At 65.9% G+C, this 112,147-nt stretch carries 108 protein-coding genes (1 of these 108 cut by a window edge); 50 read left to right on the top strand and 58 right to left on the bottom strand.

What is annotated here, in order from left to right; all coding sequences use genetic code 11:
• The first annotated feature begins 422 nt into the window (after nucleotides 1–422).
• Entirely contained in the window at nucleotides 423–740 is a 318-nt protein-coding gene (locus tag J7I85_RS02710; RefSeq protein ID WP_214846267.1) for a hypothetical protein, read from the top strand.
• Between the two features lie 188 nt (nucleotides 741–928).
• Here the strand turns inward: J7I85_RS02710 and J7I85_RS02715 are convergent, their stop codons facing one another.
• Nucleotides 929–1,180 carry a hypothetical protein gene (locus tag J7I85_RS02715; RefSeq protein WP_214846269.1) on the bottom strand — a complete coding sequence of 84 codons (252 nt, stop codon included), beginning with the start codon at nucleotides 1,178–1,180 and terminating at the stop codon, nucleotides 929–931.
• 391 nt (nucleotides 1,181–1,571) lie between these two features.
• On the opposite strand from J7I85_RS02715, the gene J7I85_RS02720 reads away from it, so the two are divergent.
• Together J7I85_RS02720 and J7I85_RS02725 are read left to right on the top strand one after the other, a co-directional pair.
• Nucleotides 1,572–1,985 carry a hypothetical protein gene (locus J7I85_RS02720; protein ID WP_214846271.1) on the top strand — a complete coding sequence of 138 codons (414 nt, stop codon included), beginning with the start codon at nucleotides 1,572–1,574 and terminating at the stop codon, nucleotides 1,983–1,985.
• Nucleotides 1,986–2,610: 625 nt separating this feature from the next.
• Nucleotides 2,611–3,210 carry a dihydrofolate reductase family protein gene (locus tag J7I85_RS02725; RefSeq protein WP_214846273.1) on the top strand — a complete coding sequence of 200 codons (600 nt, stop codon included), beginning with the start codon at nucleotides 2,611–2,613 and terminating at the stop codon, nucleotides 3,208–3,210.
• A gap of 21 nt (nucleotides 3,211–3,231) precedes the next feature.
• Here J7I85_RS02725 and rox read toward each other — a convergent pair whose 3' ends face one another.
• Nucleotides 3,232–4,674, bottom strand: coding sequence for a rifampin monooxygenase (gene rox / locus J7I85_RS02730; RefSeq protein WP_214846275.1), 1,443 nt, complete (start codon nucleotides 4,672–4,674; stop codon nucleotides 3,232–3,234).
• 136 nt (nucleotides 4,675–4,810) lie between these two features.
• On the bottom strand, nucleotides 4,811–5,404 hold the full coding sequence (locus J7I85_RS02735; RefSeq protein WP_214846277.1) for a hypothetical protein: 594 nt from the start codon (nucleotides 5,402–5,404) through the stop codon (nucleotides 4,811–4,813).
• A 91-nt stretch (nucleotides 5,405–5,495) separates the two neighbouring features.
• On the opposite strand from J7I85_RS02735, the gene J7I85_RS02740 reads away from it, so the two are divergent.
• Nucleotides 5,496–5,993, top strand: coding sequence for a DUF2975 domain-containing protein (locus J7I85_RS02740; protein ID WP_214846279.1), 498 nt, complete (start codon nucleotides 5,496–5,498; stop codon nucleotides 5,991–5,993).
• Nucleotides 5,993–6,229 carry a helix-turn-helix transcriptional regulator gene (locus J7I85_RS02745; protein WP_214846281.1) on the top strand — a complete coding sequence of 79 codons (237 nt, stop codon included), beginning with the start codon at nucleotides 5,993–5,995 and terminating at the stop codon, nucleotides 6,227–6,229. Before J7I85_RS02740 ends, J7I85_RS02745 begins: the two co-directional genes overlap by 1 nt.
• A 37-nt stretch (nucleotides 6,230–6,266) precedes the next feature.
• Here J7I85_RS02745 and J7I85_RS02750 read toward each other — a convergent pair whose 3' ends face one another.
• The 10 genes from J7I85_RS02750 to mpaB form a co-directional block, all read right to left on the bottom strand.
• A complete protein-coding gene (locus tag J7I85_RS02750; RefSeq protein WP_214846287.1) occupies nucleotides 6,267–6,686 on the bottom strand; it encodes a hypothetical protein in 420 nt (139 codons plus the stop codon).
• A 77-nt stretch (nucleotides 6,687–6,763) separates the two neighbouring features.
• Entirely contained in the window at nucleotides 6,764–8,431 is a 1,668-nt protein-coding gene (mpaP, locus tag J7I85_RS02755) for a daptide biosynthesis intramembrane metalloprotease (RefSeq protein WP_214846288.1), read from the bottom strand.
• Between the two features lies 1 nt (nucleotide 8,432).
• The gene (locus tag J7I85_RS02760; RefSeq protein WP_214846296.1) at nucleotides 8,433–9,176 is read right to left on the bottom strand and encodes a hypothetical protein; all 744 of its coding nucleotides are present in this window, start codon (nucleotides 9,174–9,176) and stop codon (nucleotides 8,433–8,435) included.
• Nucleotides 9,169–9,909 (bottom strand): ABC transporter ATP-binding protein, encoded by a 741-nt coding sequence (locus tag J7I85_RS02765; protein WP_214846298.1) that lies wholly within the window; start codon nucleotides 9,907–9,909, stop codon nucleotides 9,169–9,171. The genes J7I85_RS02760 and J7I85_RS02765 overlap by 8 nt, the downstream gene beginning before the upstream one ends.
• A 108-nt stretch (nucleotides 9,910–10,017) precedes the next feature.
• Nucleotides 10,018–10,188, bottom strand: a complete 171-nt coding sequence (locus J7I85_RS02770) for a hypothetical protein (RefSeq protein ID WP_003803987.1) — start codon at nucleotides 10,186–10,188, stop codon at nucleotides 10,018–10,020.
• Nucleotides 10,189–10,212: 24 nt separating this feature from the next.
• Nucleotides 10,213–10,353 carry a daptide-type RiPP gene (locus tag J7I85_RS02775; protein WP_214846300.1) on the bottom strand — a complete coding sequence of 47 codons (141 nt, stop codon included), beginning with the start codon at nucleotides 10,351–10,353 and terminating at the stop codon, nucleotides 10,213–10,215.
• A gap of 38 nt (nucleotides 10,354–10,391) precedes the next feature.
• Nucleotides 10,392–11,615, bottom strand: a complete 1,224-nt coding sequence (gene mpaC / locus J7I85_RS02780) for a daptide-type RiPP biosynthesis dehydogenase (protein ID WP_214846301.1) — start codon at nucleotides 11,613–11,615, stop codon at nucleotides 10,392–10,394.
• The gene (gene mpaD / locus J7I85_RS02785) at nucleotides 11,612–12,901 is read right to left on the bottom strand and encodes a daptide-type RiPP biosynthesis aminotransferase (protein WP_308159372.1); all 1,290 of its coding nucleotides are present in this window, start codon (nucleotides 12,899–12,901) and stop codon (nucleotides 11,612–11,614) included. Before mpaD ends, mpaC begins: the two co-directional genes overlap by 4 nt.
• A complete protein-coding gene (gene mpaM / locus J7I85_RS02790; RefSeq protein ID WP_214846302.1) occupies nucleotides 12,864–13,685 on the bottom strand; it encodes a daptide-type RiPP biosynthesis methyltransferase in 822 nt (273 codons plus the stop codon). Before mpaM ends, mpaD begins: the two co-directional genes overlap by 38 nt.
• A complete protein-coding gene (gene mpaB / locus J7I85_RS02795; protein ID WP_308159373.1) occupies nucleotides 13,685–14,752 on the bottom strand; it encodes a daptide biosynthesis RiPP recognition protein in 1,068 nt (355 codons plus the stop codon). The genes mpaM and mpaB overlap by 1 nt, the downstream gene beginning before the upstream one ends.
• Before the next feature lie 115 nt (nucleotides 14,753–14,867).
• Between mpaB and J7I85_RS02800 the strand changes: the two genes are divergently transcribed.
• The 8 genes from J7I85_RS02800 to J7I85_RS02830 all read left to right on the top strand — a co-directional run bounded on the left by J7I85_RS02800 (nucleotide 14,868) and on the right by J7I85_RS02830 (nucleotide 21,246).
• On the top strand, nucleotides 14,868–15,068 hold the full coding sequence (locus J7I85_RS02800) for a hypothetical protein (protein ID WP_214846309.1): 201 nt from the start codon (nucleotides 14,868–14,870) through the stop codon (nucleotides 15,066–15,068).
• Between the two features lie 3 nt (nucleotides 15,069–15,071).
• Complete coding sequence (locus tag J7I85_RS02805; RefSeq protein ID WP_214846311.1) at nucleotides 15,072–15,674, top strand: hypothetical protein; 603 nt, start codon at nucleotides 15,072–15,074, stop codon at nucleotides 15,672–15,674.
• Between the two features lie 100 nt (nucleotides 15,675–15,774).
• Nucleotides 15,775–16,653 carry an ABC transporter ATP-binding protein gene (locus J7I85_RS02810; protein WP_251023861.1) on the top strand — a complete coding sequence of 293 codons (879 nt, stop codon included), beginning with the start codon at nucleotides 15,775–15,777 and terminating at the stop codon, nucleotides 16,651–16,653.
• A gap of 4 nt (nucleotides 16,654–16,657) precedes the next feature.
• Entirely contained in the window at nucleotides 16,658–17,110 is a 453-nt protein-coding gene (locus J7I85_RS24825; protein ID WP_251023862.1) for a hypothetical protein, read from the top strand.
• An 8-nt stretch (nucleotides 17,111–17,118) separates the two neighbouring features.
• Nucleotides 17,119–17,880 carry an ABC transporter permease gene (locus J7I85_RS24830; RefSeq protein WP_308159374.1) on the top strand — a complete coding sequence of 254 codons (762 nt, stop codon included), beginning with the start codon at nucleotides 17,119–17,121 and terminating at the stop codon, nucleotides 17,878–17,880.
• Nucleotides 17,881–17,915: 35 nt separating this feature from the next.
• Nucleotides 17,916–18,491 (top strand): GNAT family N-acetyltransferase, encoded by a 576-nt coding sequence (locus J7I85_RS02820; RefSeq protein ID WP_214846321.1) that lies wholly within the window; start codon nucleotides 17,916–17,918, stop codon nucleotides 18,489–18,491.
• A 734-nt stretch (nucleotides 18,492–19,225) separates the two neighbouring features.
• Nucleotides 19,226–20,563 carry a M23 family metallopeptidase gene (locus J7I85_RS02825; RefSeq protein ID WP_214846323.1) on the top strand — a complete coding sequence of 446 codons (1,338 nt, stop codon included), beginning with the start codon at nucleotides 19,226–19,228 and terminating at the stop codon, nucleotides 20,561–20,563.
• A gap of 194 nt (nucleotides 20,564–20,757) precedes the next feature.
• Nucleotides 20,758–21,246 carry a nucleoside deaminase gene (locus tag J7I85_RS02830; protein WP_214846325.1) on the top strand — a complete coding sequence of 163 codons (489 nt, stop codon included), beginning with the start codon at nucleotides 20,758–20,760 and terminating at the stop codon, nucleotides 21,244–21,246.
• Between the two features lie 47 nt (nucleotides 21,247–21,293).
• On the opposite strand, the gene map is transcribed toward J7I85_RS02830, so the two are convergent.
• Entirely contained in the window at nucleotides 21,294–22,070 is a 777-nt protein-coding gene (gene map, locus J7I85_RS02835; protein WP_214846327.1) for a type I methionyl aminopeptidase, read from the bottom strand.
• Between the two features lie 65 nt (nucleotides 22,071–22,135).
• Here map and J7I85_RS02840 point away from each other — a divergent pair, with 65 nt between their 5' ends.
• The gene (locus J7I85_RS02840) at nucleotides 22,136–22,438 is read left to right on the top strand and encodes a helix-turn-helix domain-containing protein (RefSeq protein WP_214846329.1); all 303 of its coding nucleotides are present in this window, start codon (nucleotides 22,136–22,138) and stop codon (nucleotides 22,436–22,438) included.
• Nucleotides 22,439–22,507: 69 nt separating this feature from the next.
• On the opposite strand, the gene J7I85_RS02845 is transcribed toward J7I85_RS02840, so the two are convergent.
• The 4 genes from J7I85_RS02845 to J7I85_RS02860 form a co-directional block, all read right to left on the bottom strand.
• Nucleotides 22,508–23,350 (bottom strand): IclR family transcriptional regulator, encoded by an 843-nt coding sequence (locus tag J7I85_RS02845; protein ID WP_214846331.1) that lies wholly within the window; start codon nucleotides 23,348–23,350, stop codon nucleotides 22,508–22,510.
• Between the two features lie 173 nt (nucleotides 23,351–23,523).
• A complete protein-coding gene (locus J7I85_RS02850) occupies nucleotides 23,524–24,780 on the bottom strand; it encodes an aminopeptidase P family protein (RefSeq protein WP_214846333.1) in 1,257 nt (418 codons plus the stop codon).
• A gap of 35 nt (nucleotides 24,781–24,815) precedes the next feature.
• Nucleotides 24,816–26,177, bottom strand: coding sequence for an MFS transporter (locus tag J7I85_RS02855; protein ID WP_214846335.1), 1,362 nt, complete (start codon nucleotides 26,175–26,177; stop codon nucleotides 24,816–24,818).
• Nucleotides 26,178–26,657: 480 nt separating this feature from the next.
• Nucleotides 26,658–27,245: an ABATE domain-containing protein gene (locus J7I85_RS02860; RefSeq protein WP_251023863.1), complete on the bottom strand. Its 588-nt coding sequence runs from the start codon at nucleotides 27,243–27,245 to the stop codon at nucleotides 26,658–26,660.
• An 89-nt stretch (nucleotides 27,246–27,334) separates the two neighbouring features.
• Between J7I85_RS02860 and J7I85_RS02865 the strand changes: the two genes are divergently transcribed.
• Together J7I85_RS02865 and J7I85_RS02870 are read left to right on the top strand one after the other, a co-directional pair.
• A complete protein-coding gene (locus tag J7I85_RS02865; protein ID WP_214846340.1) occupies nucleotides 27,335–28,429 on the top strand; it encodes an LLM class flavin-dependent oxidoreductase in 1,095 nt (364 codons plus the stop codon).
• Nucleotides 28,430–28,483: 54 nt separating this feature from the next.
• On the top strand, nucleotides 28,484–29,113 hold the full coding sequence (locus J7I85_RS02870) for a cysteine hydrolase family protein (RefSeq protein WP_214846342.1): 630 nt from the start codon (nucleotides 28,484–28,486) through the stop codon (nucleotides 29,111–29,113).
• Between the two features lie 177 nt (nucleotides 29,114–29,290).
• Here J7I85_RS02870 and J7I85_RS02875 read toward each other — a convergent pair whose 3' ends face one another.
• On the bottom strand, nucleotides 29,291–29,842 hold the full coding sequence (locus J7I85_RS02875) for a dihydrofolate reductase family protein (protein WP_214846344.1): 552 nt from the start codon (nucleotides 29,840–29,842) through the stop codon (nucleotides 29,291–29,293).
• A 156-nt stretch (nucleotides 29,843–29,998) separates the two neighbouring features.
• Here J7I85_RS02875 and J7I85_RS02880 point away from each other — a divergent pair, with 156 nt between their 5' ends.
• Nucleotides 29,999–30,457 carry a hypothetical protein gene (locus J7I85_RS02880; RefSeq protein WP_214846352.1) on the top strand — a complete coding sequence of 153 codons (459 nt, stop codon included), beginning with the start codon at nucleotides 29,999–30,001 and terminating at the stop codon, nucleotides 30,455–30,457.
• Between the two features lie 102 nt (nucleotides 30,458–30,559).
• Here the strand turns inward: J7I85_RS02880 and J7I85_RS02885 are convergent, their stop codons facing one another.
• From J7I85_RS02885 to J7I85_RS02925, 9 genes are all read right to left on the bottom strand, one after another.
• On the bottom strand, nucleotides 30,560–30,991 hold the full coding sequence (locus J7I85_RS02885; RefSeq protein ID WP_214846354.1) for a hypothetical protein: 432 nt from the start codon (nucleotides 30,989–30,991) through the stop codon (nucleotides 30,560–30,562).
• Between the two features lie 537 nt (nucleotides 30,992–31,528).
• Nucleotides 31,529–33,013, bottom strand: a complete 1,485-nt coding sequence (locus J7I85_RS02890) for a cation:dicarboxylate symporter family transporter (protein WP_251023864.1) — start codon at nucleotides 33,011–33,013, stop codon at nucleotides 31,529–31,531.
• 224 nt (nucleotides 33,014–33,237) lie between these two features.
• Nucleotides 33,238–33,933: a maleylpyruvate isomerase family mycothiol-dependent enzyme gene (locus J7I85_RS02895; RefSeq protein ID WP_214846356.1), complete on the bottom strand. Its 696-nt coding sequence runs from the start codon at nucleotides 33,931–33,933 to the stop codon at nucleotides 33,238–33,240.
• Nucleotides 33,934–33,998: 65 nt separating this feature from the next.
• Nucleotides 33,999–35,288: an ArsB/NhaD family transporter gene (locus J7I85_RS02900; protein WP_214846364.1), complete on the bottom strand. Its 1,290-nt coding sequence runs from the start codon at nucleotides 35,286–35,288 to the stop codon at nucleotides 33,999–34,001.
• Entirely contained in the window at nucleotides 35,285–35,773 is a 489-nt protein-coding gene (locus J7I85_RS02905; protein ID WP_214846366.1) for a hypothetical protein, read from the bottom strand. The genes J7I85_RS02900 and J7I85_RS02905 overlap by 4 nt, the downstream gene beginning before the upstream one ends.
• Nucleotides 35,774–35,882: 109 nt before the next feature.
• The gene (gene nhaA / locus J7I85_RS02910; protein WP_214846367.1) at nucleotides 35,883–37,223 is read right to left on the bottom strand and encodes a Na+/H+ antiporter NhaA; all 1,341 of its coding nucleotides are present in this window, start codon (nucleotides 37,221–37,223) and stop codon (nucleotides 35,883–35,885) included.
• Nucleotides 37,224–37,352: 129 nt separating this feature from the next.
• A complete protein-coding gene (locus tag J7I85_RS02915; protein ID WP_214846692.1) occupies nucleotides 37,353–38,975 on the bottom strand; it encodes an ABC transporter permease in 1,623 nt (540 codons plus the stop codon).
• Nucleotides 38,975–39,886 (bottom strand): ABC transporter ATP-binding protein, encoded by a 912-nt coding sequence (locus J7I85_RS02920; protein ID WP_214846369.1) that lies wholly within the window; start codon nucleotides 39,884–39,886, stop codon nucleotides 38,975–38,977. The genes J7I85_RS02915 and J7I85_RS02920 overlap by 1 nt, the downstream gene beginning before the upstream one ends.
• 305 nt (nucleotides 39,887–40,191) lie before the next feature.
• A complete protein-coding gene (locus J7I85_RS02925; RefSeq protein ID WP_214846371.1) occupies nucleotides 40,192–41,733 on the bottom strand; it encodes a PucR family transcriptional regulator in 1,542 nt (513 codons plus the stop codon).
• A gap of 127 nt (nucleotides 41,734–41,860) precedes the next feature.
• Between J7I85_RS02925 and J7I85_RS02930 the strand changes: the two genes are divergently transcribed.
• On the top strand, nucleotides 41,861–43,390 hold the full coding sequence (locus tag J7I85_RS02930) for a cytosine permease (RefSeq protein ID WP_214846373.1): 1,530 nt from the start codon (nucleotides 41,861–41,863) through the stop codon (nucleotides 43,388–43,390).
• Nucleotides 43,391–43,437: 47 nt separating this feature from the next.
• A complete protein-coding gene (locus J7I85_RS02935; RefSeq protein ID WP_214846375.1) occupies nucleotides 43,438–44,403 on the top strand; it encodes a polysaccharide deacetylase in 966 nt (321 codons plus the stop codon).
• A 258-nt stretch (nucleotides 44,404–44,661) separates the two neighbouring features.
• Here the strand turns inward: J7I85_RS02935 and J7I85_RS02940 are convergent, their stop codons facing one another.
• The 6 genes from J7I85_RS02940 to J7I85_RS02965 form a co-directional block, all read right to left on the bottom strand.
• Nucleotides 44,662–45,888, bottom strand: coding sequence for a glycoside hydrolase family 3 N-terminal domain-containing protein (locus J7I85_RS02940; protein ID WP_251023865.1), 1,227 nt, complete (start codon nucleotides 45,886–45,888; stop codon nucleotides 44,662–44,664).
• Between the two features lie 122 nt (nucleotides 45,889–46,010).
• A complete protein-coding gene (locus tag J7I85_RS02945) occupies nucleotides 46,011–46,712 on the bottom strand; it encodes a class F sortase (protein WP_214846376.1) in 702 nt (233 codons plus the stop codon).
• Nucleotides 46,713–46,714: 2 nt separating this feature from the next.
• Nucleotides 46,715–47,377: a hypothetical protein gene (locus J7I85_RS02950; protein WP_214846378.1), complete on the bottom strand. Its 663-nt coding sequence runs from the start codon at nucleotides 47,375–47,377 to the stop codon at nucleotides 46,715–46,717.
• A 171-nt stretch (nucleotides 47,378–47,548) separates the two neighbouring features.
• Nucleotides 47,549–48,328 carry a hypothetical protein gene (locus tag J7I85_RS02955; protein WP_214846380.1) on the bottom strand — a complete coding sequence of 260 codons (780 nt, stop codon included), beginning with the start codon at nucleotides 48,326–48,328 and terminating at the stop codon, nucleotides 47,549–47,551.
• Nucleotides 48,329–48,684: 356 nt separating this feature from the next.
• On the bottom strand, nucleotides 48,685–49,143 hold the full coding sequence (locus J7I85_RS25700) for an Lrp/AsnC family transcriptional regulator (RefSeq protein WP_214846382.1): 459 nt from the start codon (nucleotides 49,141–49,143) through the stop codon (nucleotides 48,685–48,687).
• Nucleotides 49,144–49,639: 496 nt separating this feature from the next.
• Nucleotides 49,640–49,816, bottom strand: a complete 177-nt coding sequence (locus tag J7I85_RS02965; protein ID WP_214846702.1) for a CsbD family protein — start codon at nucleotides 49,814–49,816, stop codon at nucleotides 49,640–49,642.
• 263 nt (nucleotides 49,817–50,079) lie between these two features.
• Here J7I85_RS02965 and J7I85_RS02970 point away from each other — a divergent pair, with 263 nt between their 5' ends.
• Together J7I85_RS02970 and J7I85_RS02975 are read left to right on the top strand one after the other, a co-directional pair.
• Entirely contained in the window at nucleotides 50,080–51,030 is a 951-nt protein-coding gene (locus tag J7I85_RS02970) for a PD40 domain-containing protein (RefSeq protein WP_214846384.1), read from the top strand.
• A gap of 184 nt (nucleotides 51,031–51,214) precedes the next feature.
• Nucleotides 51,215–51,589 carry a hypothetical protein gene (locus J7I85_RS02975; protein ID WP_214846386.1) on the top strand — a complete coding sequence of 125 codons (375 nt, stop codon included), beginning with the start codon at nucleotides 51,215–51,217 and terminating at the stop codon, nucleotides 51,587–51,589.
• An 18-nt stretch (nucleotides 51,590–51,607) separates the two neighbouring features.
• On the opposite strand, the gene J7I85_RS02980 is transcribed toward J7I85_RS02975, so the two are convergent.
• Both J7I85_RS02980 and J7I85_RS02985 read right to left on the bottom strand, forming a co-directional pair.
• Entirely contained in the window at nucleotides 51,608–52,300 is a 693-nt protein-coding gene (locus J7I85_RS02980; RefSeq protein WP_102971311.1) for a TrkA family potassium uptake protein, read from the bottom strand.
• The gene (locus J7I85_RS02985; protein ID WP_251023866.1) at nucleotides 52,293–53,822 is read right to left on the bottom strand and encodes a TrkH family potassium uptake protein; all 1,530 of its coding nucleotides are present in this window, start codon (nucleotides 53,820–53,822) and stop codon (nucleotides 52,293–52,295) included. Before J7I85_RS02985 ends, J7I85_RS02980 begins: the two co-directional genes overlap by 8 nt.
• 410 nt (nucleotides 53,823–54,232) lie before the next feature.
• Here J7I85_RS02985 and J7I85_RS02990 point away from each other — a divergent pair, with 410 nt between their 5' ends.
• Nucleotides 54,233–56,215: an amino acid transporter gene (locus tag J7I85_RS02990; RefSeq protein ID WP_214846387.1), complete on the top strand. Its 1,983-nt coding sequence runs from the start codon at nucleotides 54,233–54,235 to the stop codon at nucleotides 56,213–56,215.
• A 216-nt stretch (nucleotides 56,216–56,431) separates the two neighbouring features.
• On the opposite strand, the gene J7I85_RS25705 is transcribed toward J7I85_RS02990, so the two are convergent.
• The 4 genes from J7I85_RS25705 to glgX all read right to left on the bottom strand — a co-directional run bounded on the left by J7I85_RS25705 (nucleotide 56,432) and on the right by glgX (nucleotide 60,926).
• Nucleotides 56,432–57,094, bottom strand: coding sequence for a class F sortase (locus J7I85_RS25705; RefSeq protein ID WP_214846389.1), 663 nt, complete (start codon nucleotides 57,092–57,094; stop codon nucleotides 56,432–56,434).
• A gap of 9 nt (nucleotides 57,095–57,103) precedes the next feature.
• Nucleotides 57,104–58,033: a hypothetical protein gene (locus J7I85_RS03000; protein WP_214846391.1), complete on the bottom strand. Its 930-nt coding sequence runs from the start codon at nucleotides 58,031–58,033 to the stop codon at nucleotides 57,104–57,106.
• 246 nt (nucleotides 58,034–58,279) lie between these two features.
• Entirely contained in the window at nucleotides 58,280–58,531 is a 252-nt protein-coding gene (locus J7I85_RS03005; protein WP_251023867.1) for a hypothetical protein, read from the bottom strand.
• Nucleotides 58,532–58,760: 229 nt separating this feature from the next.
• Complete coding sequence (gene glgX, locus J7I85_RS03010) at nucleotides 58,761–60,926, bottom strand: glycogen debranching protein GlgX (protein ID WP_214846394.1); 2,166 nt, start codon at nucleotides 60,924–60,926, stop codon at nucleotides 58,761–58,763.
• Nucleotides 60,927–61,140: 214 nt separating this feature from the next.
• Here glgX and J7I85_RS03015 point away from each other — a divergent pair, with 214 nt between their 5' ends.
• The 6 genes from J7I85_RS03015 to J7I85_RS03040 all read left to right on the top strand — a co-directional run bounded on the left by J7I85_RS03015 (nucleotide 61,141) and on the right by J7I85_RS03040 (nucleotide 69,076).
• Nucleotides 61,141–62,352, top strand: a complete 1,212-nt coding sequence (locus J7I85_RS03015) for an MFS transporter (protein WP_214846396.1) — start codon at nucleotides 61,141–61,143, stop codon at nucleotides 62,350–62,352.
• Between the two features lie 181 nt (nucleotides 62,353–62,533).
• Nucleotides 62,534–64,084, top strand: a complete 1,551-nt coding sequence (locus tag J7I85_RS03020) for an ABC transporter substrate-binding protein (RefSeq protein ID WP_214846398.1) — start codon at nucleotides 62,534–62,536, stop codon at nucleotides 64,082–64,084.
• Between the two features lie 37 nt (nucleotides 64,085–64,121).
• Nucleotides 64,122–65,063, top strand: a complete 942-nt coding sequence (locus J7I85_RS03025) for an ABC transporter permease (RefSeq protein ID WP_214846404.1) — start codon at nucleotides 64,122–64,124, stop codon at nucleotides 65,061–65,063.
• Nucleotides 65,056–65,901, top strand: a complete 846-nt coding sequence (locus J7I85_RS03030; RefSeq protein ID WP_214846406.1) for an ABC transporter permease — start codon at nucleotides 65,056–65,058, stop codon at nucleotides 65,899–65,901. The genes J7I85_RS03025 and J7I85_RS03030 overlap by 8 nt, the downstream gene beginning before the upstream one ends.
• Nucleotides 65,894–67,669 (top strand): ABC transporter ATP-binding protein, encoded by a 1,776-nt coding sequence (locus J7I85_RS25490; RefSeq protein ID WP_214846408.1) that lies wholly within the window; start codon nucleotides 65,894–65,896, stop codon nucleotides 67,667–67,669. Before J7I85_RS03030 ends, J7I85_RS25490 begins: the two co-directional genes overlap by 8 nt.
• A gap of 15 nt (nucleotides 67,670–67,684) precedes the next feature.
• Nucleotides 67,685–69,076, top strand: coding sequence for an MFS transporter (locus tag J7I85_RS03040; RefSeq protein ID WP_214846410.1), 1,392 nt, complete (start codon nucleotides 67,685–67,687; stop codon nucleotides 69,074–69,076).
• 98 nt (nucleotides 69,077–69,174) lie between these two features.
• Here J7I85_RS03040 and J7I85_RS03045 read toward each other — a convergent pair whose 3' ends face one another.
• From J7I85_RS03045 to J7I85_RS03070, 6 genes are all read right to left on the bottom strand, one after another.
• Nucleotides 69,175–69,369 carry a hypothetical protein gene (locus tag J7I85_RS03045; RefSeq protein WP_251023868.1) on the bottom strand — a complete coding sequence of 65 codons (195 nt, stop codon included), beginning with the start codon at nucleotides 69,367–69,369 and terminating at the stop codon, nucleotides 69,175–69,177.
• 166 nt (nucleotides 69,370–69,535) lie between these two features.
• Nucleotides 69,536–70,108 (bottom strand): hypothetical protein, encoded by a 573-nt coding sequence (locus J7I85_RS03050; protein WP_214846412.1) that lies wholly within the window; start codon nucleotides 70,106–70,108, stop codon nucleotides 69,536–69,538.
• A 978-nt stretch (nucleotides 70,109–71,086) separates the two neighbouring features.
• Entirely contained in the window at nucleotides 71,087–71,671 is a 585-nt protein-coding gene (locus tag J7I85_RS03055; protein WP_214846413.1) for a carboxymuconolactone decarboxylase family protein, read from the bottom strand.
• Nucleotides 71,668–72,939, bottom strand: a complete 1,272-nt coding sequence (locus tag J7I85_RS03060; RefSeq protein ID WP_214846415.1) for an aminotransferase class I/II-fold pyridoxal phosphate-dependent enzyme — start codon at nucleotides 72,937–72,939, stop codon at nucleotides 71,668–71,670. The genes J7I85_RS03055 and J7I85_RS03060 overlap by 4 nt, the downstream gene beginning before the upstream one ends.
• Nucleotides 72,936–73,793, bottom strand: a complete 858-nt coding sequence (locus J7I85_RS03065) for a class I SAM-dependent methyltransferase (protein ID WP_214846417.1) — start codon at nucleotides 73,791–73,793, stop codon at nucleotides 72,936–72,938. The genes J7I85_RS03060 and J7I85_RS03065 overlap by 4 nt, the downstream gene beginning before the upstream one ends.
• Nucleotides 73,794–73,989: 196 nt before the next feature.
• Nucleotides 73,990–74,952: a phosphatase PAP2 family protein gene (locus J7I85_RS03070; RefSeq protein ID WP_214846419.1), complete on the bottom strand. Its 963-nt coding sequence runs from the start codon at nucleotides 74,950–74,952 to the stop codon at nucleotides 73,990–73,992.
• Between the two features lie 125 nt (nucleotides 74,953–75,077).
• On the opposite strand from J7I85_RS03070, the gene J7I85_RS03075 reads away from it, so the two are divergent.
• Together J7I85_RS03075 and J7I85_RS03080 are read left to right on the top strand one after the other, a co-directional pair.
• Nucleotides 75,078–75,251 (top strand): hypothetical protein, encoded by a 174-nt coding sequence (locus J7I85_RS03075; protein WP_214846421.1) that lies wholly within the window; start codon nucleotides 75,078–75,080, stop codon nucleotides 75,249–75,251.
• 64 nt (nucleotides 75,252–75,315) lie between these two features.
• Nucleotides 75,316–75,711: a hypothetical protein gene (locus tag J7I85_RS03080; protein WP_214846423.1), complete on the top strand. Its 396-nt coding sequence runs from the start codon at nucleotides 75,316–75,318 to the stop codon at nucleotides 75,709–75,711.
• 126 nt (nucleotides 75,712–75,837) lie between these two features.
• Here the strand turns inward: J7I85_RS03080 and J7I85_RS03085 are convergent, their stop codons facing one another.
• The 4 genes from J7I85_RS03085 to J7I85_RS03100 form a co-directional block, all read right to left on the bottom strand.
• A complete protein-coding gene (locus tag J7I85_RS03085) occupies nucleotides 75,838–76,155 on the bottom strand; it encodes a hypothetical protein (protein ID WP_214846425.1) in 318 nt (105 codons plus the stop codon).
• A gap of 55 nt (nucleotides 76,156–76,210) precedes the next feature.
• Complete coding sequence (locus J7I85_RS03090; RefSeq protein WP_214846427.1) at nucleotides 76,211–76,684, bottom strand: hypothetical protein; 474 nt, start codon at nucleotides 76,682–76,684, stop codon at nucleotides 76,211–76,213.
• Between the two features lie 104 nt (nucleotides 76,685–76,788).
• Nucleotides 76,789–77,499, bottom strand: coding sequence for a response regulator transcription factor (locus J7I85_RS03095; RefSeq protein WP_214846429.1), 711 nt, complete (start codon nucleotides 77,497–77,499; stop codon nucleotides 76,789–76,791).
• Nucleotides 77,496–79,169, bottom strand: coding sequence for a cell wall metabolism sensor histidine kinase WalK (locus J7I85_RS03100; protein ID WP_214846431.1), 1,674 nt, complete (start codon nucleotides 79,167–79,169; stop codon nucleotides 77,496–77,498). Before J7I85_RS03100 ends, J7I85_RS03095 begins: the two co-directional genes overlap by 4 nt.
• 487 nt (nucleotides 79,170–79,656) lie before the next feature.
• Here J7I85_RS03100 and J7I85_RS03105 point away from each other — a divergent pair, with 487 nt between their 5' ends.
• The 5 genes from J7I85_RS03105 (at nucleotide 79,657) to menD (ending at nucleotide 88,114) form a co-directional block, all read left to right on the top strand.
• On the top strand, nucleotides 79,657–81,231 hold the full coding sequence (locus J7I85_RS03105; protein WP_214846432.1) for a BTAD domain-containing putative transcriptional regulator: 1,575 nt from the start codon (nucleotides 79,657–79,659) through the stop codon (nucleotides 81,229–81,231).
• Nucleotides 81,224–82,615 carry a sensor histidine kinase gene (locus tag J7I85_RS03110; protein WP_214846434.1) on the top strand — a complete coding sequence of 464 codons (1,392 nt, stop codon included), beginning with the start codon at nucleotides 81,224–81,226 and terminating at the stop codon, nucleotides 82,613–82,615. The genes J7I85_RS03105 and J7I85_RS03110 overlap by 8 nt, the downstream gene beginning before the upstream one ends.
• Nucleotides 82,616–82,737: 122 nt before the next feature.
• A complete protein-coding gene (locus J7I85_RS03115; RefSeq protein WP_214846436.1) occupies nucleotides 82,738–83,736 on the top strand; it encodes an o-succinylbenzoate synthase in 999 nt (332 codons plus the stop codon).
• Between the two features lie 260 nt (nucleotides 83,737–83,996).
• Entirely contained in the window at nucleotides 83,997–86,081 is a 2,085-nt protein-coding gene (locus tag J7I85_RS03120) for a PhoX family phosphatase (protein WP_214846438.1), read from the top strand.
• A gap of 302 nt (nucleotides 86,082–86,383) precedes the next feature.
• Nucleotides 86,384–88,114 (top strand): 2-succinyl-5-enolpyruvyl-6-hydroxy-3-cyclohexene-1-carboxylic-acid synthase, encoded by a 1,731-nt coding sequence (gene menD, locus J7I85_RS03125; protein ID WP_214846708.1) that lies wholly within the window; start codon nucleotides 86,384–86,386, stop codon nucleotides 88,112–88,114.
• Here menD and J7I85_RS03130 read toward each other — a convergent pair.
• A complete protein-coding gene (locus tag J7I85_RS03130) occupies nucleotides 88,111–88,578 on the bottom strand; it encodes a MarR family winged helix-turn-helix transcriptional regulator (protein ID WP_214846440.1) in 468 nt (155 codons plus the stop codon). The two genes, menD and J7I85_RS03130, sit on opposite strands and share 4 nt — an antisense overlap.
• Before the next feature lie 127 nt (nucleotides 88,579–88,705).
• Between J7I85_RS03130 and J7I85_RS03135 the strand changes: the two genes are divergently transcribed.
• Complete coding sequence (locus tag J7I85_RS03135) at nucleotides 88,706–89,251, top strand: YceI family protein (RefSeq protein WP_214846443.1); 546 nt, start codon at nucleotides 88,706–88,708, stop codon at nucleotides 89,249–89,251.
• A 90-nt stretch (nucleotides 89,252–89,341) separates the two neighbouring features.
• On the opposite strand, the gene J7I85_RS03140 is transcribed toward J7I85_RS03135, so the two are convergent.
• The 4 genes from J7I85_RS03140 to J7I85_RS03155 form a co-directional block, all read right to left on the bottom strand.
• Nucleotides 89,342–90,145 (bottom strand): amino acid ABC transporter ATP-binding protein, encoded by an 804-nt coding sequence (locus J7I85_RS03140; protein ID WP_214846445.1) that lies wholly within the window; start codon nucleotides 90,143–90,145, stop codon nucleotides 89,342–89,344.
• Between the two features lie 11 nt (nucleotides 90,146–90,156).
• Complete coding sequence (locus J7I85_RS03145) at nucleotides 90,157–90,948, bottom strand: amino acid ABC transporter permease (RefSeq protein WP_214846447.1); 792 nt, start codon at nucleotides 90,946–90,948, stop codon at nucleotides 90,157–90,159.
• 97 nt (nucleotides 90,949–91,045) lie between these two features.
• Nucleotides 91,046–91,849: an ABC transporter substrate-binding protein gene (locus tag J7I85_RS03150; protein WP_214846449.1), complete on the bottom strand. Its 804-nt coding sequence runs from the start codon at nucleotides 91,847–91,849 to the stop codon at nucleotides 91,046–91,048.
• 212 nt (nucleotides 91,850–92,061) lie between these two features.
• Nucleotides 92,062–93,384, bottom strand: coding sequence for an isochorismate synthase MenF (locus J7I85_RS03155; protein ID WP_214846451.1), 1,323 nt, complete (start codon nucleotides 93,382–93,384; stop codon nucleotides 92,062–92,064).
• A 119-nt stretch (nucleotides 93,385–93,503) separates the two neighbouring features.
• On the opposite strand from J7I85_RS03155, the gene J7I85_RS03160 reads away from it, so the two are divergent.
• From J7I85_RS03160 to J7I85_RS25710, 4 genes are all read left to right on the top strand, one after another.
• Nucleotides 93,504–94,283, top strand: coding sequence for a demethylmenaquinone methyltransferase (locus tag J7I85_RS03160; RefSeq protein ID WP_308159383.1), 780 nt, complete (start codon nucleotides 93,504–93,506; stop codon nucleotides 94,281–94,283).
• Nucleotides 94,284–94,287: 4 nt separating this feature from the next.
• On the top strand, nucleotides 94,288–95,622 hold the full coding sequence (locus J7I85_RS03165) for a geranylgeranyl reductase family protein (RefSeq protein WP_214846454.1): 1,335 nt from the start codon (nucleotides 94,288–94,290) through the stop codon (nucleotides 95,620–95,622).
• Nucleotides 95,623–95,631: 9 nt separating this feature from the next.
• Entirely contained in the window at nucleotides 95,632–96,732 is a 1,101-nt protein-coding gene (locus J7I85_RS03170) for a polyprenyl synthetase family protein (protein WP_214846460.1), read from the top strand.
• 688 nt (nucleotides 96,733–97,420) lie between these two features.
• Nucleotides 97,421–97,678 (top strand): DUF559 domain-containing protein, encoded by a 258-nt coding sequence (locus J7I85_RS25710; protein WP_308159377.1) that lies wholly within the window; start codon nucleotides 97,421–97,423, stop codon nucleotides 97,676–97,678.
• 103 nt (nucleotides 97,679–97,781) lie between these two features.
• Here the strand turns inward: J7I85_RS25710 and J7I85_RS03180 are convergent, their stop codons facing one another.
• Both J7I85_RS03180 and J7I85_RS03185 read right to left on the bottom strand, forming a co-directional pair.
• Nucleotides 97,782–98,204, bottom strand: coding sequence for a hypothetical protein (locus J7I85_RS03180; protein WP_214846468.1), 423 nt, complete (start codon nucleotides 98,202–98,204; stop codon nucleotides 97,782–97,784).
• 14 nt (nucleotides 98,205–98,218) lie between these two features.
• Complete coding sequence (locus J7I85_RS03185) at nucleotides 98,219–98,890, bottom strand: trimeric intracellular cation channel family protein (RefSeq protein ID WP_214846470.1); 672 nt, start codon at nucleotides 98,888–98,890, stop codon at nucleotides 98,219–98,221.
• Nucleotides 98,891–98,950: 60 nt separating this feature from the next.
• On the opposite strand from J7I85_RS03185, the gene J7I85_RS03190 reads away from it, so the two are divergent.
• From J7I85_RS03190 to J7I85_RS03230, 9 genes are all read left to right on the top strand, one after another.
• Complete coding sequence (locus J7I85_RS03190; protein WP_214846471.1) at nucleotides 98,951–99,808, top strand: sirohydrochlorin chelatase; 858 nt, start codon at nucleotides 98,951–98,953, stop codon at nucleotides 99,806–99,808.
• 145 nt (nucleotides 99,809–99,953) lie between these two features.
• Nucleotides 99,954–101,693 (top strand): nitrite/sulfite reductase, encoded by a 1,740-nt coding sequence (locus J7I85_RS03195; RefSeq protein WP_214846472.1) that lies wholly within the window; start codon nucleotides 99,954–99,956, stop codon nucleotides 101,691–101,693.
• Nucleotides 101,657–102,400 carry a phosphoadenylyl-sulfate reductase gene (locus J7I85_RS03200; protein WP_374102427.1) on the top strand — a complete coding sequence of 248 codons (744 nt, stop codon included), beginning with the start codon at nucleotides 101,657–101,659 and terminating at the stop codon, nucleotides 102,398–102,400. The genes J7I85_RS03195 and J7I85_RS03200 overlap by 37 nt, the downstream gene beginning before the upstream one ends.
• Nucleotides 102,397–103,344 carry a sulfate adenylyltransferase subunit CysD gene (cysD, locus tag J7I85_RS03205; RefSeq protein WP_214846474.1) on the top strand — a complete coding sequence of 316 codons (948 nt, stop codon included), beginning with the start codon at nucleotides 102,397–102,399 and terminating at the stop codon, nucleotides 103,342–103,344. Before J7I85_RS03200 ends, cysD begins: the two co-directional genes overlap by 4 nt.
• Nucleotides 103,344–104,765 carry a sulfate adenylyltransferase subunit 1 gene (locus tag J7I85_RS03210; RefSeq protein ID WP_251023869.1) on the top strand — a complete coding sequence of 474 codons (1,422 nt, stop codon included), beginning with the start codon at nucleotides 103,344–103,346 and terminating at the stop codon, nucleotides 104,763–104,765. The genes cysD and J7I85_RS03210 overlap by 1 nt, the downstream gene beginning before the upstream one ends.
• A gap of 138 nt (nucleotides 104,766–104,903) precedes the next feature.
• Nucleotides 104,904–106,070 carry an RtcB family protein gene (locus J7I85_RS03215; RefSeq protein ID WP_214846475.1) on the top strand — a complete coding sequence of 389 codons (1,167 nt, stop codon included), beginning with the start codon at nucleotides 104,904–104,906 and terminating at the stop codon, nucleotides 106,068–106,070.
• Nucleotides 106,071–106,196: 126 nt separating this feature from the next.
• Nucleotides 106,197–107,351: an ABC transporter substrate-binding protein gene (locus J7I85_RS03220; protein WP_251023870.1), complete on the top strand. Its 1,155-nt coding sequence runs from the start codon at nucleotides 106,197–106,199 to the stop codon at nucleotides 107,349–107,351.
• A 56-nt stretch (nucleotides 107,352–107,407) separates the two neighbouring features.
• Entirely contained in the window at nucleotides 107,408–108,133 is a 726-nt protein-coding gene (locus J7I85_RS03225; protein ID WP_190603686.1) for an ABC transporter ATP-binding protein, read from the top strand.
• On the top strand, nucleotides 108,123–109,121 hold the full coding sequence (locus tag J7I85_RS03230) for an ABC transporter permease (protein WP_214846476.1): 999 nt from the start codon (nucleotides 108,123–108,125) through the stop codon (nucleotides 109,119–109,121). The genes J7I85_RS03225 and J7I85_RS03230 overlap by 11 nt, the downstream gene beginning before the upstream one ends.
• Nucleotides 109,122–109,370: 249 nt before the next feature.
• On the opposite strand, the gene J7I85_RS03235 is transcribed toward J7I85_RS03230, so the two are convergent.
• Nucleotides 109,371–111,593, bottom strand: a complete 2,223-nt coding sequence (locus tag J7I85_RS03235; RefSeq protein WP_251023871.1) for a hypothetical protein — start codon at nucleotides 111,591–111,593, stop codon at nucleotides 109,371–109,373.
• A gap of 200 nt (nucleotides 111,594–111,793) precedes the next feature.
• On the opposite strand from J7I85_RS03235, the gene cobA reads away from it, so the two are divergent.
• Nucleotides 111,794–112,147, top strand: partial view of a uroporphyrinogen-III C-methyltransferase gene (gene cobA, locus J7I85_RS03240; protein ID WP_214846477.1) — the beginning only. It continues 918 nt past the right edge of the window; only the first 354 of its 1,272 coding nucleotides appear in the window; the start codon lies at nucleotides 111,794–111,796; its stop codon lies beyond the right edge, outside the window.

Genomic DNA, 112,147 nt, shown 5'->3' on the forward strand with positions numbered 1-112,147 from the left:
TGCCTTTTCCACCGTTCCCTCGTGCGGAGGCGTACTTGCTAGCACTGCCACTCCTTACGCTCGGAGTTGATTAGGCCGGATTCGCAGCCGGAAGAACCAAGGCTCTGCCCCGTTCACGCGGCAAGCAATGTAGGAGCACACAAACCCGCGAGGCAGTCAAAGCGCACCTCCGCCTGCAGAATGCCTGGGGAGAAGGCCCGGGCGAGAAGCATATGCGCCCTGCAACACCCAGTATGCCGGGCCACAATTGCATCGCGTACCGTGAAAGCAGTGTGGGAACCACTAGAACCACGCTAGGCCGGCCCTTGGGTGAAATCATCCGTACCGACTACTCGAATTTATGTACCGGCGGCTACCTAAGTACTTGTAGGGCGGGAAGAGTCGAACAGCTCCCGGGCCTACGGAAAGGAAAACGGAGTATCTTGGCACTGGCAGATGCTGTTGATGCTGTTCCATCCGGCGCCCACCGTGCGCCTGGCTTCGGAGACGAAGCCGCCGGTTCCGGTGGGGCGGTACAGCACGAGCCTGCCGTCCCTGCGTTTGGCCAGGAGGTCCTGTGCCCCATCCTGTTGTACCAGTCACTTGCCGGGTCCTCACGATCGCTGAAGGCCTTTTTCGGCGTGGTGTCCGAGGACGTGGTTTTGACGATGTCGAAAGTCACCCTCGAAACGGGAAATGCCTGCAGCGAGCCAGACGCGTTCTTGCTCGTACCGTCGGTGAAGTTGACCCGGACTGAGTAGTTGACGACTTCAGGATCTGCTGGAGTCCAGCTCAACGCTGCCGGGACGGTGGGTACGCCTGGCGATATTTCGGCGTTGGGAATCGGTGCCGAAAGCCACTCTACGGAAACGACGTCGTTCCCGTCCGGGGCCAGCCTCGGCTTCCTGGGCCGGACCGCCGTGGTGGCCGGTTGGGGGTAGGACTCCCGTCACTCGTCCGTGGCCTGGACCTCTACATTCTCAAGCGTCACAGCCCCATGCTGGATCTTGTCCGCCAGGTCATTCTGGATCGCCAAGGCCAGGATGTGCCCCGCGTTCACCGGGTCCTGTGCCACCTCGGCGGGGGCCGTCATGTCCGGTTCCTCGTCAGTGGTGTACATGGGGGTAGCCAGGGCCGCGGCCTGAATTGCGCTGGCGTCAGCCTTGATGTCGATTACGAGCGAAATCCGAAGATGGGTCATGGCCTTGTTCTCCTCATCCGAAGGGTGCGCGGGGTTTGAACTGTACCGTCTGCTGTCGGGAAGTTGAATGGCACCAGGACGCAGGTGTCCGGCGGTCATGGTCGGGCAATCAAGATCGGTGGAGATAGGTGCTCACGGCGAAAGTCGGGCGTACTACATGGAAGTACCGGATTCAGGGAAAAGCCTTGAAAACGAATCCGGCACCAGGTCTCCCGTAGCTTACGGGAGTCCTTTTTTAATTTCGGGGCAAATGGCTGACTCAGCCTGCCAATGCAACGGGATCGGCCAGTGCTGCCCGCCCACAATATAAATTTGCAGAAAATGCAGGAGCAAGAAATGACCACAACTCCGACGATCCGTAGCCGCCATTCCTTCCTCGACCCGGTTTGCAATGATTTCGACAGTTTCCTTGGGCCTGCTCGCCGGACCTATTGCCATCGCCGCGCCAGCCACGGCATCGAACGATCATTCCAGAAAAGCTGAGTGTACCGTCACGGCGCTGGACCCGTATGCAAAGGACAAGGACGCCGATGTTCGTTACAACCAGAAGATGTTCCAGGTGCATGACCGCTATGACACCGAGAAAATCGGGGACGCCTGGGACACCGTCTCGGTTTCAGGCCACCACGACAAGATCGTCGATGTGGAGAAGGTAACTGCTGACCGGGGCGATAAGTTCGTCAAGGTCTACCACACTGTTCGGATCAGTGTGGAGGACAAGGACCATCGTGGCCACGGGAACGGCTCGTCCGATTTTGACCGGAGTGACACCGTCAAGATCTGGGTTAATAACAACCACAAGTAAGAGTCAGCGGTCTTTACCGCTGACTGACTAGCGACTGGGAGGACGACGGCGGCACCGCAGGTGCCGCCGTCGTCCTCGGTCCACCCCTGTTACTCACACCGACGTTCCGCAGGGGGCTTCCGACGGCAACCCACGGGGTCGTACTCAGCTGTTTGGCCGGCGTCCGCTGACATGAACCGGTGGATCGTTTTAGCCCACTCGCGCTCACCCGACGCCAGCGGGCGCGAGGACGGGACGCGCACCGACTGAGGTCAGATCGCTGTCAAAGTCGGCCGACTGAAGCAACCTCAGGGCAGGCTCTTGACGCTGCAGGTGATAGACAGCTGGATCGAAGGTGAGGGACACCATGCCCTCTAAATCGTGGCCTTCAGCTATGTCGACAGTCAGGGATGCGGCAGCGCCGGAGCCAAGTGGAAGCCGGCAGGCACCGCAGCGACACCTTGGGTCGGTGCCAAGCCACTGTTCCCTGGGACCTTCCAAGGAACTCCATACTTCTTCCAAGGACGGCGGCGGAGACTTGAACCGGCCGGTGGCGGTGGTCTTGCGTCCACCCACCGGGACAGGCCTGCCTAGCCAGTCCGCTGCCGGCCGCCAAATGGATCGTGGCGTCGTCTAGGATTCGTGTATGCGCCGGACTGTTGTGAACAACATCGTCTCTCTGGACGGATTCTATGCTGACCAAAGCGGGAACCCGACGGTGCTGAACATGGATGAGACTTTCGACGCCTACAACCTTGAACGGCTGCGGTCGGCGGGAACGGTGCTGCTGGGCAGAACGTCCTTCGAAGGATTCGGCGCCTACTGGCCGGCCATTGCTGACGCCGGCGAGGACCCCAACAACCGCGCGTTGAGTCCGGACAACCGGGAAATCAGCCGCCTCTACAATCGGGTATCGAAAGTCGTGGTGTCGGACTCCCTGAATGTCCCTGCGGACCACCCTTGGGCGGCCACCACGACCGTCATCCGACGAGACGACGTGGGCAAGTGGCTGGAACAGGAAAAACTCAACGGGACTGGAGACATCCTGATCTTCGCCAGTCGCATTATGTGGAACGGCCTGCTGGCCCAAGGGCTTATCGACGAATTACATCTAACCGTTAGCCCCGGCGCCCTCACCGCAGGCCTGCCCCTGTTCCTCCAGCCTGCAAACCTTTCCTTGCTGGACGTTCGGGCGTTCCCGGGATCTGGCAACGCCCTACTGCGCTACCGCCCGGCGCCGGCCTAAAGCCAGCCGCCGTCGTCGGACTTAATCGTCTTCGCCGCCCCCGGAGGCGGCCCCGAACCATCTCTTCAGGGGAGGGAGCAGCTCGTCCTGGTCTTCACCTATCCATGCGACGTGGCCGTCCGGCCGGAGCAGGACCGCGGGCGCGTCCAGTTCCCCGCTGGTGTCCGTGACGTGGTCGATCCGGTCCGTCCATCCTGTTACGGAGAGTCTGCCGGTCTGGTCGAGCAGGAGCCCGCGGCCCTCGCAGGTGAGCTCGTAGAGACGGCCCCGCGACAGAGGGATGTCGCGAAGCCGCCTGCCGAGCAGCCCGGGTCCTTCGCCGAAGTCGTAGCGGACCCCGATCGAGCTGATCCTCTCCGCGAGGAACTGGCTGACGTCGTCGAAGTCCATCAGCTCGGCCAGCAAGCGGCGCACGGCCTGGGGGCCGGGCTCGGGTGAGATCAGTTCGCTCTGGGCGCGGGTGATGGTCAGCACGTCCGCGGCGACCGGGTGGCGCTCGGCTTGGTAAGTGTCCAGCAGCCCTTGCGGCGCCCAGCCATTGATGTCGGCGGCGAGCTTCCAGCCGAGGTTGAACGAGTCCTGGATGCCGAGGTTCAGACCTTGCCCTCCCAGCGGCGGGTGGATGTGCGCCGCGTCGCCGGCGAGGAACACCCGGCCCGCGCGGTACTGCTCGGCCAGCCGGGTGGCGTCTGTGAAGCGGGAAACCCAGCGCGGTGAATGGACACCGAAGTCGGTGCCGGCGTAGGCCCGCAGCTGGGTCCGGAGCTCCTCCAGGGTGGGCGGGACCGAGCGGTCCTCGGCCACTGTGGCCGCAGGCACCACGGCCCGGAACAGCCCGTTCCCGGCGGGGCCGACGCCGAACCCCCTGTGGGTCTTGCGGACCTCGTCCACCACCCTGGCCAGCTCGTCCGGCGGCGTCGTCACCTCCATCTCGCTGTGGATCCATTCGTTCGTGGCGGCGTCGCCGGGGAAGCCGATGCCGAGCTGCCTGCGAACCAAGCTGCGTCCGCCGTCGCAGCCGACCAACCAGCGCGAGCGGAGCCGGGTGCCGTCGGCGAGCCCGACGCTCACCCCGTCCCCGTCCTGCTCGACGCCCGTCACCTCGCAGCCGCGGCGGACTTGTGCACCGAGTTCGACGGCGCGCTCCGCCAGCAGGCGGTCAGTGACCGGCTGCTGGATGCCGAGGATGTAGCCGTGTGCGGTGTCCAGGTTCGCCGGCACGGGTTTGTCGATCCCGGTGAAGCGGCCGACCCCCGGGTACTGCTGCCCCTGTGCGAGGAACCGGTCCAGCAGGCCGCGCTGGTCCATGATCTCGATGCTGCGCGGGTGCAGGCCGAGCGAGCGGACCGCCTTGCTCGGCTCCGCGTCCTTCTCCAGCACGAGCACGTCCACGCCATGCAGCCGCAACTCGCTGGCCAGCATCATCCCGGTCGGCCCGCCACCGCTAATGATCACGTCAAACATGTGAAACCCCAATCCAGAATTTAGCTGCGGCCAACCATTCTGGTTGAGGGCAGGGGCCTTGCGGCAAGCCCCCTAGCGGGCTATATCCTGAAAGTGGCAAGGTGATTGATTCTCCTTGCCTTTCGCGTGGGGGTGTTCAACCGCATGTGACCCCGTGCAGCGCCGGCCACACAGGATCGATCCCGCCCATGAGTCTAAGGATGCCGCCGTCAGCCTCCCAGCGCAGACGATAGGAGCCGTCAGCGATGGGTTCGTAGCCGTCGTCCGTAGTCCAGGAGCTCACCCGTGTCCCGATTCCGCTGCGACCGACCGCATATACTTGACCGCTGCCCGCGAAGAGGAAAGAGTACTCCCGGGCAACGGCCCGGCAGCCGTTCGGACCCTCTGGTTCGAGCACGTGGTAGGTGGCACTCAAGTCGCCGAGCGCCCCGGTCAAGCTGCTCAAGCCCACGCCGAAGACCACCAGTCGGTACAGCAGGCTTATGAGCGCGTTTCGGCGCGTCCTGCTCCCGCCTCCAGTCGCACGACGGGTTATCAGGAGCAGTGCCAGCGAGGCTGCGAGCAGCATGGCGGTAATAGCCCAGCCAGGCAGCACGCCTCCCGCGATCACCAATACCAAGCCGCCCAGATTTGCTAACGCTGTCACGGCAGCGAGCAGCAGGCAACAGGTGGCTGCCCGGCGCAGCAGCGGGACGTTCAAACGGCCTGAAAGATTTTCCCCAGTCTTCATCGGGTGTCAGTCTAGCTTCGAAGGCCTTCAGGAGCGCCGGTGACTGAAGATGGCACATCATATTGAATAGAAAAAATCGGAGTATGAGGCCATGTCTATCGTTAGTCGATTGGTCCTCCCGCTTCGCGTCCTGCTGGTAATGGTGCTCCTCGGGCTGCTGGTGGCCCAGGTCATGTCGTTCCCCGGCGAGTTTCTCTTCACCACCGAGGAGGGGTCCAGAGCGGATCCCTGGCGATGGCCGATGCTGCTGTTCTGGGAACTGGAAGCCGTATGCCTGCAGGTTGTGATCGTGTGCATCTGGCGGTTGCTGACCTTGGTCCAGCGCGACCGGATCTTCACCGCGGCCTCGCTGCGGTGGGTGGACGTGATCATGTGGGCGTTCGTCGCGGCGTGGCTGCTGCTGGCGGCCATGGCCGGTTCCCTCGTCGCGTACATCTATTTCACCCCCGAGCTGCGCGATCCCGGGATGCCTGCGGTGTTGATTGGCGCCACGCTGATCGGTGCGGTGCTGGTTCTGCTGATCGTGGTGATGCGGGACCTGCTGCGGCAGGCGACGTCATTGCGGGCCGACATGGAAGGGGTGATCTGATGGCGATTGTGGTGCGCATCGACGTGGAGCTGGCCAAACGCAAGATGAGCGTGGGGGAGTTCGCCGAGCGGGTCGGGATCACCCCGGCCAACGTGGCGGTGCTGAAGAACGGCCGGGCCAAGGCGGTCCGCTTCAGCACCCTGGACGCGATGTGCCGGGTCCTGGGTTGCCAGGCGGGCGACCTGCTCGAGTGGGTCGACGACGATGCTGCCGGCGACTCGATGGAGCAGCCGTGAGGTGGCTGGTCTCAGGCGGTGCGACCTTCGCGAAGGGCTAAGCCCCGCGGGGCACCCTGTCCGGGTGCACCATGTCACCGAAGCCGTGGACCATCCACCGGCCGTGGTCGGGTCGCCATACAAGCGTGATCAGCAGCGGGTCGTCCAAAATTGTGGCCGGTGTGATGAACGTATTTTCCTTGGCCTCCCGGATAACGCGCATGTAGCAGACCTCGAGGTCTCCGTGGGCGTAGACGGCTTCCTGGAGCATGCCGGGGTCCTCGATGGAGTCCAGCAGGGCTGCGGCGATTTCAAAGGCTCCCCACAACGGCCGGGACTCCGGGGTCACGATCAGATGAAGGTCGTCCAGGTTCTTTTCCCTGTCATGCAACGCCCTGAAAAACCAGTACCCGATTCGGCGCGGATCATCCGCGGTCTCCTGCGACTCGTCCGCGTAAAGGTCAAAATCCTCCGTCATGGCACAAAGGTACTCGTGGGGCCGGGGCGCTGACGAGCCCTTCCTTGGCAGGGCCTACGGGCTTCCCAAACCAAAACTCAGGTTTGACCCGTCGTAGGCCCTCCCAAAATGGCGGCCATGGCCGGCTGGATGTATTTTTCACTGAACCACTGGTAGGGATTCTCGTTGCCGAGATGGATGCGCGCGGTTCCGGACGACGGTAGCAGGCTGGCCTCCTGGCCTTTCAGAGGGATCACAACTGCGTTGAGTCGGGCGCCGTCGATGGTGACAGGCGCAATGGCGTCTAGGGGCACCGATCGTGTGCCGGCCTGGGCGTTCTCCACGCTGAGGGTACCGATCTGACGGCCGCCGATCAGGCCGGAGCCGTAGATCTCAACCACTTGCCCGACGCGGAAGGCAGGAACTGAGTCTGCGTCGTCGAAGACAACTCCCGGCCCGGAGGCATCGTTGACGAAGCCGGCCTCGATGGTGGCAGGTATCTGCACGTACGCGGCGGAGACTGCGGTTGCCGCCGTCAGCAGAACAGTCACGGTCACGATTCGCAGTTTCGATCGCTGCGGGTCCCAGCCTTCTTTGACAACGTTGATGTACCCGGCAACGGCCCGTCCAAGGACGAGGGCCACGATGAGGAGGGCTATCACCGCTCCCCAGCCGCCGAACTTGGCAATCACGTCGAGCCAAAGGGACAAAGCCGCGATGATCAGATAGGCCGGGAAAAGCATGCACAGCACCCCGTAAGCCTTGAACCGTCGAAGCGGGGGTAGTTCATAGGGGGTGGCATGGCCGAAAAGTACACGGGAGATCATTCGGCGTGCATCCCGCAGCGATTTGTCACGCAGGTGGCTGATGTTCAGGTATGACATCAGGGCTATGTATCCGTCCAGTTTGACGAAAGGAACGAGGTTGATGATCCCGGAGGTGTATCCGAGAACCGCATAGACGAGGAGCCCCGACCTGATCTCCGGTGTGCCCGCTGCGAGGGATAGAAGACTGGCCGTTCCGGCAAGGACACTCTGGGTGACAATGCCTGCCAGCGCGATTGACACCCTTTTCCACTTCGAATTCAGCCGCCAGCCGTCGGAGACGTCACAGAAGAACGCGGGGGTGAGGTAGAAAAGCATGAACCCGATTTGGCGGGGCTTTCCGCCGAAGGCTGTCAGGGCTGCCCCGTGTCCCATCTCGTGCAGCATCGTTGAGAGCATCATGGCCACGATGACTGCGAGGTAAGTGGACAGTGGCAGCGGTGTGGTCAGGGCGTGCCAGACGTCTCGTGAGGAGGCGGCCAGCACCACCACACCCGCAAACATGATCAGGGTGTAGACGACGACCATCCTCGTCCCGATTAGCTTGTCGAGTGTTGGCTTAATACGGCTTAGGAACGGTGCAGGGCTGAAGAATGCGATCTGGAGCGTCAAGGGTGGGATAAAGCGGATCCGCCGTGGTTTCCCGAGCTGTGTTGTACCGTCTTCGATCCAGCCTTTGGCCGAGAACGCCTCGAGTGCCTGGGCGACTGCTTCGGACGTCCATTGCCGCCCTGTCTGCCGAAGCAGGTGTCCTGCCAGTTCCGGGGGTGTCCGGACGCCGTCGACGGATTTCAGGAGCGCGGCAACGTCTGCGGAAACTCTAAAAATCCGCCCCCCGGCATCAGATACAGTCCAGTCCTGTCCCGAGGCCGTTATATCCAGGCCACTTCGTAGCTGCGGAATGCGGGGCCCGGACGGCGCCGGCGATTGCGTCGTTGCCAACCTACGTCAGGTCCTTCTTCATGGTGACGAAGTACCCGCCCAAGCCAAGGACCAGAAGCCACCCGAGCACTGTGATGCTGGCCTGGGGGACCTCGAGCAGTCCTGAGCGGGGATCCAGGTACAGGGATCCCATGGCGTTGGTCATCAGGAGCCGTCCGGCTGCCGGTGCGATCGCCTGAACGCCTGGCTCTACAACAAGGCAGAGTCCGAAGACCGTCACCAGGCTGGCGATGGTGTTCCGCACCAGTAAACCAAGGCAGACTCCCCAGATGCCTGCGGCGAAGTTGACTGCTGCGCAGCCGAGAAGCACCATCCATCCTGTATGGGCCATGGACGGATTTAGGCCCTCGGTGAGGAGGAGCAGCCAGGCTGACGGCAGGGACAACGCGGCTCCGATTCCGGCACCGATGGCGCCGATCACCGCACCAGCGGCCAGCTTGCTGATGACATACGCCTGCCTCCCGCCACCCATGACGATAGAGCGGGCCGCCGTGCCCTGGGCGAAGTCGTGGGCCACGAAGTACGCGCCGAACATAGCGATTACCAGGGACAGGGCAAACCAGCCGCGGATAACTTCGGTGGTCGCCCAGGTCGCATCGAGGGCAATTCCCGCTGCCGCCTCATGGGCAGATGTGAGAATGCCCCAGCTGGCGACGACGACGAAAACTATGCCGGCCATCATGAAGGCCAGGAAGGTGTAGCCGGTGCGGAGTTTGGTCAGTTCGGATGCGATTCCGTTAAGCATTTTTTGCCGCTTCCGCGAGTGAAGAGTCGGTGGGAGGAACCAGCTCGAAGAAGCATTCCTCGAGCCGTCGCGTGCCGCCGGAGGTCAGGTCATGCAGGGACCCGGAATAGCGGAGCGTTTGTTGAAGGATGACGACGTCGTCCACGGTCTGTTCTACTTCTGCAAGCATGTGACTCGAAAGCAGGACTGTGCTGCCTCCCTCTGCCCGTTTGCGCAGGAAGGTCCGCAGCCAATGGATGCCTTCAGGATCCAGCCCATTGGTTGGTTCGTCCAGGATCAGCACATCCGGGTTGGCGAGCATGGCGACCGCGAGTGAATGCCGTTGCCGCATTCCGGTGGAAAGCTTCTTGACCGGAAAATTGCGGGCATGATCGAGCCCGGTCAGATCCAATACTTCGTCCGCGCGGGATGCAGGCAGACCCAGGAGCTGGGTGCAGACCCGAAGGTCCCGGGCGACAGTGGCATCGGGTGTGTGGCCAACGCCTTCGATGCTCACCCCGATCCGCCTGGCCTGCGTTCCGAGTTCGGCAAAGGAGCCTCCCATGATCCGGGCGTGCCCCGATGTTGGTTGGATAAGTCCCAGCGCTCCGCGAAGGGAAGTTGATTTTCCGGCTCCATTTTTTCCCAGCAGGCCAACGATGCGGCCCTGTTGGACGGTGAAACTGAGGTTCTTGACGACTTCCCGGCCGTTGAACGTCTTGGAGAAGTTATCGAATTCCAGAATATTGACCACGAATGTTGAGGCTTTCTTTGCGGTTTTATCGGTTTTCCTGAGTAGAGCCTGCGGACGACGTGGAACCGAACCGGTGGCCGGCTCCACGTCGCCTGCTACAGCGTCAGATCAGGTCAGGATCAGCACGCCGCCGCCAACCAATGCGGCGCCGACGAGCACTCCTGCGCCGAAGCCGGCTGCCGTGTCCCAGAATCCCGGAGCTTCGAGCTGTTCCAGCTCGTCGATCGCGAGGTCCAGGGGAGCGGCCGACGCATCCATCAGTTCAAGCATGTTCGACATCCGTTTCTTTTGTTCTTGCGTTGTTTAGGTCAGTGCAACGATGGCTGCTGCGGTGCCGAGTGCTGCGATGCCAGCACCGACGCCCACGACGAAGCCGCCCCAGAAATCGGGTGCTTCCATGGTTTCCAGCTCTGCGATATCCAGATCCAGCGGCATGTTAGTCATTTCCGTGTTCATTCTTTTCCCCCCTTTCGAATGGTCCTCTAGGCCGCACCGGTTGCACGTCCCCCCATCGTGTGCGCGCCGGCGGCCTCCGCGAGGAAGGCCGCGACATCAGCGGAGGCCAGGCCCTGCAGCATTGGAAGGCCACCTCCCCAGGCGCGCGAAATCTGCTGTGCGATGCGATGAATGTCAGAGAGCTGTAGCGGCAAGGGCTGGGTCAGCCCCCACTGCGACAGAACTTGTTCGAGGGCTCCAACCGGGGTCCTCGCGGATGCCCCGGCCGTGGCGGCCAGTGCTTGGCCCACGTCCCTGAGGCGGTCCGAGGAGCCGAACCGTGCATCTCCGGATTCGATCCTTTGCCAGTAGGCCGGGAGTATCGCTGCCACCGCGTCCATCTTTGATATTCCATAGGCCATGGACAGCTCGGTTGCGATGATCCAGGGGAGTGTTCCATAGGAATGGCGGCCGAGGCTGCTCCACCCCGTTTGAGAGAAAGAACTGAGTTCGGCAATGTCCCGGCGCACCTGGCTGGCGCGTGCGGTCTCTTTTCCCGGGTCAAATGTCCGGGCCTCGTTGCCGGCCTCGACTAGGGCGCGGATCGATGCCAGGGCGAGGGAATCGGCGGAGCGCCGCGGTTTGGCAGTCATGACGAATGGTGTAGAAAGCCGGAAAATCGCCTCGAGGGCCCCGGCCAGGAGCATGCCGACGGGCAGTGTCGCGGTCAGGCCGGAGTCCAGGAGCACGGCGTCCGCCCCGAGCCCCGAACCTGAGATGAGCCGCTTGCGTGCGCCCTGGGTAAGGCAGGCGCTCATTGAGGACTCCGAACCGGTGCCCACGGTTGTAGGTACCAGTCCAAGGGCGTTCCCGCGTGATGGTCCGTCCGGAAGGACGACATGGCCGGACCGGGACCGGGATGTTATGGCCATCCTGTGTCCCGGATGCCAGATGGCTGGCACCAGCTTGGCCGTGTCCATCGCGGCGCCGCCCCCTATTCCCACAACTACTTTCGCCCGGGGGGCCCGTTCCGCCGTACGCAGCAAGGCGGCTTCGTCTGCCGCGGGCGGAACGCAGAACAGATCCGCCGCGCCCTGCAGCTGCTGCAACAGTTGTTGCCCGCCGGGGGATGACGGGATTGCCGGGTCGATGACCGTCAGGACAGGAAGGTCCGGCCATTCCCGGACCGAGCCGCTCACCCAGTTGACGAAGTCGGGCATGGAGGTGAACATCCAGGGCCCGGCGGGCACCGTGCGCACTGTGCTACTCATCGGCGTTCCTCCGAGACAGCGAATTCTGCCAGGCCCGCAGCGATCGATTCGAAGAGCTCTCTGACTTCCTCCTCGGAGTACGTCAGCGACGGGATCAGCTGGATGCCCCGCGGTCCCGGATACACGCTGGCACCGGTCCGACGAATGCTACCGAGGAGGGAGGCTATGCCGGCGCCGGCGACTGGTGAACCGTCTGGTCCTGCCACCTCCAACGCCCGGAAACATCCCCGTCCGCGGTGGGCCGTGACCGATGGGTTGCTGGCCATCAGGTCGTGGATCGCAGTGTCGAGTTGCCGTGATACCTTCACGCCGCTGTTAAGGGCGTCGAGGCGTTCGAACTCGGACAGGGTCGCAACGATCGCGGCGGCCGTGGCCGGTGTTCCAGCCTGCGTCTCACCGTGGGTGAAAACGCTGCCAGACGTCACGAAAAGCCGGGCTATGTCCTGTGACGTCAGGACTGCCGCTGCGGCGCAGGCGCCGTTGGTGAGGCCCTTTGACGTGATCAGGACATCTGGTCCCTGAGGCCAGGCCTCGGAGGCGAACATCGGCCCGGTCCTGCCAAAACCGGTGGCTACCTCGTCTGCCACGACGAGGAACCCATACTCCTCCCGGAAGCCGAACAGTGCCTGGAGGAAATCGTCCGGCACCGGGTAGGCGCCGGTGCCCAGGACCGGCTCAACCACGACCGCGGCGATACGGTTGCCCTGCAGCGACATCAAGGTGGAAAGTTCCTCGACGGAGTCATGGCCGATGTGGCGGATAAGTTTTTGATCTACCCCGTAGAGTCGCTGGCCCAGGTCTTCGCCGGTGAGCGAGAAACTGCCGTAGGTCAGGCCGTGATAGCTGCCGCGCAACGCCACAACCAGTTGTTTTTGGGGAAACCCCCGGAGGTCCTGCGTCTGTCTGGCCAGTTTCATGACCAGGTCATTGGCCGCGCTCCCTGAGGTGGAGTAAATCACCCGAGCGAAGCGGTCCTGGCCCGCAGCATTCAGCAGGGCAGTTGCTGCCTCCTCCGCGGCCGTGTTCCATTGCCGGAACAGAGTGGAGTAGGAGCAGTCAAGGAGCGCCGTGTGAACGGCGGCCGCGATTGCTTCATTGCCGTAATCCAGGTTTACGTTCCAAAGGCCGCTGGTTGCGCAGAGGACTTCATCGCCGTTCCCGAACCTGATTCTGTGACCGGACGCGGACACCACCCCGGTTGAAGGCAGGTTCGTTTCCGTCAAAGGCTGTAGTGACGGCCAGAGCGCGCTAGGCACGGTGCCCCACCTCCAGAATGACGATTTCATGCGCTGACCCAGGCGTTCTCACGGGATGCGTGGCCAGGACTGCCAGGTTGTTTGCTTGCAGCTCCGTGGCCAGCTGGTGCGGAGGCAGGACCCGGACCGCGGTGGTGAAAACGTTCACCCGGCTGCTGGTGTTGGTGTCCTCCGGAATGAGGGTGATTTCGCGGACGCTCCTGTCCGGCACGATGTATTCGTGAAGGCAATAAGGCATTCCGGCCGAGTCCTTGATCAGTTGCACGTTCTCGACGGGGGCTCCGGGGGCGGCGAGGCTGGCGTCGCCCTCGGGGGCGGTGGTGGAGAGGAAGAACCGGCCTTCCGGTGCCAGGACGGAGGCCATGTTCCGGAACAGCCGGCTGCGGGCACCGAGGTCAAGGAGCGACACGGTCACACACCCGAAGATGACCGTGCTGAACTTCAGTCCCGGATCGAAGTTGCAGATGTCGCCTTCAACCAGTGTCAGCTTGTTCCGCAAATGCACGTAGCCGGCGTCCAGCCGGTCGGACAATATGGCCAGCATCGACGGTGACAGATCAACCGCCGTAACTTCCCTGCCCAAAGCCAGAAGGGGCAACGTGAAGCGCCCGGCACCGCACGCCAACTCCAGGATCGGCCCGGTGGTACGGCGGGCAATGGCAATCATTTCGCGCAGTTCGTGGCCGTCCTGCTGGGCGACCGCGTCATACAGCCTTGCGCCGAGAGGATCGTAGATGTCGTGGACAGCAACGTCGGTGAGCTCTCTGAGGACGGTGGCTGCCCGGCCGTTGATGTTTTCCAGAAGCGTTGCCATCAGAGGCCCGCGGCTTGGACGGAACCGAACCGGATGCCCTTGGCATTGAACGAATTCTCGATCTGGCGGATGGATTCTTCAGCCACCGACTCCGGGCAGCCCAATATCCGGGCTGCCTCAGCTGCGTCGGATCCGATAGCCAGCATGACGTCAACGAACTTGGCAGCGTCCGAACCCAGCCTGTAGGTCTTCGACGTCGCACCGTCATGCAGGTGGGCCACGCTGCTGTTGAAAAGGAGCAGCGATGACTGCCCCGGTACACGGACTTCGGTCCCGTCCAGGGCCGGTACCAGATGTCCGCCGAAACCTGACACCCGCATGTCCTGGAGCCCTCGGACAGCGGCATGCCGGAGGGCATCCGCCGCCAGCATGTAGTGGCTGATCCACGGGCGATCGGCGACTTCCGGCCGCAGCCCGACCTCGGTTATTCCCGAAACCCAGCTTCGGGACCAGCCTCGGTCGGAGTCGCCCAGAGTTCCCAAGGGGATCCCCGAGGGTGAGGTGAACACTTCCCCCGAGCCGGCGACATAGATGTGGCTCACCTCGGCCGAGCCGGGAAGGAAGCCCAAGGACGGCATGTCTCCGAGGAGGGACTGCGGGTGGAGCAGCGCGGCAGGAAACTTTCCCGCCGAACGGGCCGTGTCTGCATCCCGGTAGAACGCAGCCACGTCCATATCACTGCATGCCCGCAGGATCGTGGGGCCGCCGACGGGAACAAACTCGGAAACCGCGTAGGACTGTTGCTGGACGTAGAAGTCCTCACCTACTTGAATATCGGCGTCGGGATCCCGGAACTCACCGACATAGGAAAACACCTGCCCGCCGTTGCTCACAGCCAGTGGCTGGCCGGAACCCCGAGCCTGTGCGGCGCCCGGCACGAAGACCGTCGTCGCTGGCGTTAGGAACTCATGCCTTCCCACGTCTGGAAGCAATGACGCATCCTCAATCACCACGACTTTGCACGCTCCATTTGGCGCATCCACGCCGCGAGCCCATGACATCAAATTGGCGGCTATCGACCGCGTGTCCCCATTCACAGGCATGAAGCTAACACGGCCTTCCTGCATAAATCCAGTCGTTAGGCTAACGTTTTGCTTAATCGCTCATGACGCCGAAACGAACGATGGGGGGGCGTCAATAAGATCTTGACGAATGATGGCGATTATGACTCTAATGGGTGGCATGACTACTCGACAGAAAAACGGTTTCGCCGCCTACGGCGGTTCACTGCTCGCCCTGCTTGGCATGGTCGCGGGCTATTTCGCTCTTACGGCCAGTGAGGACGTGAATGCCCTGGTTCTGGTTGTCGCCGTCATCGCGCTCGTGTGCGGCGCTTTGCTCGTGTCGGCTGCCATTGTGGGGATTCGCAAGGCAGACAACTAGGCCGTGGATCCGGTCTCCTTGTCGGCTGCCATCGCCGAGGCGGTAGCGAATGCGAACCCGGAGCTCTCCAAGCGGCTGGACGGTGGCGAGGATGTGTACCCGGAGATCCTGGAAGTGGCTGCCCGGGCGCATGAAGAGACGCGGAGCATCCTTCAGTCCGCAGTCGACTCGGCCCGCCGCGCCGGCCACAGCTGGGAAGCAATCGGCCGCATCCTGGGGGTATCCAAGCAGGCAGCCCAGCAGAGGTTCGGGCACCGGCAGCAACCGTCTGAGGATGACGTCGCGGCGGTAAAGCGGCTCTACCCGGTCAATGCCTTCAACGAAATGACTGTGCTCCGGGAGATTGGGCAATTCGGATGGCATTCCGTGGGGTTCGGTGTCCGGTTTCACCGCATCGAGTTGTCAGCCGAGCAATGGGAACATACCCGGATCATTGCAAACCCCAAGGCCATTCATGACTTGGAAGCGCAGGGCTGGCAACGGATCGGGGAGCAATCCTTTCCCTGGGCCTATTTCAGCCGTCCGCTGCACGCCCCCCGCCTGGAGGGGGACCCGCCGTCGGACGTCCTCCGGCTCATCAGAGGTGACGCCGCTTCCGGCCGATAGCAGGTGCCCGGAACCGAGACGCCTGAGTCGGTTCCGCTAGGCTGAGCTCATGACGTTGGGGGACGCGGTAGAGCCGCTTGTGCACATTCAAAACTTTCGCATGGATTTCGGGGACACGACTGTCGTCAAAGACCTGTCCTTTGACGTCCGGGCCGGTGAAACCTTCGGGTTCCTGGGCAGCAACGGATCCGGGAAGACCACCACGCTGCGGGCGCTGCTGGGCATCTACCAGCCCACAGCCGGGACACTGCACATCGGCGGGAAGGTCTTCGAACCGCGGGACGGGGCACGGCTGGGGTACCTGCCGGAGGAACGGGGACTGTACAAGAAGGAAGCCGTCCTGGACGTGATGGTCTACTTCGGCCGGCTCAAGGGCCTGAGTAAACACAGTGCCCGCGCCTGGTCGCATACCTACCTGGAGCGGGTGGGCCTCGCGGACAAGGCCGCCGGCCGGCTGGATAAGCTCTCCGGCGGCCAGCAGCAGAAGGTCCAGCTCGGCGTCACCATCATGAACGAGCCCGACCTGCTCATCCTGGACGAGCCCACGAAGGGTTTCGACCCGGTAAACCGACGGCTGCTGATGGACATCATCGAGGAGCAGAAGCTCGCCGGTGCCACGGTCATCATGGTCACGCACCAGATGGAGGAAGTGGAACGGCTCTGTGACCGGGTGATCCTCCTCAAGGACGGCACGGCCCGGGCATACGGGACCGTCGCCGAAGTCCAGGACCAGTTCGGCGGCACCGTCTACCGGCTGGGCTACGAGGGCATCCTGCCCGCCTCGGACCTGTACGACGTGGTGCGCGACGGCGATGGGCTCGCCGAGTTGGCCCCGGCCTCCGGGGCCGACGAAACAGCAGTGCTGCGGGAACTGATCGGAGCCGGCGTCGCAGTGCGCAGCTTCGCCACGGCACGGGCGTCGCTGGAGGAGATCTTCATCCAGGTGTACGGGGAACAGCACGAAATGGCGGAGGTCTAGGACGATGGCACGCACAGCATTCAAACAGCACAACCTCGGCACCGTCGTCGGGTTCGAATTCATGCGGACCATCAAGAAGCGCGGGTTCGTAATCGCCACCCTGGCCATCCCGGTGGTCTTCGCGATCATCTTCGCTCTCATTTACGCCAGCAACTCCAGTACCTCGGCAAACGCCGACGCCCAGAAGAACTCGGCGCTGACCTTCACGTACACCGACGCCTCCGGCCTTATCCCCGCGCCGCTGGCCCAAGCGGCCGGCGGGAGCCTGACGTCCGACCCCGGCGCGGCGCTCGAGTCGGTGAAGAACGGCAGCAGCGAGGCGTACTTCGCCTACCCGGCAAGTCCCGCCACCGAGCCGGTCAAGGTCTATGGCGCGGACAGGGGCATGTTGCCAAACACCTGCTGGTCACTGCTGCCCAGTCCCGGGTCAATGCGCCGGAAATCACCGCGGCCCTGAGCGGGGAGGTGACGTTCGACGCCGAAACGTACCGGGACGGACGGGCCTCCGGAGGGATCGGCTCAGTGATTCCGCCGCTGCTGTTCCTGGTCATTTTCTACGTCAGCATGATTTTGCTTTCCAACCAGATGCTCAACAGCACCTTGGAGGAGAAGGAAAACCGGGTCACGGAGATGATCCTGACCACCCTGAACCCGACGACCCTGGTGACCGGCAAGATCATCTCCCTGTTCGCCGTCGGGCTCCTTCAGGTAGCAGTGTTCCTCGCCCCGATCGCCGTCGGCTACTTCCTCTTCCGCGACTCAGTGGCCCTGCCCGACCTCGACCTGTCCTCCCTGGTGTTCGAGCCCGTGCCGATGATCACCGGGGCGCTGCTGCTGCTGGGCGGGTTCACCCTGTTCACCGGCGTGCTCGTGGCGATCGGTGCGATCATGCCGACGGCCAAGGAAGCCGGCACCATCTTCGGTCCGCTGATGGCCCTGATCTTCGTGCCCTTCTACGCCGTCAGCCTCATCATCAGCGACCCCACAGCCCTGATCGTGCAGGTCTTCACGTACTTCCCGCTCACCGCCCCCGTCACGGCGCTGCTCCGCAACGGCTTCGGAACCCTGGGCGCCGTCGAATCGGCCATCGTGATCGCCGAGGTGTTCATCGTGGGGATCCTCATCCTGCGCCTGGCCGTGCACCTGTTCCGCTACGGCTCCATCGAATACGGCCGCAAGCTTTCCATCGCCGGGACATTCCGCCGGAAGGAACTGACGGCCAAGTAGCGGGTTTGTTGCCGTCCCGGTGCGAGAATGTCCGCATGCTCATATTCCTGGAGACCGAGCGGCTGATGCTGAGGCAGTTCACTCCCACCGACGCGGACCTGCTCCTGGAGCTCGACGGCGATCCGCGCGTGATGCGGTACATCACGGGCGGCGCCCCGACGCCCCGGGAAGAGGTTGAAGACGAGGTGCTGCCGGCGTTCCTGGGCTACTACCGGAAATTCCCCGGCTACGGCTTCTGGGCCGCCGTCGAGAAATCAACCGGAGATTTCCTCGGCTGGTTCCACTACCGGCCCGCCCCCGGCGATCCGCCCGACCAGCCCGAACTGGGCTACCGGCTGCGCTGCGAGGCCTGGGGGAAGGGGTACGCCACCGAGGGGTCCCGGGCGCTGATCGCCAAGGGGTTTACCGAGTTCGGCGTGCAGCGGGTGGTTGCTAACGCCATGGCAGTGAACACAGCCTCGCGACGGGTGATGGAGAAATCCGGGATGCGCCTCGTGCGTTCCTTTGTCGCTGACTGGCCCGTGTCCATCCCGGGCGATGAACACGGCGTCGAGTACGCGATCTCCCGGAGCGAATGGGAGCTCAACCCGGCCGGCGTCTTTGGCCGGTGATCCGCAGGCGCCGGCCGACTACCTTTGCACTATGTCGTCCGCCACCCGGTGAAGGTCCTGAACCCAACCGATTGAACGGCTGGGTGCTCCCGAACTAGCCTCAAAGTTCGAAAGGGCTTCCGCTATGCCTTCCAAAGCCTCCGCGATATTTGCCTTGACGGCCTCGTAGCCTTCCTCCGAGCGGGGATCAGACGAAGCCGCCCGCAGCTGCTCCGCTCCGGACCTGATGATCAGTGAAGCCTCGTACTCGTTCACACACATACCCCGGATTTTCTCGGTATTTGACGCTGTGGAATCTGCCCGCCAGCACAACTGTAGCCCGGGCCCGGGCCGTTCCTGCGGGTTAGAGCCGCGGCCGCACCGGATTGCTCAACGTCAGCTGAAGATTTGCGCAGTTCAGGAAAGGCCCGCTCAAGATTTTCTGAGCTTATCCACATAAGCAGGCGAATCGGTTTCGCTGGCCTGCCCGGCATGCTCCCATGTTAGGAGCATGCCGCCATCCACCAGCATCCGGCGGCCTTTTATGGGGAGATCTAATGTCAAAGCATCTGGCACCTGCCGCTGTCCGGCGCACGCCTCAGGACCTACGTCACGCCGTTCTGGGCCGTCCCGTTCTGAGCCGTGCCGTTCGGATAGGCGCGGGCGCGGCGTTCCTGGCGGTCTATGCTTTTGGATTCCAGGGCACTGGCCCAGTTCTTTCGTCCGGTCTATCGTCCGGGCAGGTGCCCGCCGACATGCGTGGTGACATCTCCGGCAACGTGCTCCCCGGATCAGCCGCCGTGGCCTCGGCTGCCGTTGCTTCGGCTGCGGAGGGCTCCCTTTCAGGCACCTTCGTTTCAACCACCGGTGCCGTCTCGGCCTCTGCGGATGCGTTCGTGTCCTACACCCGTACCGTGGTCTTTACCGCGGCAAAGCCAGTGAGCCAAAAACTCCATGCCGCTTCACGCACGGTGCGACGGCCCGCGGCAGGAACCCTGATGGCGCCGTTGGAGGTTCTTACCCCCACCTCCCACTTTGGGCTGCGGACAAGTCCCATCACCGGCTCGGCTGGTGAGTTTCACTGGGGCCAGGACTTCTCCGCGGCATGCGGAACCCGCGTGTATGCAGCGGATGCCGGCGTGGTGCGGGCTGTGGGATGGCATCCGTGGGGCGGCGGCAACAGAGTGGAAATCGATCACGGCAACGGCCTGATCACCACCTACAACCACCTTGAGGGCATCGGTGTGAAGAAGGGCCAGTCGGTCCAGGTGGGGCAACTCATCGCCAGGGTCGGGACCACCGGGTCATCAACCGGATGCCACCTCCACTTCGAAACCATTCTGAACGGCAAACACACCGACCCCGACAATTGGACTCTGCTGCGGCTGCGTCACTCGGGGCCCATTGCCAACATCAAGATGACCGACTACCGGAAGCCCAGCACCGCTACGGAGACCCCCTCCTGGGCTGTTCCGGTGGAGGCCAGCGCTCGCCATGCCGCGGTGAACGATGAGCATGAATCGCCTGCCGTTGTCGTTTCAGCGGCGAGGTCCTCCTCAGCTGCCGCCGCACCTGTTTCCGTAGCGCAGCCTTCGTCCTGGCGGGCCGCGGTTCCTGCCCAGCGGGTGGCCTCGCCCAAGCCGGTGACTCCGGCTCCGGCGCCGAAGGTGGCCAAGCCCAAGCCCAAGCCCAAGCCCAAGCCGGCGAAGCCGGTTCCGGCACCGAAGGTTGTCGCGTCCAAGCCCCAGCCGGCGAAGCCGGTTCCGGCACCAAAGGTGGCCGCCCCCAAGCCTGAGCCGGCAGCTCCGGCTCCGGCACCGGTTGTCGCGCCCAAGCCGGCAACGCCAACTCCGGCTCCTGTGGTTACGCCGGCTCCGGCTCCGGTTGTTGTGCCGGTTCCCGTGGTTACGCCGGCTCCGGCTGTCGTACCGGTTCCCGTGGCTGCTCCGGCTCCGGTTGAGGCGCCGGCACCCGCGGTTACCCCAGCGCCAGCACCGGCTCCGGTTGTTGTGCCGGCTCCCGCGGCCACGACTCCGGCACCAGCGGCTGTACCGGATGCTGTGCCGGCTGCCACTGAGACAGAAGCACCGTAGAAAGGGCTCCCAGAGCTGTCTCCTGGAGCTGTTAGCCAGATGACGATGGCTTGTGGAACGGCTCCGCCACGGCTGGTGAGTGCGAGTTTGTCGTAGCGGGTGGCAAGACCGCGCCATGACTGTTGAGCTGCTGAAGCCGAGCTATCAGTGGGTCGGACGCTCAGAGCCGGTCTTGCGCCTGCGAAAATGACCGCATGACCCTCGAACAGCACCAAACGGCAACGCAACCACACAGAGCCGCAGACACCGCCTTCGAAGCCGCCTACCAAGCCGCCCAAAAAAGCCTCCGCGAAGGCGGCATCCCCATCGGAGCAGCCCTTGCCCGTGACGGCGTGGTCATCGCGAGCGGACACAACGAACGAGTCCAAAACGGCGATCCGATCGCGCACGGCGAAATGTCCGCACTTCGCACAGCCGGCCGGCAGAAAAGCTACCGGGACACCACGCTCTACACCACCCTCGCCCCGTGTGCTATGTGCACCGGAACCATTATTCAGTTCAAGATTCCCCGCGTGGTTGTGGGTGAAGAGCGCACGTTCGACGGCGAATTCGAGCTTCTGCGATCACGTGGCGTTGAGGTGGTGGTCTTGAATGATCAGCGCTGCGTGGACATGATGCGCACCTTTCAGGACAACAACCCGGACCTGTGGGCAGAGGACATCGCCGAGGACATGGTCGAGTAGGACCAGACAATATGAAGGGGCCCGAGGCCTGCGCTCCTTCAAAGTGTCTACTGGTGCGTCGGCAAGGTGAGGATTTCGGCTCCGTCGTCAGTGATGGCGATCGTGTGTTCGCTGTGAGCCGTCCGGCAGCCTGTGGCACTCCGGAGCGTCCACCCGTCGGCGTCCGTGACGAGTTGGGCCGTGTCCGCCATGACCCACGGCTCCAGTGCGAGCATCAGGCCCGGGCGCAGTTTGTACCCGCGGCCGGGCCGTCCGGTGTTTGGAACGTGCGGGTCCTGGTGCATTGTTGATCCGATGCCATGACCGCCGAACTCAGTGTTGATCGGGTACCCCGCCTCGCTGAGGACCGAGCCGATGGCATGGGATATGTCGCCGATGCGGGCCCCGGGTCCGGCAGCTGCTATCCCTGCGCTCAATGCCCGTTCGGTCGCGTCGATCATCGCGACGCTTTCCGCGGGCTTTGAATTGCCCACGATGAAGCTGATGGCGGCGTCTGCAGCGACTCCGTCTTTGGAGACGGCGAGGTCGAGAGTCAGCAGGTCCCCGTCGGCAAGCGTGTAGTCGCGTGGCAGCCCGTGGAGGACGGCGTCGTTGACACCTGTGCAGATGTAGTGGCCAAACGGCCCGCGTCCGAAGGACGGTGCGTAGTCGACGTAGCAGGACTCCGCTCCGGCCTCGCGGATCATGCTCTGGGTCCAGCGGTCGATTTCCAGGAGGTTCGTGCCCACTGCGCTGCGGCTCTTCAGCGTGTGCAGGATGTCAGCGACCAAGGCGCCGGACTCTTTTGCTCGGGCCAGTTCGGCGGGGTTCAGGATCTCGATCATGCGGCGCCCTTCTCATCTACCAATAACTATACCGGCCATATTATCCCGGTATTAGAATTGGAGCCATGGTCAGGTTGCCGCTTACATCAGCAGAGGTCGAGCGCGGAGAGCGCCTCGGTGCCCTGTTGCGCCGCGCCAGGGGAAGCCGCTCGATGCTCGAGACCGCGCTGGATGCACGTGTCTCGCCGGAGACCCTCCGCAAGATCGAGTCTGGCCGCGTAGCGACCCCAGCTTTCCCGACCATCGCTGCGATCGCAGATGTCCTGGGCCTCTCACTCGACGCGGTCTGGGCCGAAATCAACCAGCCCGAACGCGGTGTTGAACCGGCCGGCTCTGGACACAAAGCACGTGAGCGTTTGGCCTCGTAGGCCCACAATCCCGCAGCTGCGCTGCAGCACTCGGCAAGGTGCTGGCTCCGCCTTGGGGGGCGGGGCCGCCTACGCGCTGCGGCGTTGCTTCGGGGCCACGCCGCCCAGGCGCTGGGTGACCTGCCGGGCCGCCGCGGCGCAGGCTTCGCCGAGGCTTTGCAGCGTATCGGGGGAGACCCGGAACCGGGGCGCGGGGACCAGCACCGCAGCTGCGATGTCACCGCGGTGGTCGTACACGGGTGCCGCGATGCCGACTTCCTCGATGGACGTCTCGCCGTAGTTGATGGCCCAGCCGCGCCTGCTCACTTCCTTGAGCCGCTGCAGGTACGCCTCGACGGAGTGGTCGTCGAGGCCGGGCAGGGTGATGGTGCCGCTGCGGAGCAGGGCGTTCACTCGCTCGGGCTGTTCGGCGGCGAGGAAGATCTGGACCGAGGCGCTGAGTGCGTCGTTGTAACGGGCGCCCAGCGGGGTGGTGTGCTTGACCTGCTGGCGGCTGGCGATCTGCTCCACGCACATGGACTCGGTGCCGTTCCACACCATCAGCGCGCTGGTTTCGCCGGTTCGTTCAGTGAGCTCGCGGAGCACGGGGTAGGCCACGCGGCGTTCCTCGAGTTCGGCCAGCAGGGGACCAGCTACGGCAATCAGGCCCAGCCCTAGCCGGAAGCGCCGCGTGTCCGGGTCCCGCTCCACCAGGTGCTCCTGCTCGAACGTGGCGAGAATCCGCGACACAGTGCTCTTGTGCAGGCCCACGCGGCTGGCGATCTCGGTGACGCCCAGCATGGGCTCGTCCGCGGTGAAGCTGCGCAGCACGGCGATGGCGTTGACGATCACCGAGGCGCCGCGGGCGTCGCCGTTGCCTGCGTCTTTGCCTGCGTCGGGGGCGGGGTTCGCGGGTGTTGCCGGGGGAGTCATGGTGTTCACTATATTTCTTCGCTGTCGTGCTTCCGGTCTTATTGCCACGCGGAAGCGGGGGCGGGCACGCCCTCCCGGCCGCCCGTCGTCGTCGTACTTAGCCCAAGGCTGCTAAAACAAAAGCCTTGCTGACAACGGACGGCAGGGGAGGGCATGCCCCAGTTACCCGGGTGTTAGGCGCTGATGATGTTGTGCTCAGGGCCGAACGGGAACTTGGTGATGTTCTCGGCGCCGTCCTCGCCCACCACCAGGATGTCGTGCTCGCGGTAGCCGCCGGCGCCGGGCTGGCCGTCCAGGACGGTGATCATCGGTTCCATGGAGACCACCATGCCGGGTTCGAGCACGGTGTCGATGTCCTCGCGCAGTTCGAGTCCGGCTTCGCGGCCGTAGTAGTGGCTGAGGATGCCGAAGGAGTGGCCGTAGCCGAAGGTGCGGTTGGCGAGCAGGCCGTGCGACACGTAGATCTCGTTGAGCTCGGCGGCGATGTCCTTGCAGACGGCGCCGGGCTTGATGAGTTCCAGGCCGCGGCGGTGGACCTCCACGTTGATGTTCCACAGCTCGAGCGAACGGGCATCCGGTTCGCCGTAGAACAGCGTCCGCTCCAGGGCCGTGTAGTAGCCGGAGGTCATGGGGAAGCAGTTCAGGGACAGGATGTCGTGTTCCTGGATCTTCCGGGTGGTGGCCCAGTTGTGCGCGCCGTCGGTGTTGATGCCGGACTGGAACCAGACCCAGGTGTCGCGGATCTCCGAGTTGGGGAACGTGCGGGCGATCTCGTGCACCATGGCCTCGGTGCCGATCAGCGCCACCTCGTACTCGGTGATGCCTGCGGTGATGGCGTTGCGGATGGCCTCGCCGCCGAGGTCGCCGATCCGGGCACCGTGCTTGATGACCTCGATTTCCTCGGCGGACTTGATCATGCGCTGGCGCATCGCGGCCTGGGCCACGTCCACCAGGGTGGCGGATTCGAACGCGGCCTGGATCTTGTTGCGGTTGTCCAGCGGCAGGGAGTCGTCCTCGACGCCGAGCCGGCGGACGCTGATGCCGCGGGTGCGCAGGATCTCCTGGATGGCGTGGATGTAGTTGTCCCGGCGCCAGTCCGTGTACACCAGGTTCTCGCCGTAGCTGCGGCGCCAGGGCATCCCGGCGTCGATATTTGCGGTAACGGTGACGGTGTCCTCCTTGGTGACCACCATGGCGTAGGAGCGGCCGAAGTAGGTGAACAGGAAGTCGGAGTAGTACTTGATCGAGTGGTAGCTGGTCAGGACGACGGCGTCCAGGTCCTTATCGGCCATGATGCTGCGCAGGCCGGCCAGGCGGCGCTCGAATTCGGCGTCGGAGAAGGTCAGCGAGACCTTCTCGCCGTTGTTGAGGACCTTGAGGCGCTCGAGCTTGGCGACGTCGTTGACAGCTTCGTTCTCGGTGATGGTCATGCGGGTTTTTCCTTTTCTTTCTCGGGTGGGTGTTGTCAGTGCTGCTGCAGGGGCTTCTTGGAAGTCTCCACGGCGAACAGGACTGCGATGAGGGAAACCAGTGAGGCGGCCACGAGGTACCAGCCGGGGGCCAGCTTGTTGTGCGTGAGGCCGATGAGGAGCGTGGCCATGAACGGGGCGGTGCCGCCGAACAGGGCGTTGGAGAGGTTGAAGCTGACGGCGAAGCCGCTGTAGCGGATCTTCGTGGGGAAGAGTTCGGCCAGGAAGCTGGGGAGTGTGCCGTCATTGAGGGTGAGCATGCCGCCCAGGAGGATCTGGACCAGCACGATCACCAGGAAGTTGCCCGTGTCCAGGAGCATGAACGCCGGCACCGTCAGCAGGATGAACAGCACGGACGCGGTGATCAGCATCCTCTTGCGGCCGAACCTGTCCGAGGCGATGCCCGTGAGGAAGATGAAGCCGATGTAGCTGGCCAGCGCGATGGTGGTGGCCAGGAACGATTCCCCGGCTCCGAAGCCCAGTTCCTCGGAGAGGTAGGTGGGCATGTAGCTGAGGATCACGTAGAAGCCGACGGCGTTCAGCAGCACCGCGCCGGTGGCGATGATGAGCTGCCTCCTGTGGTTCCGGAACATGTCCCAGGCGGGTTTTTTGGTGCCGTGGTCCTCCTGCGCGAGGGCGCGGAAGGCGGGGGTGTCCTCGAGCTTGGTGCGGATGTACCGGCCGATCAGGCCCATGGGCGCCGCGAGCAGGAACGGCAGACGCCATCCCCAGTCGTGCAGCTGGCTTTCGCTCAGTACGCTCGTGAGCAGTGCAGCCAGGAGGCTGCCCAGCAACAGTCCCGCCGCGGTGCTTGCGGGTACGACGGCGGCATAGAGTCCGCGGCGATGTGCCGGTGCGTACTCCACCAGGAAGGCGGAGGCGCCGGCGTACTCGCCGGAGGCGGAAAACCCCTGGACGACGCGGACCAGCAGGAGCAGGACCGGCGCCAGAAGGCCGATGGTGCCGTAGCCGGGGATCAGGGCAATGCAGAACGTGGCCACGGACATGATGACGATCGAAAGCGACAGTGCTTTCCGCCGTCCCAGCCGGTCGCCGATGTGGCCCCAGAAGAAGCCGCCCAGGGGGCGGACGAAGAAGGAGATGGCGAAGACGCCGAAGGTTGCCAGGAGTGCTGTTTGACGGTCTGCTTCAGGAAAGAAGACCGTGGAGATGATGCCGGCCAGGTAGCCGTAGACGGCGTAGTCGAACCATTCGACGAAGTTGCCGATGAAGCTCGCGGTGATGACCCGGCGTCGGGTGTCCTTGCTGACCTCGTCGCCGGTGTGGGGTGCTTCTTTTGCGGGCTGGGAGCTCAGCGACTTTGCTGCTCCGGCCGATTGGGTTATCGGGTGTTCCATGTGTCCACCAATGAGAACTTTGGGGTTGCTTCTGTTGCAACAGTGTTGCACCAGACTAGGCGTGACTCAGCTCACCGTCAATGGGTCGTTTGGTTTTGTTCTTGTTCCATGCGCCGCCGCCCCTGCATTTGGGGTGTCGTGGCCAGTCGGGGGTGCGTTGCCTTACATGCAACGGAGTTGTGACACGCGCAAAGAATCTTGTCTGTTAGGCATGCCGGCGGACTTGGGCGCCGTCCCCGAGGTAGCCGCAGCGGTTGCCCGGGCTGCCGGGCATTTTGGTCAGCAACGCCGACATCATGTTCCAGCGCAGCGTTTCGGAAATTCAGCCCGAGGAACGGGACCTGATAATCGCCGTCAACGTGCGGGCGCCCCTGTTCCTGGCCCAGGCCGCGTTGCCTCACATGCAGCGGCGCGGCGGGGAAGCAGCATCAGCGTACAAAAGCTACTCCGCAAGATGCCTACCGCAGCGTGGATGTGGATTCACACGCTGTGTATCTCACGTTTGCGTGCGTAGGCTCGTGCGGCGCGGACTCGGTCGCCGCACCGGGTTGAGCACCATTGCCGCCGCGCGTGGGTGCGGAGGAAGAATCGCTGGCACGAGTCCGCTTCGCAGGACGCTAGCAGTGTTGCTTGGTCGCCGCTTAGGAGGGAGGCGGCATCTTCGGCGATCACAGCCATGACGTGCTCGACGACCTGTGTCATGGGATGGTCGGCGCTACGGGTGAAGCCCGCCGTCGGGTCGAACCGTAACAGCAGCGCGCCGGGGGCGCAGGTCAGCGCACGGTTAACAGCATGCACTGCCTCTTTCGTGGGGAGGTCTCCGGTGGTGTGCGCGGTTAAGAGATCGCGCAGATCTGCGCGGAGCGCTGCGAGCCGGCCCCGGCAGTGCTCTTGCAGCACGGACTCCGGTGCGATGAGATCGCGTGCCAGTAGCCATGCCGCCGCAGCCTCGGGGCTGCTCAATTCGTCGTAGCGTTTGCCGGCGGGCAGCTCGCTCGCGCTGTTGACTAGCGCGAGGGAGGGGTGCTCCTCCGCACCTGGGGCGGCAGCTAGCAGTGTGTCCGACATGCTCCTCATGGTATCAGTTTCAATTTAACGTGAGACATCTGTTACGCTCCAATCACGTTAAAAAGCACATGTTTCCATGAGGAGTTTGTATGCAGTTCGGACGACCATCCGGCACGGCCCCGTTCGCGCTGTCCGTGCTCTCCGCGGGCGGCACCGGTGTCGGGACGACCGCTGAGGACGGGCTCGCGGGTACGATCTCGCTGGCGCGGACAGCGGACCGGTGGGGGTATCACCGGTTCTGGATGTCTGAGCATCATGCGATGGGGGCGACGTCGGTGTCTTCACCACCGTTGATGGTCGCCCGCCTCATCGCGGAGACCACGAACATCCGCCTTGGCGCCGGAGGGGTAATGCTGCCCAACCACGCACCATTGCTGATCGCCGAGCAGTTCGGGATGCTTGAGGCTCTGGCCCCGGGCCGGATCGATCTCGGGCTGGGCCGAGCCCCTGGCACTGATGGCGCGACTGCTGGGGCGCTGCGTCGGGGCGCGGATGCCAACGACGGATTTCCACAGCAGGTGCTCGAGTTGCTTGGGTTCCTAGGTGACAAGTTTCCTCCCGGACACCCGTACCGGCACGTCCACGCGGTGCCCGGACCATGGCAGGCAAGGGAAAACCGGGTGCCTGCACCATCGACCGGCCCGGAGGTATGGGTGCTGGGCTCCTCTCCGTACTCAGCACAACTGGCCGGGCAGCTCGGCCGGCCGTATGCGTTCGCGTTGCAGTTCGGTGACGCTGACATCGACACGGCCATGCGTCTCTACCGTGAGAGCTTCCAGCCCTCCGACGTGCTCACCGAGCCCCACACCCTCGTCAGCGTGCCCGTAGCGATCAGCGACGACCCGGCTGAGGCCAAAAGGCAGGCGGCGACGTCGGCGATGGCGATGCTGCGCATGTTCAAAAACGAGGGCTACCTGCTCCTGCCCCCGGACGAGGTCGAGGCCTACCCGGCCACCACGCATGAACGGCAAATCCTCGACGCCTACACCAGCCGCAGTTTCCACGGCACCGCCGCTACTGTCGCCGACCGTCTCGAAGCCCTGCAGGAGCGCACCGGAGTTGACGAGGTGATGCTCGTCGTCGGCGGCCACTCGGCAACCCTTGACCAACGAGGGATCGCCCTGATCGCCGATCATTACGAGCTCCCATACCTGCGAACCCCGTTACTGCCCGCCGCGCTGTAGCGCACGCACCAACTTTCCACACGTTCACAACACACCTCTTGAAGGAGAACCCCCATGACCGCACCACGCCGAGCCCTGATCGTCATTGACGCCCAACAGGAATACTTCGACGGGCTGCTCCCGATCCAGTACCCGGCCCGGGATGAATCCATCGCCCGCATCCGGGCCGCGATCGACACCGCAAAACAGACCGGAACCTCGATCGTGCTCGTCCAGCACGAACTCCCGGCAGAAGCCCCAGTGTTCGCATCCGGGTCAGTCACCTGGCAGAACCACCCCGAAGTAGCCGCCCACGAGAATGTAGCTGCCAAGCGCATCAGCAAACAGTTCTCCAGCATCTTCGCCGACACCGACCTCGAAGCCTGGTTGCGTGAACAGGACATCGACACGATCACGCTCGCTGGCTACATGACGAACAACTGCGTGATCGCCTCCGCCGCGGCCGCCGAGCCCCTCGGCTTCGCCGTCGAAGTCCTCTCAGACGCGACCGGAGCAATCGACCTCACCAACGACGCTGGCACCGCGCCCGCACGCCAGATCCACGAGATTCTCATGGCGCTGCTGCACTCAAACTGGGCCGCCGTCACCGACACCGAGACCTGGGCGACGGCACTGCATGCGGGCGCGCCGGCGCCCAAGAGCGACCTCGTCACCTCCGCAGAACAAGGTCGCAGCGCCCGATAGAACACCCGGGAGCGTCCCCGACGCAGCCGTGCCTCGGAGATCTACCGCCCGCCGCTCCTGGAACGGGCAGCTGTCCGGACTCCTCGCACTCGCCCGGTCCAATCTGGCGCAAACGTTGATCGGGCGGCAGGACCGCAAAGCTCCCGCCGCCCTTCTGACAGAGGAAGCGTTGACTGTTCAGTCGTTGCGCACGCTGTAGGTACTGACGACGTTGCCTTTGCTGGTCCTGTACTGATCCTTGAGTTCCAGCCTGGTCAGCGGGTCGCCGTCCTCGAACAGCCGCCGCCCGCTGCCGGCCAGTACGGGATGGGTCATGAGGGTCAACTCATCGAGGAGGCCGGCGAAGAGCAATTGTCGCGTGACTGAAATGCTGCCGCATACAGCGATCTCGCCGCCGTCGCGCTTTTTAAGATCTGATACGAACTCCTCCAGCGGTGCCTCGATCAGGTGCGAGTTTTCCCATTCCAGCGGCTCCGACAGGGTGCGCGATACGACGAACTTTTCCACCGGGTTGATGAAGGCGGCGAAGTCCTCGTCCCGGGAAGCGTTCGGCCAGTAGCCCGCCCATTCCTCATAGCTGACCCGCCCGAGGACGACTGTGTCCACCGTGTTGATCATCTTGGTCAGTCCCTTGCCAAGGTCCTCATCGAAGCTGTCGAACTGGAACTTGAACGGGTCCTGCACTACGCCATCCACGGAGTGGAACAGTCCGGCTGTCAGTTTGCGCATCGGTGCCTCCAAATAGGGTCGTCAGGCATTACGGTATTCGGCGACGGCCGCCGGGGGAAGGTTTTTCGCGCTTAACCGGCGGCGGCTGACGAGCGGCCGTTGCCCGTATCCTATGCTTGGGGGCCAGGGATCGGCGTCGAATCTTAGGGGGCAACGATGGTGCACCGGGCTGCCTTCGGTCTTGCCGCGGCGATCGCGCTTTTGCTTGCTGGATGTTCGGCGCCGCAGGAGGAACCCGCAGCCGCGTCCGCCGAGCCGTCAGTTCAGCCGGAAATGCCGACGGCGGTGGTGCAAAGTGCCGGAGGTAAGAAGGCCGTGGTGCACGCCGGAGTCTCGTCCGCTCCCGAGGAAAGCGGCCAGCTCATCGGCAGCCTCGCTGCGGACGGGGCGGGATGCATCGTGGTGCACACTCGCGATGGAGAAACAACAACACTGGTCTTCCCCGACGGCACTGTCTTCAGCGGCGAATCACTTGCCTTGCCGGATGGTTCATTCCTGGCCGAAGGGGCAAAGGTGGCCCTGGACGGCGCACGTGTTCCAGCTGATGAGAAATTGAGCGTGTGCCCGAACTACAGCAGGCTCTTCTCGGTAGTGAGAGCCACCATCAATCCATAGCGCTCATCCTGAATCCCACGGGACCCGTCCCGAGGAAAGCGGCAGGATGTGAGGGAGCGTCGGGTTGGAGGCGGCAGGATGTGAGGAAGCGTCCTGGCCGGGCTAGCCGCGGGCGACGAGCAGGTTGTCGTGGACCTTTTTCCAGCCCTCTGATTGCAGCTGGTTCGTGTCGTAGCCGTCGGTGACGAGCATGGTGGACCCGGCGCCGCGGACATCGACCTTGACGATCTCGCCGTCGGTCACCGGGCTCGAGCAGCTCGATCCCCACATCGGGGGAGTGGCGGTCGGAACAACAATCAGGCATGCCGCATGGGATTCTTGCTTAGTTACGGCGAAGTACTTGACCCCGGCATCAACCGCGAGCAGGCGGACATTTTCCGGATTCCCGACATCGCTGACCTCGACTCCTTCCGGGAGCCGGTCTTCCGCCGTCGCCGGGCGGTCGAGTGCCTTGAGTTCTGACGGGGCCGAGCAACCGGTGAGCAGCAACCCGCCCAGTACGGCCGCAATCAGCGGAACTGAGTAACGATTCATAGCGCTGCCCCCTCAGGCTTGGTGGTGCCTTGACGCTACACGGCGGTTCTGATTTAGAGAACTTTTCGAACTATGGTTTCGAATTCGGAAATGGCGTCCTCCGCCAGCGAGAAGGTCTTTCTTGGCGCCCAACCGGGTCCGGCCGGGGGCCGCCCGAAACGACGTACCAACTCCGCAGTTCAACACGGGAAGGGCCCGGCCGCGCTAGCGCAGCCGGGCCCTTCCCCGTGGCAGACGCTCCCTCAGCTCTCGCCGTCGTTATCCAAACGCTTCCTCAGGTTCCGTCGTCGAACTCCCAACGCTTCCTTACTTTGGGGGCCTTGCGGCCGCTGGAGTGGCTCGGCGTCGTCGGAATCCTTGCGCTGTCACCCTGGCGACGTCTTCGCCATGGCCGCCTACCGGCGCAAGATCACCTAGGGCGGATCTGACACGCTCCCTTCCACTTCTGGCCGGCAAGCCGGGGGAGCAGGCGCCCGGCCTATGAATCGCAGCGATGACTGGGGACGAAATTGCACTGGCACGACAGGGAGCATGCCGCTATCGCACGGCTGCCGTAGCGGCAGCAGACGAAAGTTCGACGTCGGTCCCCGCCGCTGGCCTACCCGGCACTCCGGCGCCAATTGACTCCGGCCCAGCATCCGCCGTCATCATCTCTCCGGCGTCGGTCCCCGCCGCTGGCCTACCCGGCACTCCGGCGCCAATTGACTCCGGCCCAGCATCCGCCGTCATCATCTCTCCGGCAAAGGCGCGCAGCATGGCGGCGCGGTCGAACTGGCCCTCCCACCTGGCCACCACGAACGTGGCGACACAGTTGCCCAGCAGGTTCACCACCACCCGCATGGAGTCCATGAGCCGGTCGGCGCCGAGGAGCAGCGCGACGCCGGCTACCGGAAAGATCCCCAGGGCACCGGCCGTGGCGGAGAGCGCCAGGAATGCGGACCCGGGCACGCCGGCCATGCCCTTGGAGGTCAGCATGAGGACACCCAGGGCGGCGAGCTGCTGGCCAAGATCCAGGTTGTAGCCGAAGGCCTGCGCCAGGAACAGCAGCGAGATGGACAGATACAGGGCCGCGCCGTCCAGATTGAAGGAGTAACCGGTGGGGACCACCAAACCGGTGGTGGCCCGGGAGCAGCCGGCATTCGTCAGCTTGGTCATGATGCGGGGCAACACGGATTCGGTGGACGCGGTCCCCAGAGCGAGAAGAAATTCCTCGCGGGTGTACTTCAAGAACTGCCACAGCGGCACCCGCGGGTACACCCAGGCCACCACGAACAGCAGGCCGATGAATATGATCGCGGCGCCGTAGCAGGCGGCGATCAGCAGTGCATAGGTACTCAGGGAGCCGAGGCCATACTGGCCGATGATGAAGGCCATAGCCCCGAACGCGCCCACCGGCGCTACCCGCATGACCCAGCTCATGATCTTGAAGAACAGTTCCAGCACCGTTTCCATCAGGGTGATCACGGGGAGGCAGCGTTCACGGCCGACGACGACGATCGCGGCGCCGAAGAACACGGAGAAGCACAGCACCTGCAGGAGGCTGTTGCTGGCAAAGGCGCCGATCACGCTGGTGGGAATGATGCCCAGAAGGAAGGCGCCCGCGTCCTTGGGCGGGGCTGTGGCGGTTTTGGCGTTGAGGGCGTCCTGGGAGAGCGACGCCGGATCGATGTTTAGGCCGGCACCGGGCTGGACCAGGTTCCCCACCGCAAGGCCGAAAACGAGGGCGAAAAGGGTGGCGGCCGTGAAGTAGGCCAGAGCCTTGACGCCTACCCGGCCTACCGCCTTTACGTCGCTGACTGCCGCGATGCCGGTGACGATCACCAGGAAGATCAACGGGGCGATGATCATTTTGATGAGCTGGATGAAGCCGTCCCCAAGCGGCCGGAGGCCTGCGCCGATGTCCGGCCAGATGTGGCCGATCAGGATGCCGGCCACGACTGCCACCAGAATCTGGAAGAAGAGGGACTTAAAAAGCGGCTTCTTCTTCGCAGGGGGTGCTGCGGTGGGCGCGGTGATGTTCATGCCTGTGCCTGTTCGTTGAAGGACAACGGCACACTGAATGCCGCAAGATCACATCCCACGCTAGGAAACCCATGTTTCCGGAAAGATAAATCCGTAATGCGGAAAGATTAAAGTTGACCATTTCTCGTTGCGATCCACAGGCCTGGCCCTGCACGTGCAAACGCTCCCTCACCTCTGACCGCTTTTTCGGAGCGCTCACTCACCCTTTACCGGAAATGGTTCCTTTATGGCGTAAGCGGACCACGGATGACACGTAACGCAAGGCCGACGTCGCCGCCGAATATGGCGGTGTCCGACAGGCTGGAGCGTCCCCAGAGGCCCAGGTACATTTCCTTTGGTCCTGCCGTGACCGACGCCGAGATCTCCCCGCTGCCGAAGGTCCAAGCGGGTCCGTCGGGAACCTGGAAGGTCACGGCCTGCCCTGGGTCGGTCATCCGCTTCAGCCGGAGCTGCCGCGGGGCGAACATTGCCAGGGCCTCGTCGACGCCGTCGAGCAGGAAGTCTTCGGCAAACTCCGGATCCGCCAAGCCGGATGCCTGATGGGCATCGACGAGGTGGATCGCGTGTTCGTGGGCCTGCCGGCGTAACCAGAATCCGGCCGCATGCGGGGGAGGGCCGAAGTTCCAGCAGAGCGCCGCGGGGTCCAGGGAAGTCATCGTGGCTAGGAAGCCAGGCACCCCTTCGAGGAACCAGCTTGCTGCCCGCTCCGTTGGCGGGGCCGGCTCCTGGACGTACTTGCCGGCACGAACCACCGCGGCAGCCCATCGTTCTATCGAGCCGAGATGGCCGAAAAGCGCATCGAGAGTCCATCCCGGACAGGCCGGAACCGAACGGCCCAGCAGGCTTTCCGGCTGGCGCGCCAGCGTTTGGAGGGATTCGAGGTTATGGGAGAGTTCGGCAAGGTAGCGTTCGGGCAACATGGGTCGAGCATATCCAGACCACCACTAGGCGAGCTTTGATGTTCACCTGCGCCGCCAACGGTCCATTAAAACGTGTAGTACCGGAGGAGCAGGTACGGCACGCAGAGCCCTACGGTGACGACAGTGACCACCAGCCCATACTTGGTGAAGGTCCAAAAGGAAATCGGGTGGTCGTAGCGCTTGGCTATCCCGATGACGACGACGTTCGCGCTGGCTCCCACGGCGGTCGCGTTGCCGCCAAGGTCCGCCCCGAGAGCCAGTGCCCACCAGAGGGGCTTGGCGGCGGCGCCGCCCGCCTGCACCAGGTCGTGTGTGATAGGGGCGAGCGTGGCGACGTAGGGGATGTTGTCGATGACACCGGACACCACGGCCGACCCGGTGAGCATCCCGACCGCGGCGAGGTCGTGCCTGTCCCCGATCAGCGAAGCCGCGGCCTCCCCGACGGCGTCGATGACTCCGAGGTTAACCAGGGAACCGACCATGATGAACAGGCCTGCGAAGAACAGCAGCGTCTCCCACTCGACGTCCCCGAAGACCTTGCGAGGCTCCAGCCGGGCGAGCAGCACGAGCAGCCCTGCGCCGAGCATCGCGACGACGGATGGTGCCAGGCCCAGCAGCGGCCGGGCGATGAAGCCGGTCAGCACCAGGCCCACCACGATGAGTGACTTGATCAGTAGCGCCTTTTCGCCCAGTGCCTCCTTCTCGTTCAGGGCCATCACGCGAGCTGCACGCTCCGGATGAAACTGGAAGGCTGATCGGAACATCCAGCGGCACAACCCGATGAAGACGACCAGAAGCACCGCTGCTATCGGCGCAAGATTACTGATGAAGTCGTTGAAGCTCAGGTCCCCGCGGCTGGCGATGATGATGTTTGGCGGATCACCAATCAGCGTCGCCGTGCCGCCAATGTTGCTGGCCATCACCTCTGCAATCAGAAACGGCACAGGCGGGGCTGCCAGGCGTTCACACACCAGAAGAGTGACCGGAGCCGTGAGCAGCACCGTGGTGACGTTGTCCAGAAGTGACGAGAGCACAGCGGTGATGACCACCAGGATCACCATGATCCGGAACGGCTGCCCGCGGGCCCTTTTGGCAGCCCAGATCGCGAGGAACTCGAAGAGGCCGGTCTGCCGCAGGATGCCGACGATAATCATCATGGCCAGCAGCAGGAAGATGACGTTCCAGTCAATGCCGGACTCGGGCGAAAAAAACATTCCGGCGTCATTCGTGGCACCAATCAAAACCATTGCAGCTGCGCCGCCAAGCGACGTCGTCATCCGTGGAACCTTTTCCGTGGCGATCAGGACATAGGCCGCGAAAAAGACACCCAGGGCAAGAATCACCTGGGCGGTCACTGTGGCCCGCTCCCGGGTTCAGGGCCGCCGGCGCTGGCGAGGACGGCATTGATGACTGAAGGAAGCGTGACAAACGTCGGCGCATCCCGGGGTGAGTCCCGGACCAGGGCAATCTGTGTGCGGGCGTCCACCATCCGCGCCGCCATCTCAACCAGGGTCGCGTCAGCGTCGATGGTCAGGATCTTGCGGACGGCAACACCCTGGTCGTCGAGGAGATCCCCGACGGTCCGGTCGGCCAGGTGTTCCCACAGCTCCCCGGCCCCGGCCTCATCGAACACCGCTGCCAGCGACACGTCATCGAGAAGGTAGCCGGGCACCATGAGGCGCAGCACGTCCACGGCCGAGACTATGGCGGTGGGAACTCCCAGCCTGTTGGCAACAACGAGGCCCACCAAACCGCTGTCCGCGATCAAGCGGCCAGCTTCCACCGCCGTGGTTTCACGGCGCACCACGGGTAAAGGAACTTGAAGGTCGGCTGCGCGCACGCCCACTCCTCACTGCCGGGGAAGACTGTACGTTGACTTCATCCAACCACCGGCGACCCCGGACGGCCAGCCTTCCTGCGACTGGACTTGGCGCGCAGTGTAGGTCAGGTCACCGGTTCTTTTGATACACGTCCGGGATGCCGTCGTGGTCGGAGTCGATTTCCTCTTCGGCTTCAGAGATCCGGTATTGGCGGTTTCGGGTGCTCAGAACTGCGGCGGCCAGGATCGCGGCGATGAGCGAGGCAGTGAGGATGCCGACCTTGGCATGGTCGTCGTGCACGCTGCCGTGTCCGAAACTGAGTTCGGCCACCAGCAGCGAAACGGTGAATCCGATCCCGGCCAGCACGGAGACTCCGAAGATATCGATCCATCTCAGGGAACTGTCCAGCCGGGCCCTGGTGGCCTTGGTGATGAGCCAGGTCGTTGCGAGAATCCCGAGCGGTTTACCCAGAACAAGGGCCAGGATGATACCCAGCGCGACGGGATCGGTAAGGGCCGACACCAGGCCGTTCCATCCGCCGACGGCGACGCCGGCGGAAAAGAACGCGAAGAGCGGTACGGCGACGCCGGCGGAGATCGGACGGAAGCGGTGTTCGAAAATTTCCGCGAGCCCCGGCCCCGCTTCAGGGCCCCCGCTGGCCTGGGAACGGATCACGGGGATGGCGAATCCCAGCAGCACGCCGGCGACTGTGGCATGGATGCCGGAGGCATGGACCAGCGCCCAGGTGACGATGCCCAGCGGCAGAAGGATGGTCCATGCCGCCAGGAGCCTGGTGCCGAAGAACCTGCGGTACCGCTGGGCCAGGAAGGTGTAGAGGGCCAAGGGGATCAGGGCCAGAAGCAGCGGCGCGGGCTGGATGTCCTGGGAGTAGAAGATGGCGATGATGCTGATCGCGATCAGGTCATCGACCACGGCCAGGGTCAGCAGGAAGATCCGCAGGGCACTGGGCAGGTGGGAACCGATGATCGCCAGCACTGCAACGGCGAAGGCAATGTCGGTGGCGGTCGGAATCGCCCAGCCCCGCAGCATCTCCGGGCTGGACAGGTTGACCAGTGCATAGATCACGGCCGGGACCGCGACCCCGCCCACGGCGGCGGCGATGGGGACAATGGACTTGCTGACCTGCCGTAGGTCCCCGGCGACGAACTCCCGTTTGAGTTCAAGACCGACGAGGAAGAAGAAGATGGCCAGCAGCCCGTCGGCCGCCCAGGCGCCGAGACTGAGTTCCAGGTGCCAGGGTTCGTACCCGACGCGGAAGTCCCGGAGCGCGAAGTAACCCGCCGCCAAGGGTGAGTTCGCCCAGACAAGGGCGATGACGGCCGCGGCGACCAGCAGGGCGCCGCCGACGGTTTCCTTCCGCAGAATCGCGCCGATGCGCAGGACTTCGGCATAGCTGCCACGTCCGAAGACAGTTGCGGCGGGCGGAGACGTCTGGGGCTTCTTGCTCATGGCAGGGTCCTGATCCTTGGGTCGACAAATACTTTGCCGACCAGACTTCCCGGCGCACCTTGATCCAGTCTAGGGCAGGCATGCCGGGACCAGCGACGCCGGAACGAAGCGACGCCGCCGGGGAACCGGTCAGGCGGTGAGGTCACGCCGTGAAATGGCGTAGCCGGCCAGGGTGGCCAGAACGGCCCCGACGAGGGTGAGGGCCGCCGCGCCCGCGGGGTCGAAGGGCTCAACGGGCATGGCCGGGGAGTGCCGGAATGGACTCAGATCCTGCACCCAGAGCGGAAGACCGAACAGTTCGCCGAATTCGCCCAGGATGAGTCCGGTGACCAGCATCCCCCAGCCCAGGGGGATGCTCAGCCGCGGTGCGGTGGCGAAAACAAGCGACGTCGCTGTCAGGAAGACCAAGGCAGCCGGGACGTGTGCCAGCGCGGCCGGCACCAATGATCCGGCAGGGACGCTGGTCACGCCCGAGACGCCCAGCCCAACGGATGCCGACACACCGGCGGTTCCGGAGATCATGACTGCTGAGGATGCGGCGATGAACAGGTTCGCACCGAGCCATCTTGACCTGGACATGGGCGCGCCGAGAAGGAGTTCGGCCCGACCTTCGGCCTCTTCGGCGCGCAGCCGAAGCACGGCCTGGATGCCCGCGGCCGCGGCAAACAGGCCGGCCATACCAAGCAGGGCGGCGGTGAACACGTCGATCAGTTCCGCCCGACCGCCGGGCACGAGCCGGGAGATGAGTTCCTTCAGCGGCGCCACGCCGGAAACGGTTTCGGCTACCAGGGGGCCGAGCATCCCGGCCACGGCCCCCAAAGCGGCAGCACCAAGGCACCATCCGGTCAGGGTGGAGCGTTGAAGGCGCCAGGCCAGACCCACGAGCGATGTGCCGCCGACACCGGCGCGCTCCCTGCCCTCGCGCGGTGGCAGAAGGCTGGCGCCAAGGTCCCGCCGTTGCCGGATCAGCACGGCAACCGCCGCCACGACGAAAGCTGCCGCGAAAAGTGCCAGAAGCGGGAGCAGATCGGGCTCGGTGAACGGCCGTGAACGCTGGCCCCAGCCGATGGGTGACAGGATCGCGGGCCAAGCGCTGGTGACGTGCAGCAGATCCGCCTCCGGAGTGCCCAGCGCATCCCCTATGCCCCGGACCAGATATGCGGCACCAACCAGCCCCGACGCGGCAGCGTTCGCACTCCTGCCGGAGGGCATGGCCTGCGCAACCGCTGCGGCTGCGGCCACAAAGAACACGCCGACGGCGCCGACCGCGGCACCGGCGCCCAGCGCGCCGGGAACTGGCAACCCGGCTGCGATGAAGCCGATGGCGACGAACAGGGCCAGGGCCAGGTTCGCGCCCCCACCCAGCAGAAGGGTCCCTGCCAGGGATGCTGCCCGCGGGAGCGGGATGGTGCCGTCAAGGAGGTCGGAGCGTCCGAGCTCCTCGTCCGTGCGTGTATGGCGCACCACCAGGAAGGTGCTCATCAGCCCCGCCAGCACAGCCGTGAACGCGTAGCACTGGAAGAACACGACCGCACCGCTCCCGATGCCGTCGGGCAGGCCGCGGAGGAAAAGGAACGCCGGGTTCGACGCTGCCAGGGTGATGATCGCGGTCCGCGCAGCCTCGTCTCCGAATTGCGCGGCGACTGCGCTGGAAGTCGCAAAGCCAAGCAGCGCTATCCCCAATATCCAGACAGGCAGCAGCACCCGGTCCCGCCTTGCCTGAAACAGTGCAAGGCGCAGCACGCCGCGCATCATTGCGCCTGGCCCCTGCGGTCGCTGTAGTGGCGCAGGAACAACGCCTCAAGGGAAGGCGGGGCAACCGTTAGGCCGCTGAGTCCTGGCTCCGCGATGCCGGCCAGGACAGCCCCCAGATCCCCGGCCTCCGCGTCGAACTCGGCCGCGGGACCATCCAAGCGCAGGCCGTGCGCGCCCGGCAGCTCCGCCAGCCTCGCCGGCTCGGCCAGTCCCGTGATCCGGAAGTGCGTGCGTTTCAGGTGCCGGAGTTCAGCCATGGTTCCCGTTTCCACCGCCGCTCCGGAACGGATGATCGTGACGCGGTCACACAGCTGTTCGACTTCACTGAGGATATGGCTGGAGAGCAGCACCGTTGCCCCATCCCGGCTGACACGATGGATCTGGCGGCGGAAAACAGCATCCATCACCGGATCCAGCCCGGCGCTGGGCTCATCCAGCAGATACAGGCGGGCCGGTCGTGCGAACGCGGCAATCAGGGCCACCTTCTGCCGATTGCCTTTGGAGTAGGTCCTGGCCTTCCGCCGCGGTTCCAACTCAAATTCCTCAATGAGGTCCCGGCGCAGACCTTCGTCCGCGCCGCCCCGCAGCCCGGCGAGCAGGTCTATGGCCTCCCCGCCAGAGAGGTTCGGCCACAGGCTCACATCACCGGGGACATAGGCAAGATCCCGGTGAGTCCTTACCGGATCAATCCAGGGGTCCAGACCGAACACACGGGCGTTACCGGCCGTGGGCTGGATAAGCCCCAGTAGGACCCTGAGCGTCGTAGACTTACCCGACCCGTTAGGGCCAAGAAACCCGTGGACCTCGCCGTCCGCGACCCTCAATTCCAGGCCGTCCAGGGCCCGTGTCCTGCCGAAATCCTTTACGAGTCCGGTCGTCTCAATTACCGGTTGTAGTGCTGCGTCCATCAGCGGTCCGCTCCTCAGCCGTCACACGAACGCCCGAGGCGGATGCCGGGGCGCTCCGCGGGCTCCACCCACGGGCCGACCAGGCTTCCCGGCTCTCCGATCCACAGCATACAAGCACCCGCACCCGCGAGGAAGGACAATTTCTCTGGTGGCCAGCATGCGCACCCAGAGCGCATCATGCGACGGGACCTGCGCGAGGGTTTGGGTTTAAGCGGCAGGAGCTGAGGGAGGGTTTGGGTTTAGGCGACGGATGTGAGGAAGCGTTTGTGTATAAGCGACGGGAGCTGAGGGAGCGTCTCATTCCGCTAGGGGAGCGGGGCTAGGCGGGTGGCCAGGTGCAGGCCCACGAGGCGGCCCGTTCCCCGCGGGTCGCCGCCGCAGAGGTCGAAGATGCGCTGGAGGCGGTGGTACATCGACTGCCGTTCCAGATGCAGCTCGCGTGCCGCCTGCGCCGTGTTGCAGCCGGAGTCGAGCCACACAGTCAGGGTCTGCAGCAGCTGCGAGTTCCGCTGATCGTCGTGCTCGAGAATCGGCCCCAGCGTGCGGCGGACAAAGTCGCGGCGGGCACCGGCGTCGAGGCTCTCGGCTGCCAGGCGCTCAGCACCAAACGCGTCTGCATCCCTAACCTGCCGGGGACCACCGGCAGAACGGCGAGTCCGCGGGGCCAGGTCCAGCGTCCGGCGCGCCTCCGCCATGGACCAGGCCGCCTCGCCGATGCCCTGCCCCAGCGGTCCGACGGCGATCGCAGAACCTTCCGGCACATCGAGGCTGCCCAGCGCATCGATCAGCAACGACCGCGCCGCACGGGTCCCCTCGCGGGGAAGACCGGCCAGCGCGACGAGCTCCAGCTTGTCGGCATAGCTCGCGGCATGCGGGACGGCCGCCGTGAGGATCTGGTCCAGCGCCGGGCGGAGCCTGCCCGATGCGGCAGAACGGATCATGACGGCCGCCACCGGGCCATCGACGGCGAACCCCGCCGCCGCCCCCAGCTGCTCCAGCCGCCACGGCTGGGCACCGGAATGCACTGCGCGCATCAGTTCCGCGCCCGCCAGTTCCTTCAGGCCCGGCGGCATCCGCTGCAGCAGAGCCAGGCCAAGAATGTCGACCGACCGTTCGCCCGCCACCCGGACAAACGTCGGGTCGATACCTTCGGGCAGCTCCAGCTCCAGCCGCGCTGCCAGCACACCGCGGACCGGAACGTCGACCGCCGTCGTACTTACTGTCCCAGAAGCACCGGTTCCCAGTGCGCCCGCGGTACCGCCGCCGTCGGCCGCCCCGGCACTGCCAGTGGCGCCCGCACTGCCGAGCGTCAGGCCCGCGGGTGACACCAGCCGCACGCTCGTCCCCGTCTTTCCGGCGAGCACAGCGAGCACCTCGTCCAGGCCGCCGCCGTGGGCGAGTTCGGCGGCCATGGCGTGGCTGATTTCGTCGCCGCGCTGCAGCAGCTCCACGGACTGGCTGACCAGGATCGAGTTGATCTCCTGCATGATGCCGACGAAGGGCGCCACCTTGCGGAGCTCGAACAGCGGCAGGCGGTTGGACTCGGCAGCAACCAGCATCGACTCGGGGATGTCCGGCAGGTCCGCGCCGGTCTCGATGGCAAGGGCGGCGACGCCGCGCGCCGCCAGCTCACGGATATAGTCCACCCGCCGTTCATCGGTGGCCGTGGCCAGGGCCTGCCCCCCGCTGAGGAGGAGCTCGCCGCCGCGGAGCAGGGGGGCGATGTCCAGGACCTCGCTCGAGTGCACCCACCGCACCTGCCTGCCCTGGACAGCGGACGCTGCGGCGCGGAGCAGCGGGTCCGCCGCTTGCACGGTCCGGTGCTTCAGTACTTCTTCGAGGAACATGACACTCCGTCATAAGGAAGGGGATTCTCTTAGACGGATCGTACCTTGTTGCTGTGATGTGGCGCACATAGGCTTAATCCATCCCTTCTTCACGGAGGCTCTTCTTCCTTACACGGAGGCTTTTCCGATGCACAACTCCTCAACACCGCAGTCCGGGCCCGCAATGGAGCAGGCCGAGGACGTCGAAGCCTGGCTCCAGCCCATTCCCGAATCCGCGCGCACCCGCAAAGTGTCCGGCCAGTTCTGGATCTGGGCCGGCGCAAACCTCGCCCCGATCAACTGGGTCCTCGGCGCCCTGGGCATCAACCTGGGCCTTGGGTTCGCCGACACCGTCACAGTCCTGGTCCTGGGCAACCTCATCGGCATGCTGCTCTTCGGCTGCTTCGTCCTACTCGGCCAAAAGACCGGAGCCACCGGCATGGTCCTGGCCCGGGCCGCGTTCGGCCGCCGCGGCAACTACCTGCCGGCCGCCATCCAGGCGCTGCTGGTGGTGGGCTGGTGCGCCGTCAACACCTGGATCATCCTCGATCTGGTCATGGCACTCTTCGGCACGCTGGGCTGGGTGGATCCCGCGGCCCACAACTACGCCTGGAAGATTGGCGTGGCCACGTTCATCATGGCCGCCCAGGTCGCCATCGCGTGGTTCGGCTACAAGGCGATCGCCGCCTTCGAAAAATGGACCGTGCCGCCCACCATCATCATCCTGGTGGTCATGTCCGCCGTCGCCTGGTTCGGACTCAAGATCAACTGGACCTACGCAGGTCCCGCCGGCAACATCCTCGAAGGCTCCGAACGTATCGCTGCCATGAGCGCCGTGATGACCGCCATCGGCATCGGCTGGGGCATCACCTGGTTCACCTACGCCGCCGACTACTCCCGCTTCGTCAGCACCACCGTGCCCAAGAAAAAGGTCTACCTGGCCTCCGTCCTGGGCCAGTTCATCCCCGTCGTCTGGCTCGGCGTCCTCGGCGCCAGCCTCGCCACCAACAGCGGCGAAGTGGACCCCGGCAAGCTCATCGTGCAGAACTTCGGCGCCATGGCCTTGCCCGTCCTCCTGATGGTGCTGCACGGGCCCATCGCCACCAACATACTGAACATCTACACGTTCTCGGTGGCCACGCAGGCGCTCGACATCACCATCAGCCGCCGCAAGCTCAACCTGCTCGTCGGCGTCTTCTCGCTCATCGCCGTCGTCTACTTCATCTTCCAAGAGGACTTCGCCGCCGTGCTGGACGCCTGGCTGATCGGCCTGGTGGCCTGGGTGGCAGCTTGGGGCGGCGTGATGCTGGTGCACTACTTCTGGCTAGAGAAGCGCTGGCCCGGCAACGTGGAACGGCTGTTCGACGGCGTCGGCACCCGCCGCCTGCCCGTGGTCAACTGGGCCGGCGTGACCGCGCTGCTCGCCGGCATCGTGGCCACCTGGCTGTTCATGTACGGACTGGTTCCGGTGATGCAGGGCCCCATCGCGGTGGCCCTCGGCGGCTGGGACCTCTCCTGGCTGGCCGGCGGCCTCACCAGCGCCGCGGTCTACGCGGTCCTCGGCCCCCGGCTGCACCGGCCGTACGTGACGGTGACGTCCGACGGCGGCACCGCCTCCGCGGCAGGCGCACCTGCCGCTGCGCAGGCACCCCAGCCGGTGCCCGCCGTCGAACTCTAAGCGTTTTGTACCTCTCCACTTCGCCCTCTGACGAAAGGAACTCCGGCATGAGCACTAGCGCCTTCGCGGATTCCCAGCACCCCATCACTTGGCCCGCCGGCTACAAGGCCGCCGCATCCTTCACCTTCGATGTCGACGCCGAATCCTGCGTCATCGCGCACGACCCCACCAGCACCCGGCGCATGTCGCTCATGAGCCACCAGTCGTACGGGCCCAAGGTGGCGGTGCCGCGGCTCCTGCAGATCCTCGCGCGGCAGGAGGTCCGCGGAACGTTCTTTATCCCCGGGTTCACCGCGGAAAGCTACCCCGACGTGGTGCGGCAGATCGTCGACGGCGGCCACGAGGTTGCCCATCACGGCTACCTGCACGAGCCGATGCAGGGGATCGACGCCGCCACCGAGGCGGGCTACATGGACCGCGGACTGGAGGCGCTGGAGAAGGTCGCCGGGATCCGTCCGGTGGGGTACCGGGCACCGTGGTGGGAACTGAACTGGCACTCGCCGGCGCTCCTTGCGGACCGCGGCTTCCTCTACGACTCGAGCCTGCTCGACGGCGACGCACCGTACCGGATGTCGGTCGCCTCGGGTTCTCCCTCCGGCGCCGGCGACACCCGCGACATCGTGGAGATCCCCGTGGACTGGACCCTCGACGACTGGGAGCAGTACGCGTTCTATCCGGGCGTGACAGGCAGCGGCGTGATCGAAAGCCCCGCGAAGGTGCTGGAGATGTGGACGCTTGAGACGGAGGCGCACCACTCGCAGGGAAGCTGCTTCGTGCTCACCAACCACCCGTTCATCTCGGGCCGGCCGTCGAAGGCGGTGGCCCTGGAGCGGTTGATCGAACGGGTCAAGGCCATGGACGGCATGTGGGTGACCACGCTGGAGCGGATCGCGGAGCACACGAAGGCGACGGTCAGCGAGGTCCACACCCACGCCAGGATCGACGTGCCCACGTACCCCGGCTCCGGCGCCCGTTTCAAGCCGGGGCAGGTGCAGGTGCCCGCGCTCAGCTAGCCCGGCTTAGGCAAGCGCGAACGGACACTTGAGGCCCTTCACGCAAGCGCGAACGGACACTTGAGGCCCTTCAGGCAAGGGCGCCAAGTGTCCGTTCGCGCTGTGTGCGGTTCCTGGTCGCGCGTCGTATTGCCAGGAATGGCCGCTTCGATGCCCCTTCATGCGGCCCTTTTTGGCGAATCGGCGAACCTGAGCCGGGGACGAGTCCCTCACCATGCCGCCCGGCAGAGACCAACTCCGCCCATTTACCGACGGCCTCTACCGCCCGGCCTTCACGGTCAGCACCTTCAGGGCGGCGGCGTTGACCTCGGCGGCGAAGGCGGGATTGCGCTGGGCGAGCTGCAGCACGGCGGCGTACATGGCGGGAATGGCGCGGGGGTTAGCGCACAGCAGCATAGTTCCGCCGGCATGGATGAAGCTCGTGGCCCGGGTGCCCAGGGCCCACGGAGCGAGCTGCGCCGCGTTGCACAAGTCATCGGACATGACGACGCCGGTGAAGTGCAGGTCCGTGCGCAGCATCGTCCGCATGATCAGCGGCGAGAAGGGGGCGATGTGGCCGGGGTCGATGCGCGTGTAGTAGGCACTCGAGACCATCACCCACCGGGCGCCCGACTGGATCGCGGTCCGGAACGGCATCAGGTAAGGGTCGGTGCGCGTGGTGACGGTGTCCTTGACGTTCCGGCTTGTGTCCGTGTTCAGGACAACGCGGCCCAGGCCAGGGAAATGCTTGACGACCGGGGCGATGCCGGCCTGTCGCATGCCGGCTGCGAAGGCGCCGCCGTGGGTAGAGACCGCCTGCGGCGTGAACCCGTATTCGCGGGCGAAGAACCCGATGGGCGCGTTGTGCGGAGCGAACTGCCTGCTTGGCACGGTGTCCAGAACCGGCGCCAGGTTCATGGTGAGCCCGGCCGCGCGCAGCTGGCTTCCCCAGACGCGCGCGTTGGCCTGGAGTGCCGCCGTCGTCCGTGTACCCTGGGCCAATGCCGTGGGGATCGCCGAGAAGCCCGGCCCGCCGAGCACCTGGACGAAGCCGCCCTCCTGGTCCGTGGCCACGGCAAGGCGGATGCCGCCGGTGGTGGCCGCCGACACGGTGGCGGTCATCCGGCGGACGACGGCGGCTGTTGCGGCGGTGCCCGCACGGCTGCGCCCCGCAAGATAGACGTTGCCAACGTGAAGCCTGGTCAGGTCGGACATCGTGTTGGCGTCCGCGCCGGTGGCGGTGGCTGCCACCATGAACAGCTGGCCAACCCGCTGGGGCAGGGTGAGCCGGGCGAGCTGCTGCGCCGGAGTGGGCGTCGCCCCCACAGCGGCAGGGGGGCGGACGATGGTCGGCCGGACAGCCCGGGGGACAGCTGCGGGCTGGCTTGCTGCGGGCCGGCTTGTGGCGGGCTGGCTGGTGGCGGGCGGGAACTCGGCCCTTGCTGCTGAAAGGGACTTGCTTGTTGCGGGCCGGGACGGGCCGCTCGCTGCAGACAGAGCGAGCAAAAGCGCGGCTCCTATAACTGCCAATTTACTCAGATGATGCATGGTCACACGGCTTTGCTGGGGCACTCAGATATCAATGAGCGTACGCCGTTTGGGCCGCCACGGAGCCATCAGCGGTCGCGTCAGCCCGCCGTCTTGGCCTTGAGCTTCGCGTAGACCACGTAATTGTCGTTGAACAGACCGGAAGCGGGGTCGTAGCCGTCGCACGTGATGAGTCGCAGCTCCGGGCCCTTGGTGTTGCCGTAGACCTCCAGCGTGGGGAAGCTGTTCTTGCTGTAGGCCGCGGCCCTGGTCACGGCGAAGACGGCGGTGCTGCGGTCGGCGAGCCGCACGGTAATCTCGGTCCCGGGTTTCAGTCCGCGGAGGTTTGCGAAGACACCGGGGCCGCCGTCGGTGGCGTTGACGTGGCCCAGCATCACGGCCGGGCCGGTTTCGCCGGGCGACGGCGAGCCCGAATACCAACCGGCGGGCGCGCCGGGCCCGTCCGGCGGCACCTCCAGCGACCCGTTCTTCCGCAGTCCCAGCTTCACCAGCGGCGACTGCACGCCGATGGTGGGCACCGTGACTGTCACGGGAGCGGGAGCGGGCCGGGCAGGGGAGGGGACCTTGGCCGCCGGGGCGGTTGCCGCCGTCGTACTTACGGCCGGTGACGGTAACTCCGGCGCCGAAGCAGCGGACTGCGTTGCCGACGGCGTCCCGGCGGTGGGTGCCGACGACGGCGCCGCCGTTCCGCAGCCGCTCAGGACGAGCGCGCCCAGAAACAGGAGGGCGGCCGCCCGATTCTTGCGGCGGCGCGGGGGATGCGTGGCGTTAGGGGAGTCCATGCTCAGTGGTGTTCTTTCCAGCAGGCCAGGATGGTGGTGGCCACCTGGTAGGCGAAATCCGTGCGCGACACTTTCTGGGGGCCGACGGCGGCGGGCAGCCCGTTGGCGTTTACGTGCAGGGTGCTGTTGTCCTTGAGGAAGACGACCGACCCGTCGGCGGTCTGGGCCGCCGGGAAGCCGAGGTTGGCGAGCCCCTTGATGGGTTCCGCGTTGAGCTTTACCTGCAGGGTGTCGAAGTGTTTGCGCGTCGCGGCGGGGTCCGGGGATTCCTTCACGGAGATCACGAGGGGGCCGCCGGCCAGGTGGTAGGTGCAGGTGTAGGTGCTGTCCGACCAGTTGTCGACGGTGTGCGGTGACTGCTGCAGGGCCAGGATGGAGGAAATGTCATCCTTGGTTTCCTGCCCACAGATCATTTTGGAGGCCTCGGACGGGCCGGCCGTTTGGGCTGCTGCGTGCTGGTCGCCGGCGTGCGTGGCCGCTGCGCCCGCCGCTGCACCCGCCGCGCTCGCCGACGCCCGTGCTTCCGACGGTGGTGCTGGCGCTGTTGCTGCTGCCGACTCAACACGGTTGATGCTTCCCACGGCTGCTGCACAGCCGGACAGCAGTAGCGACGCTACGGCCAAAGACGCCATCGTGTGGGTGCGGGCTTTCAGTTTTCTGCTCATTCTCGCGTCCTGTCCTGGGGCGTCCTTCGGCGTGACCGGTGCGGTGTGGCGGGCTCTTCAACGGGGGCGGACGGGGCAGGACTCGGCGGCCGCGGGCGCCCCCAAGGCGTCCGCGGCCGCCGGAACCCGTGCCCGATCCGGTTGCCGTCCGGGCGTGGTCCGGGCGGGAACCTACGCGGCGTCGGCTGCCTTGCGGCGGCGAACGATGTACGTTCCTCCCGCAGCGGCAGCAAGGACGAGGCCCCCGCCCAAAGCCAGCACACCGGCGTCGTTCTTCTGCGGAGTCTGCGCAACGCCGGTGTCAGCGCCGCCCACCGGCATGTTCATCTGGCCGACGGCGAGGGTGCCGCAGAGGGCCGGCGATGTGGCCGCCAGCGGCAGGCTGGGCACGAGGTCGCTCTTGGCAGCCTGGCCAGCGGCGCTCAACGTGGCGGGATCCAGGCCGTGGACCACCACGGCGGCGGTGCCGTTCTGCAGGGCTGCCTTGGTCTCGGCGTTGAGCGGGAAGCTGCGGTCGATGGTGTAGGCGCCGCCCTGGCCTGCAACCTTGAGGTCCAGTCCCGCAGCCGGGCTGGTGTCTCCGCTTGTGGAGAGTGTGGTGCCGATCTTGCCGTAGGACGGTCCGCCTTCGGTGGTGGAGATGACCCCGTCGCCGTTGGTGTCCGCTGCCGGGCCGGGGCACTGGCCCTTGGCGCCGACGTGGATGTGCTGCACATGCGGGTACGGTGCATTGTTGAACGTCTGGGCGAGGCCGGAGACGTTTAGGACCACGTGGGCCTGGTTTCCGGTGACGTGTAGGGTGACGGTGCCCGAGGCGGAGCTCCCGTTCAGCTGGCCGAGCGTGGCCTGGTAGGTCTGGTCGCCGTCGGCGGCCATGGCCGGTGAGCCGGAGAGGGCCAACGCGCCAAGCGCCAGTGTGGGGACGGCCAAAAGTCGCAAAGTCTTATTCATCGGAAGCGTTCTCCTCGTGCGAGTGGTGGTGGATCTCCCGTGGATGGGACACAGGCAGTTCGGAGCGGCGCCGGGGCCGGATGGGTGAAATAGTGAGGTGGATTATTTTTTCTCTGCTGTGGGGGAGATGGGGGCGCGGGCAGAGGCGGCGTCGGGAGCGCACCGTCGTACTTTTCGGCAGGTGAGGACCGCCCAACGGAGCGCATGGAAATGCCGCCCTGCGGTGTTGGGGGCCATCGCAGGACGGCATTGGATCAAAGGTACTGTGCCGTACTTCGCCCCAACAGCATTTACGCCGGCCGCGGCGGAATCTTAACGGTTTTTTAACGCCTGCCCGGGTTGAGGAGCCGTGCCGCTCAGTACCGGCTCTTGATGAGCTTCATCATCGGATGGGAAATGATGCGATGGACTCCGGGCAGCTTGGTCATCTTCTGGGTCTGGAAACGTTCGTACTCGTTGCCGTCTGCGACGTCGACCCTCACGATGTAGTCCGGCACTCCATAGACCCACCGGACTTCCGTTACTTCCTCCAGCGCTGCCACAGCTGTTTCGAAGCCTTCAACGGTCTGACGGTCGGTCATGGTGATCTCGACCGACATGATGACGCAGAAGCTCCGGCCCGCGGCGACTGGGTCGATCACGGCACGGTATCCGGCGATGACTCCGTCGTCCTCCAGCCGCTGCACGCGGCGCAGGCAGGGGGCCGGTGTGAGGCCCACCCTCCGGGCCAGTTCAAGGTTAGTCAGTCGTCCGTTTTCAGATAGCTGAAATATTATTTCTCGATCGATGGCATCGAGCTTTCTTTGATTGCTCACGCACTTTCACGCTCACCGACGAGGCCTGGGCCCTGACCGCATCGCCGGAGGCGCAGTCCTGGAGCAGGCGGCGAATCCTTGCCATCCAGGCTTCGTTTCAGGTCAACTGGGTGGCTGCGGTCACCGCAGGTGCTCTTGGCGGGACCCTGATCCCGGGTGGAGTGGTCGGCCTGGAGTTCGCGCTGACGGCCTTCTTCCTCGTCCTACGCATGGATGCCTACCGCGTCCGCAGGAGCGTCCCGATCCCGGTCGTTGCCCTCGGCTGTGCGCTGGCCGGCTATCTGGTCTTCGGTGAGGGGATGCTCGTCGCAGCAAGATCATGTTCGTATCACTTTTGCTGGTTCGCTACGCCATCCAGCGGAGGAAGGCCCGTCATGCCTGAGCCCGGTTACATCCTTGCAGCCGTCCTGATCAGCTCCGCAGGGCTGCCGAAGACGCGGCGAGGCCCTGTCCGCTCTTACCGGACAGGGCCTCGAGCATTAAAGCGGGACCTTCGTCAGTGCCTCCTGAAGGCGTCCTTGATCTTTTCGCCGGCCTGCTTGAGGTCGGCCCTGATGTGGCGCTCCCTGCCCTCAGCCCTGAGCTGCTTGTCACCGGTGGCGCGTCCGGCTGCTTCCTTGCTTCTGCCGTGGAGTTTCTCGGCGGCATTGTGGATCTTGTCACCCAAACCCATCATGACCTCCTGTTGGGAAAGCCGGGGCGGCCCGCTGCCGCGGCGGCCACTCCCAGTTTATCGACGGCGGGCCCAGAAGGCTCCTGCCCGTTTGACGCGGACGCGCGCTGCAAGAAGTTTGAGGGCTAGGCAGATAACCGCTGGCTGGGGTTCGTCCACAGCATTGACCAAGGTGGCGCGGCGGAGGATATTTGCAGACGGAGAGGTCTCCTTCGATACAGAGGCGCCCGGGCCACGACCGGGACTTGTCGGAGGAGTAGCGCATGCGTATCAAACCTGCCGTTATCACCATGCTCGCGATGACGTTGTGTCTCGTCGGTCCCATGCCTGCGACAGCGTCGAGGGCTGACCAGGACCAGAAACCCGAAAACGGAGACATAGCATTTGGCCGCGTGGACCCGGCCATCGACGGTTTCAGTCTCTGGACTGCCGATTCTGACGGATCCCACCAACGGCGTCTGACCAAGGATCAAGCCAATTTCTCGGACTGGGCCCCCGACGGAGACCGGATCGCGTTCGACTTCATTGACGATGCCGGAGTCCACATCGCCACGATCGAGCCCGACGGACGGAACCGAAAAGCCCTCACGGCGGCCCCAGGCGTGCAGGAATGCCCCAAGTGGTCACCCGACGGCAAGTCCATCGTGTACGACGCGTTTCCGTTCGGCCAACCAACTTTCAGCGTGTCAATTTGGATAATGCTCGCTGACGGATCCAGTCCAAAGCAGCTCACCCGCAACGCCCTGGACGTCGAACCGGTATTCTCGCCCGACGGAACGCGAATAGCCTTCGGACGCATCACCGGCGACAGCCCCGAGGGGCAACTCGAAGCCATCTATGTCATCAACTCAGATGGAACAGGGTTGCATCAGGTTGTACCGCCACGCCCAGGCCTGGAACACCCGGACTGGTCGCCCGACGGCCGCTCGATCACGTTCAACATCGAACCCGAAAACACGAAGGCCCCAGACTACGGATCCATCCTTGCGGTCCATCCGGATGGCAGCCGACTTCGAGTGATCCAGCCGAGAACCCCGGACCTGAAATTCTTCAAGGCCGTATGGTCGCCCGACGGTCGCAAGCTACTCAGCGGCTGCTTCGACACACACGCCAGAATTGACCGAATTTGCGTGGTCGCCCCGAGCAGACGCATCACGGTTGTGGTTGACGGTCCTCAGGGCGTCAACTTCCCTTCCTGGGGCGCCGACGACTAATCCAGAGGCCGCAGCACCGTTTAAAACGGAGGCACCGTCTGCAACGCGAACGGCCCAACCAAGGTGCGCTCGCAGGCGGAGCCGGAAACAGCGCAGACACACTCCGAGCACCAGCGCGAAACGTCTTAGAAAACATCGTGGTGCAGGCTGGTCCCATCAACATTCCAATGGAGGGGGACCGGCTGTGAACGAAGATGTGGAGCCTGAAGTGCGGTCCAGTGCAGAGCTGGCTGTAGGCGACGAGATCGAGGCCTGGCACCGCGGCCGTCTGGCTCATCGGGGGACTGTGAGCAGCACGGTCCAGGACATCGGCCTGTTCTGGATCATCGACGCCCGGACCGGCACGCGCCGGCTGCTGGACCTCGAGCAGGTCAGCGTGCGGCGGGTCCCGGCCGGAAAGGCGGCTAACGCCGTCGGGCTTTCCAGCGGTACCGGCAAGCCCAAGGCGGCCGACGCCGGGAACCCGGCTAACGCCGTCGGCAAGCCTACCGCCCAGAGGCGGAGGCCTGTCAGAAGCCTGAGCCAGGTGGTCTTTATTGAGGCACCGGCCACTCGCTAACCGGCCATGCGGTAAGCGTCAGGGCAGGTTGCTGAACCGCTCCGCCTGGGTCTTGCTGCCCTGCACGATGATCTGGTCGTCGTCGTACAGGACGGTCTGCGCCGTGGTGTGGCCCCAGATGCCGCCCGGGCGCTTGACCGCCACGATGGTGATGCCGTACTTGTCGCGCAGGCCCAGCACGCCGAGCGGACGGTCGCGGGCCTCGGCGGGCGGGCTGGTGCGGATCATCACGAAGTCGTCCTCAAACTCGACGTAGTCCAGCAGCGAGCCGCGGACCAGGTGGGCCACGCGCTTGCCCATGTCGTGCTCGGGGCGGATCACGTGGTCCACGCCGAGCTGGTTGAGGATCTCGGCATGCGGCTCGCTGATGGCCTTGGCCCAGATCTGCGGCTTCTTGAACGTGAGCAGGCGCGACGTCGTCAGGATGCTCGCCTCGATGTCGCTGCCGATGCCCACCACGGCGCGGTCGAACTCGTGGACGGAGAGTTGGCGCAGCACCTCCTCCTTGGTGGAGTCCGCCCGGACCACGTGGGTCAGCCGGCCGTTGTAGGACTGCACGGTGTCCTCGTTGGAGTCGATGCCCAGCACTTCGGTGCCCTGCGCCTCAAGCTCCAGCGCCAGCGACCCGCCGAAGCGGCCCAGGCCGATGACCACCACCGAGTCCGCCTGCGCCGCGGTTTCGGCGGGCCGGGAGAAAAAGTTCTTAGCCAATGAGGGGCCTTTCCTTGGGGTATTCGTAGAGCAGTGGGCGTTCGCGTAGGGCCAGTGCGGCGCCGAGCGTCACCGGGCCGAGGCGGCCGATGAACATCAGCAGGATCAGAACTACCTGCCCGGCCGGCGGCATGGCGGCGGTGATGCCGGTGGACAGTCCCACCGTGGCGAACGCCGAGACCACCTCGAACAGGATCCGCTCCTGGCCGAAGTCCGTGATGAGCATCAGGAACATCGTGGAGCCGACCACCATCCCGATGGCCAGCAGCACCACGGTGATGGCCTGCCGATGCACGGCGCGGGAGAGTCGCTTGCCAAAGATGTTGACGGCGGTGCCGCCCTGCAGTTCGGTGAGCAGGATGAAGAACAGCACGCTGAACGTGGTGATTTTCAAACCGCCCGCCGTGCCGGCCGGACCGCCGCCGATGAACATCAGGATGTCCATGCCCATCCAGGAGACGGGGTGCATCTGGCCGATGTCGATGCTGTTGAACCCGGCGGTGCGGGTAATGACCGACTGGAAGAACCCGGCCAGGACGCGCTCGCCGGGCTTGAGCCCGCCCAGTGTGGCCGGGTTGGACCATTCGACGGCGGTGAGGAAGGCGGTCCCGCTGACCAGGAGCACTCCTGTGCCTACCAGGACCAGCTTGGTGTTCATGCTCCAGTGGATGGGCCGCTGGTACTGCCGGCGCAGTTCGAACAGCACCGGGAAGCCGAGGCCTCCGATGATCACCGCGGCGGCGATGGGCAGGCAGATCCACGGGTCCGCGGCGAAGCCGATGAGGTTGTCCGTATGCAGAGCGAATCCGGCGTTGTTGAAGGATGACACCGAGTGGAAGACGCCGTGCCACATTGCCCGCCCTGGCTCGTAGCCGTAGCCGATGACGAGCCTGGCGGCAAGGATGCCGGCAAGCACGGTCTCCACGGTGAGGCTGATGGCGAGGACGCCGAGCAGCACCTGGCGGACGTCGCCAAAGCCGGTGCTCTTGGTCTCCGCGGCCGCGGAAAGCCGTGAGCGCAGGCCGAGCCGGCGGGCCATGAGCACGCCCAGCAGCGTGCCGAAGGACATGACCCCGAAGCCGCCGATCTGGATCAGGACCATGATCACCACCTTGCCGAAACCGCTCCAGTACACGGGCGTGTCAACGGTGACCAGCCCCGTTACACAAACCGAGGAGGTGGACGTGAACAGGGCATCGAGGAAGGGCGCTCCCTCGGGGCCGTTCCGCGAGATGGGCAGCATGAGAAAGATCGTGCCGACGGCGACAGCCCCGGCGAACCCGAGCACGATCACCTGGGCCGGGTGCTGCGGCGCGAAGACGTTGAGGATGCGGGGGAAGACCTTCGAGCCTGCGGGCCAGAGCCCGCCGAAGCCACGGTCCGTTCCGGCTGCTTTCCGGTGTGTTTTCGCAGCCGTTTTGGCAGCGAGCCTCGCAGTTTTCGCTGCCGGCCGTGACTTCCTGACCGCGGATTGGGCGTTCCTGCCTGCAGGCCGGGACTTCGGAGCAGGGACGTCGCGCATAGGCGTCACGCTACCACCGCGGAATTCCCTGCGGCCGGTAAGAAGTGGGAGGCGTTAAGAAAGCGTTAAGATCCCCGGTTTTGGCGCTTTTCGGAATCCGGCCGATGCTAGGCTCCCGTGGTCATCAGCAAACTGCCCATGTGAATCGAAGGACCCCGTGGCCACCTCAAGCAAGCAAGGCCGTGTCCTGCCATGCTGACCCAAAGCGCCCCGTTTCTGTGGCTTATCCTCGGGATCGGCGCAACCGGCTACATGATCTACCGGCTCATCAGAGCAACGAAGTAGCCCCCGCCGTCGGACGCCTCCCGCCCGTCCGACGGCGGAACCCGTGAGCGCTCCCCGGCCGCCCTCCCGCCGCTCTCCAGCGGCCCGACGACGGGGCCTTTCCCGCAAATCCAGAAAGACACTTCATGACCGCACCTGCCCAGTACTCCGTTCCGGCCAGCGTGCCCAACCCAGAGCGGGAAGATGGCCCCGAAGGCGCGCTCACGCGGTGGCTGCTGGAGCACAAGGTGCACCAGCCGGTGGGGCCGGAGGCCGAGGAGGGCACCGGGCATCAGCAGAGCTGGTGGAAGGTCATGTGCCTGACCGGGGTGGACTACTTCTCCACGCTGTCGTATCTGCCGGGGATCGCCGCGCTCGCCGCCGGTGCACTGTCGCCGCTGGCCACGCTGCTGATCGTGGCCCTGACGCTGCTGGGCATGCTACCGATGTACCGGCGGGTGGCCCACGAGAGCCCGCACGGGCAGGGGTCCGTGGCCATGCTCGAAAACCTGCTGCCGTTCTGGCGCGGGAAGGTGTTCGTGCTGGTGCTGCTCGGGTTCGTGGCGACGTCGTGGATCATCACCATCACCCTGTCCGCAGCCGACGCCACCGTGCACATGCTGGAGAACCCGTACCTGCCGCCGTTCCTGGAGGGCCAGGCCGTGCCCATTACCGTGGTGATGCTGCTGATCCTGGGCGGGGTGTTCCTGCTGGGCTTCTCCGAGGCGGTGGCCGTGGCCATTCCGCTGGTGGGTGTCTTTCTACTGCTGAACGCCGTCGTCATCGGCACTGGAATTTACGACGCCGTCACCCAGCCGGGTGCCGTCGCAGCCTGGATGTCGCAACTCACCTCCTTTGGCGGCGGTTTTGGCAACATCGCCGGCCCGGCGGTCCTGGCGTTCCCGCTACTGGTGCTGGGCCTCTCCGGCTTCGAGACCGGCGTCAGCATGATGCCACTGGTGAAGGCTCCCGGTGCCACGCCGGAGGAGATGCTGCAGAACCGGATCCGCAATACCCGCAAGCTCCTTACGACGGCGGCCGTGGTGATGAGCGTCTACCTGATCGGCAGCAGCTTTGTGACCACCGTGCTGATCCCGGCCGAGGCGTTCCAGGAGGGCGGGCCGGCGAACGGCCGTGCTTTGGCCTACTTGGCGCATGAACGGCTCGGCAATGGCTTCGGTTCCGTCTACGACATCAGCAGCATCCTGATCCTGTGGTTCGCCGGTGCCTCCGCGATGGCGGGCCTTATCAACATCGTGCCCCGGTACCTTCCCTCCTACGGCATGGCGCCCGACTGGTCGCGCGCGGTGCGGCCCGTGGTCCTGGTGTACACGGCCATCAGCATCCTCATCACCATCGGATTCAAGGCCGACGTCAACGCCCAGGCCGGCGCCTATGCCACCGGCATCCTGGCCATGATGGTCTCCGGCGCGGTGGCCGTAAGCATCTCTGCCGCGCGCAAGAAGAAACGGGGGGCCGCCGTCGGCTTCACCGTCCTGACCCTCGTCATGCTGTACGCGCTGGTGGAGAACGTGATCGAGAAGCCGGACGGCCTGGCGATCTCCGGGTTCTTCATCCTGGGCATCGTGGTGGTCTCGCTGGTGTCCCGTGTCTCGCGGACCACCGAGCTGCGGGTGGACCGGATCGAGTTCGACGAGGCGGTGCGGCGCTTCGTGACGGACACGTTGGACTACGACGGGCGGATCAACATCATCGCCAACCGCCCGCAGGCCAGGGACGCCGCGGAGTACGCGGAGAAGGAGGCCGCGCAGCGGGAGAACAACCCCGTGCCCGGCACGGCCGACGTGATGTTCCTGGAGATCGACGTCACGGACCCGTCGGGCTTCAGTGACGTCCTCGAGGTGCGCGGCGTCGAGGTGGCCGGGCACCGTATCCTGCGTGCCACCAGCCCGGCCGCGCCCAACGCCATCGCCGCGATCCTGTTGGCCCTGCGTGACGCCACCGGGGTGCGGCCGCACGCGTACTTCGAGTGGGCCGAGGGCAACCCGCTGGCCCACCTGATGCGCTACCTGCTCCTGGGCCGCGGCGACACCGCCCCCGTGGTCCGCGAGATCATCCGCGAAAACGAGCCCGACCCCGCCCGCCGCCCCGGCATCCACGTCGGCTAGTCCGCCCGGATCCTCCCACTCACCCTCCAAACCCTCCCTCATTTTTCGTCGGGTTTTTCCGGATGCCTCCTCATCGCTGATCGAGCCTGTCGAGATCAAGGGTCCCGGCATCAATGATGACTAGGACTGCTTCTGCCGCTGAGAAAGCGTGTGGGATGTGGCGACGAAAGCTGAGGACGCGTTCGGCAAGAAGCGACGAAAGCTGAGGACGCGTTCCTACAGGGCAGGGGAGGCCGCGACCACCACGTTTTTGCCCCACGGGTCCTCGGTGTAGCAGCTGATCAGCACCACCCGGTTGGGCACGACGTTCCAGATGTCGCTGTCCTTGAGCGTGTTCTTGTCGTGCGTCGTCACCGAATCCACCACGTACTTCAGCACCCCCTTGGCCGTGGTCACGGTGACCGCCTTGCCAATGAGGTTCCCATCGCTGAGGCGGTTGAACGGGGCATCCCTGCCGTCCCAGCTGTGCCCCACGATGTACGTCGTATTGGCGGAGCCGGTGCCGGGCACGCCATAGCCGGTTAGCCGGTAGGCATCGAGGGTCAGCGGCGGCACCAGCGACTCCGAAGCCATCTCGTCCGCGCTGGGCGTCAACGGCAGGACCCGCACATTCAGATCAGCAGCCTCGATCGACACCGCCGTCGGCGCTGCGGCTTGCGGTTGACCCGCCTTTCGGGCCACGGCCGCGGCACTCGGGGAACCCGCCACCGCAGGAGCGGCGGAAGGCACGACGGCGGTGCTGCCGCCATCGATCGGCGCCACAGAATTCGACGGGGCCAAGAAGAGAGCGGTTGCCAAGCCCGCGGCGGCGACAGCGGGCACAGCAAACCAGCGCCAGCGGCTGGGCCGGCGCTGGCCGGACGTTATCGGCGATTCCACGTGATGTGCCTACTTGCGGGCGCGCTCCGTGCGACGCATCCTCATGGCAGCCGCTGTCGGCACAGCGATTCCCGCCGCGAGGAGCCCGGCTAGGAGCGCCAGTCCGGGGTCAACGCCCGGCTCGGCTTCGGCCGCGGTCTGTACGTTGAGGCCCTTGTTCTTTGCTACAGCGGCGGTGCCGCTCCCGGCGGGAGCCACACTGACCGCACCGGCGACTGCCGGCGTCGTGCTTCCCGGTGCATTGGTCGGCGTGCTTCCCGGTGCGTTGACAGGCGGAGCGACCGGCGGCGTGACCGGCGGCGTAACCCCGGGATCAACGCCGGGGGAGTCCTGGTTGCAGGCCGTCAGGTACGCCTCGAAAAGGCCCATGAGGTTGGTGGCGGAAGCTTCGTCGAGCGAGACGGCTGCCAGCAAGGCTTCGAAGTTGGCGACCGCTGCATCCAAGGCCTCCCGTGCCTGGATGAGCTCCGGTGAAACCAGGGCGGCGTTCAACTCCGACTCCCGCAGCTCCACAGCGTCTCTGGAGTCTCCACGAGCCTCGTCTGCCGTGTCATGAGCGATCTGCGCGGCCTCGATCGCCTCGGGATCACCGGCAGCCTGGGCTTCCTCCAGTGCCTCTTCTGCGGCGTCCTTGGCGGCCTCGTCGGCAGCGAGCTGCGCCTCGGCCGCGGCCAGAGCAGCCTCAGCGTCGTCGACAACCTGTTGAAGGGGCATGTACGCAGCTTCCGCGGCCGCCGCTGCGTCAAATGTGGACTCGAGATCGGCAACGGTTGCCTCGGTGATGCCCGCGGCATTGAGCGCGGATTCATACTGGGTGAAGGCCTGCTGGCAGGCGGCGTCGCCGGGTGCCGCGGCGGCTGTTGGGGCTCCCAGAAAAAGGCCGCCGGCGAAAACTGCTGCCGACGAACCGGCAGCGACCCATTTAGATGCAGCGGTCATAGTGTGTGCGTCCCCTAATACACGAAGCGGCCGCCGGGACGGCCCCGGCGGTTTCAGCATGCGGCAGAGCGGCTCATGGCAGAGGCTCCGAAGAGTCCGGCAGGGCCGTGCAGGAGAGACGCTCGTGCTGCTGATCATCCGAAGTACGACGGCGAGACCCCAGTTTCTACCTGAATGCCGCCCGAAAGATCGCTGTGAGGCTAAAAATACAGAGCAATAGGGGTTGTGGCAAACGTCACTGGCTCGTTAGCGCGCGGGGCCGGTCCCCTCAGCTGCCGCCAACCGGACCACGTGCAGGGCCAGCGGGTCAAGGAGCTTCCGGGTGCCGGTCCTGGTCTCGAGGATCCAGAACATGCCGAGGACCGGCACCGTTTCCGTCACTTTTCCCTCGTAGTAAAGGCGGCCGTTGTAGCGGGCCTCCACCACGTCGCCGGGGGAGAGGCTTCGGCAGTCGGTGATGCGCCCGGGTGATCCGTCGGATGCGGCCGATTCAGCCATGGCGGGCTCCGTCCTGGCGCAATCAGCGCCTTGATCCTGTTGCGCCACTGGCGCCCTTTCAGAATGGGGCCGCAACGTTGCGGGGCGGTTTCCACCGGGTGATTTCCGCGTGACCCGCTTTCACGTCCGCCGGTGGGCGACGGGAGGTGAGGAAGGGTCTTGAATTTGGCGACGGGAGGTGAGGGAGGGTCTGGGCAGGGAGGTGAGGGAGGGTCTGGGCAGGGAGGGACTACGCCGGGCCGGGGGACTGCAGGCCGGCGGCTATGGAGAGGTTGGGTTCGGGCTGGGCCAGGCCGCGGGCGCGCAGGACTGCCATGGACTTGGCGGCCACCTTCAGCACCGAGCCGGCGTCGATCGGACCGGGCTCCACTCCGGTGCCGGCGGTGTTGATCACCATGTCCCAGGCCTCCGCAAACTCAACGGCCGGGAGCGTGAACTTGATGTCGTCGTCGTGCGCATTGAAGTACAGCAGGAAGTTCACGTCCGAGATCCGGCGGCCGCGGTCGTCCCGGCCCTGGATGCCGTCCCCGTTGAGGAACACGCCGATGGTCCGGCCGAAGCCGCGGCCCCAGTCCTCGGGGAGCATCTCCATGCCGTCCTCGTTCAGCCACACGATGTCCGGCAGTTTCTCGCCCTTGCCGCGCCGCACCGGCCGGCCGTCGAAGAAGGTGCTGCGCCGGAACGTGGGGTGCTGGGCGCGCAGCCGGTTCACGGCGGAAGTGAAGTCCATGAGCGGCATGTCGACGGCGTTCCAGTCGACCCAGCTGAGCTTGGAATCCTGGCAGTAGACGTTGTTGTTGCCCTGTTGGGTGCGGCCCAGTTCATCGCCGTGCGCGATCATCGGCACGCCCTGGGATAGCAGCATGGTGGCGATGAAGTTCCGCCGCTGCCGGGCCCTGAGCGCCAGCACGTTCGGATCCGTCGTCGGGCCCTCCACGCCGCAGTTCCACGTGCGGTTGTGCGATTCGCCGTCGCGGTTGCCCTCGCCGTTGGCGTCATTGTGTTTCTCGTTGTATGAGACCAGGTCCTGGAGGGTGAAGCCGTCGTGCGCCGTGACGAAGTTGATGGACGCCACCGGCCGCCGCCCCGACCGCTCGTACAGGTCGGCGGAGCCGGTCAGCCGCGATGCGAACTCGCCCAACGTGGCCGGCTCCCCCCGCCAGAAGTCGCGCACGGTGTCGCGGTACTTGCCGTTCCACTCCGTCCACTGCGGCGGAAAATTGCCCACCTGGTAACCGCCCGGGCCAACGTCCCACGGCTCCGCGATCAGCTTCACCTGCGACACGATCGGGTCCTGCTGCACCAGTTCAAAGAACGTGGAGAGCCGGTCGACGTCGTAAAACTCCCTGGCCAAAGCGGCGGCGAGATCGAAGCGAAACCCGTCCACGTGCATCTCGGTGACCCAGTACCGCAGCGAATCCATCAGCAGTTGCAGGGAGTGCGGCTGCCGGACATTCAGGGTATTTCCGGTGCCCGTGTAATCGACGTAGTACTGTTTGTCGTCCTCCACCAGACGGTAGTACGCGGCGTTGTCGATCCCCCTGAAGCTCAGGGTAGGCCCCAGATGGTTCCCTTCCGCCGTGTGGTTATAGACGACGTCGAGAATCACCTCGATCCCCGCACGGTGCAGCGAGCGGACCATCGCCTTGAAGTCCTGGACCTGCTGGCCCATCTGGCCGATCGAGCTGTACGTGTTTTGCGGGGCGAAGAAGCCGATGGTGTTGTAGCCCCAGTAGTTGCCAAGGCCCTTCTCCTGCAGCGTCCCGTCATTGACGAATTGGTGCACCGGCATGAGCTCGATGGCCGTGATGCCCAGCCGCTGCAGGTGCGCAATGACGGCAGGATGGGCGACGCCGGCATAGGTGCCGCGCTGCTCTTTGGGCACCTCGGGGTGCACCTCGGTGAGACCCTTGACGTGCGCCTCGTAGATGACGGAACGGTGGTAGGGGATCCGGGGCGGCCGGTCCCCGGCCCAGTCGAAGAACGGGTTGATGACCACGCCCAGCATGGTGTGCGGCGCCGAATCCTGATCGTTGCGGGAGGAGGGGTCTCCCAAGCTGTAGGAGAACATGGCCGGGTGCCAGTGCACCTGCCCGGCGACGGCCTTGGCATAGGGGTCTAGGAGCAGCTTGTTGGGGTTGCAGCGCTGGCCCCTGGCGGGGTCATAGCGCCCGTGGACCCGGTATCCGTACTTCTGCCCGGGCTGGATCTGGGGCAGGTAGCAGTGCCACACATAACCGTCTGCTTCGAGGAGCTCGACGCGGGTTTCGGTGCGGTCGCCACCTATTAAACACAGCTCGACGGCGGTGGCCGCCTCGCTGAAGAGCGCGAAGTTTGTCCCCATCCCGTCAAAGGTCGCACCCAGTGGATACGCGCTGCCCGGCCAGACTTCCATGATTACTCCTGCGGCTGTTCAGTTGTTTCGGAACCATGCTCGATGTCCGGTTGGGGTCCGCGCGCCTCGCCCTGACTCAAGGCTAAGCACACCTAGTACTTTCGCCAAGCTCGATTCAGGTCCGGGCACCCTGTAAATCAAATCGTTGTGATTCTGGCCTCGTGGAGCCCGCGTTTCCGCCGTGCCGCCACGGCCCCCGCCTACGATGATGGGGATGACTCCGAACAGCCCGCCGCCCTTCAGCCTTCGCGGCATCGCTGTTCCGGCATTCGGCCCTGCCCTCCTGTTCAGCACTGGCCAGGGCGCCATCCTGCCGGTTGTGGCGCTGACCGCCCGTGAACTGGGCGCATCCGTTGCCGTGGCCGCTCTGATCGTCACGCTCATGGGGCTGGGCTCGTGGTTCTTCAACCTGCCGGCGTCGATGATCACCCTGAAGTTCGGCGAACGGTGGTCGATTGTGGGTGCGGCCGCCGCGGGGTCGCTCGCCCTGGTGGCAGGCGGGCTGTCGCTGGTGATTGGCAACGGGCTCTGGCTGCTCGCGGTGGCGATGGCCGTCGTCGGGATGTCCGCCGCCGTCTTCAGCCTGGCCAGGCAGAAGTACCTCACCGAAGCTGTTCCCGTGGAATTCCGCGCCCGTGCCCTGTCCACGCTGGGCGGCGTAAGCCGCATCGGAACTTTCATTGGGCCGTTCATCGGCGCCGCTGCCATGGCATTCGTTGGCATCAGCGGCGCGTACTGGGTGGGCGTGGCCGGCATGGCGGCGGCCGCCGTCCTCGCCGTAGCAGTCCCCGACCTGGTGTCGGTGCACGGATCTGATGGCAGGACCGGCCCGGAACCCACCCTGCGCGGCGTGGCTGTCTCACATGCAGGCGTTTTCCTGACTGCCGGAATGGGCATCCTGCTGCTCAGCGCCCTGCGCGCCTCCCGCCAGGTGGTGATTCCGCTGTGGGCCGACCACCTGGGCCTCGACCCCACCCATGCTTCGCTGGTGTACGGGCTCTCCGGGGCGATCGACATGCTGGTCTTCTACCCTGCGGGCAAGGTGATGGACCGGCGGGGGCGGCAGTGGGTGGCCATCCCGTCCACGCTGATCATGGGGGCCGCACTGGTCCTGATCCCGCTGACCGCCGGGTTCACGAGCCTGCTGCTGGCGGCCCTGCTGATCGGCTTCGGCAATGGGATCAGCTCGGGCCTGGTGATGACGCTGGGTGCCGACTTCTCGCCCGACCGCGGCCGCGGTCAGTTCCTGGGCCTCTGGCGGTTTATGGCTGATGCCGGTTCCACCGGCGGGCCGGTGCTCCTCTCCGCGGTGACTGCCGCTGCCTCCCTCGGCGCCGGGGTGACGGCCACCGGGGTCCTGGGGTTCGCGGCGGCAGGTGTGTTCGCCGTCGTGCTTCCCAGACTCAAGCACCGCCGCAACTACTGACACACCTAGCCAACTGACTCGCAGTTGTTGTCGTTTTGACGGCTGAAAACGACAACTATTGCGAGTTAGTTGGGCGGCCCGCTTTGGACGAAGAAGTTAGGTTAGCCTACACTCAGCTTGGCCCTTTTGGCCGTTTGCTGTGCGTCTGCCGTTTCCGCAGACATGAATCTAGGTGGTTTCGTTGCGCTCTTTCTTCCCGCTGTCCGTGTCCGTGGGACTCGTGGCGCTTCTCTCCCTGTCCGCCTGCGGCTTCAGCGGCGAAGCCGGTAAATCCAGCCAGGCGGCGGCCGACCCTGACCAGCGGATCGTCGTCGACAACTTCCGCGCACCCGTGGCGGACTGGGCTTTGGAGAGCGACGCCGCCTACATCCTGTCCCTGTCCGGATGCCTCGAGACGCTGACGCGCTACGACGAGACGCAGGGGAAGATCGTGCCGTCACTCGCCACGGAGTGGAAGCAGGTCTCCGACCTTGAATGGGACTTCACCCTCCGCGAGGGCGTCAAGTTCCAGGACGGCGCCGCACTGGACGCCAAGGCGGTGGTGACCTCGCTGCAGAACGTCCTTGACGCCGAAGTTCCCGCCCGCGCGTTCAGCCCCAAGGCAGTCAAGGCGGTCGAAGCCCTCGACGAGAACACGGTCCGTGTGACTACGCCGACCGAGAGCCCGCTGGTTCCCTACCGGCTGGCGAGCGTCAACACCGGCGTGCTGTCGCCGGCCGCCTTCAAGGGCGAGACCGTCGATCCGTTTGGCCACTGCACCGGCCCGTTCACGCCCGTGTCCGAGAAGCCGAAGCAGTCCCTGACCCTGGACCGGAACGAAAACTACTGGGGCGGGCAGGTGCAGCTTGCCGGCGCCGAGATCCGGTTCATCACCGACGGCGCCACCCGCACCGCGCAGGTCCAGACGGGCGAAGCGGACGTGTCCCTGTCCATCCCTGTCTCCGGCCTGGCGGCGCTGGAGTCGGACTCCAACGTCAAGGTCCTGAAAGCGGATTCGCCGCGGACCGCCACGCTGTACATGAACAACGGCAAGGCCCCGTTCGACGACGTCGACTTCCGCAAGGCGGTCCGCTCGGCGCTCGATCTGGATGCGCTCGCCGCCAGCGTCTATGAAGGTGCAGCGATCCCGGCCACGGGTCCGTTCGCGCCGTCGGAGCCGTGGGCCATCGAGGGTGCCGCGACGCCGAAGCAGGACCTCGACGCCGCCAAGAAGCTGCTCGCCTCCGCCGGCTACTCAGCAGACCGGCCGCTGGAGATCATCGCGATCGTCGAGCGCGCGGAGTTCGCGGACGTGGCCACGGTCATCCAGGAGAACCTGAAGGCCGTGGGCGTTCCGGTGAAAATCACCACCAAGGAGTATGCCGCCGTCGAACCGGACCTGCTGTCCGGCAACTACGACATGGTGCTGAGCCAGCGCAACCGCCTGATCGACATCGCCGACCCCATCGGCTTCCTCACCGCCGACTACACCTGCGACGGCACCTACAACCTCAGCCACTTCTGCAACGCGGAGTACGACAAGAAGATCGCGGAGGCAGCCACGACGGCCGACGCCCAGGAGCGGTACCGGCTGTACGCCGAGGCCGGCCAGATCCTCCAGGACCAGGCCGTGAACGTGTGGCTGGTCAACGAGCAGGCCACCGACGCCGTCCGCACCGACCTGCAGGCGCACGTCCAGGACCCCCTGGCCCGTTACGTGCTCCGGGCCGAAACGGCCAAGTCCGGATCGTGACGCCCCCGTACCGCGGACCCCGAGCGCAGGGTCCGGCATGATGCTGTTCCTCGGCAGGAGAACGGCGGCCCTGGTGGTCGCCGTTCTTCTGGCGTCTTTCGTGGTGTTCCTCATCCCGTACGTCACCCCGGGCGACCCGGTCCGCAAGATCATCCGCTCGCGGGTGGCCGGCGACGCGATCGATGACTCCGCCGTCCAGGCCTTGACCGCCCAGCTCGGGCTCCAGGATCCCCTGTGGACCCAGTACCTGCGGTGGCTGGGGCGCTTCGCGAGCGGTGACATGGGCCTGTCCTACACCAGCCGCACGCCGGTGGTGGACCAGGTGCTGCCCGCGCTCTGGGTCACGCTCAGCCTGGTGGTCATGACGCTGGCCGTGGCGGCTTTGATAGCGGTGATCCTCGGCATTGCTGCCGCGCTGAACGAGGGGCGGGCGGCGGACAAGGCCATCACCGCCGTCTCCCAGGCGTTCATCGCCATGCCGGAATACTGGCTGGCGCCCATGCTGGTGCTGGTCTTCGCGCTCGAACTGTCCGTGCTGCCGTCCGCCGGGTGGGAAGGCCCGACGTCGGCCGTGCTGCCCGTGGCGGTCCTCGCCTTGCGTCCGGCGAGCCATTTCACCTCCGCCGTGCGCGAGGGAATGCTCGACGCGCTGGGCGCCGACCACGTCACCGCCGCGCGGGGCAGGGGTCTGAGCTACTTCCATACCGTGCGGAAGCACGTGATCCCGAACGGCCTGCTGCCCCTCACCACGCTCGCGGCCGTGTGGTTCGCGGGCCTGCTGGGCGGGTCGGTCATCGTCGAGGTCATCTTCGCGATCCCCGGGATGGGGCGGCTGCTGTTCGACGGCGTCCTGAACAGTGACATTCCGCTGGCGCAGGGAGCAGTGGTGGTCGTCGTCGGGCTGGCTGTCCTGCTGACCACGGCGGCGGACCTGGTCCACGGGCTCCTCAACCCCCAGGTCAGGATGCGGCATGCGTAAACTTCCTGTGCACATCCGGCTTGCCGCCTGCGTGCTGGCCGTCGTGGTGCTGTCCGTGGCCCTGGCCGGCTGGATCGCGCCCTATCCATCCGCCGAACAGGACCTCGCCTCCCGGCTGTCCGCGCCCACCGGTGCCCACTGGCTGGGCACCGACCACCTGGGCCGCGACACCCTGAGCAGGCTGCTCGACGGCGGCCGCTTCTCCCTGACCATTGCTGCCCTGGCCACGGTGCTCACCGCGGTCATCGGCACGGCGATCGGCGTCCTCAGCGCGCGCCGGCGGGGGTGGCTGGACGAGTTCTTCACCCGCACCAACGACATCCTGCTGGCCATGCCGGAAATGGTGGTGGCACTGTTCCTGGTGGCCGCGATGGGAGCAGGCTATCCGTCCCTGCTGCTGGCCCTGACCGTCACAGGCTGGACACCCTTCGCGCGGCTCGCCCGGGCACTGGCCTACGACGTTTCCGCCCGCGGCTTCATCGAGGCGGCACGCGTGTTGGGCTGCACTCCCTGGTTCACTGTGCGGCGGCACATCCTGCCGCACCTGGCCGGGCCGCTGCTGGGACAGGCCACGCTCCGGTTCGGGCAGTTCCTGATCAGCGTCGGCGCCCTGTCCTACCTGGGCCTCGGCGTGCAGCCCCCGCAGTCCGACTGGGGCTCGATGCTCGCCGCCGCCCAGCCGTACGCCGTGAGGTCGCCGATGACCATCCTTGCCCCCGGCCTGGTGATTTTCACCGTGGCGCTGTGCGTCACGCTCATTGGCCAGCACCTGGCGCGCATGTCCAGCAGCCGGCTGCTGCTGGCTTCCGCTCCTGCTCCGGAGGTCACCCATGCGTGAGGGCCTGATCATCGAGGACCTGCACCTCGGCCTGCGGGCGCCCGCCGGGGGTCCTTCCGATTCATCCGCCCGTCCGGTGCTTTCCGGCGTCGGCCTCACCGTGGCACCCGGCGAGTTCGTCGCACTGGTGGGGGCGTCCGGAAGCGGCAAGACGATGACCGCGCTGTCCGTCCTGGGACTGCTGCCGCCGCAAATCCAGGCCACGTCGGGGTCCATCACCTTGGGCGGAACCGACCTGCTTGCGGCCAGCGGCGCAGAGCTCAACCGTCTGCGTGGCGGCCGGATCGGGATGCTGTACCAGCAGCCCAAGCGGATGTTCAACCCCCGCATGACCATTGGCAGTCACCTGGCCGAGCCGTTGAAGCTGCACCGCGGGCTGCGCGGACGCCAGGCCAGGGCGCATGCGCTGGAGCTGCTCACCAACGCCGGGTTCGAGGACCCGGAGCGGGTGGCCCGGGCGTATCCGCACCAGCTGTCCGGCGGCATGGCGCAGCGGGCCATGCTGGCACTGGCCATGGCCGGACAGCCGGAACTGCTGCTCGCCGACGAGCCTACTTCCGCGCTGGACAAGGTCCTGGAGCGGCAGATCCTGGAACTGATCGACACGCAGCGGCGGCAGCACGGGCTCGGCGTCCTCTACATCACGCACGACCTGGCCACCGTCTCCGCGTTCGCTGACCGCGTGGTGGTGATGGATGCCGGCCGCGTCCAGGAGGAAGGCCCGGCCAGGGCCGTCCTCGGCGCGCCCCGGACCGCGTGCGCCAGGGAGCTACTGGAGGCGTGCGCCCTCACCCGCCGTCGTATTGTGGTGGCCGGGGAGGCCTCCGGCCTCGCTCCTTCCCGCGACATCCTGGCGCTGAACGGCGTCACCAAGAGGTTCGCCAAAGGCCGGGGCGCCCGGCCGGCTCTGGATGATGTCTCGCTGAGCCTTCGCGAAGGCGAGATTCTCGGTGTCCTGGGCCAGTCAGGCTCCGGGAAGAGCACCCTGGCCCGGCTGCTGGTGGAGGTTGAGGCCCCGGACCGCGGCAGCATTACCCGGACACTGCCGGGAGGGGCCGGCAAGGACGACGGCGGCAGTGTCAGCCGGGGTGTCCCTGGCACAGAGGTGCAGCTCGTCTTCCAGGAACCGCACGACGCCTTCGACCCCCGGATGAAACTGTTCGCCAGCCTGGAAGCGCCGCTGCTGCGGCAGCGGACGGGCACGTCCGACGAGCGCCGGGAGCGCATCCAGCAGGCCGTCCGGGATGTTGAACTGGAACCCGACCTGCTGGAGAGATACCCAAGCCAGTGTTCGGGAGGCCAGCTGCAGCGGCTGACGATCGCCCGGGCGCTGCTGCTGGAGCCGGCCGTGCTGATCTGCGACGAGGCGACGTCGGCGCTGGATGCGGTCACGCAGCGCAAGGTCCTGGATCTGCTGCTGCGGCTGCACCGGGACCGCCGTCTTTCGCTGATCATGATTTCCCACGACATGAACGTCATCCGGTACATGAGCCACAGGGTGGCCGTGCTGTACCAGGGCGCCCTGGTGGAGCTGGCTGGCACCTCCGAGTTCTTCGCCAACCCCCAGCACGGGCACAGCAAGGAGCTGGTGACGGCGGCCCGCCCGCATCCGACGGCCTGCGCTGCTCCGGTGGCCTGCAGTGACCTGGCGGCCTGCGCTCATCGGGTGGCAGCCATGGCCACCCGTGCTCCCGTGGTCATCGGAGGTGTGGGGGGCGGGCCGGAGGCGTCCCGTTCCCTGGACCTCGTCAGCACCCCGGACGCTTAAGGACCCACCTGACCCATGCCATACCTGCCTGAAACGCGCACCCTGCTTGGCGCGCAACTGGTGTTCAATCTGGGTTTCTACGCGGTGGTTCCCTTCCTGGCCGGCGCCATGGGCAGGGACTACGCACTTGACGCCGCCGCCGTCGGGCTTGTTCTGGGCGCCCGTACCTTCAGCCAGCAGGGGATGTTCCTGTTCGGCGGCCTGCTGGCCGACCGCTGGGGTGCCCGGCGGTCGATCCTGGCCGGCTGCCTGGTCCGCATCGCGGGATACGCGACCCTGGCGGCGGCGTCGGATTTCACGCTGTTCCTTTTGGGTGCGGTGCTGACCGGTGCCGGAGGTGCGCTGTTCTCGCCTGCGCTGGAATCGCAGCTGTCACATGCGGACTGCGCGCATGGCAACGGTGCCCGAACGGGCAATGCGGGCAACGCCAAGGAGCGGGCTTTAGGCAAGGGCCGGCGCTCGGTGTTCGTCTGGCTGGCCATCACGGGGGAGATGGGCGCTCTCGCCGGCCCGCTGCTCGGGGCGTCCCTGCTGGGGTGGGGCTTTGACGCGGCGCTGGCGGCGGGAATCGCAATCTTCGTTGCGGTGACGGTTGTGCTGTGGTTCCGCCTCCCCGCCGGGTCGCCGGGGAAGTCGAAAACTGCGGGAACGAGGGAGCCTGAGGCCTCACCGGGCCAGTCCCGCAGCGCACTCGGGTGCCTGAAGAACCGGCGCTTTGTGGCGTTCTGCCTGCTCGCCAGCACCAACATGGTGGCCTACAACCAGCTCTACTTCGCCTTCCCGCTTGAGCTGGACCGGCGGGGCCTGGACGGTTCGTGGCTAGCCATGCTGTTCCTGCTCGCCTCCGTGCTGACACTGCTGTTGCAGCTGCCGGTGGCCGCGGCCGGGCAGCGGCTGGGGCCGGGCCGAGCCATGTCTGCAGGCTTCTTGCTGGTGGCAGCTGCCTTGGCGGCCGCCGCTTTGACGTCTGTCCAGGCGGAAGCCGGCGGTTCTGGGGCGGGACGTTCTGGAGTGGGAGGGACCGTGCCGACTGGTCCGGCTGAGGCCGGCTCCGTGGCGCTGATGGCGGGCATCGTCGGTGCACTGATCCTCGGCCACATGCTCCTCACGCCCACCATCCTGTCGCTGATCCCGCGGTTCATCGCGCCGGAAGGGCCAGCCTCGGGTCGCGGCGCGTATTACGGGCTGTCCGCAACCTGTGGCGGCATCGCCGTGCTGGCGGGGAATGCTCTGCTGGGCTGGCTGCTGGATCTCACGGACCGGAACCACTGGTGGCCGGGGACGCCCTGGCTGCCGATGGTGGGCCTCGCGGTCCTGGCTGCCCTGATGCTGCCGCGGCTGTTGCGCGGAATTCACCGCACCAGCACCCTCGGGACGGCGGCGGTCGGGGCCTCCATACCCAACTGACTCGCAGTTGTTGTCGTTTTCAGCCTCGAAAACGACAACAACTGCGAGTCAGCTGGGCGGTCTGCGCGCGGGGGAGGGCGGGCCGTTAGGGTTCTGGGTTACATCCCCGTCCAGCGGCGGAGCGTGCTATTCACGAGGCCGATCAGCACAGCCGTCCACCAGCACGCCTGCGAAATGCTGAGTGCGATCAGCAGCCTGAGGCGTAGCCGGCGGCCCAGTTCACTGAAGCGTGTATCCCGCGGAAGCGCGAACATCTTGTGCATGGCCGGTGCGATGCTCAGGCCGTTCAGCATCAGGACGGTTGATTTGTGGATTAGGCAAAGAGATAGTTCTCTATTCCACGGCGTAGCGTTTCTAAATTCCTGCTCATTTCGAGTAATGCGGGTAATGCGAGCGGGGCCTCCCGCGTGAGTGCAGAAGGCCCGCTATGGGGGCTTTCGCCCCGAGGTAAATTCCGCTTTAGTCGTCCGAACCGTGGCCGCCGCTGTCTCCTCCGGGCTCGGAAGCCTTGCGCTGCCCGCCCTTGTCATCGCCCGGTTCCCGCACGGTCCGCAGGCCGCCTTTGTCGTCGCCCGGCTGCCCGGCGACGACGGCGAGATCCCCGGCAGCGCCGGTGCCCCCTGGCGGGGAGCCGAAGGTGCCGCCGGGCTGGGACACGGCAGGGCCGGCGTCGGACGTACCCGTCGCAGTGCCGTCCCTGTGGTCCCGCTCGTCACCGGGCTCGGACGACGGCGTCGGCGACGTCCGCCGGCCGCCCTTGCCGTCACCGGATTCCGGCACCCCGGTAGTCTTCGCGGGGGCTGGAACTGTGCTGCCGCCGTCGACCACGGACGTTACATGCGGCGTAGCTTTCGCGCTGACGGCGGCGGCCGGTGCCGCAGTGCCGCTGGAGTTGTTCGGCAGGAGGACGCTGTTCGCGTTGCCGGTACCGGACGGCGTGGTGCTCAGTACCTGCGTATTGACGGCGAGGGCGGCGGATCCGGTCACGAGGATCCCGACCACGGAAAGCGCGAGGGCTGCTTTGGTTTTCATGGACCGTTCCAGGGGTCGTCGGAAAAATTGCGTGTTGGGAAGTCAGGAACCGGCGGGCATCATCCTCTGTCCTGGATCTCGAGCAAATGCGCCAGCATTGCCTGTTCGGGGTGACCCGGATGCTCGGAGATGTGCCTGAGCAGTGACAAGCGGAGGTCCGATCTCAGACCTTCGTCACCGAGGATTTCGCCGATGACCCGCATCAGTTGGCGCTGCAGTATGCCGCCCTGGGGAGCGCGCTGGGCGGGCCGCCGCGGGGGGACTGCGGCGGGACCCTGCGCTGTATCTTGCGCTGGCTGTTGAAGGGGCTGTTCGCCGGCACATGTCCGGCCTGTAACTGCTGAGGGTCCTCCGGCAGCCTGATGAGCAGGCAGCCTCTCCGGCTTGTGGGACTGCCAGTGGCTGTCACCGCCTGAGTACGGGTCCGTGGTCATCATCTTATTCACCTTCCACCTGCGCCGCCCCGCGGGCCCTTCCGGCATGCGCTGAGACCGGCGGCGTTGCCGGCAATCTCCGTGAGGGGAAGTGCCGTCTGCTGTAATTGTTGCGCCAGGTCATGGTGGATTTACCGGTGAACCTTGGACTGCCGAAGAGGGCGAGGTCCCCCCAGCCGGGAACAGGCCTCGCCGTGCGAGCACGCGGGTGGCCGTCGCCGGGTGGGGGGTCTCGGTTCTCCAAGGTTGAATGGGATTTTCCTAGGAACCGCTGGCACTCTTTTTCCATCTGGTCCGAAGCCACAGCCGCGAGTGGTCGTTCAGCCAGCTGGCCGGCCCGGCATTGCACCCCCCTGACGTGCCGGGCCGGCAACCCCAATCCTTCAGGGGTCCGCCGGCCAGCAACCCGCAACTCTATCGGGGACCCGCCGTCGTCGGTCAGCAGCCCGAACTTATGGAAGACGGTGACTGCCGGCGGCACCGCGGCCGGGATCAGTGTCTCGTAGTTTATGTTCTGCTAACGGCAGACCGGCCGGTAATACAGCTAGGCCCGGTGCGTTTCCATCGAAGCCAAGAGGGCGTCCTGCAGCTCTGAGCTCAATGTGGGAGGCCGGTCGAGCTCGACGCCGAGGGCCAGCACGGAACGGCTCAGATAGTTCCGAGCCGCCGCCGCCAGCGTGATGTCCATAATTTCCTTGTCGCTGAAGCCGTGCTCGCGAAGCCTGAGGCCGTCTGCCTTGGTCATTTCCGCAGCATTACTGCTGAGCTTCTCTGCGTACTCCATCATGGCTACTTCGGCCGGCGGCAACCCGGCATTCCGAAAATCACGGGCGATCCGCAGCAGCTCTGCCTCCGGAATTGCCTTCAGGGCCTTGCGTCCGTGAGCCAACCTGCAGTGCGTGGATCCGATGGCTGCTGCTGCCGCCAAGGTGACCAGCTCGTAACGGCGTAGGTCCATGGCTGCTGTGATCGTGCCCAGGAGGGCCTCGAATGCCTCATAAGCTTCCGGATTTACCGCCATGGTCTTGGTGTGCGTGGTGACGTAGCCCAGCGACTGGACATCGTCGTCGTAAATCTTGGCGGTGAGGCCGGTCGCCTCACTTTCCGGAGTGGTCCGCAGGACGGTCATGGCAGTTTCCTTGGGTTGGCGGGAATGATGGGGATAAGGCCCGTGGGGAGCTTGATTTCGGCGTCTTCGGGGCGGTCCTGCCCCGCCCGTTCGATGGCCGCCCGGAAGTGGGGCAGGCTGCGCTCCACCATGTCCTCGCTGGCCGTGAGGGACATCCGGAAAAACCCCGGTGTCTCGAACAGGACGCCCGGAAGCACAAAGACGTCCTCTTGGCCGAGCGCCTCGGTGAAGGCCCCGTCGTCTTGAATGGGGGAATGGATGAACAGGTAAAAGGTGCCTTCGGGCGGCCGGAGCCGGTATCCCATCCCGCCCAGCTCCTGGACCAGCCGGTCCCGCTTCTGCTGCAGCTGGCCGACGTCGATGGTGAACGTCTCCAGCCGCGGAAGCGCGTACTGCACCACGGCGTTGGGGTAGATCCAGCCCATGGCCAACTGCATCGCCTCTACTGCCCTGCCGAGCTCCTTGCGGTCCGGCATGCTCGACGGCAGCGCCAGATACCCGATCCGCTCGCCCGGCGACAGATGCGTCTTGCCGTAGGAATAGGCCAGCAGTGTGTAGGGATAGAACTCCGCGGGGCTGTGGAAGCGGGCGCCGTCGAAGACGATCCTGTTGTAGGGCTCGTCGGACACCAGGTAGATCCGCCGCCTTATCCGCGCCGACGCCTCGTCGAGGAGGGTTGCCAGCTGGCGGAGGAGTTCCGGCGGGTAGATCCTGCCGGTGGGGTTGTTCGGCGAATTGATGATCACCACACGGGTCCGCTCCGTGATGGCCGCTTCAATGGCCGCCAGATCGAGGTCGAAGGTCTCGAGGTCGATCCGGACCTTGACCGGGACCAGCCCGGCCTCCACAGCGAGCGGTTCGTAGAGGAACCAGGGCGGCAGGCTGTAGATGACCTCGTCGCCAGGATCGGCAACCGCCTTCAGCGCGAGGGCGATTGCGCTGAAGCCGCCGGTGGTGAGGTAAAGGTCCTCGGGTTCGAACGGAACATCGAGCAGCCGGCTCAGCGAGTCCGCTGCCGCCTCCCGGGCATCCACCTCATTGGTTTTGTACGCGAACCACTGGTCGTCGTGCGGGTGGAGCGCGTCCCGGAGGGCGTCCACGTAGGCGTCCTGCGGCATCTGGTGCGGGTTGCCCAGGGTGAAGTCGCAGATGCCGGGAAGATGTTTGCGGCGGGCGTAAGTGGAATGGTTGAGGTGCTCGCTGATCCTCTGGAAGGACGGAACGGAGGCCACCTCAAGGGCGCGGCGCGAGGCGGGGGAGTCCGTCACAGCCCGGTTTCCTGGGGCTTGGCATTGGCCTTCGCCGTGAGCAGCAGATACTCCCATTCCATCTGGGCGGGCGTATCGCCGTGGGCTTCGATGTACGTGCTGGCAAGTTCCGTGAGGGCATCGTCCAGGGCCTTGGCTTTCCCGTCGTCGCCGGACAGAGACTTGTACACGGAGATGGTGGGGCCGTAGTGCGACTTGAAATAGTGCAGGAAGTCTTCAGGCTGGCGGAAGCTCGTGATGGCAACGGTCCGCTTCCGCGCCCGGATGTCGCCCAGCCGGCCGCCGAACAGCTCACGGACATGGTCCTCATTGCCCCACAGCGGGGGAGGCTGCGCGCCGGGCGGAGGGGGCGGCGCGAAGGGTTTCATGGCGGCGAACATCTGGCCGATGAAACCTTCCGGGGTCCAGTGCAGCAGCCCGACGGTCCCGCCCGGCCTGCAGACGCGCACTAGTTCGTCGGCGCTCGCCTGGTGGTGCGGGGCGAACATGGCACCGAGGCAAGACATGACGACGTCGAACTCGCCGTCCGCAAAGGGGAGATTCTCGGCGTCGGCCTCCACCCACTCGAGCTCAACGCCGCGGTCGGCAGCCTGCCGCCGGCCGGCATCGAACATCTCCGGGGTGAGGTCGCTGGCTATCACCCGGGCACCCATCATGGCCGCGGGGATGGCCGCATTGCCGGCGCCCGCGCCGACATCCAGGACGCGCTGGCGCGGTTTGATGTTGCAGGCTTCCACCAGGATGGCGCCCAGATCCGCAATCAGCTCGCTGGCGAGGGCGGGGTAGTCGCCCTGCGCCCACATGGCCCGGTGCTTTTCCTTCAGGGCTTTGTCCGCCCCGGCCTGGTCGTTCATTTCCGCGCACCTCTGCTTTCGCAGGTCCAGTTTCAGCGCACTGTTGAATCAGTGGAGGCTGTGGTGCGACTCATTGTGGGCTTCCCGGGCTGCGGTTGTAAAGGCCGCCCACCCCAACTGGGTAGCAGCACAGGGCGTTCCCAGGGCTCAGAACGCCCTCTGCTGCTACTTACTTGGGTGGGAACAGGGGCGGGGATCAGCGCCCAGGGGAGTCCCGGCGTCGGACGGCATACGCGAACAGCGACGTCGTGGCCACGGTGGCCAGGTACCCGGAGATCACGATCAGTGAGATGCCCGCCCAGAAGTAGTTGGTGGTGCTGCCCTCGTGGCCGATGCCCGGAGCGATCATGACCAGCGAATACACGGACACCGCAGCCGAGGCCAGCCCCAGCACCATGGGCAGCCCGATCCACAGCCGCGCCGAACCCCAGTGCCCGCCGAATCCGTCCCAGACGTTCCACTCGTGGCCGTCGTTGCGGAGAATCAGCCAGCCCGCGGGAATCATGAAGCAGCCCACCACCAGGAACGCCGCCACCACATCCGCCGGCCTGTGCCACTGGTTCACGAGTGTGGACATCCCGGAAGCGATGGCAAAAGTACCGCCGACAAAGCCCGCCAGCGGCCGCCACCGCGGTGACGACATCAGGAACACGGCCGCCGCCGCGGACGCCGCCAGCGTGGTGTGACCGGACGGCAGCGAGTTCAGCTCCAGCGTCTCTACGCCCCGGTACGGCCGCAGCGGCAGCAGGTCCTTGAGTACCTGCGTTGCGATGTTCGCCGCGACGCACGCCGCCACGGCAATGCCGGCGGCCCGCCATCGGCGGTGAATCACCGTTACTAGAAGAACGACGACGGCGGCCATCAGCAGGGAGATGGTGGGCAGCCAGTCCAGGAACCGGGTGGTGACCTTGCCCGCGGGCCCATGTATTTCCACGGCCTCCACCAGGGCGGACTCGTCGATGAACTGGCCCGTCGTGGTGCGGACGAAGTAGTAGTAGGTGGCAGCGAGCCCCGTGGCGCAGGCCAGGGTGGCCACGGCGAAGAGGAAGCCGGTGCCCGCCGCGAGGCGCATCCGTCCGGCAGGCCGGCGGGGCTTCTGACGGCCCTGCTGCTGGCGGCCTTGCTTCTTACGGCGGGGGTCCCTGAGCTGGAAAGTCATCGTAACAAGGGTGTCACAGTTTGCTGGGAGGCGCCTGTCCGGCCGGTGGGTGCGTCCTGTCCGCCAGGCCTTCCCGGCACTGCCCGATGCTCGACTCCATTGGGCAGGGGGATTACGTTGGGGGCATGACCGAAAAACCAGACGAGTCCCGCACTGTTTCCGAAGAGCCCGGTCCCGCAGAAACCGACCGCGACGAAACCGACCTCAGCACCAAGCTGGACCCGGATTTCATCCCGCAGCAGGGCGAGACTCCCGAAGCGAAGCGCGCCCGGGAGCACCCCGAGGAAACCGGCAGTTGACGCCCTGAACCGGGGGGCTGTCCCGGGGGCTAAACGCAGGCTGGCTGACGGCTAAAGTTGGTGCATGGGCGGTCTCGTGGATGTACTTGGCCCCATCCTGGAAATGATGACGTGGGTGGGCTTCCTCCCCGGCGTGCCGTTGCTCGCGTGGGGACTCATTATCGAACGGCGCCGTTGCGCGTGGACCAAGACCACGGGTGAGGTTTACACCGCCGGCGGCTTCACCGGCTTTCGCTGGACCGACCAGGAGAACGTCTCGCGCCAGACCCTGGTGGACTCCGACGTCGCGCGGGGCCTCGTGGCCGGCACCCAGGTGGAGCTCCACTACGACCTCTGCCACCCTTCACGCTGGGGCCTGAAACCGCCCAAGCACGACAACGTCATCCTGGTCCTCGGCTGGATCCTCACCGGAGTGGGCATCGTGAGCACCGTCGGCGGCTTCGTGCTGCTGCTCGTCTGAGGGACTGGCTTCTGAGGGACTGGATGGACCAAGCCTGATAACCAACCCGGGCCGGACATACGTCGGGTACCCGTGCCGCGGCGGGTACCCGGTCTGTGGGGCAGCCTGTGCTGCGCTGTTCGTCTGCTAGACGTGCGGATCCGCTGTTGCAGCCCGGCCGCTGTGTGCGGAACGTCCGCCGCGCCGGTTCCGGTCCCGCAGGTGGTCCAGCAGCGCCTGTTCGGGATGTCCGGGGTTCTCTGCCAGATGGCGCAGGAGCCGGCGTCGGACCTCCGATCGCGGATCAGCCGTGGCGAGCACGTTGTGGATGATATCCAGGACCTGTTGATGGAGCTCTGAGTCGTCCACCATCACGGTCGTCGGTTGGCCGAATGGGGCGTCCACCGTCGCCCCCCACCGTTCCGGCGGGATGGGTTCATACAGGTCGCGGAATTCCGTGTGCATCACTGGCTCCTTCTTGCGGGGAGAAACTGCTTCTTCGGATTGCCGCGGGGTACGCCTAGCCATTGCTGCTGCCACTCCTGCCGTTGTTGCTGGAGAGACCGCCTTTGTCATCGAGTTGGCTCGAGGACGTTGAATCGTCGGTGGGTGCCGATACCGGGGAAGTGACCTGGGCCGGTTCCACAAACTCGACGCCGGACTCCTCGGTGGAATCGGCGGAAGGGTCATCGGGCGCCGGCGCCGTCTGGGCCGGTTTTGCTGCTTTCGTGGAGAGCGGGGAGGAGGTGGCATCGTTCGGAGCCGATTTAAGCGCCGGCGACGTGGCCTTGGGTGAGGCAGTGGGGCCGGTGGCTGGCGACAGCCGCCGATTTTCCGTGGATCCGTCAAGCTTCTGGACCGAGTGGCGGGGGGCCCCTTCGGTAACAGTCACGCCGGGTTCCGTACCTGTCGGAGCCCCCGCAACAGCCTGCGCCCAGACAGTTATTCCGGCGAAACCCACCAGCGGAATGCTCAGCAACGACCACTTCTTCATGGGCCGGCCCTCCTTCGTGTCTTCACTTTGAAGTGTGAAGGTGAGGCAGGGATGAGACGCAGATGAGAGTCTTCTCATCGCCGGGCGGGGCGAGTCTAGCGCGGTTAAGGGGTTTGAACCGGACCGCCATGGCTGTTCATGTCATCACCGGCAAGGCACACGAGACGGTAGCCCACACCCCGGACGGTTTGGATGCGGTCCGCGCCGAGCTTGTGCCGCAGGTAACGTACGTATACGTCCACCACGTTGGACGACCCCTCAAAGTGGTAGCCCCACACCCGGCTCAGAAGCTGCTCGCGACTGAGTACCTTGCCGGAGTTCTCCATGAATGTCCGCGCCATGACGAACTCCCTCGCGGACAGGTCGATCACGCGGCCGCGGATCTCTGCCGTGCGGAGGTTCACGTCGAGCGACAGGTCGCCGCAGACGAACGTCGGGACGGAAGGAATGACCTGCGCCCCGCGGAGCCGGAGCTTGATGCGGGAGAGCAGTTCCTCGAACCGGAAGGGTTTGGTCATGTGGTCGTCCGCACCGCCGTCGAGCGCCGCCACAGTGCTCTCAAGGCTGTCCGCCGCCGTCAGCACGATCACTGGAATCGTTGAGTGCATGTTCCGGAGGTTCTTGAGGACGGTAAGACCGTCCATCCTCGGCATGGTGATGTCCAGGATGAGGAGGTCGAACTCCCCGGAGGTCGCGTAATCCAACGCCTTCACCCCGTCGAAGACCTGGGTGGTGGTGTAGCCGGCCGCTGTGAGGCCTTTGGCGAGGAAGGCCGCAATGCGGGGCTCGTCGTCGGCGATCAGGATCCGCGTCAAGGCGTACCTCCCGTCCGGATGGCCAGTTCAATGCCCGACGCCGGTCCGGCCAGCTTCGGTTTGCCGCCGCCGCGCCGTTTTTTGGGTCGCGCATCATCCCTGGCGTCGAAGCCCTCGGTGCCGCCGCCGGTGTCCGCGGCGGCGGAGCCATCCGTTTCATCGCTCTCATCTATGCCGCCGGAGGGTATCCGGAGGGCGAAGCGGCTGCCTTTGCCCTCCTCCGACTCCAGAAGCACAGTGCCGCCGTGTGCCTCGGCGATGGCTTTGACGATGGAAAGGCCCAGGCCCGAGCCTTCCATGGCCGCCGAGTTGCGGCCCTTGCCGAAGCGCTCGAATATGCGCTCATGCTCGTCCGCCGGAATGCCGGTGCCGGTGTCCGAGACCCAGATTTCCAGCTCCCTCGATGCGGAGTCCCGCGCTTCCAGCTCCCGCACAACTACTGCCCGCCCGCCCTGGGGAGCACCGTCGTCGTCCTCTACCCAGGCGCCGCCAATGGATATCCGGTCCGACGCGGAGGTGTGTTTGACCGCGTTGGCGGCGAGCTGCTCCAGCGCCTGGGTGAGTCGGCGGCGGTCAGCGCGGATGAGGCCGCCGGGCCTGGCCTCCAGCCGCCACTGGCGCTCGCCGAGGACCCGGACGCGGTTCAGGACGTCCTCCAGGAGGTCATCCGCCTCCACCCAGCCGGGCGTCACGAAGTCGGGCCGTCCGCTGCCGGCAAGTATCAGCAGGTCATCCACCAGCTCCTGCATCCGGTCGAGCTCGTCCAGGAGCAGCTCGCGGGTCTGGTCCACGTCGTCGGGGTCCCCGGCCCGGAGCAGCTCCAGGTAGCCGCGGATGATGGTCATGGGGGTGCGCAGTTCGTGGCTGGCGTCGTGGATGAAGCGGCGCTGGTTGTCGGATCCGGACTCCAGCCGTTCGAGCATTCGGTTGAAGTTCATGGCCAGCTGAGCGATGTCGTCGGTGCTGTCCGGCACTTCCACCCGCTTGGTCAGGTCCTCAAATGTGGTGGCCTCTGTGGCCTCGCGGAGCCGCCGAACGGGGCGCAGCAGCCGCCCGGTGACCAGAAAGCCCACCAGACCGGTCATTGCGAGCGTCGTGATGGACGCCAGAGCGAAGGTCCACATCGAACCGAAAACCTCCGCGCGCTGGGCTCCGATCTCGCTCGAGGCAATCAGAAGACCCTGGTCTGGGCGGCCACCCGCCAGGGACACCGATGTAATGGCCAGGCGGACCTGCCGGCCGTCGAGGTCGATGTCCCGCATTACGGTCTGACGGGGCACACTCCAATCCCACATGTTGCCGGTGATAGCGGCCGTGTTGAGATTGGTCGGCTGCTTTCCGGCGGGCAGTATGACGCTGCGGCCGCGGACCACGGTCATCACTGACTCGTAGCCCCCGGGGGCCCCGTTGCGCAGATAAGTTGTAAAGAGGTTGTTCAGGGAGGCGTAAGCTGCGCCCGAATTGGGCTGGCCGCGCTTGGCGAGCTCGTCCAGGTTCTTGCGCGGCAATTGCAGCTCGGCGTTGACGCGGTCATTGAGGCTGTTCAGCTGGGCGGCATGGGTGGCGGCGCCGGCGACAAACAGGCCCACGGCCATGAAGACGAGCAGCGTGGCTAGCAGCCGGAAGCGGACGGATCTTACTTCCGTGCGCAGTGCGCCCGCCGTGTTCATTGGTCCACCTGGCCGAATCTGATGTGTGATGCACGTAACACGTCGCGAGGCAGGGCCGGCCACGCAAAATTTTTTTCAAATCCGGGGCCGTCGGCAAAGACGCTCATCGCCGAGTACTCGGAATACTTGGTTGTACCCGGCCCGGCCATGGTCTGTCTCATTGGATCACCCATTTCACGCTGATTCGGCGGTCCTCCGGGGACGAGGATCGCAATCGCACCGCTGTTACTGCGGTACTACGAATCTAGCCCCGGGTTCTTGGGAAAAACTTGGTGTTTGCGGTGCGGCTGCATTCCCGGCAAGGGGTTCGAGGGGAGCCGCGGGCCACCCCAACCTGATGATGGGCCGCTTGGTGCGAAAGCAACCAAGTAGAGGCCCCACCGAAATTCGAGTACTCGCTACTCGTGCCCATACTTGCCCGAGTGACAAGTATGAATCCAAGCCATTCATGGGGAATGCAGTTCATGGGGAATAGTAGGTGCACAAAATGGTACAAACTGTTGCAGAAGATACTCGTTGGTCCCGGAGAGTTAACGACGACGAGTACCTTCCGAACTCAATGGAAGACGCCGGTGGAACAACGACGAAGTTGTCCATCAACATCCTGGGGCCGCTCCGTGTCCGCCGCGGCGGCGTGGAGATCGGATCCCACGAGCTTGGCGGGCCCAAGCCCCGCCAGGTCCTTGAAATCCTGTTGCTCAAACTGGGGACGCCGGTCTCCAAGAACCACCTGATCGAAGTTTTGTGGAATGGCCAGCCGCCGTCCGAGGCACTGTCCACTTTGGAAAGCTACGTCAGCGTCCTGCGCCGCCACCTTCAGCCCGGAAGCGGCAAGGGCGGAGCCCTCCGCACGGTTACTGGAGGCTACATGATCGACCGCAGCATGGTTGACCTGGACCTCGACCGGTTCGATGAGCTTCTGAAGCAGGCCGGGCACGCCTCACCCGAGGAATCCTTCCGGCTGCTCGAGAAGGCCCTCGGCATCGCCTCCATGCCACTGCTCGGCGATGAGCTGATGGCCGGCTGGGCAGAGGAAGAGCGTTCGCTCCACTCAGCCCGCATCGCGAGCATCAAGGCACGGGCCGCTGAAGCCGCCGTCGCCGTCGGACACCCGGAGCGCGCGGTGGCCCTCGCCAGCGAACTGCTCGTGGACGATCCCATCAACGAGCGTGCCTGGACCGCCTTAATCTTGGGCCTGGAAGAATCCGGGCAATACATGGAAGCACTGCGGGCCTACGGGCGCTGCCGCCGGGTAATGGACCAGGAGATCGGCTGCCTCCCCGGACGCGCGCTTCGGGAAGCGCACGCCCGGCTGCTCCAGGCAACAGCCGCCAGCGAGGATGACATGGACCTCAATGATTCGGGTGCTCAGCACCAGGCAACTTCCCAGGTCACCCGGGAAATCAGCATCCTGACCATCGACGACCACAGCACGTTCACCGAACTGCTGACGGCAGCCCTCGACCGCGAGCCCGACCTGCGGAGCGTCGCCTCGGCCACCACCGCCAAGAGCGGCGTGGAGCAGAGCATCGCCCTCAAGCCCGACGTCGTGATCATGGACTTCCACCTGCCCGACGGCGACGGCCTCACCGCCGCTGCCCGCATCCTGGCTGACGCCCCGAACACCCGGATCGTCATGCTTACCGGCGACCCGACGCCGGAAGCACTGCGGACCGCCGCCTCCATGGGCATCTGCGCCTTCCTGCCGAAGGGCGGATCGCTGTCCACCCTGCTGGACACCCTCCGCTACGCGCGGGCCGGCAACATGGTGGTCCACCCCTCGCTGGTGGCCCAGCTGGGCATGTCCACCCCCGCTCCGGCTCCCGTGGTCCGCGACGTGGAGCCCGGCGGACCGGTCCTGACGCCCCGGGAACTGGATGTGCTTCGGCTGATGGCCGGTGGCCACGGGTCGAAGGAAGTGGCCAGCAAGCTGGACATCTCCCTCAACACCTGCCGCGGCTACGTGAAGGCAATCTTCGCCAAGCTCGGAACCCACTCGCAGCTGGAATCGGTCATGGAAGCTTCACGACGCGGCATGCTCGAGCAGCCGTCCAATGGCTAGGCCATCGCTCCGTAAACCTGCCTTGTTCCGCCCGTTCGAATCGCCGGCCTACCACAATTCCGAGGTTTTCAAGGCCGTCCGGAGGTTCCTGCTGATGGGGCTGGTTGCCCTGGTGGTGGTCACCACCCCGGTGGCCTTCTGGATCTGGTCCGAGGCGGAACGCCATGCTTTGGAGAACTCCAAGGAGGCCACCGACCACCTGGCCAACAACGTGGTGGGGCCGCTGCTGGACGAGGAAGTCCTGTCCGGCGAGCCCACCGCGGTTGACCGGCTCGACGAGCGTCTCCGCCCCTGGATGGAGAGGAGGTCCGTCTTTGAGATCAGGCTCTGGGACAAGAACGGGCGCATCGTCTACTCGGACGACCTCAAGCTCATCGGCCAGACCTTCGGCCTGCCGCACGAGGCGCAGGAAATCCTGGACGGCGGGGACGTCCCGGCCAACCTCGAGATGCAGAAGGACGAGGTCAACACGCCCAACGTCGAAAACGGCGAGCTCGTCGAGGTCTACGTGCCCGTCACTGCCCCCGACGGGCAGAAGCTGGTGTTTGAGACCTATTACGACGACGACGGTGTCCGCCAGGAGCAGGCTGCCGTTCTGTTCGGCATGGCCCCGCCGTTCCTGCTTTCACTCGCAGTCCTCCAGCTTGCGCAGCTGTTCCCGGCAGTCCGGCTGGCACGCAGGATCCAGGCCTACGAAGCCGGCCGGAGCCGCCTGCTTCGCCGGGCTATCGAAGCCTCCGAGCTCGAGCGCCAACGCATTGCGCGGGACCTGCACGACGAGGTGATCCAGGAGCTCTCGGGGCTGTCATACGTGATGGAGTCCGAGGAACTGCACAGCCCGGTGGGCCAGCGTGCGCTGTTTTCCGACGCCCGGCGGATCCTGCAGGACAACGTCCGCAGCCTAAGGGCTATGACCAGCGAGCTGTACCCGCCGGACCTGAACCGCCTCGGCCTCTCCGGGGCGCTTGCCCGGCTCGGCGATCCGCTCGGGGAACGCGGGATCAGCCTGGAGCTGGACCTGCCGGAGCAGTGTGAGCTGGACCGGGACCGTGCGGCGCTGTTCTACCGGGTGGCCCGTGAGGCCCTGGCCAACACCGCCAAGCATTCCAAAGCGACCAGGGCCGAGCTCCGCCTCCATCAGGACGGCCGCGGTTCGGAGATCCGCATTCAGGACGACGGCTGCGGCTTCGACCAGAGCCAGGGGTCGCCGGAAGGACATTTCGGCCTGCGCATCATGAAGGACACCATCGGCGAGGCCGGCGGCACGCTCCAGTTGACGTCCGCTCCCGGACGGGGCACCACGGTGATCGCGCGCTTCGGAGTCGGGGGCACCAAGGTTCCGGCCGCCGTCGAGCACGAACACGACCCGGTCCCCTCGGCATGACTCCCTGACGAACCGTCACCCAAAGGCCGCCGACCCCTCCAATGGCGTAGGGGCCGGCGTAGTTCTGTTCGCTGGTTTTCGCCTTGGCCGATTGGTGGCGGGCGCGCCGGTACAGTGAATCCATGCCTCTCCCGTACCCGCCCCTCGAGGAACTGCTGCAAAGCGCCCGCGTGGTGGTTTTGCCCATGCGCGTGAAGTTCCGCGGGATCCTGGAACGCGAAACGCTGCTCCTCCGCGGTCCGATGGGATGGGGCGAGTTCGGCGCGTTCCCCGAGTACGGCGACGCCGAGGCCTCCCGCTGGCTTGCCTCCGCCATCGAGGCCGGCTGGCGCGGTTTCCCGGAGCCCCTGCGGACCAGCATCCCCGTCAATGCGACTGTGCCCGCCATTGAAGCGGAGCGGGTTCCGGAGATACTTGCCCGGTTCGGCCGCGTGGACGCCGTCAAGGTCAAGGTGGCAGAACGGGGTCAGACGCTCGACGACGACGCTGCCCGCGTCGCTGCTGTCCGCGCCGCGTTTCCGGATGCTGCCATCCGTGTGGATGCCAATGGCGGCTGGGACGTTCCGGCGGCGGTGGAGGCGCTGACCCGGCTGGCCGAGGTGGGGCTGGAGTACGCCGAGCAGCCCGTGCCGGAGATTGAGGGCCTGGCGGAGGTGCGGCGGCGGCTCCGCGCGGCGGGCGTGGCTGTGTTGATCGCGGCCGACGAAAGTGTCCGCAAGGAAGACGATCCCCTCAAGGTGGCGCGGGCCGATGCGGCAGATCTCCTCGTCGTGAAGGTGGCGCCGCTAGGGGGAGTCCGGCGCGCTCTGGAGCTGGTCGCGCAGGCGGGGATGCCCGCTGTCGTGAGTTCCGCCCTGGATACCTCCGTGGGGATCCGGGCCGGGCTCGCGCTCGCCGCCGCACTGCCGGAACTGCCCTATGCGTGTGGGCTGGGAACGGTGTCGCTGCTCGCCGCGGATGTGATTGCCGAACCATTGGTGGCCGACGACGGCGCCATCACCTTGCGCGATGCCGTCGCCGACGAGGGGCTGCTTGAGCAGTACGCCGCGCCGTCCAAGCGCCGGGAATGGTGGCTCGCCCGGCTCCGCCGCGCGTACGCAGCACTCCCGGCCCCGGCCTAACCCCCTCCCAACAAACGCTTCCTTAACGTCCTGTCGGGTTTTTGGTGACGCTTCCTCAGGTCCTGTCGGGTTTTTGGCGACTCTTCCTCAGGTCCTGTCGGGTTTTTGGGGACGCTTCCTCAGGTCCTGCGGGTGTTTCGGTGACGCTCCCTCATCCGCGTGCCGAGTTCACCGGATCTTCATCTGAGTGTCGGCTTCCGGTTGGCTTTCGCTGGCAGGGTGGCGGTGCCGCATCTAAACCCTTGGAAGGTCTCTCTCCCATGTCTGAAATCTCCGGACGCAAGTTCGCCCTGCTGCCCATGCTCGGCCACACCAAAGGCAAGCGCAGCCCTGTCACCTGCGCGCTCAAGTGCGACAACGCCTGCGCGGGCGACGTCTGCAACACGAGCTCCAACAGCTACTTCCGCGACATTGCCTCCACCACGCTGTCCCGCCGCGCCGCCCTGGGCTTCGGCGCCGCCGGTGCCCTCGCCGTCGTACTCGGCGGTGCCATGACGTCCACCGAGAAGGCCGTCCCCGACGGCGGGACGGGACTGTCCGCCGCCGCCAGGAACGGTTTTGGCCCGGGCGCGTCCAAGCTGCAGTTCACCGCCATCCCTTCCATTGCGTCCGAGGTTGACGCCGTGACGGTGCCGGCAGGATTCACCTGGCAGCCGGTGATCCGCTGGGGTGACCCCATCTTCAAGGACGCCCCGGCGTTCGAGCTGGGCAACCAGACCGCAGCAGCACAGGAGCGCCAGTTCGGCTACAACAACGACTACTCGGATATCCTCGAGATCCCCGGCAGCAAGGGCCGGCGCGCTCTGCTTTTCGCGAACCACGAATACACCAACGAGAACATCATGTTCCCTGCCAGCATGCCCGCCGAGCAGGTGCGTGCAGTGGGCGCGGCTGCCCACGGCCTGACCGTCGTCGAGCTGGAGCGCAAGAACAAGAACAAGCCCTGGAGCTACGTCCAGGGCGCCCCGCTGAACCGGCGCTACCTGAACAGCACCCGCTACGAGTTGACCGGGCCGGTCGCCGGCTCGGACCTGGTCAAGACCGTGGCCGACCCCGAGGGCCGCTGGATCAACGGCACGCTGGGCAACTGCTCCGGCGGAACCACCCCGTGGGGCACCATTCTCTCGGGCGAGGAAAACTTCAACGGGTACTTCGTCGCTCCGGGCACGTCCGCCTCGGACAAGCGCTACGGCCTCACCAACAAGGCCACGGCGCGGCAATGGGAGCTGGACGACCCGCGTTTCAACGCCAACAATGCCGGCTACGAAAATGAAACCAACCGCTTCGGCTGGATAGTGGAGGTGGACCCGTTCGACCCCACGTCCACGCCGAAGAAGCACTCATCCCTGGGCCGTTTCAAGCATGAGGGCGCCAACGTGATCGTGGCCAAGTCCGGCCACGTGGTTGCCTACTCCGGCGACGACGAGCGCTTCGATTACCTCTACAAGTTCGTCTCCAAGGCCAAGTACCGCGAGGGCGACCGCAGGCACAACATGACGCTTCTCTCCGAAGGCGACCTCTACGTTGCGAAGTTCACCGGCAGCGCCCAGGCCGCCCAGATCGACGGCAAGGGCTCGGTTCCGTCGGACGGCTCCTTCGACGGCACCGGCGAATGGCTGCCCCTGGTGGTCGGCGGCAAGTCCATGGTGGCCGGCATGTCCGTCGAGGAAGTCCTCGTGTACACGCGGCTGGCCGCGGACAAGGTGGGCCCCACCAAGATGGACCGCTGCGAAGACGTCCAGCCCAGCCTGCACACCGGCAAGGTCTACGTGGCCTGCACCAACAACTCGGACCGCGGCAAGCCGGGCAAGGAAGGCGCCACCGAGGTCAACCCGCGCAACGAAAACCGCGACGGCCACATCGTCGAAATCACGGAGACCGGCGACCAGACCTCCACCAAGTTCACGTGGAACCTGCTGATGGTCTGCGGCGATCCCTCCACCGGCGACGTCACCTACTTTTCCGGCTTCCCGGCCGACCAGATCTCGCCGATTTCCTGCCCGGACAACCTGGCTTTCGACTCCGTGGGCAACCTCTGGATCTCCACCGACGGCGCCCCTTCCGGCATCGGTAAGGCCGACGGTCTGTTCAAGGTCACCCTGGACGGCCCCGAGCGCGGCCGCGTGGAGCAGTTCCTCGCCGTGCCCCGCGACGCCGAAACCTGCGGGCCGATCGTCCACGACACCGAGCGCACCGTGTTCGTCTCCGTGCAGCATCCGGGCGAGGAGGGCACCTTCGAGGCGCCGCGCTCGTACTTCCCGGACTACGTTGCCGCCGGTGCGACTCCCCGCCGTGGTCAGGTCAGGGCTCCCCGCCCGGCCGTGATCCAGGTGTTCCGCTCCTAGCTCCGCCTCGTTCTGTACCAAACGCTTCCTCACATCTGGTCGGGTTTTCCCGACGCCCCCTCAGATATTGCAGGTTTTCGGCCAACGCTTCCTCACTTTCCTTGGGAAAGTGAGGAAGCGTTGGCGCTTAACCGGCAGGACGTGAGGAAGCGTTGGGCGTTGGGCGGCAGGACGTGAGGAAGCGTTGGCGCTTAACCGGCAGGATCTGATGGAGCGTCGGTTGGTGGCAGACTGGTTCGGTGACTTCGCACGAACCAACTGAGCCGTCCGCCTCCGTATCCGATGCTTCAGCGGCTGACCCCGTGGCGGCCAGCCCAGCCCCTCGCCACGGCCCCGAGCCCACGCTTACGTCCGTGGCTTCCGCACGGATTGCAGTCGCGTCACTGCTCGACGGCGGGGTCCGATACGTCGTTGTAGCCCCCGGCTCGCGGTCCGCTCCCATGGCCTATGCGCTGGCCGAGGCCTCGGCGGCGGGGAAAGTCGAACTGCTGGTGCGGATTGACGAGCGCTCGGCGGGGTTTACCGCGCTCGGCCTGGCCCTGGCCACCGGCGCGCCGGTAGCTGTGCTGACGACGTCAGGGACCGCCGTCGGGAATCTCCTCCCTGCGGTGATGGAGGCCAACCACGCCGCCGTACCGCTGGTGGTGCTCTCAGCCGACCGGCCGGAAGAGCTGCGCGGCACGGGCGCGAACCAGACCACCGTCCAGCTGGACCTCTTCGGCGAGCACGTCCGCTTCGCCGTCGACGTTCCCGCCGGCGCGAGCCCGCAGCGTGCGGTGGAAACATCGCTTGCCGCCGCGACGGGTGCCTTCGAGGACACACCGCCGGGACCCGTCCAGCTCAACCTCGCCTTCCGTGATCCGCTGGTGCCCGAGGCGGGGGAGCGGCTGCCGGAGCAGCGCGGCCACGGAACGTTCCGGATCGGCACCGACCCGCTCACCATGACCCTCGACCCTGCCCCGGCCGGCCTTCCGGAAAGGCGCACCGTGGTCCTCGCAGGGCACGACGCCGGTCCGGTCGCCGAGGCCTTCGCCCGCGCCCATGGCCTGCCGCTGCTGGCCGAGCCGTCGTCCAACTCCCGTTTCGGGCCCAACGCCGTGGGACCGTACCGCCTGCTGCTGGAGCACTTCGGCCCCGACTCGGCGCTGCCCATCGAGCGTGCCGTGGTGTTCGGGCGTCCCACTCTTTCCCGGCCGGTGTCGGCGCTGCTGGCCCGGACGGACATCCCGGCGGCCCTCTATGAGCCGGTGCCGGTCGCCTGGTACGAGGCGGGGCGGCGCCGGGAGGTGACGATCGCCAGCCTGGCCGAACTGGCGGAGTTCGCCGGCCGGGGCTCGTCCGCCTGGCTCGACGCCTGGCTGCTCGCAGGCGCCGCCGCCCAGCATGCCGTCGACGGCATACTCGCCACGGCAGACGCCGCAACCGGTCCCGCCGTCGGGTCGCTCGTCTGGCAGCACGCCCGCGGCCAGCTGGTCCTCGGCTCATCCAACGGCATCCGCGACGTCGACCTCGCCGGCCAGCCCGCACCCGAGCCGGCCGCCACGGTCTTCGCCAGCCGGGGCCTCGCCGGCATCGACGGCACCATTTCCACCGCCACCGGCATCGCCCTCGGCGGACACCAGGAAACCACCCTGCTGCTCGGCGACGTCACCTTCCTGCACGACGCCGGCGGCCTCTTCCTCGGCGCCGGCGAGGAACAGCCGCAGCTGCGGATCGTGGTCCTCAACGACTCCGGCGGCGCAATCTTCAGCCTCCTGGAACACGGCGCGGTCGCCGAGTCCGGGGGCTACGGAGACGCCGTCGAACGCCTCTTCGGCACCCCGCACTCAGTGAACATTGCGGCACTCGCCGCGGCATACGGCGTCGGGCATTGTTCGGTGAGTACGACGGCGGGACTCGCTGAGGCGCTGGCCGCACCGTTTACGGGACGCACCATCATCGAGGTGCGCACGGACCGGCATGAACTCCGGGACCTGCACCGTCAGATCAAGGCGGCAGTGGCGGAAGCGGCGGCGGGAGTCCTCGCGGGTTAGCGCGCGTGTGACTCAGGCTCGAGTTTGGCCATCACCCGTTCGGAAAGGGCCACGAGCATCCGACGGTCCTCGGGCGTCATCAGCGAGAGAAAGTTTTCCCGGACCCATTCGATGTGGCCCGGTGATGCCGCTCTCAAGGCAGCCCGCCCGGCTTCGGTGAGTCGGACCACCGTGCCGCGGCCATCGTCCGCAGCCGGCTCGCGGGTGACAAGGCCCCGCTTTTCCATGCGTCCCAACTGGTGCGCCAGCCGGCTGCGGTCCCAGCCCGCACTGTATCCCAGGTCCCGCGGGCGCATGCCGGCGGCCCCGGCTTCGGCGAGCGGAGCGAGCATCTGGTAATCAGCGCCGGAGACACCGCTTCCGGCCAGCTGGCGCTCCATCCCTGCGGCCAGTTGACGGCTGAAGAGGATGTAGGCGAGCCACGCTTCCTCCTCGTCCTTGCTCAACCAGCGGGGCTTTGGCAAGGGGGTTCCTTTCATACGGGGCGAGCAAAAAGTTGTTGACGTATCAGCATGATACACGGCAAAATTGATGATACATCAGCAATTGCCCGGTATGGGGGATTCCGGCAAAATCCAAAGGAATACGGCCATGACCAGCCAGCCAGAGACAGCAGTCCTTGCCATCCCCAGCGCCGGAACCTACCGCATCGACGGTGTCCGCTCGGCCATCACCTACACAGGCCGGCACATGTTCGGCCTGGGCACGGTGCGGGCCAAATTCAGCATTGCCTCCGGACAGTTGGAGATTGGCGAATCGCTCGCGGACTGCCACGTCACCGCGACCATCGCCGCGGCTAGCTTCACGTCCGGCAATGCGAAGCGGGATGGCGATGTCAAGGGTCCGGGACTGCTGGACGTGGCCAGTTTTCCGCACATCGAGTTCGCTTCCACCGGGGTGCGGGAGGACGAACGCGGGATGGTGCTCCTCGGGACGGTGGCCATGCATGGGGTTGTCGCTCCCGTGCAATTGCCCGTCTCGTCCTGGGAAGCCCAAAATCCCGACCGCATCCAGGTGCTAGCCAGGGCGGACCACCTGGACCGCTATGCGTTCGGCATCACGGGGGCCAAAGGATGGGTGGGCCGCTACTTTGACCTGGACTTTGTGGTGGTGGTCGTGCGGGCCGCGGTGAACTGACGCGCCGGGGGGGGCTGAGTCCTGACGCGCAAATGCCCTGGAGCTGCGGGAATCCTGCAGCGCCAGGGCAGTTGCCCGCCGGAACCGAACCTACTCGGCGATCTCGATGTGGGTCGGGTCCAGCACGCGGCGGAGGAATTCCTTGGTGCGGCCCTGGGTGGGGGAGCCGACGACCTGCTCGGCGGACCCTTCCTCGACCACCACGCCGCCGTCCATGAATACCACGCGGTCCGCGACTTCGCGGGCGAAGCCCATCTCGTGCGTGACCACGAGCATGGTCATGCCTTCCTTGGCCAGGTTCCGCATGACCGAGAGGACGTCGCCCACGGTCTCCGGGTCGAGGGCCGACGTGGGCTCGTCGAAGAGCATCAGCTCGGGGTCCATGCTCAGCGCGCGGGCGATCGCCACACGCTGCTGCTGGCCGCCGGAGAGCTGGTCCGGGAACCTGTCGGCGAGGTGGCCAAGCCCCACGCGCTCAAGGTTGGCGCGGGCGATCTTGTCGGCTTCGGCCTGCGGGCGCTTCAGCACCTTGGTCTGGGCGATCGTGCAGTTGCGCAGCGCGTTCAGGTGCGGAAACAGGTTGAACTGCTGGAACACCATGCCTACCTTGCGGCGCATCTTGTCGATGTCCACGTCTGCATCCGTGGCGTCGAAGCCGCCCACGTGGATGCTGCCTTCATTAGGCTGCTCCAACAGGTTGACGCACCGCAGCAGGGTGGACTTGCCGGAACCGGACGGGCCGATCAGGCACACCACTTCCCCCGGTGCGACGTCCAGGCTGATGCCTTTGAGGACCTCGTTGGAGCCGTAGGATTTGCGCAGGTCCTTGATGGCCACACCGGCGGCGTGGACGCGCCCGCTTTGGGTGCGGGAGTGAATTTCGACGTCGTTCATGACTTCCCTGCCTAACGCTTGGTCCGCGCGGAGCGGCTTTCGAACTTCCGGGCCAGGAGGCTCAGCGGGATGGTGACCACGAGGTAGAACGCACCCGCCACGAGGAGCGGAGTGAGTCCCGCACCGAGGCTGGAGATGCCGTCGCGGCCAAACTTGGTGAGTTCGTACTGCGCCGCCGTCAGGCCCAGCACGTAGATCAGCGAGGAGTCCTTGGTCAGCAGGATGACCTCGTTGGTCAGCGGCGGGAGGACAATCCTGAAGGCCTGCGGGATGACGATCGTGACCATCGCCCGCCACTGCGGCATGCCCAGCGACCGCGCGGCTTCCGTCTGGCCCTTGGGCACGGCCTGCAGCCCGGCGCGAAGCGTCTCGGCGATGTAGGCGGCCGCCACCATGCCCAGTGAAACCATCACCACGACGGCCACGTTCCACTGGACACCGAACGCCAGCGGAACGCCGTAGCCGAAGGCGATGAAGACCAGCAGCGCCGGGATGCCGCGGAAGAACTCAATATAGCCAGTGGCGATCCAGCGGTACAGCGGGAAGCTGGAGAGCTTCATGAGGGCCAGCAGCAGGCCCCCGGACAGGCCCACGATGAACCCCAGAAACGTGTAGATCAGGGTGTTTTTCAGGCCCGAGAAGAAGATGTCCGGGAACATCGGGCCGATCTTGCCGAAGTTGAAGACGTTGGTGGTGAGGGTCTTCCAGTCGGTGGCCAGGATCAGTGCGGCCATGGCCACAACGAAAATCCCTGCCTGGACGTACAGACTTACTCTGGCCCGCTGTCGTGCGGTCATTGCCATGGTGTACTCACATTCGTTTTGCGCGGTTGAGGCCCCGCACGGACTGCTGAACAGATCCCGGACGGGGCCCCTGCCGCGTAGGTGTCAGGCGCGCCGGTTACTTGGTGGCTTCGCCGAACCAGCTGGTCTCGAACTTCTTGAGGCTTCCGTCGTCGGTCAGGCGCTTCAGTGTCGTGTTGACCTGGTCGAGCATGGCGGTGTTGCCCTTCTTGACCGCGATGCCGAGCTTTTCCCCGGTGGCGTAGTTCTCGACACGCTTGAACTTGGAGTCATCCTTGATGGCGTAGCCGAGGACCGACTGGTTGCCCAGGGCAGCGTCGATGGTGCCGGCCTTGAGCGCCTGGACCAGGAGGCCGGTGTCCTCAAACTGCTGTGCGTCGAGGCCCTTGTCCTTCGCGTACTTGGCACCCGTGGTGGCCTGCTGGACGCCAACCTTCTTACCCTTGGCGCCGTCGACGTTCGTGATGCCGGAGGCCTCGGATGCCACGAGGGTCAGGTCGTCGTTCAGGTAGGGATCGGAGAAGTCCATGAGGGCCTTGCGGGTATCCGTGATGGAAACGGAAGAGATGGAGACGTCGCAGCCGGTGAGTGCGGTGCCGGTCTCGATGGCCTCGAAGGAGCTGTCCACCACGTTGACTTCGGCCTTCATGTCCTTGGCCAGTTCGCCGGCGATGTCCATGTCGAAGCCCACGATCTTGCCATCCTTCTGGAATTCGAAGGGCTCGTAGGGGACGTCGGAGCAGATGGTGAGCTTTCCGGCATTGATGAGCTGCACGCCGCTGCTGCTCGTGGCAGCCGGGGTGGAGCCACCGCCGCAAGCGGTGAGGCTGATGGCCCCGACGGCGAGGATTGCGGCTGCCTTGGCGCTGAATTTGGCCGTGGCACAGGACTTGAGCTGCATTTCTTTACCTTTTGTTGCAGGGGTATGCGGAACTAAATCGGTTCATAGTGTATCGCCGAAGAGGAGATGTGCATCACAGAAAACTAAGTTTCACTATTTGATAACTAAACCACAATGTTTTTCAAGGGCTTTTATCGTAGGCCTGTCCGGAATCCCGGACGCGCTCCGCCCTCGACAGTAGGCGTGGGGCGCAGATGGCCGCCCGGATCAGATCAGCTGCTGATCTTCAGCGACTCCAGCATCGGCCGGAACTTGGCCCACGTCTCCGCGAGCTCCGCCTCGGGCTGCGAGCCCTCGACAATTCCGCACCCGGCATAGAGCCGAACGGTAGTGGGGGACTCGATGACGGCGCCACGCAACGCGATGCCCCACTCGCCGTTGCCGGCGGCGTCCAACCAGCCGACTGGACCGGCATACGGGCCCCGGTCCAGGTGTTCGAGTTTCCGGATCAGTGCCCCCGCCACCTGCGTGGGCGTGCCGCACACGGCGGCGGTGGGATGCAGCGCGTTGATCAGGGCAAGGCACGTGGGCACGTGGCCCTCCACCTCGGCGAGCTCGGCCTTGACGTCGGACGCGAGGTGCCACACGTTGGGCAACTCCAGGATGAACGGCTCGTCGTGGGCATTCATCGCCTCGGAGAAGGGCGCGAGCTGGGTGGTCAGCGACTGGATGGCGATCTCGTGCTCGTGCCGCTGCTTCTCGGATCCGGCCAGGACCCGCTCGGCGTAGTCCAGCGGCAGCCCGGCCTCGCCCACGGCGTCCCGGCGGTCCAGCGTCCCGGCGAGCACCCGGGCCTGTGCGGTGCGGCCCTCCACCTGGATGAGCATTTCCGGCGTGGCCCCCACGAGGCCGTCCACGCCGTAGGTCCAGCATTCCCGGTACCGTTCGGCCAGCTGCCGCAGCACCTCGGACGCGTTCACACCCTCCGGAACAGTGGCCACGATGTCCCGCGCCAGGACCAGCTTCTCCAGTTTCCCGGTGCGGATTTCGGCGACGCCGGCGGTGACGGCATCCATCCAGTCCTCTTCGCTGAGGGACCCGGTTTTCAGTGTGGCCTGGTCTGGGAGCGTGGCCGGGTCCGGATGTACGACGGCGGCGGCCGGGTCCGACTCCAGCCACCCCTTCAGGGCGGCGAACGCGCCCGCCTCGGTGAGTTCGCCGTCGTCGGCCGTTATTTGGGTGAGCCAGGCACGCCCGTCCCGGACGCCCACTACGATCTCCGGCACGATCAGGCGGGATTCGTGGGCGGAAGCCTTGGAGAACGCGAAGGAACCGAAGGCAACCGGGCCGGTGCCGGGGCATTCCACATGATCGGTGATGTCTGCCTCAATGACCAGGTGGCGCCACCAGATGTCCGCCTCGAGGAACCGCTCGGGGCCCGTGGCGGTGAAGCGCGCCGCCTCGCCGAAGCCCACCAGACCGGCCTCGCGCCGGGTCCAGCACAGAACGTCATCCCGGACCAGATACGACGGCAGCCCCTCGGGAGCCGATTCTCCATCCAAAGGGACTGTCAGGGTGCGGAGCGTGCTGGTCATGATGGGTCAACAGTACTCCGCACAGCAGGTTGGGACTGTTTCGCGGCGGATCAGCCGGTCCACCACGCCCGGGGATGCCTGTGTCACGGAGCCTGCGGAACTTTTGAGACAATGTCATGGTGAACCGAGCATCCTTGGATAAGCGTCCGGACGAAGTAGCCACGATGTTTGACGACGTCGCACCCAAATACGACGTCGTCAACGATGTCCTCTCGATGGGGCAGACGCGCCGGTGGCGCAAGGTTGTGGTCGAAGCCATGGATGTTCGGGCCGGCCAGTGGGTCCTGGACCTGGCCGCCGGAACGGGAACCTCCAGCGAGCCATATGCCGATGCCGGCATAAACGTGGTGGCCTGCGATTTCTCCCTCGGCATGCTCAAGGTCGGAAAGCGCCGCCGCCCCGACATCGACTTCATCGCCGGCGACGCCACCAACCTGCCCTTCGCCGACAACACCTTCGATGCCAGCACCATCTCCTTCGGCCTGCGCAACGTCAACGAGCCCAAGAAGGCCCTGGCCGAGATGCTCCGCGTGACTAAGCCGGGCGGCAAGCTGGTCATCGCCGAGTTCTCCCAGCCCGTGGTTCCGCTGTGGCGCACCATGTACACCGAATACCTCATGCGCGCCCTGCCGGCCATCGCCACCAAGGTCTCCTCCAACCCGGATGCATACGTCTACCTGGCCGAGTCCATCCGGGCCTGGCCGGACCAGGACCACCTCGCCGCGTGGCTGAAGGACGCCGGCTGGGAAGACGTCACCTACCGCAACCTGAGCGGCGGCATCGTGGCAATCCACCGCGCCCACAAGCCCCTCACGGGCAACGGCTCGGTGGAAGCCATCGCCGCCCACACCGGCCCGGTGGCCAAACTGCGCCGCAACCTCCCGCGGACCGCCCGCTGACACTGTGAAAGTACTGATTGTTGGCGCGGGTCCCGCCGGATCCACCGCCGCGTATTATCTCGCCAAAGCCGGCATCGACATCACGGTCCTGGAAAAGACCAGCTTCCCGCGCGAAAAAGTGTGCGGCGACGGCCTCACTCCGCGGGCTGTCCGCGAGATCCAGAAGCTCGGCCTGCCGCACCCCGAACAGGACGGCTGGCGCCGGAACAAGGGACTGCGCCTGCTCGCTGGCGGCCGAAGCATTGAACTGCCGTGGCCTGAGGTGTCCGATTTTCCGCAGTACGGCCTGATCCGTACCCGCCTGGGCTTCGACGAGGAACTTGCCCGGCACGCGCAGGCCGCCGGCGCCACCGTGCTGGAACGCCACAGCGTGACCGAGGCGCTCAGCAACGGTGACGGCCGGGTGACGGGCGTGCGCGCAGCGATCCTGGACGAGTCCGGACGGAAGACGGGGGAGACGCTCGACTTCAGCGCCGACGTCGTGCTTGCTGCCGACGGCAACTCCACCCGCACCGCCGTCTCCCTCGGCATCCAGAAGCGCGACGACCGGCCCCTGGGCGTCGCCGTCCGCACCTACTTCACCTCGCCGCGGCATGACGACGACTGGATGGAAGGCTGGCTGGAACTTCCCGGCCGCGACGGCAAGCTCCTGCCCGGCTACGGCTGGGTGTTCGGCGTCGGCGACGGCACGTCCAACGTGGGCCTGGGCATCCTCAACTCCTCCAAGGAGTTCGGCAAGCTGGACTACAAGCAGGTGCTCCGCGAGTGGACCGCCGGCATGCCCGCCGAGTGGGGCTTCACCCCGGAGAACCAGGTGGGGGAGATCCGTGGCGCCGCCCTGCCCATGGGCTTCAACCGCACCCCGCACTACTCGCCCGGCCTTCTGCTCCTCGGCGACGCCGGCGGCATGGTGTCCCCGTTCAACGGTGAGGGCATCTCCTACGCCATGGAGTCCGCCCGCTTCGCCGCCGAGTTCATCATTGACGCCAGCTCCCGTTCTGCTTCAGGCGGCTGGAACGCGTCCGACGCCGACGCCCGGCTCGCAGGGTACGCCGACTATGTGCGTGAACAGTGGGGATCCCACTTCACGCTGGGGCGTGCCTTCGCAGCGCTGATCGGGAAGCCCGCTGTCATGAAGCTGGCTCTGCGGACCGGGATGCCCATTCCCGTGCTGATGCGCTTCGTGGTCCGGCTGCTGGCCAACCTGACCGACCCTTCGGCCAAGGGCTTCGAGGACCGCGTGATCCGTGTGCTCGAACGGTTGGTCCCGGCCACCTCCAACTCTTCCGCCCTTGCCCCCTCCGGCTCCAAATCAGCGGTTTCCGCAACAAAAAGTTAGGGTTAACCCGTGACCAACTCCGCGAACCACAGCTGGACGCACGCCGGGCATGGCCTGCCGGACTCCGAACCCAGCCTCAACACCACTGCCATCGCCACCGGACTGCAGCTGCCGGCAGGCTTCGCGGCTATCGCGGAAGACCCCGACCTGGGTCCTGCCCTCACCACCAACCTGGCCCGGGTGGAGAAGAAACTCCGCGAAGCCATCGCCAACTCCGACCCCCTGGCTGACGCAACGTCGCGTCACCTCGTGGAAGCCGGCGGCAAGCGCATCCGCCCCCTGCTGACCCTGCTCTGTGCCCACCTGGGTGACGCGTCGCTGCCCGCGGTGGTGCAGGCCGCCGTCGTGGTTGAGCTGACGCACCTGGCCACGCTGTATCACGACGACGTCATGGACTCCGCGCCCTTCCGCCGGGGAGCACCCACGGCCCACGAGGTCTGGGGCAACTCAGTGGCCGTTCTCACCGGTGACCTCATCTTCGCCCGCGCCTCCATCCTTGTGTCCGAGCTGGGCGGCCGCGCGCTCGGCATCCAGGCCCGGACCTTCGAGCGGCTGTGCCTGGGCCAGCTGCACGAAACCGTCGGGCCGCGCCCGGACGAGGACCCGGTGGAGCACTACCTGTCCGTGATTGCCGACAAGACCGGTTCGCTGGTGGCGGCCTCCGGCCAGTTCGGTGCCATCTTCTCCGGCGCCGACGAGGCCTACGAGGACGTCCTGGTGCAGTACGGCGAAAAGGTGGGCGTGGCCTTCCAGCTTGCCGATGACGTCATCGACGTCACGGGTGTCAAGGTCAAGTCCGGCAAATCCCCGGGCACGGACCTGCGTGAGGGCGTTCCCACGTTGCCTGTGCTGCTGCTCCGTAAGGCCGCAGCGGACGGTGACGAGTCCGCCGTCGAACTTCTCAAGCTGATCGACGGCGACCTCTCCTCGGATGAGGCCCTCGCCAAAGCCGTCGCCGGGCTGCGCGAGCACCCCGTCGCGGCGGAATCCTGGGTGGTGGCCCGTGCCTGGGCGGCCGACGCCATCGCAGCATTGGACCCGCTGCCCGAAGGCGTTGTGAAGGCCTCGCTGTCCAGCTTCGCGCACGCAGTGGTGGACCGCGCCAGCTAGGACAGCTCAAGGTAGGGCGCCGCTTCCCAAGGGGTGCTGGGCCCTTCTGCCTCGACCGGCTTAAACGGAACGGCCCCGGTTCCTTGCAGCGTTACGAGTCAAACGTTGCGCGGAACCGGGACCGTCTCTCCGTTCGCATCAGATCCACCGGAGGCATTCAGTGGATCCAAGAACACTTTATGACAGATTTGTCATATTCACAAAATATGTTGTTAATCGGCGTGTCACACACCTTCGATGCCGCCGTCCTGACCCTGTTTGGTCACCCGCACTGAAAGACACGCCGTCGCCATGGCGTGTCCTGAGGAGCCGGCCGTGAAACCGGGTCACGACGGACCGGGTCTCTTGTGCACATAGGCAAACCCGCGGCTCCCCAACAGCCTTGGGCGCGCGGACCGTGGAGTGATGGACCTTGAGAAATATCTGGTTCGCCGCGGGGGAGCGGCTAAAAGGGGAGACCTATTTTGCGCCGGGTTCCGCCGTCCCGCCCTTGAGGCTGCGGTGCAATCCGGCCGACTGTACCGGCCACTGCGGGGGGTTTACGCACTGCACACGGCGGACGACGGTGTCCTAGCCGCCTTCAGGGCGAACGGCCGGCTCACCTGCGTGTCGGCGGATACCGCGGGCAGATTCCGTGTTGGAGGTCCTGGCCCATACCCACTTTGTCCGGGCCGGACTCACTGTCCGCATGCATGTTCCCCTGCCAGGCGTGGGCGAGGTTGACTGCCTGGTTGAGGAATGCCTCGTGGTGGAGCTGGACGGGTCCACGCACTTTGAACCCCGGGAGGTCAAGAAAGATCAGCGGAGAAACAATGCCGGCATGCGCGGGGGCTTTCTCACACTGCGCTATTACTACGATGACGTGGTCTATCACCGCGAGGCCGTGGTGGAAGAGGTCCTGGCGGTGCTCCGTCTGCGAACACTTGGCAGGTTTGCCCCTGAGTGACGCCGTCGTGACCGACCTTGCGGTCACGGGTCCCGCGACACGCCGACTAAAGCGGCGAGTCGCGGCCGTTCGCGGGCAAACAGGGTCAGGACGGCAGCAAAAACTAGTCCTCGTCGTTGAAGGCCCAGTCGAACATGTCGAAGACGAACTCCGAGAAGGTGCCTTCCTCGCTCTTCCACTGGCCGCGGGCGTTGTTCCGGCGGTAGACGATGGGGTCGGGAACGCTCAGGTCGCCGGTGCGGAAGCCCCAGGTGAAGTTTTCTTCCTCGTCCTCGAGGAACATGAGGAAGCCTTCGTCGTCCACCTCGAGTTCCTCGGGGTCCCAGAAGTAGTGGTAGGCCTCCATGAGGTCCTCGCACCCGCCGAGTGCCAGGTAGAACTCGCGCAGCACCAGGGGGATGGTGAATTTGTGATCGGAGAGCTCCGCGTCCAGTTCCTCGGGGGAAAGCCCGTCCTCTTCCTGCCATTCGTCTTCGAGATACTTTGGAACAAGCGCACGGAACTTCTCGAGGAACATGTCAGTCATGGCTCTTATCCTAGCTAATTCCGGCCCCTCGAATTGCCGGGTTCGAGCCCCAGCCGGTGCCATCCGCGGACGGCCAGCGGAATGCGCCATGACCGGCGCCAGGCCACCACCCGGAACGCGAAGACCAGGGCCGCCACGGCGCACGCCGAGAGGGCGTTGAAGGCACCCAGCAGCCACAGGACTGCGGTCAGCGCGGCCCCCGTGAAGGCAGGCAGCGCGTAAAGGTCCCGGGCATCGAACAGCTGGGGCACCTCGTTGGCGGTGATGTCGCGCAGCAGTCCGCCGCCCACCGCCGTCGTGACCCCGAGCAGCACGGCGGCGACGGGGTTTATTCCGAAGGACAGCGCCTTGAGTGTCCCCGTGATGCAGAAAAGGGCCAGGCCGGCGGCGTCGAACAGGATGAGGAGCGAGGTGAAGCGCTGCACGCTGGAGAACAGGAAGTACACCAGCCCGGTGGCCAGCAGCGGCGGCACCAGATAGGCCGGGTTGCTGAACGCGGCGGGCGGGCCGGAGTTGAGGATGATGTCGCGGATCACGCCGCCGCCCAGAGAGACCAGGGAGGCGAGCAAGAGGGACCCGATGACGTCGAACTGCTTCCGCGCGGCGAGCAGCGATCCGGATACCGCGAAAAAGAAGATGCCGGCCAGGTCCAGCCATGCCAGGGCGAGGTCAAAAGAGAATGTCATGGAGCGTCCCGGCATATTTCAAGGGGCGGACAGTGCAGCTCCAACGTTACGCTAGCCCCTATGAATAGCCCGATCCTGATTGCCTGTGCCCATGGGACCTCCAATGCGCAGGGAGCCGCCGAGGTCAACGCACTCCGCGACGCCATCGCCGCGCTGCGCCCCGGGCTCGACGTCCGCGAAGCGTATGTGGACGTCCAGCAGCCCGATCTGGTTGACGTGGTGGCCGGGCTCCCAGAGGATCCCGCAGCAGTGTCCGTAGTAACGGCCGACGGCGCTGCTGCCGCCGCCTCAGCGCGCGGCGTCACCTCCATAGGCTCAGCACCCCGGACCGTCGGCGGGCCTGGCACCGCCGGTGCCTCCGCCGTCGTCGTGCCCTTGCTGCTCAGTGTGGGCTACCACGTGAAGGTGGACATCGCGAAGGCCGTCAAGAGCCGGCCGGGCACGGCAGCCGCGGCGCCGCTGGGACCAGACCCCCGCCTCGCCGCCCTGCTGGACCAGCGGCTGCGGGAGGCCGGTGTTACGGACAACGACTCGATCGTCCTCGCCGCCGCGGGCTCGTCCAACCCGAACGCGGCGGTCAGCGTCGAGGAACTGGCCGACCAGCTGCGGGCCCTGCGCTCCAACCGGATCGTCCCCGCCTACGGTGCCTCGGCCAAGCCGTCCGTGCCCGAAGCAGTCGCCATGCTCCGCGAGGAAGCCGCGGGTGGCGCCGGGGCGGGGGAGTCTGCCGGGGGCGTAAGCGTTGGCGGCCGCGTGGTGGTGGCCTCGTACCTCCTGGCACCGGGCTTCTTCCACGACCAGCTCGCCAAGGCCGGGGCGGACCTGGTGACCGAGCCGCTGCTGCCCTCGCCGGTGCTCGCGGAGATCGCGCTGGAACGCTACGACGCCGCGCTGGCGGCCCACGCCGTCAGGTCCTGAAAAGCACCGGGAAGCACAGTCGTCCGAAGCACAGCCAGCGGTGCCGTTCAAGGCCTCCCGGCGAGTCATGACGAAATGTTTCCTTAGGTGACTTAGCATTTCCGGGTCTTTGTGACGTGTTTCCGGGCGGCTTTACAGTCGATGCATGACTGATACAGCTCTAGCCGGAGCGGCCACGGACAAGCCCGCGCGCCCGGCCCGTGCCTCCCGCCCCGCCGCCAAGCCTCACGGCCAGTGGAAGGTGGACGGAACCACCCCGCTGAACGCCAACGAAACCTGGAAGCAGGAAGACGACGGCCTCAACGTCCGCGAGCGTATCGAGTCCATCTATGCCAAGGAAGGGTTCGACGCCATCCCCGGCCAGGACCTGCACGGCCGCTTCCGCTGGTGGGGGCTGTACACGCAGCGCAAGCCCGGGATCGACGGCGGCAAGACAGCAACGCTGGAGCCGCATGAGCTTGAGGACAAGTACTTCATGCTCCGCGTCCGGATCGACGGCGGTGCGCTGACCACCGAGCAGCTGCGCGTCATCGGCCAGATTTCCGTGGACTTCGCACGTGACTCCGCGGACCTCACGGACCGCCAGAACATCCAGCTGCACTGGATCCGTGTGGAGGACATCCCGGAGATCTGGCGCCGCCTCGAGAGCAACGGCCTGTCCACCACCGAAGCCTGCGGCGACGTTCCGCGCGTCATCCTCGGCTCGCCCGTGGCCGGCATCGCCAAGGACGAGATCATCGACCCCACCCCGCTCATCGAAGAGCTGGGCGAGCGGTTCATCGGCAACCCGCTGCTGTCCAACCTGCCGCGCAAGTACAAGACCGCCATCACGGGCCACCCCAGCCAGGACGTGGTGCACGAGATCAACGACTTCGCCCTCGTTGGCGTCAAGCACCCCGAACTCGGCATCGGCTACGACCTCTGGGCCGGCGGCGCCCTCTCCACCAACCCGATGCTCGGCAAGCGCCTCGGCGCCTTTGTTACGCCTGAGCAGGCAGCGGACGTGTGGCTCGGCGTCACCAGCATCTTCCGTGACTACGGCTACCGCCGCATGCGCACCAAGGCGCGCCTGAAGTTCCTCATGGCCGACTGGGGTCCGGAGAAGTTCCGCCAGATCCTCGAGGACGAATACCTCGGCTACAAGCTGGCTGACGGCCCCGCCGCGCCCAAGCCGTCCACCCCGGGCGACCACGTGGGCGTGCACGAGCAGAAGGACGGCAAGTTCTTCATCGGTGCCACCCCCATTGCCGGCCGCCTCTCCGGCGCGCAGCTGGTAAAGCTCGCCGACACCCTCGAGGCCCGCGGCTCGCGCCGCCTGCGCACCACGCCGCACCAGAAGATCGTGGTGCTGGACGTTCCCAAGGACGAGGTGGAGCCGCTCGTGGCCGAACTCGACGCACTGGGCCTGTCCGCCCGCCCGTCCGTGTTCCGCCGCGGCACCATCGCCTGCACCGGCATCGAATACTGCAAGCTGGCCATCGTCGAAACCAAGGTCACCGCGGCCACGGCCGTCGCAGAGCTGGAACGTCGGCTCGCCGACCTCGCGGACAGCGGCCAGCTCCCGCAGGCCCTGTCGCTGCACATCAACGGCTGCCCCAACTCCTGCGCCCGCATCCAGACCGCGGACATCGGACTCAAGGGCATGATGCTGCCCACGCCCGACGGCGATCCCACCCCGGGTTTCCAGGTTCACCTGGGCGGCGGGCTGGCTTCCAACGAACGCGAAGAGGCCGGCCTGGGACGCACCGTCCGCGGCCTGAAGGTGTACGTCGCCGACCTGCCCGACTACGTCGAACGGGTTGTCCGGAAGTTCGTCGCCGACCGTGCCGAGGGCCAGACCTTCGCCGAGTGGGCCCACGCAGCGGACGAGGAGGCACTCCAGTGACCACCGCACTCCGCTCGCACGAGGAGCTGAAGGCCCTCGCCGAGGCCGGCGCCGCCGAGCTCGGCTGGGACGCCCCGGCCCGCGACGTCATCGCCTGGGTCGAGCGCAACTTCGACATGCCCGCCGTCGCCGTCGCCTGCTCCATGGCCGACGCCGTCCTGCCGGCGCTGGTCGCTGACCAGCTTCCCGGCGTCGACGTCCTGTTCCTGGAGACCGGCTACCACTTCCCGGAAACCTACGCCACGCGCGACGAGGTGGCCGCAAACCTCCGCGTCAACGTGGTGGACGTGCTCCCCGAGAACACCGTGGAGCAGCAGGACCGGCTCCTGGGCAAGGACCTGTTCGCCCGCGACGCCGCCCAGTGCTGCGCCCTGCGCAAGGTGGCCCCGCTCCGCCGCACGCTCGCCGGCTACGAGCTGTGGTTCACCGGCGTCCGCCGCGACGAGGCACCCACCCGCACCAACACCCCGCTCATCACCTGGGACGAAGCCAACGGCCTGGTCAAGGTCAACCCCATGGCCGCCTGGACGTTCGACCAGCTGGTGCAGTTCTCGGACGACAACCTCCTTCCCGTCAACCCGCTGCTTTCACAGGGCTACCCGTCCATTGGCTGCCAGCCCTGCACCCGCAAGGTGGCGCCCGGCGATGACCCCCGCGCCGGCCGCTGGGCAGGATCCGACAAGACAGAATGCGGACTACACGTATGAGCACTTTCCTAACTGAGGAGCCCACCCTGGTGACCGACGCAGCTGCATCAACGCGCCTCTCCAGCCTGGACACCCTCGAATCCGAAGCGATCCACATCATCCGCGAGGTTGTGGCCGAGTTCGAGAAGCCGGCGCTGCTGTTCTCCGGCGGCAAGGACTCCGTGGTCATGCTGCACCTGGCCACCAAGGCGTTCTGGCCGGGCAAGGTTCCCTTCCCCGTGCTCCACGTGGACACCGGCCACAACTTCCCCGAGGTCATTGACTTCCGCGACCGGACGGTGGATCGGCTGGGACTGAAGCTCGTCGTCGGCTCCGTGCAGGAGTTCATTGACCGCGGCGAGCTGGCCGAGCGTGCCGACGGCACCCGCAACCCGCTGCAGACCGTCCCGCTGCTGGACGCCATCCAGTCCAACAAGTTCGACGCCGTCTTCGGCGGCGGCCGCCGCGACGAGGACAAGGCCCGCGCCAAGGAGCGCATCCTGAGCCTCCGCGACGAGTTCGGCCAGTGGGACCCGCGCAACCAGCGCCCCGAACTGTGGAACCTGTACAACGGCCGCCACACGGTGGGCCAGCACGTCCGTGCGTTCCCCATCAGCAACTGGACCGAGCTGGACGTGTGGCGCTACATCGAGCGCGAAAACATCGAACTTCCGGGCCTCTACTACGCCCACGACCGCGAGGTCTTCGCCCGCGACGGCATGTGGCGCGCCGTTGGTGAAGTTTCCCAGCCGCTGCCGCATGAGGAAGTCATCACCAAGACCGTCCGCTACCGGACCGTCGGTGACATGTCCTGCACCGGCGCCGTCGAATCGGCCGCCGCCACCGTGCGCGACGTCGTGATCGAAGTTGCCGCCTCCACCATCACCGAACGTGGCGCCACCCGTGCGGATGACCGCATCTCCGAGGCTGCCATGGAAGACCGCAAGAAGGACGGCTACTTCTAATGACTACCGACATTGACACCGCCCGCGCCGCGGCGCTCCTGGACGAGGCCCCGCTCGCGTCCGCCTCGCTGTTCCGCTTCGCCACCGCAGGATCGGTCGACGACGGGAAGTCCACTTTGGTGGGCCGCCTCCTGCACGACTCCAAGGCCATCCTCGCCGACCAGCTCGACGCCGTTGCCCGCACCTCCGCGGATCGCGGTTTCGGCGGTGCCGCCGGCGGCATCGACCTGGCGCTGCTGACCGACGGCCTGCGTGCCGAGCGCGAGCAGGGCATCACCATCGACGTCGCGTACCGTTACTTCGCCACGGACCGCCGCAGCTTCATCCTCGCGGACTGCCCCGGGCACGTGCAGTACACCAAGAACACGGTGACCGGCGCATCCACCGCGGATGCCGTCGTCGTACTCATTGACGCCCGCAAGGGTGTCCTGGAGCAGACCCGCCGGCACCTGTCCGTGCTGCAGCTGCTGCGTGTGGCCCACGTGATCGTGGCCGTGAACAAGATCGACCTCGTGGACTTCAGCGAGAGCGTGTTCCGCGAAATCGAGGCCGACGTTCAAAAGGTTGGCCGTGAACTTGGCCTGGGTTCGGACGGCATCACCGACCTGCTGGTGGTTCCCGTTTCCGCGCTCGACGGCGACAACGTGGTGGAGCGCTCGGAGCGCACCCCCTGGTACACCGGCCCGGCGCTGCTCGAGGTCCTCGAGACGCTGCCCGCCGCCGACGAGCTCGAAAGCCACCTGGAGAGCTTCCGCTTCCCCGTGCAGCTGGTGATCCGGCCGCAGGGTGCGCTGGCACCGGACGCTGTTGCCGGCGGGCTCGACGTCGAGGAATACCGCGACTACCGTGCCTACGCCGGGCAGATCACCGAAGGCTCCGTGAAGGTGGGGGACAAGGTCAGCGTGCTGACGCCCGGGCAGGACCCGCGCACCACCACCGTCATCGGCATCGACTTCGCCGGTGCCTCGCTGGAGGAAGCCTCCGCCCCGCAGTCTGTGGCAATCCGGCTGGCCGACGAATTCGACGTCGCCCGCGGTGACACCATCGCCGCCGCCGGCACCGTCCGCGAAAGCACTGCCGACCTGTACGCCCAGCTGTGCTGGCTGTCCCCGAAGCCGCTCCGCGAGGGCGCCAAGGTCCTGGTCAAGCACGGCACCCGCACCGTGCAGGCCCTGGTCCGCAGCGTCAACGGCAAGCTGGACCTGGCTACCTTCAACCTCGAGGGTGCCTCCAGCCTGGAGCTCAACGACATCGGCCACGCGCAGCTCCGGCTCGCCGCCCCGCTGCCGCTCGAGAACTACCTGCACCACCGCCGCACGGGCGCGTTTCTGGTGATCGACCCGCTCGACGGCAACACACTCGCCGCCGGCCTGGTCAAGGACCACCCGGGCGACCACGAGGACGAGCGCTACAGCATCTGATTCCGCCGAGTACGCCGGAAACGCACGAGGTCGCCGTATCGATACGGCGGCCTCGCTGCGTTCCCGCGACTTCGGCGTGCCGGGCTGCCCTTGCCACCTACCTCCCGCCCCACCATGATCGTCAGTGGGAGGCGAAGCATGGAATCCATCACCAGCCGGCTCATCAACTGGGCATCAATCCTGGACGACAAGACCCGCGAGCAGGCCCTGACGACCTCTCGCCTGCCCTTCATCTACCCGCACCTGGCGCTGATGCCGGACGCGCACCTGGGCAAGGGCGCAACGGTGGGATCCGTCATCCCGACGCTCGGCGCCATCATTCCGGCCGCCGTGGGGGTGGACATCGGGTGCGGCATGATCGCGGTGCGGACCCAGTACACCCTCAAAGACCTGCCGCGGGACCGGAAGCCGCTGCGGGAGAACATCGAGCGCGCCGTTCCGCTGTCCGCGGGCCACAACAACCGCAAAGTGACGGCCACTGCGGAGCCGCGCATCGCCGAACTGCACAGGCGTGCCGAAAAGGCGGGATTCAACCCGGCGCAGTACGTGGCGAAATGGGACCTGCAGCTTGGCTCACTCGGCTCCGGCAACCACTTCATTGAGGTGTGCACCGACGAGACCGACGCCGTCTGGCTGTTCCTGCACTCCGGCTCACGCGGCATCGGCAACAAAATAGCCCAGCATCACATCAGGGTGGCGCAGGGCGTGGCCCGCGACAAGCGCATCACCCTGGAGGACCCGGACCTCGCGTACCTGGAGGAGGGTACACCGGAGTTCACGCGGTACATCAAGGAGCTGCGCTGGGCCCAGCACTTCGCCCTGCTGAACCGCGAGGAAATGATGGACCGCGTGATCCGGCAGTTCAGTGAATGGGTAGGCGGAACGGTCAGGGAGACGGAGCGGATCAACTGCCACCACAACTTCACCCAGCAGGAAACGCATTACGGAAAATCGGTCTGGGTGTCGCGCAAGGGCGCCATCAAGGCCGAAGCCGGCGATCCCGGCCTGATTCCGGGATCAATGGGTACGGCTTCCTACGTCGTGGAGGGACTCGGCAACACCGCCTCCCTGAACTCCTCACCGCACGGTGCAGGCCGGGAGTATTCGCGTAACGCGGCGCGCAAGGCATTCTCGCTGGCCCAGCTCAAGGAGGCCATGCACGGCATCGAGTTCCGGGCCACCGAAGCGTTCATCGACGAGATCCCGGCCGCCTACAAGCCCATCGACCAGGTCATGCACGACGCCGCGGACCTCGTGAAGGTACGGCACCGGCTGCGCCAGCTGGTCAATGTCAAGGGGGATTAGCGCGGAAATTCCAGGGGCCCGCAGGCAGGCCGATTTTTATGGCCGAATATGACGTTGCATGAACGTGCGTGACCCCGGGTTTCCGCTCCGTTGAACCGTGTTTACGCCAGTCCCTATGGTGAATCCATGAGTACTTCCAGGCCGGGCATGACCCGCATTGTGGCCGGCGAAAGCCAGACGCCCAAGCGCCGCCGCGCCTTGGAAGTCGCGCTGGCCGTCGGACTGGTCCTGTTGATCAGTGTCGGAGCGGTTGTTGCGTCGGCTGTGGCCCGGGATTCCAACGCCTCGGCGACTCCAGTCGCGGCGGGCACCCCGGCAGCCGAGCTGAAGCTGGGCTACTTCGGAAACATCACTCACGCCCCGGCGCTGGTCGGAGTGAAGCAAGGCCTCATTGCCAAGAACCTGGGGGACACCAAGCTCAGCACCCAGGTGTTTAACGCCGGCCCGGCCGCTATTGAGGCGCTGAACGCGGGCGCGATCGATGCCACGTACATCGGCCCGAACCCGGCCATCAACTCGTTCGTCAAGAGCAAGGGCGAGTCCGTCAGCGTCATCGCCGGGGCGGCCTCCGGCGGCGCGCAGCTGGTGGTGAAGCCGGAAATCAAGACCGCGGCGGACCTCAAGGGCAAGACCCTCGCCTCCCCGCAGCTGGGCGGCACCCAGGACGTGGCGCTGCGCGCCTGGCTGGGCAAGCAGGGCTACAAGACCACGCCCGACGGCGGCGGGGACGTTGCGATCAACCCGACCGAGAACGCCCAGACGCTGAAGCTGTTCCAGGACGGCAAGCTCGACGGCGCGTGGGTGCCTGAGCCGTGGGCCTCCCGTTTGGTGCTGCAGGCCGGGGCGAAGGTCCTGGTGGACGAGAAGGACCTGTGGGACGGGTCGCTGACGGGCAAGCCGGGCGAGTTCCCCACCACCATCCTGATCGTGAACAGGAAGTTCGCCGCGGAGCACCCGCAGACCGTGAAAGCCTTGCTCAGGGGCCATGTCGAAGCCGTGAAGTGGCTCCATGACACCCCGTCCGCCGAGAAGTCCGCCGTCGTTAACGCCGCCCTCAAACAGGACGCCGGCAAGGCACTGGCGCAGAACGTCATTGACCGCTCGCTGAAGAACATCGTGTTCACGGTGGACCCGTTGGCGGGAACGTACAAGAAGCTGCTGCAGGACGGCGTCGATGCCGGCACCACCAAGCAGGCCGACCTCAACGGCCTCTTCGATCTCCGGGCGCTGAATTCAGTGGCCACGGAAAAAACCACAGCTGCAGGGCTGGGCCAGGACTAGCCCGGCCCCGCATCTGCGCCGCTGTATTTAACGCCTCACGAACAAAGGACGGGACCATGCCAGTCGTACTGGAGAACCTGGGCAAGCGCTTCGGCGAAGGCGCCCCGGTGCTGGACGACGTCAATGCCACCATCGGCAGGGGCGAGTTCGTCGCACTCCTCGGTGCGTCCGGCTGTGGCAAGTCCACCTTGCTGAACATCATGGCGGGACTGGAACTCCCGACGTCGGGCGCCCTTGAGGTGCCCAGCGACGGCGCCGCCTTCATGTTCCAGGACTCTGCCCTGTTCCCGTGGCTCACCGCCCGCGAGAACGTGGAGCTGGCGCTGAAGCTGCGTGGCGTCGGCAAGGCCGAGCGGCGCGTCAAGGCCGCCGAGCTGCTGGAACTGGTCCACCTGGCCGAGGCGGCTGACCGGCGTCCGCACGAGCTGTCCGGCGGCATGCGCCAGCGCGTGGCCTTGGCCCGCTCGCTCGCGCAGGACCGCCAACTACTCCTCATGGATGAGCCGTTCGCGGCGCTCGACGCCATCACCCGCGACCTGCTGCATGACGAACTTGAGCGCATCTGGAAGGAAACCGGACGCACCATCGTCTTCGTGACCCACAACGTGCGCGAGGCGGTCCGGCTGGGCCAGCGCGTCCTGCTGCTGTCCTCCCGGCCAGGCCGCGTGGTGCAGGAATGGGAAGTCACCGAAGAACACCGTACCGACGCCGGTCTTGCCGGACAGCTGACCGGGGTCATCACCGCCCGGCTGCGAGAGGAGATCCGCCGCCATGCCAAGTAACTCATCTCCCGTGGCGGAGTCGCCCGAGACGACCGGTCCCCCGCTGGTCGAGCCTGCCGAGACCACGGTTTCGACAAGCTCAACCAACGGATCAACGAAGGTGCACGCCGCTCTGACCCGGTCCTCCACCGGCTCGGCGGACCTGCGCGAACTGGAATCCGGGCTGGACTCGCTTCAATCGGATGCGGTCCGCAAGGTTCGCGTCGACTGGAGCCGGATCCTGCTGCCGATCGCCGCCGTCGTGGTGCTGATCATCATCTGGCAGTTCTACGTCTCGCTGGGCCTCAAGCGCCGCGACCAGGTGCCCGGCCCCATGGATGTGCTGGAGCAGTTCGGCGCGCTGTGGGCTGAGGGGTCGCTGCAGGAGGCTGTCTGGACGTCGCTGCAGCGCGGGCTTCTGGGGTTTCTGATTAGCGTAGCGATCGCCACACCGGTCGGGCTGCTCCTGGCCCAGGTGGCGCCGCTGCGCAGGGCGTTCGGGCCGCTGATTTCCGGCCTGCAGGTTCTGCCGTCTGTGGCCTGGGTGCCGGCCGCCATCATCTGGTTCGGCCTCACCGACGCCACGGTGTACTTCGTGGTGTTCATGGGCGCCATCCCGTCCATCATCAACGGCCTGATCTCCGGTGTTGACCAGATCCCGCCGCAGTACCGCAGCGTGGGCACCGTCCTGGGCGCGTCGCGGCTGCAGATGGCCGTGCAGATCATCCTTCCCGCGGCACTTCCGGGCTACCTCAGTGGCCTCAAGCAGGGCTGGGCATTCTCCTGGCGTTCACTCATGGCCGCGGAAATCATCGCGGTGGGCGGCACCATCGGCTTCGGCCTCGGCTCCATGCTGAACCAGGGCCGCGACCTTGCCGACATGACCATCGTGATGTCCGCGATCCTCCTGATCCTGGCCGTGGGCATCCTGATCGAGCTGCTGGTGTTCGCGCCGATCGAGAAGCGCCTGCTCCAGCGCCGTGGCCTCCTGGCAGGCAGCACCCGCTAAGCACCTCCGCACTGAACCCGAAAGCCCGACGGCGACTCCCGCCGTCGGGCTTTCTGCTGCCTGTTCTCACTGCGATGCCTTCTCCACGACCAAACTGGGGCAGATTGACACGGGACGCGCCGATAGTTGGGCACCCACAGGTTCAAATGCTCGCCAAAGTGCCCCGCGACGGCGGGCCTGGGTTGCCGTGGCAGGGCACAAGAAAGCCCGACGGCGGGAATCGCCGTCGGGCTTTCTGCTGTCAGTAGGTCAGCGGCGGGTCAGGGTGCCGCAGTTGTGCACCTCGAAGCCCCTGACCCAGGACGGGATAGTCACAATTACCCAGGCTGAACCGAGGTAGTTGTCATAGATCTCGTCGAAGGTGCCGCCGAAGCCGCTCAGCATGGCCATATAGCAGGAACTGCCGGAGCCGTACCCGTAATAATCGCCGGGCAGTATATCGATGCCAACCCGGTAGATTCCGTCCTTGGTGATGCTGGTTGCCCTTGCACCCGTGGACGGGACGGTGGTCCAGGCGCCGCATCCGCTAGTCTCGAATCCGACATCACCAGGGAGGATCTGAACGTAGGCGACTCCTGAGACTATGTCATTCGCCTTGATGTCACTGAGGTTTCCCGAGAACCCGCTGAGCCGCGCCCAGTAGCAGAAGGAACCGCCAGTGGATTTGTACAGCCCCGGCTTGATCTGCGTTCCCACCCGGTACGTGCCGTCGCCGCGAAGAACCGTCACAGCCCAGACCGGCAGCTTCAGCGCAGGGCTCATCGTGACCCGGGTGTCCGAGTAGATCAGGCTGGCGGAAACGCGGACCGTGATGGAGCGGCCGTTGTCCGCGGCGGTGAGCCGGTAGGTGCGGTAATGCGCGCCGGAGATGGCGGCACCGTTGCGGTACCACTGGTACGCGTAGGCCGTCGGCGCGGGGGAGTAGGTGCCGGGATTGGCTGTGAGGACAGAGCCCAAGGAGGTCGCCCCGGTGATGCGCGGCACCGTCTTCAGGTTGATGAGCGCCCTGCCAACGGTGACTGCGCCGGTGGTTACCGACCGTGTCGCATAGCCCGGCTTGGAGACCGTGACCTTCACGTTCACCCGTGAGCCGATGTAGCTCGCGTTGAAATACAGCGCGTACCCGGTGCCGCCCTTGACTGCCACGCCGTTCCGGTACCACTGGTAGCGGATGGTGGTGCCGGCGGGCCAGCCCTGGGACACCTTCACTGTGGAGCCATAACGGTGGGTTCCCACGACGGTCAGGGGCTTGGTGGCAACGATGCTCCCTGCCGCAATGGTGCGTGCGGCGGAGAAGCGGTCAACGGTGACGAAGCCGGCTTTGGTTGCCCGCACCCGCACCTTGAGGGCCTTGGCGTAGTCGGCCGCGGACGTGGTGTAGGTGCGGCCGACAGCGCCGGCGATGGCCGCCGTTCCCCGGTACCACTGGTAGGACAGCACGGCACCGCCGGGAGCCCACGTTCCTGCGTTCGCGGTCTGCACCTGGCCAACACGGGCGGTTCCACTGACGGTGGGCACGGGCGCCGTTGCGAAGGTCGCGGAGACGCCGGTGACCTGGACGGAAGAGAGTTCCATCGAGGTGAAGCCCGGAGCGGACAGGGTCACTTTGGCCCACAGTTTCTGTCCGACGTCGGAGGCTGTGACCGTGTAACGCGAGGTGGTGGCCGATCCGATGGCCAAAGTGCCGCGGAACCACTGGTAGGCCAGGGCTCCCTGGCTGGCGGAGTTATCCCACTGTGGAGTGCCTACCGACAGCTCCTGGCCGACGGCGGGCTTGCCGGTAACGGCGTTGCTCCAAACAACTCCGGTGAAGGTGCCCGGGCGGACAGTGACGGCCACGGCTGATACCTCGGTGCCGGGAGCCTGCGCCTCCGACGACGCCACAACAGTGAGCTGGACGCTCTTGCCTGCCATGGACGGGACGATGTTCAGTACATCCGGTTCGCCGACCACGTGGCCGGCGGTCTGGACCGGAACGCCGTCGATGATCCAGCTGTACTGGATCCAGCCGGCCCCGTTCCACTGACCACCCGTGGAGGTGAGCGTGCCGCCGACGACGGGGTCGCCCTCAATAACCGGAACGCTGACGTTTTCCGGAGCGGCAGGCGCCGTCTCCGTGGGCACTGTTTCCGCGGGTGTCACCTCGGCGGGCAATGTTTCCGCCGGCGTTGCTTCCGCCGACGGCTCTCCATCTGAAGCAGGATCCACGGGTGCCGGATCCACAGGTGCCGGGTCAGCGGGTGCCGGGTCAGCCGGAGCCGGTGCGGGTGCCGGGTCAGCCGGAGCCGGTGCGGGTGCCGGGTCAGCCGGAGCCGGTGCGGGCTCGGTAACAGTGCCTGTTTCCATCGGCAGCGCCTGTGCTGCCGGAGCCATCAGAAGTCCGGCAAGCAGCGCGATGCTCCCGGCTGTGGCAATGCTCCTGGTCAGAAAACCAGGGCGCGTCCGCGTACGGACGTTTTCGTGCAGAGACAACTAGTGTCCTTCCCCCATGTGAGACCGATCGGTGAATCCGATCGGAGTTATTGTAGGGCTTGGCGCAGACACTTCCGGCGCGTCAACCCCGTGCCGGAGCACCGCAGGACTGTTGCCGCAATGTGACGCAGCGTTACCTTGCGTGAACTGGTGTTTCCGCGCCGTTGGCCGGGCCCGTAACACAGCCCTACCGTTGATTCATGGCAATTCAGGACATTTACCCCACGGCGCTGCGCCTCCTCGGCCGCCCCGTGCTGGTGGTGGGCGGCGGACGCGTTGCTGCGCGCCGCGCGAAGGGCCTGCTCGACGCCGGTGCCCGCGTCACCGTGGTTGCCCCTGAGGCCACCGCCGCGCTCCGCGAACTCGCCGACGCCGGCCTTCTCACCTGGGAGCCCCGCGCCTACCGGTCCGAGGACGTGGACGGCGTCTGGTTCGTTCAGACCGCCACCGGCGATCCCGCCGTGGACACCGCGGTAGCTTCCGACGCCGAGGCGCAGCGCGTCTGGTGCGTCAACGCCTCCGACCACGAATCCTCCGCCGCCTGGACACCCGCC

The sequence above is a fragment of the Arthrobacter sp. ISL-65 genome, assembly GCF_018613795.1.
Classification (GTDB): domain Bacteria; phylum Actinomycetota; class Actinomycetes; order Actinomycetales; family Micrococcaceae; genus Arthrobacter.

Excerpts from the sequence above, each read along its gene's own strand:
- J7I85_RS03005 (WP_251023867.1), bottom strand. The coding sequence starts at position 58,531 with ATGGCTGAATCGGCCGCATCCGACGGATCACCCGGGCGCATCACCGAC.
- J7I85_RS02715 (WP_214846269.1), bottom strand. The coding sequence starts at position 1,180 with ATGACCCATCTTCGGATTTCGCTCGTAATCGACATCAAGGCTGACGCC.
- J7I85_RS03155 (WP_214846451.1), bottom strand. The coding sequence starts at position 93,384 with ATGACCAGCACGCTCCGCACCCTGACAGTCCCTTTGGATGGAGAATCG.
- J7I85_RS02850 (WP_214846333.1), bottom strand. The coding sequence starts at position 24,780 with ATGACCATCACCGAGAACGAAGCTGTCAACGACGTCGCCAAGCTCGAG.
- J7I85_RS02920 (WP_214846369.1), bottom strand. The coding sequence starts at position 39,886 with ATGGACGCAGCACTACAACCGGTAATTGAGACGACCGGACTCGTAAAG.
- J7I85_RS02740 (WP_214846279.1), top strand. The coding sequence starts at position 5,496 with ATGTCTATCGTTAGTCGATTGGTCCTCCCGCTTCGCGTCCTGCTGGTA.
- J7I85_RS03135 (WP_214846443.1), top strand. The coding sequence starts at position 88,706 with ATGACCAGCCAGCCAGAGACAGCAGTCCTTGCCATCCCCAGCGCCGGA.
- J7I85_RS03090 (WP_214846427.1), bottom strand. The coding sequence starts at position 76,684 with ATGAAGAAGTGGTCGTTGCTGAGCATTCCGCTGGTGGGTTTCGCCGGA.
- J7I85_RS03140 (WP_214846445.1), bottom strand. The coding sequence starts at position 90,145 with ATGAACGACGTCGAAATTCACTCCCGCACCCAAAGCGGGCGCGTCCAC.
- mpaC (WP_214846301.1), bottom strand. The coding sequence starts at position 11,615 with ATGAGTAGCACAGTGCGCACGGTGCCCGCCGGGCCCTGGATGTTCACC.
- J7I85_RS03215 (WP_214846475.1), top strand. The coding sequence starts at position 104,904 with ATGGAATCCATCACCAGCCGGCTCATCAACTGGGCATCAATCCTGGAC.
- J7I85_RS02935 (WP_214846375.1), top strand. The coding sequence starts at position 43,438 with ATGAGCACTAGCGCCTTCGCGGATTCCCAGCACCCCATCACTTGGCCC.
- J7I85_RS02885 (WP_214846354.1), bottom strand. The coding sequence starts at position 30,991 with ATGAATCGTTACTCAGTTCCGCTGATTGCGGCCGTACTGGGCGGGTTG.
- J7I85_RS02990 (WP_214846387.1), top strand. The coding sequence starts at position 54,233 with ATGACCGCACCTGCCCAGTACTCCGTTCCGGCCAGCGTGCCCAACCCA.
- mpaM (WP_214846302.1), bottom strand. The coding sequence starts at position 13,685 with ATGGCAACGCTTCTGGAAAACATCAACGGCCGGGCAGCCACCGTCCTC.
- J7I85_RS02860 (WP_251023863.1), bottom strand. The coding sequence starts at position 27,245 with ATGTCGGACACACTGCTAGCTGCCGCCCCAGGTGCGGAGGAGCACCCC.
- J7I85_RS03225 (WP_190603686.1), top strand. The coding sequence starts at position 107,408 with ATGCCAGTCGTACTGGAGAACCTGGGCAAGCGCTTCGGCGAAGGCGCC.
- J7I85_RS03210 (WP_251023869.1), top strand. The coding sequence starts at position 103,344 with ATGACTACCGACATTGACACCGCCCGCGCCGCGGCGCTCCTGGACGAG.
- mpaD (WP_308159372.1), bottom strand. The coding sequence starts at position 12,901 with ATGAAATCGTCATTCTGGAGGTGGGGCACCGTGCCTAGCGCGCTCTGG.
- J7I85_RS02830 (WP_214846325.1), top strand. The coding sequence starts at position 20,758 with ATGACCCTCGAACAGCACCAAACGGCAACGCAACCACACAGAGCCGCA.
- J7I85_RS03065 (WP_214846417.1), bottom strand. The coding sequence starts at position 73,793 with ATGAACGACCAGGCCGGGGCGGACAAAGCCCTGAAGGAAAAGCACCGG.
- J7I85_RS02810 (WP_251023861.1), top strand. The coding sequence starts at position 15,775 with ATGGATTTCGGGGACACGACTGTCGTCAAAGACCTGTCCTTTGACGTC.
- J7I85_RS02735 (WP_214846277.1), bottom strand. The coding sequence starts at position 5,404 with ATGAAGACTGGGGAAAATCTTTCAGGCCGTTTGAACGTCCCGCTGCTG.
- J7I85_RS02720 (WP_214846271.1), top strand. The coding sequence starts at position 1,572 with ATGATTTCGACAGTTTCCTTGGGCCTGCTCGCCGGACCTATTGCCATC.
- J7I85_RS02955 (WP_214846380.1), bottom strand. The coding sequence starts at position 48,328 with ATGAATAAGACTTTGCGACTTTTGGCCGTCCCCACACTGGCGCTTGGC.
- mpaB (WP_308159373.1), bottom strand. The coding sequence starts at position 14,752 with ATGCAGGAAGGCCGTGTTAGCTTCATGCCTGTGAATGGGGACACGCGG.
- J7I85_RS02875 (WP_214846344.1), bottom strand. The coding sequence starts at position 29,842 with ATGCGCAAACTGACAGCCGGACTGTTCCACTCCGTGGATGGCGTAGTG.
- glgX (WP_214846394.1), bottom strand. The coding sequence starts at position 60,926 with ATGGAAGTCTGGCCGGGCAGCGCGTATCCACTGGGTGCGACCTTTGAC.
- J7I85_RS03220 (WP_251023870.1), top strand. The coding sequence starts at position 106,197 with ATGAGTACTTCCAGGCCGGGCATGACCCGCATTGTGGCCGGCGAAAGC.
- J7I85_RS02915 (WP_214846692.1), bottom strand. The coding sequence starts at position 38,975 with ATGCGCGGCGTGCTGCGCCTTGCACTGTTTCAGGCAAGGCGGGACCGG.
- J7I85_RS03050 (WP_214846412.1), bottom strand. The coding sequence starts at position 70,108 with ATGAAAACCAAAGCAGCCCTCGCGCTTTCCGTGGTCGGGATCCTCGTG.
- J7I85_RS03185 (WP_214846470.1), bottom strand. The coding sequence starts at position 98,890 with ATGACATTCTCTTTTGACCTCGCCCTGGCATGGCTGGACCTGGCCGGC.
- J7I85_RS25490 (WP_214846408.1), top strand. The coding sequence starts at position 65,894 with ATGCGTGAGGGCCTGATCATCGAGGACCTGCACCTCGGCCTGCGGGCG.
- J7I85_RS02945 (WP_214846376.1), bottom strand. The coding sequence starts at position 46,712 with ATGGACTCCCCTAACGCCACGCATCCCCCGCGCCGCCGCAAGAATCGG.
- J7I85_RS02930 (WP_214846373.1), top strand. The coding sequence starts at position 41,861 with ATGCACAACTCCTCAACACCGCAGTCCGGGCCCGCAATGGAGCAGGCC.
- J7I85_RS03115 (WP_214846436.1), top strand. The coding sequence starts at position 82,738 with ATGCCTCTCCCGTACCCGCCCCTCGAGGAACTGCTGCAAAGCGCCCGC.
- J7I85_RS02925 (WP_214846371.1), bottom strand. The coding sequence starts at position 41,733 with ATGTTCCTCGAAGAAGTACTGAAGCACCGGACCGTGCAAGCGGCGGAC.
- J7I85_RS02770 (WP_003803987.1), bottom strand. The coding sequence starts at position 10,188 with ATGTCGAACATGCTTGAACTGATGGATGCGTCGGCCGCTCCCCTGGAC.
- J7I85_RS03000 (WP_214846391.1), bottom strand. The coding sequence starts at position 58,033 with ATGACCGCTGCATCTAAATGGGTCGCTGCCGGTTCGTCGGCAGCAGTT.
- rox (WP_214846275.1), bottom strand. The coding sequence starts at position 4,674 with ATGTTTGACGTGATCATTAGCGGTGGCGGGCCGACCGGGATGATGCTG.
- J7I85_RS03105 (WP_214846432.1), top strand. The coding sequence starts at position 79,657 with ATGGTACAAACTGTTGCAGAAGATACTCGTTGGTCCCGGAGAGTTAAC.
- J7I85_RS02820 (WP_214846321.1), top strand. The coding sequence starts at position 17,916 with ATGCTCATATTCCTGGAGACCGAGCGGCTGATGCTGAGGCAGTTCACT.
- nhaA (WP_214846367.1), bottom strand. The coding sequence starts at position 37,223 with ATGAGCAAGAAGCCCCAGACGTCTCCGCCCGCCGCAACTGTCTTCGGA.
- J7I85_RS25710 (WP_308159377.1), top strand. The coding sequence starts at position 97,421 with ATGCATGTTCCCCTGCCAGGCGTGGGCGAGGTTGACTGCCTGGTTGAG.
- J7I85_RS02760 (WP_214846296.1), bottom strand. The coding sequence starts at position 9,176 with ATGCTTAACGGAATCGCATCCGAACTGACCAAACTCCGCACCGGCTAC.
- J7I85_RS02845 (WP_214846331.1), bottom strand. The coding sequence starts at position 23,350 with ATGACTCCCCCGGCAACACCCGCGAACCCCGCCCCCGACGCAGGCAAA.
- J7I85_RS03015 (WP_214846396.1), top strand. The coding sequence starts at position 61,141 with ATGACTCCGAACAGCCCGCCGCCCTTCAGCCTTCGCGGCATCGCTGTT.
- J7I85_RS03120 (WP_214846438.1), top strand. The coding sequence starts at position 83,997 with ATGTCTGAAATCTCCGGACGCAAGTTCGCCCTGCTGCCCATGCTCGGC.
- J7I85_RS03100 (WP_214846431.1), bottom strand. The coding sequence starts at position 79,169 with ATGAACACGGCGGGCGCACTGCGCACGGAAGTAAGATCCGTCCGCTTC.
- J7I85_RS02855 (WP_214846335.1), bottom strand. The coding sequence starts at position 26,177 with ATGGAACACCCGATAACCCAATCGGCCGGAGCAGCAAAGTCGCTGAGC.
- J7I85_RS03070 (WP_214846419.1), bottom strand. The coding sequence starts at position 74,952 with ATGACTTTCCAGCTCAGGGACCCCCGCCGTAAGAAGCAAGGCCGCCAG.
- J7I85_RS02800 (WP_214846309.1), top strand. The coding sequence starts at position 14,868 with ATGACTACTCGACAGAAAAACGGTTTCGCCGCCTACGGCGGTTCACTG.
- J7I85_RS02895 (WP_214846356.1), bottom strand. The coding sequence starts at position 33,933 with ATGTTGCCCGAACGCTACCTTGCCGAACTCTCCCATAACCTCGAATCC.
- J7I85_RS03055 (WP_214846413.1), bottom strand. The coding sequence starts at position 71,671 with ATGACCGTCCTGCGGACCACTCCGGAAAGTGAGGCGACCGGCCTCACC.
- J7I85_RS02745 (WP_214846281.1), top strand. The coding sequence starts at position 5,993 with ATGGCGATTGTGGTGCGCATCGACGTGGAGCTGGCCAAACGCAAGATG.
- J7I85_RS03045 (WP_251023868.1), bottom strand. The coding sequence starts at position 69,369 with ATGCTGAACGGCCTGAGCATCGCACCGGCCATGCACAAGATGTTCGCG.
- J7I85_RS02880 (WP_214846352.1), top strand. The coding sequence starts at position 29,999 with ATGGTGCACCGGGCTGCCTTCGGTCTTGCCGCGGCGATCGCGCTTTTG.
- J7I85_RS02965 (WP_214846702.1), bottom strand. The coding sequence starts at position 49,816 with ATGGGTTTGGGTGACAAGATCCACAATGCCGCCGAGAAACTCCACGGC.
- J7I85_RS03180 (WP_214846468.1), bottom strand. The coding sequence starts at position 98,204 with ATGACTGACATGTTCCTCGAGAAGTTCCGTGCGCTTGTTCCAAAGTAT.
- J7I85_RS03230 (WP_214846476.1), top strand. The coding sequence starts at position 108,123 with ATGCCAAGTAACTCATCTCCCGTGGCGGAGTCGCCCGAGACGACCGGT.
- J7I85_RS02725 (WP_214846273.1), top strand. The coding sequence starts at position 2,611 with ATGCGCCGGACTGTTGTGAACAACATCGTCTCTCTGGACGGATTCTAT.
- J7I85_RS03110 (WP_214846434.1), top strand. The coding sequence starts at position 81,224 with ATGGCTAGGCCATCGCTCCGTAAACCTGCCTTGTTCCGCCCGTTCGAA.
- J7I85_RS02840 (WP_214846329.1), top strand. The coding sequence starts at position 22,136 with ATGGTCAGGTTGCCGCTTACATCAGCAGAGGTCGAGCGCGGAGAGCGC.
- J7I85_RS02775 (WP_214846300.1), bottom strand. The coding sequence starts at position 10,353 with ATGACTAACATGCCGCTGGATCTGGATATCGCAGAGCTGGAAACCATG.
- map (WP_214846327.1), bottom strand. The coding sequence starts at position 22,070 with ATGATCGAGATCCTGAACCCCGCCGAACTGGCCCGAGCAAAAGAGTCC.
- J7I85_RS03030 (WP_214846406.1), top strand. The coding sequence starts at position 65,056 with ATGCGTAAACTTCCTGTGCACATCCGGCTTGCCGCCTGCGTGCTGGCC.
- J7I85_RS03145 (WP_214846447.1), bottom strand. The coding sequence starts at position 90,948 with ATGGCAATGACCGCACGACAGCGGGCCAGAGTAAGTCTGTACGTCCAG.
- J7I85_RS02750 (WP_214846287.1), bottom strand. The coding sequence starts at position 6,686 with ATGACGGAGGATTTTGACCTTTACGCGGACGAGTCGCAGGAGACCGCG.
- J7I85_RS03040 (WP_214846410.1), top strand. The coding sequence starts at position 67,685 with ATGCCATACCTGCCTGAAACGCGCACCCTGCTTGGCGCGCAACTGGTG.
- J7I85_RS24825 (WP_251023862.1), top strand. The coding sequence starts at position 16,658 with ATGGCACGCACAGCATTCAAACAGCACAACCTCGGCACCGTCGTCGGG.
- J7I85_RS02890 (WP_251023864.1), bottom strand. The coding sequence starts at position 33,013 with ATGAACATCACCGCGCCCACCGCAGCACCCCCTGCGAAGAAGAAGCCG.
- J7I85_RS02950 (WP_214846378.1), bottom strand. The coding sequence starts at position 47,377 with ATGAGCAGAAAACTGAAAGCCCGCACCCACACGATGGCGTCTTTGGCC.
- J7I85_RS03085 (WP_214846425.1), bottom strand. The coding sequence starts at position 76,155 with ATGCACACGGAATTCCGCGACCTGTATGAACCCATCCCGCCGGAACGG.
- J7I85_RS03150 (WP_214846449.1), bottom strand. The coding sequence starts at position 91,849 with ATGCAGCTCAAGTCCTGTGCCACGGCCAAATTCAGCGCCAAGGCAGCC.
- J7I85_RS03075 (WP_214846421.1), top strand. The coding sequence starts at position 75,078 with ATGACCGAAAAACCAGACGAGTCCCGCACTGTTTCCGAAGAGCCCGGT.
- J7I85_RS02825 (WP_214846323.1), top strand. The coding sequence starts at position 19,226 with ATGCGTGGTGACATCTCCGGCAACGTGCTCCCCGGATCAGCCGCCGTG.
- J7I85_RS02870 (WP_214846342.1), top strand. The coding sequence starts at position 28,484 with ATGACCGCACCACGCCGAGCCCTGATCGTCATTGACGCCCAACAGGAA.
- J7I85_RS03190 (WP_214846471.1), top strand. The coding sequence starts at position 98,951 with ATGAATAGCCCGATCCTGATTGCCTGTGCCCATGGGACCTCCAATGCG.
- J7I85_RS02865 (WP_214846340.1), top strand. The coding sequence starts at position 27,335 with ATGCAGTTCGGACGACCATCCGGCACGGCCCCGTTCGCGCTGTCCGTG.
- J7I85_RS03195 (WP_214846472.1), top strand. The coding sequence starts at position 99,954 with ATGACTGATACAGCTCTAGCCGGAGCGGCCACGGACAAGCCCGCGCGC.
- J7I85_RS03025 (WP_214846404.1), top strand. The coding sequence starts at position 64,122 with ATGATGCTGTTCCTCGGCAGGAGAACGGCGGCCCTGGTGGTCGCCGTT.
- J7I85_RS02985 (WP_251023866.1), bottom strand. The coding sequence starts at position 53,822 with ATGCGCGACGTCCCTGCTCCGAAGTCCCGGCCTGCAGGCAGGAACGCC.
- J7I85_RS03080 (WP_214846423.1), top strand. The coding sequence starts at position 75,316 with ATGGGCGGTCTCGTGGATGTACTTGGCCCCATCCTGGAAATGATGACG.
- J7I85_RS02970 (WP_214846384.1), top strand. The coding sequence starts at position 50,080 with ATGCGTATCAAACCTGCCGTTATCACCATGCTCGCGATGACGTTGTGT.
- cysD (WP_214846474.1), top strand. The coding sequence starts at position 102,397 with ATGAGCACTTTCCTAACTGAGGAGCCCACCCTGGTGACCGACGCAGCT.